The following is a 112,159-nucleotide window of genomic DNA, read 5'->3' as shown; positions in this document are numbered from 1 at the left end:
GACCGTTGGAGGCGCCGTCCTGATTGACCGCACTCCCCCGCACCACCGCCAGCACCCGATGACCCAACCGCCGCGCACGCGACAGCCGCTCCACCACGACCATGCCCGCGCCCTCGGCGAGGCCGAAGCCGTCGGCACCGTCCGCGAACGCCTTGCAGCGGCCGTCGGGGGCCAGCCCGCCCTGCCGGGAGAACTCCACGAACATGCTCAGGCTCGGCATGACGGTCACCCCGCCCGCGAGGGCCAGTTCGCACTCGCCCTGACGGAGCGCCTGGCACGCCTGGTGCAGCGCCACCAGCGACGACGAACACGCCGTGTCCACCGTCACCGCCGGACCCTCCAGCCCCAGCGTGTACGCCACCCGGCCCGAGGCCACACTCCCCGTCGTGCCGGTCAGGACGTAGCCGCCGGTCTCCTCTCCGGCCTCGAAGGCACGCGGACCGTAGTCCATCGTCATCGCGCCGACGAACACGCCGGTGCGGCTGCCCCGCAGCGACGCCGGGTCGATGCCCGCCCGCTCCAGCGCCTCCCACGACGTCTCCAGCAGCAACCGCTGCTGCGGATCCATCGCCAGCGCCTCACGCGGACTGATCCCGAAGAAGGCGGCGTCGAACTCCGCCGCCGAGGCCAGGAAACCGGCCTCGCGCTGGTAGTAGCGGCCGGCGCCGCGCCCGTGCGGGTCGTAGGCGCCCTCGGTGTCCCAGCCGCGGTCGGTGGGGAAGGCGGTGACCGCGTCGGTCTCCTCACGCACCAGCCGCCACAGCTCCTCCGGACCGTCCGCACCGCCCGGGTACCGGCAGCCGATGCCGACGATCACCACGGGGTCGTCCGGGTCGGCTGCCTGCGGCCCGGCCGCCGGCAGCTCGTCGTCCGCGGCGCCCGCGGCCGGCTCGCCCGTCACGAGGGTGTCCAGGTGGGCGGCGACGGCCTCGGCCGTGGGGTGGTCGAAGACGAGAGTGGTCGGCAGTGCCAGTCCCAGCGCGGCCCGCAGCCGGTTGCGCAGGCCGACCGCCATCACCGAGTCGAACCCCAGCTCCTTGAACGGGCGCCGCGCGTCCAGCGCGGCGGCACCCGGCCGGCCTGCCGCGGCAGCGGCCTGCGTTCGCACCAGGTCGAGCAGCCGGCGCCGCCGCTCGGCGGCCGGCAGGGCGCGCAGCCGCGCGGCCTCGCCGTCCTCCTCGGCACCGACCCCCTCGGCCGGGCCGGCCTCCCAGCGCTCACCGGCCTCGTGCACGGCCCGCGTCAGCTGAGCCGCGCCCTCCCAGGCGGGGGCCTCGTCCGCCGCGCGGAGCGCCGCCCAGTCCGGTTCGGCACCGCGCACGTACAGCTCGGCGAGCGACTGCACGAACCGTTCGGGGGTGCCCGCGCCGCGGCGCACCGTCTCCTGCACCACGAGCTGCTGCCCGTCGTGCTCGGCGGTGGTCTGCACGGCCGCCGTCAGCACCGGGTGCGGGCTGATCTCGACGGCGAGCCGGTGGCCGTCGGCGACCGCCGCGGCCACGGCCTGCCGGAACCGCACCGTGCTGCGCAGGCTGCGGCACCAGTAGTCGGCGTCCGTCGGCCGGCCGTCCAGGAGCCCGCCCGCCAGCGACGAGTACAGCGGCACGGTGGGGGCCGCCGGCCGGATCGGCGCCAGGTCCTCGCGCAGCCGGGGCACGATCGCGTCGATGTGCGGCGAGTGCGCGGCCAGGCCCACCTCGATACGGCGTGCCTGCACCCCGTCCTCGGTGAACCGGGCCAGCATCTCGGCGGCGGCGTCGGCGTCCCCGGAGACGATCACCGCGGCGGGGCTGTTGACCGCCGCGACGGTGAGCCGCCCCTCCCAGGGCGCCAGCCGCTCGCGCACCTCCTCCTCCGGCAGCAGGACGGAAACCATCTCGCCCGCCCCCGCCAGCGTGGCCTGCGCCTTGCTCCACAGGGCCACGACCCGCGCCGCGTCCTCCAGGCCGAGCGCGCCCGCGACGTGGGCGGCGGCCACCTCGCCGAGGCTGTGCCCCACCACCGCGTCCGGTGCGATCCCCGCCGAGCGCCACAGTTCGGCCAGGGCCACCATGACGGAGAAGAGCGCCGGCTGCACCACGTCGGCCGTCTCCAGCGGCGGCGCCTGCGCGTCACCCCTGAGGACGGCGGTCAGCGACCAGTCGGTCCACGGCTCCAGCGCCTCCTCGCAACGGCGGATCGCCGCGGCGAACACCGGTGAGATCTCCAGCAGACCGGCGGCCATGCCCGCCCACTGGGAGCCCTGCCCGGGGAAGACGAACATCAGGCCGCCGGACACCGCCTCACCCGTGACCGCGCCCGGCACCGGCCGCCCCTCGGCCAGTTCGCGGGCGGCGGCGGTCAGCTGCTCCTCGTCGGCGCCGAGCAGCACGGCGCGGTGGCCGCGGCCGGTGCCGGCTCCGCGCAGCGCCTCGGCCACGGCACCGGCCGTCCAGCCGGAGTGCCGCGTCACGTGCTCGTGCAGCAGCCGGGCCTGGGTGTGCGGCGTGCCCGGGCCGCGGCCCGACAGCGGCCAGGCGAAGGGCGCCGAGGTGAAGGCCGCGGGCGTGGCGGCAGCTGAGGTGTCGGCGGCGGAGCGCGGTTCGGGCGTGTGGTGATCGGACATCTCTTCCCCCGGTCTCAGGCGTGGACGCTGCGCGTCGGTGCGTGCTGCGCTGTGGTGACGCGCCAGTGGGCCGCCACGTACCGCAGGCACGCCTGGCGGTCGGTCTCGGCGAGGACGGCGCGCCAGCCGTCGGGGACGGGGCGCCAGGCGGGCCAGAGCGACAGTTCGGCGTTGTCGTTGGCCAGCACGGTGTAGCGGCCTTCAGGGTCGTCGAACGGACCGTCGGGCATGGCGGAACGGCTCCTGTCGGGCAGGTGGTGGACATGGACGCGGTGCGTGCGGCGGGCCGGCCGCCTCCCGTCAGACGACGGGGCCGGTGACGCGGTGCTCGGGCCCGCTCAGCAGCGCGGCGAAGGCGCGGGGGGTCGGGTTGGCGAACAGGTCGGCGAGGCGGAGGGCGGCGCCGGTGGCCTTCTTGACGCGCTGCACCAGCTGCGCGCCCAGCAGGGAGTGGCCGCCCTCGGTGAAGAAGTTGGCGTCGGCGTCCAGCCCGGCGGTGTCCAGGAACTCCCCCCAGACGCGCACCAGTGAAGCGGTCAGTTCCTCATCGGCGGCCGGCTCACCGCTGCCCTCGCCGCCGTCCGCGGGCCGACCGGTGTGTTCGGCGGCGAGCCGCTCGCGGTCGGGGTGCCCGTCCTTGAGCGGCAGGGCCTCGACGGTGACGAGGGCCTCGGGTACCGCGGCGGCCGGGAGGGTCGCGGCGCAGTGGGCCAGCAGCAGGTCGGCGAGCGCGCGGTCGTCGCGGCCCGGCCCGTCGGCGGCCACCACCCAGGCGGTCAGCACGGCGGTGTCCGAGCCGTCCGGCGCGGGCACCGGCGCGGCAGCGGCGGCGGCGACCTCCGGGCGCTCCAGCAGGGCGAGTTCGGCCCGGCGGGCGGGGGTGGCGCCGAACACCTCCAGGGTGCCGTCGGTCCGCCAGCGCGCGGTCTGAGCCGTCAGCCGGGGTGCCCCCTCGTCGGCGAGGGCCAGCCGCCCGCGCAGTCCGGGCGGCAGCGGCCGGGCGTCGGGGCCCGTCACGCTCGGCGCCGCCCCGGCCAGCGGCTGCCCGCCCATGCGCTGGGCGCCCTCGGCGGTGGTGACGCGGCGTACGGCCACCCAGTGCGGCTCGCCCTCCGGCCGGTAACCGGTGTGGACCTCGGCACCCTCGGCCAGGAGCCGCGCGGCGACGGCGGGCGGCAGCGGTTCCCCGGCGACGAGCACCTTCCGTCCCGTCAGCGGTCCCGCCGCACCGGGCAGGTCCGCCGCCCGGTGCGGGGTGCACAGCAGGACGGCGGCGTCCTTGGCGTCGTCCGTGCCGGCCGCGGTGCCGCCGCAGGCCAGCGCCAGGAACAGTTCGGTGGTGCTCTCGGGGCTGCCCGCCGGGGCGGCCCAGCGCACCGTGGTGCCCGGCCCGGCGCCGACCGCGCGCGCCAGCCCGACGGCTGTGGCGGCCACGCGCCTCGCCACGGTGGCGGCCGGCGCACCGGACGCCTCCCCCTCGGCGGGGGCGGCCCCGGTGTCCTGGCGCAGGGCGCGCAGGGCGGTGACGGCGCCGGCGGCCCGCTCGTCGTCGAGCGCCGGGGCCTGCTCCGCGGTGACGTGCCGCCACAGTGCGGCGTAGTCCAGGTCGCCCGCGCGGGTGCGCACCGCGATCCGCTCGGGGGCGGACTCCGCCGTGCGGCGCACCGCCTCGTACAGGCTGTCCGGGCCGTCGGCCGGTTCTGCGGCGGGCACGGCACTCCGGTCCGCGCCGCTCCAGCAGGAGAGCCGGCCCACGGGCGTGTCCAGCTCCTCGGGGAGACGGGCGAGGAGTTCGTCGTAGCGGGCCACCAGGGCGGTCACGTCGGCCGCGTCCAGCACCTGGGTGTTGAACAGCACGCTGAGCAGAGCGGTGTCCGCCGACTCGGACGCGAAGAACTCCAGGTCGTACTTGCTGGTGCCGTTCTCCACCAGGCGCTGCACGGCGGGCAGGCCGGCCAGCGTGAAGGTGTTGCGGAAGTCGGTGGGCACGTAGTTGAAGACGTGCCGGAAGAGGGTGTTGCGCCAGGCGGGCCGGTCGCCCCGGTCCTGCGGCAGGAACGTCTCGGCCGGTACGTCCGGGTGGGCCAGCGCCTCGAAGAAGGCGGCACGCACCTCGGTGGCCACCTCGCGCACGGTACGGTCCGCGCCGAGCCGCGAGCGCAGCGGCAGCATGTTGACGTGGTAGCCCACGGCCTGCTGCGAGGCCGTGTCCCGCGTGCTGGCCGGCACCCCGACCACCAGGTCGGGGCCCGCGCCGTGCAGGGCCAGCGTCAGGTAGTAGGCGCTCAGCAGCACCACGGCCTTCGGCGCCCGCAGCGCACGGCGCAGGCGGGTCACCGCCGCGTCGGCCTCGGGCGACAGCACGTGGTGGTGCACGTCGCCGGCCAGCGTCACGGCCGGGTCGCCGTCCTTGTCGCACCACAGGCCGAGCCCGTCCGCGCGGTAGCCGTCCAGGTGCCGCTTCCAGAACTCCAGGCTCTCCGCCGACGGTTCGCGCTCCGGCAGCCACAGCCCCTCGGCGAAGGTGTCGGGCAGCGAGGCGCCCGCGGCGCGCGCCTCGTAGGCCGTCACCAGGTCCTGGAGCACGACCCCGCCCGACATGGCGTCGAACACCAGGTGGTGGGCCACCAGGCAGACGGTGTCCCGCTCCGTGCCGCTGAACAGTGCAGCGCGCAGCAGCGGGCCGCCCTCCAGGGCGAACGGCTGCGCGATGCAGCGCCGCAGCCGTTCCTCGCCCACGGCCGGCTCGTCCTCGACGCGGTGCACGTCGAGGGTGATCTCCACGTCCTCGCGCACGTCCAGTTCCAGGCCCCGCTCGCCCACCCGCGCGACGGTCCGCAGCGCCCGGTGCCGGCGCACCACGTCGTCCAGCGCGCGGTGCAGGATCCCGGCGGAGAGCCGGCCCGTCACCTCGAAGACCACCGACAGGTTGTTCACGGCGGTCTTGGGCACCAGCGTCTCCAGCAGCCACAGATCGTTCTCGCGGCGCGTCGCACTGCTCGTCATCAGGACAGCTCTCCGTTTCCGCGGGCCACCCGGCCCCGTCCGTACGAGGCGGGCTCGCCGGGCTCCTCACCGCGCCAGGCGGGCGCCGGCAGGTCGGCCCGCGAGGCCACGCCGAGTTTCCGGTATGCCTTGGTCAGGTGCTGCTCGACGGTGCTGACGGTGATGAACAGCCGTCGGGCGATCTCCCGGTTGCAGTAGCCGGCCGCGGCGAGCGCGGCCACCCGCGACTCGGCGGGCGAGAGGCCCGCCAGCCGCAGCGGCGCGGTACGGGACCCGCCGGGGCGCGGCGCCGCGGCGTCCCGCCGGGCCGGCCCCGGGGCACCGCCGGCCGGCCGCGTCGCGCCCGACGGCGCGGGGGCGACCGGCGGCACGCCGGCGGCGGGGACCGGCCGCACCGGGGCGGCCGGGGACGCCGGGGCGGCGGCCGGGGACAGGGCGCCGAGGCCCTGCAACGCCTCGGCCAGCGGGGAGCGTCCGGCTCCCGCCTCCGGGACGGGCGACGCGGTACGGGCCAGCGCCCGAAGCGCCCCGGCCGCCGTCTGCCGCCGGGGCAGTCTCCGCGCGTGGACCGGCAGCACGATCCGGCCGGTGCCTGTGCCGGTGCCTGTGTCTGTTCCTGTGCCGGTGGTGGGGAGGGGGGAAGGGGTGGTGCTGTCGGTCACTTGGCATCACCGGTCAGAGCGCGGACAGTGCGTTTGTGCAGGATGTCGCGGAGGGAGAAGTCCATGCCCTCCTTGCGGGCCCGCGAGGCGAGCCGGGCCGCCAGGAGGCTGTCGCCGCCCAGGGCGAAGAAGTCGTCGTCGAGGCCGACCCGTACGACGCCGGTCAGCTCCCCCACCAGGTCGCACAGCGTCCGCTCGGCGGCCGTGCGGGGCTCCGCGTAGACGGTGCGGGTGGAGAAGTCGGGCGCGGGCAGCTTCTTGGTGTCGAGCTTGCCGTTGGTGGTCAGCGGCAGCGCCCGCATCAGCACCACGGCGGACGGCACCATGTAGTCCGGCAGCCGGCTGCCGGTGTGCTTGAGGATCTCCTCCGGCTCCGGGCTCTGGCCCGCCTCCGGCACCGCGTAGGCGACCAGCCGCGCCCCGCGACCGGGGTCCTCCCGCACGGTGACCGCGGCGTGGCGCACGGCGGGATGACCGGCGACGGCCGCCTCCACCTCGCCCAGCTCCACCCGGTAGCCGCGCACCTTCACCTGGTCGTCCAGGCGCCCGAGGAACTCCAGTTCGCCGTCGGGGCGTTGCCGGACCAGGTCTCCCGTCCGGTACATCCGGCTGCCCGGCGCACCGTAGGGGTCGGCCACGAACTTGGCCGCCGTGAGCTCGGGCTGGTTCAGATAGCCGCGCGCCAGCTGCTGACCGGCGATGTACAACTCGCCGGTCCGCCCCGGCTCCACCCGGTTCAGCTCCGCGTCGAGCACGTACAGCCGGGTACCCGGCGTCGGCCAGCCGATCGGCACCGCCCCGGGCTCCACCCCGTCCCCGGGCGCCACCGTGAACACGCAGCAGCCGACGGCCGCCTCGGTGGGGCCGTACTCGTTGACGACCTGCGTACCCGGGTTGGCACGGCGCCAGTTGTCCAGCGCCGTCCCCGTCAGCATCTCCCCGCCGACGACGAGCTGCCCCGAGGGCGAACAGTGCGGTGCGGCGTCCCGCAGCAGCGCCAGGTGCGAGGGCGTGACCTTCAAGAACGTGGGCGAGGGAACACCGTCCCCGGGGCGGGCGTCGGTCAGATCGGTGATCCGCACGGTGCCGCCCGCCGTCAGCGGCGCGTACAGCGTCGTGACGGCCATGTCGAACGACACCGACGAATGCAGCAGGGACAGCCCGCCCACACTCGGGTAGCTGTCCCGCGCGTACGTCAGATACGCGCTCAGCGCCCGGTGCTCGACCACGACCCCCTTCGGCCTGCCCGACGAGCCGGAGGTGTAGATCACGTACGCCGCGTCCCCGGGCCCGCGGAGCCGCACCCGCTCCTCGTCGAGCAGCGGACCGTCACCCTGCGCGGCGAGCGCCTCGTCGAACTCCGGGGTGTGCCAGCGCCACACGGGAGGCCCGTCCCCGTCCCCGTCCCCGGTCGGCACCGGGACGGCACCGGCCGACGCCGAGGTGAGGACCACGCGCGCCGCCGAGTCGGACAGCACCCACTCGACCCGGTCGGCCGGATCCTCGGGGTCCACCGGGACGTAGGCGGCACCCGTCTTGAGAACGGCCAGCACGGAGACGACCAGTTCGACCGAACGCCCCAGCAGGACCGCGCACACGTCGCCCGCACCCAGCCCCTGTCCCGCCAGCAGCCGGGCCAGCCGGTTCGCGCGTGCGTCGAGCTGCGCGTACGTCACCTCTTCACCGTCGACCAGCGCGACCGCGTCGGGGGTACGCGCCGCCTGCCGCTCGAAGGAGTCCGGCAGGATGACGACCTGCCCGGTCACCGCCTCACTCCCCCTTCGCGCGCAGTATCGCCCCGGCCGCCGCCGCGGCGTCCGGGGAGCGCAGAAGCTCGTCGTGGCTCGCCTCGAACCGCAGCTCCTTCACCGCCTGCCGCGCCCCCGTGCTCGACCCGGCCGAGGTGATGGCGGTCGCCTCGCCCCAGCCCCGCGAGGGGTCCAGCTTCCGGGCGGCGGCCAGGTAGGAGACGTACGCCCGGAAGAGGCCCAGCAGTTCGGCGCCCAGGTCCTCGTCCAGACCGAGCCGTTCGAAGGCCGCGCCGCCCGCCTCCTCGTACAGCTCGATCAGCCGGGCGCTGACCGTGTCGAACTCCTCACCGTGCTCGGCCCGCACCTCCTCGGCCCGCGCCAGCAGCTGCTGCTTCTCCTCGGCCGACAGCACGGACATCATCTCCGTGACCTTGCCGAAGTCCCGGTACAGGCTGAGCGTGTTGGGCATCTCCGGATCGAAGAGGAGGATGCGCGGCCTGCTGCCCTGCGTCTTCTCGATCTCGTCGACCAGCTCGGCGGCGAAGACGCTGCCCACGCAGTAGCCCAGCACCGTCCCGACGGGCTTGCGGCCCTTTTCGGGGTACTCCCGCCACCACGCCAGATAGTCCTCCGTCGTCAGCATGCGGCGGTAGCTCTCCGCCGGCGGGACCGTCTGCCAGACCGCGACCGGTTCCGACAGGAGGCCCACCAGATCCCGGAAATTCGCCTCCAGCCGTCCCGTGACGTCGAAGTCCACCGCGAGCACGGTTTCCTCCTCGGGACCGTCACCGATTTTTGCCCAATTATTAACGGCCTCGGTCATCTTCTCTGCTCAACTCCCTGCTCTCGCGGGCCAGCACCGGGGCCAAACGCTAGTGCCCGCCCAGGCGGCGGAGAACCCCTATTTTTCCGCCTTGGAAATGTCGGCGATCCGCGGCCTGACCAGCGACACCAAGTCATCCGGCCTGAGCCCGATCGACCGGTCCAGCCGCGCCGCGTTGAAGTACACCTCCCGCGGCAGCAACAAGGACGGATCGAAAACCACGGACAGCTCGTCCGCGAAGGAGAAGGGAATGATGCACCCGGACTGGCAGCCCGTCAGTTCCTCGGCGACCGAACGGTCAGCCATCCGGACGTCCACCGCTCCGAATTCCCGCCGCAGTTTCCGGTAGTCAACCCGCCGGTCACCGGGCAGTACCGCCACCACATGCCGGTTCTCGCGCTCATGCCTGACATGCACCACCATGCATTTCGCGGCGCTGGCGAGCGGATGCCCGCGAAGGACGCTCGCCCGCTCCGTCCGGCCCTCGGCACGGTGATGGATGACGCGATAGTCCACCGACGAATCGACCAGCACCTGCATCAGACGACGGTACGTCGAATTATTCATTCCCTCACCCGAGACGGTCGCACACGGCCGCACCCGGAGAATCCCTCCGGGGGTTTCCCATGCGACACCGGGATTCCCGTCCCGGGCAAGGATTCACAGAAAGAAAAGGGGTAGGAAAAGGGCGGCGCACGAAAGACCGCGGAAACCGGGCCGGGGGCCAGGGTTCGGGACGGTCGGGGGCCGGGCGGTCGGGGTTCGGGGCTGGGGCCAGGGTCCGGGTCCGGGGCCGGGGCCGGGGGCCGGGGTCAGGATTCGGGACCAGGGCGGGGTCCGGGGGCCGGAGCCGGGGTCAGGAATTGGGATCGGGGCGGGGGTTCGGGGCCTGGGTCGGGGTCCGGAGCCGGGGTCCGGGGGCCGGACGGTGTTCCGGCCGGCCCCCGCCCCGCACGCACCGTCAGTCGTGCGCCTCCCGGTCCTCGGAGCCCGTGACGGAGGGCCCCGGCGCCGGGGCGTCTCCGCCGGGCGCGCCTTCGCCGAGCCGGCCCGAGGCGTAGGCCACTTCGCCGGGCGTGTGTGTGACGCCCGCCCCCGCGTCGATGGCGGGACCGGACGGCATGCCGGGCGCCGGCTCCGAGGGACCCGCCGCCGGGGACGCCGCTGCGGGAGCGCTCCCTGCCGTGGGCGCCGGGGCTGCGGCAGCTCCGCCGGGCACGCCCGCGGCAGTGGCCCCACCCGGAGCGGCGGGCACGTCCGAACCTGCGGACACTTGCGAACCGACCGGCGCTTCCGAAGCGGTGACCACTCCCGAACCGGTGGGCGCACCGGCATCGCCTGACGCACCGGTACCACCGGGCACGCCGCCGCCGGCGGTCGTCCCCGTACCGGCGTCGGCACCGCCGCCGGCCCCAACACCGGCACCGCAGCCCGCACCGCCACCGGCATTTCCGGCACCGCCACCGGGGTCGGCCGACGCTCCGGCACCGGCGGAGGCATCAGCGGAGGCAGCGACGGAGGCATCGGCCGTTGCCGCAGCTTCCAGGGCGGCGGACGCACCGGCACCGAGACCGGCACCGGCACCGGCACCGCCGGTCGCGTTCACCGCCGCGGCGCCCTCAGCGGCTCCCACCGCGGTGAGCCGGGCGGCGCGGTCGAGTTCGCGGGCGGCCCAGTCGGTGAAGTCGAGGCCCGCCTCCTGGGCGGCCTTCCGCCACACCTCCTCCCGCCCCTGCGGAACCCGCAGCCGCAGCAGCAGTTGGCTGGTCGCCGCCCGTACCGCGGCCCGTCCCGCCCGGATCTGCGCCCGCAGCGCGTTGCGGGACCACTTCTCCTCCAACGCCCGCCCGAGCCAGTACGTCTGCTCGTCGGCGGGCAGGGACGCCACCTCGGCGTGGTGCTGGAAGCTCAGTCCGTCCCGCCGGCGGGACAGCGGGACGTTCCGGGCGACCCAGGCGTAGTTGCGCAGCGTCTGGTAGTCGAGGGACGACTCCTCTATGCACCGGCGGTACCGATTGGAGAAACGTTCCTGCCCGTACACCAGCCAGTCACCGAGCCACCATGCCGAGGAATTCGCCACGACCGAGACGTAATCACCGAGACGGCTCCAGGAGTCGAACGTGATCCCGTCGGAGATCGACATCCCGATCTCCGATGTGCGCACGCCCCGGAATTCGAGCGGGCCGCCCCACTCGGATACCTCCGAAGGTCTCTGTCTCCGCGTTTTCGCAGGACCACGCCGTGCCAATGTTCCCGTGCTGTACTCGTGCCGGTCGCGCATGTCACCGTAACCTTCCGTTCCATACCCGTTCCATCACCGTCCGGGTGGCGCAGCCGGTGGGCGCGGAACCGGAAAACCTCTCCGGAACGCGCCCCTCCGGCACTCGTGGCCCGATTCACGACGAGAACTCGTGGGGGCTGTCCTGGTCCTGGGCGGTGCGCTTCCGGATCACTTCCAGCACCTCGGCCGCATGGTCGTCGAGGAAGAAATGACCGCCGGGGTAGAAGAGCACCTCCGCCTCCCGCCGGGTATGGGCGTGCCATGCTTCCGCCTCCGCCCGGGTCGTCAGCGGATCGCTCTCCCCGCTGAATACCGTGACCGGGCAACCGACATCGGCACGGCTGCCTTCGTAGGTTTCCACCGCCTTGTAATCGGCCCGCAACGCGGGCAGGAACATCGCGAGGAGTTCCTCGTCCTCCAGCAGCATCGGATCGGTGCTCCGCAGCCTTTTCAGATGGGCCACGATCCCCTGGTCGCTGCGCAGATGAATGTTCTCCGTACGGGGACACGAAGGTGCCCGGCGCCCCGAGGCGAACAGCCGGTGGGGGCCCCGCTCGCCGCGGTCCTCCAGCCGGCGCACGACCTCGAAGGCGAGCAGCGCGCCCATGCTGTGCCCGAAGAAGGCGTAGGGCTTGTCCAGCCAGGGACCCAGGGCGTCGTCCACAGCGGCGGCCAGCTCGGCCAACGAGGCGACCGGCGGCTCATGACGCCGGTCCTGCCGCCCCGGGTACTGCACGGCCAGCACCTCGATGTGGGGCGCCAGCGTGCGGGCGACGGAGTGGTAATAGCTGGCCGATCCGCCCGCGTGCGGGAAACACACGAGCCGCGTACGGGCCTCGGACGCGGGCCGGTAGAGACGTAACCAGAGTCCGGAGTGGGGGGACGGGGCCACGGAAGAGCACCTCCGATCAAGCCGGGCGGCCATGCCGCGCAGCATCGTGCGCCCCGGCGGGGCGGGGCGGCGAGCGAGAGGGAGAGGGGGAACCGCTGGGCGGACGGCGCTAGAAGGGAGCGCCCCCGCGCGCGGCGGGCGGCGGAGCCGAGGACGGCGCCGGCCGGAGAGGACAGGTGCGCCGTACGGCAGGCCGCAGGCCCGGACGCGGACGGAAACAGCGGTCGGCACGTGGGCGGATACGGCAGCCGGCATGCGGGCGGCCGAGTCCCGTACGGCAACAAGGACGGACACACGGGTGCGGCAGCACCGCAGAACAGTCGCTCACCTCGGCCGGTGGGCGAGCCGGGGACCGTCTGACGAGGACCGCCCCCTGGCACCGGTTCGCCCGGAAAGACACCCCGTTCCCCCTTTAGTGGCTGACCGCACCGTGACGCAAACGGTGAGCGCCCTTGCCCCCGTCGTCGCTGGTGATCGCGGTCGACGGCGCACACACCGGCCGACCACCATCACAGTCGGCGACCGAGGCTACCTATTGAGTGACACGAGGGTCAACGACCAGCAGCATCAGGGTCGTTGCACCGGGACGTTCCCCGTCCCACCCCCCGCAACGGCGACGACCTCCCACAACAGCCCCCGATCCCGTCCCGCCCGCCGACAAACGGCCAACGCCGGTGACATATCTCACCGGAATCTCCCACACCCGCGCACGGCCCCTGCGCCGGCGGCGCCGCCTCGGGCCGCCGCCGCTCGCCCCGGGGCGAGCGCCCCGCGGCGCGGGAAGGGCCCCGGCGCGGTGGCCGGGGCCCTTCGGGTGGTGCGGATGCGGCGGGTGGCGTACGGATGCCGCGAGTGGTGCGGGTGCTGCGGCTGCCGCGTGTGCTGGGGGTGGGGTGTCAGTCGGAGCAGGTGGAGCAGGAGCAGCAGCCGCTCTTGACCCGGACGTCGTCGATGACCGGGCCGTAGGCGCCGGTCGCCGAGGTGCTGGCGAACGACAGCGTCGTGGTGGCACCGGTGGCCACGAACGTCACCTGGCGCCCCACGTAGCCCATGTTCGCGCGGGTCTTGCCCGTGGTGTCGAACGAGAAGTCCTGGAAGTTCTGCCCGTCGATCAGGACCCGCCCGGTCCTCAGCCCCTGGTTGCCCTCGGGGTTCCCGGCGAGCGCGTAGGAGACGGTGTAGGTCTTGCCGGCCGTCGTCCTGATGGTCTGCGACACCTTGCCGGGACCGCCGCCGTTGAGGTCGACCGACTGGTCGCCGTCGGCCGCCTGCCAGAAGCCCTTGCCGATGTGGTCCACCGATCCGCTGTCGACCGACCACGGGCCGATGGTCTGCCCCGCCTTCAGCGCGTTGAAGGAGTTCGCGGGCGCGACCGGGTACTCGAAGCTGCCGTCGTCCAACGCGGTCGGTGCCGCCAGCGCGGCGCTGGGCGCCAGCGCGAGCAGGCCGGCGGCGGCGACGTCGTGACGTACGCGCGTATGGCCACCATGTGTTCCTCCCGGAGAGAAGGGGTTCGAGAGTGCTGGTGGAGCACATGCAGTCTGTTGCGCGAACCACCCCCGGACCAGGTGAGGGAGACGGCGCCCGGAGGTGAGGCCACCGGCACACCTGCCGTCGCGCGCCGCTCCCCCACCCCGGCACGCGGCTGCGAATCCGGCCACGTGTGAAGGCGGCGTCTTCGGGCCGGGCAGCGGCCGGCCCTCGCACCGGGCGGGTCCTCGCATCGGGTGGGTCCTTGTAGCAGGCGGCTCCCCGCATCCAGGGCGCCCCGCGCACACGGGCGGCTCCTCTCACCCGGGCGATTCCTCGCACACGGGCGGCTCCCCGCACCTGGGCCGGTCGCACCCGCGACCGGGCCCCCTGGACTCCGGGGGGAATTCCAGGGGGCCCGGCACTTGTTCAGGGGCCGTCCGCCGTCAGCGGAGCTTCCACCTGAAGCCGTCGCCGTTCTGGCACGGCTGGATGTTCAGCCGCGCGTCGACCGGCTTGACGTTCGGACCGTGCACCACCGCGAGGCACTGGTGGTTGCTGGCGTAGTTGTGGATCCAGAACGTCGACTTACCGCGCGGCTCCAGCCACCACAGCTGGTTGTCCTGCTTGGTGCCGTCGCAGTGGTACTCCGAGACACGCGTACCGCGGGGCTGGCCGCCGAAGTTCGGCAGGTCCATGCACAGCCCGTCCTTGCGGTTCCTGATCTGGAAGAGGTCGGTGGACCGGGGTCCGTCGCCCTTGTACTTCACCTCGAAGTCCCAGATCTGGTTGTCCTTGTCGGTGTCGCGGCAGTGGAACTGGTTGACCGGACCGTCCGGCTTGCCCTTCCCGAAGTTCGGGATGTCGGCGCACAGGTTCGACTCGAGGTTCCTGAGCAGAACGTGCTTCTTGTTCGCGTAGTTGGCCGAGGCGGCGCGGAACACCGCCAGTTCCTTCCGCTTCTTCCTGGGCTTCTTCTTGTCGTCGTCCTCCTTCTTGACCTCGTCGGCCTCCTTGGCCGAGTCCGAGGGCGGCGGCGGAGGCGGAGCTGTCTCCTCCTCCGCCTTCTCCTCCTTCTTGGGCGATTCTTCCTTCGCCTTCTTCTTCTCGGCCTCCGGCGACTTGGGGGCGTAGACCCCCGGCCGGCTCCGTCCGTCGTCCGGCGGGAGAACCCGGTCCGACTTCTGCTCGGCCACGGCCGCGGGCTTCGTCTCGTCCTCCCGGTGCGCACCGATGATCAGCAGCGGCACCGCGATCAGCAGTGCGCCGCCGATGCCCGCCGCGGCCAGCAGCGCCTTCGTGGGACGGCCCGAGGGGGGTTCGTCCCCGCCCGTACCGGTGTCGCCCCTGGACGCGCCGGGCGGGCTCCCGCTCCCCGTCGCGATCAGGGAACCGACAGCGGCGTCGCTGTTCTCCTCCACCTTCTTGCGGGTGGACGCCGACGTCCTGGCCGGCTCCCCGTCCGCCTTGACGGACTCCCCGGTCACGCCTCCGGCAGGTCTTCCGGCGGCTCTTCCGGCTGGTCTGCCGACCGGCTTCTCCGCCGACTTCTCCGCCGGTTCCTCCGCCGACTTCTCTGCCGGCTTCTCCGCCGACTTTTCTGCCGCCGGCTTCTCCGCGGACTTCTCGGCCGGTTCCCCGGCCGGCCGGGCCGGGGCGGTCCCGGCGGAAGCGGACTCGGACGAGGACGCTTCCGCCACGGACGAGGACGACGTCATCACGACCGTCGGCTCCCCGCCGTCGCGCTCGTCAGCATGTCCGGAGACATCCGGCTTCTGCGTACGCCCGGAGTCCGCGTCGGCGGACGACCGTGGACGCAGTGACGTGGGCTCCGGCCGGGCGTTCGTGCCACGCATCGTGACAGCACGCCGCACCTGGGGCCCTATCAACCCCTTCTTGTCCTCTTGTGGCATCAAGTCTCCGTTCCTGTTGGGCCAGTTCAGTCGGATGGCGGGCGGCCCACGGCCCGTTCCAGCGATCCCGTGCACAGCCGCGGCCAGCCGGAGCCGCCCGGCGCCACGGGGCGGGCGCGCAGTGCCTCCTCCAGCCGGTCGAGCGCCGCACGGTCGTCGGCGTCGAGTTCCGCGCCGACATGGCGGGCCTGGATGTCCGGCCCGGTGTGGGGAACCTCGCGCAGAAGGGTCAGCGGCGCACCGCCCTCCTCACGCACGTCGAGCACCCGCAGCAGGGTGCCCGGCGGGAACACCACCTCGTCCCGGGCCTTTCCGGCACCGGTCCGGTCGGTGAGCTGGCGCACACGGCGCCCGGTCACCGACCACACGGCGTACTGCGCACCACCCGGCCGCTGTGCGCCGGTGCCGAGAGGCAGCACCGGCACCGGGGCAGGGTCGCGCAACAGGACGCCGGGTTCCATGACGCCGCCGTCCGGCCCGTCCGTCTCCCCCGCACCGCGGAGCGCGATCCCGCGGTACGACGGCATGCGGCGCAGTCCGGAGGCCACACAGGCGGCGTACGGCAACAGCCGCTCCTCCCCCTCGTGCAACGCCCGCGTCAGCTCCTCCGGGCTCAACGGGCCCTCGGTCGTGTGCAGATAGATGTGCAGCGCGATCAGGTCCGCGCGGGCCGCCTCCTGCTCCTGCCCGCGCAGCACGGGCATCCGGGACAGCAGACGGGCGACGGCGGTGCCGTGCCGGTCCCACTCGCCCTCCGCGAGTGCCCGGAACGCCTCCCGCTCGGCCTGGGTACTGCTGTGCCCGGGCCGGAACGGCGCCGGCAGCAGGGGGCCGAGCCGTACGGGGGGACGGCTCGGTGCCGGCGGCGCCGCCGGGGTGGCCGGCTCCGCCTTGGCGGGCGCCTCCCCTCCGGCGGGCGGCTCTGCCGGGGTGGGACGCCGCGTCCCGGGCGCGGGGCGTGCCGGGGGCACCGGATCGCTGGGGGGAGGAGGAGCGTCCGACGCGGTGGGCGTGCCGCTCGCCGTGGGCACGGCGGACGCCGTGGGCGTGGGACGCGGCGGCGGAGGAGCTGCCACGTCCCCGGGGCGCCCAGTTGCCGGGGACGGCGCGGGCGACACCGGTCCCTCCCGACCGTCAGTGGACGGTGCCTTCCACCGTGCACCGGCGGGCTCGGAGCCTGCCGGCCGGCGGCCGGTGGGCGCCGGGCCGTCCCGCCGGGCGGCGTCGGGCACCCGGCTCTCCGGCCGGTGTCCGTCTGGAGGGGTCGGCCGCTCCGGCCTGAAACCGGTAGGTGCCGGGCCCTCCGACCGGGTAGCGCCGGGCGCCGGGTCCTCCGGCCGGGGTCCGGCTGGAGGGGTTGGCCTCTCCGGCCGAGAACCGGTGGGCGCCGGACCCTCCGACCGGGCAGAGCTGGGCGCCTGGCCCTCCGGCCCGGGCCCGGCAGCCGGCCTCTCCGGCCAGGAGCCCGTAAGCGCCGGCGCCTCCGACCGGGCAGAGGGCGTCTGACCCTCCCGCCGGGGCCCAGCAGGAGTCGGCCGCTCCGTCCGGGAACGCGCAGGCGCCGGGCCCTCCGACCGGGGTCCGGCTGGAGGGGTTGGCCTCTCCGACCGAGAACCGGTGGGCGCCGGACCCTCCGACCGGGCAGAGCTGGGCGCCTGGCCCTCCCACCGGGGTCCAGCAGAAGTCGGCCGCTCAGGCCGGGAACCGGTGGGCGCCGGGCCCTCCGACGGAGCGTCCGGTATGCGCCGCTCCGGCGGGGCAGGACGCTCCGGCGCACCGGGACGCCGGGACCGCTCGGGTCCCTCCCCCTCCGGCGCGATGCCGGACGCGGGGGCCGCGTCCGGAGCGGCGCCCGGCACGTCCCTCCTGCGCTCCGGGGCGTCATCCGGCCCCGGCCCAGGCGCGGTACGCGGCGGTCGCGGAGGCGCGGGCTTCGTCGCTCCACCGGACTGTTCGAGCCCGTCCGTCCCGGGCCGCCCGGACGCCGACCGTTCGGGTACGGAGCGCTCCGGCGCGGGCGGCACCGGGCCCGACGGGTGGACACCCGCAGGCGTCGGCCCCTCCGGCCGTGCGGAACGCTCCGGAACACGGGGGCGTCGAGAGTCCCCGGGCCCCTCGCCCTCCGGCGCGGCGGGTTCCGGACGCTTCGGCGGGACGAAGTACTCGGGCCACTCGGGCCGTCCGGTGGACGACGGGGCCCGCATACGTGACGGTCCCGGACCGGCGCCCGGCTCGGGCGCCCGTACCGGGCCCTCGTCCGGACCGACGTTGCGCGGTTCGGACGACGGCTTGCGCGAACGCTCCGGCACACCGCCGCCGGACCGTTCCTTCTCCGTATTTGACGGCGCGTCAGGCGCGGAGTCGCGTCCGGCGTCGGGTGCCGTGCCACTGTCCCGGTCGGCGCCCGGCGCGGGGCCCGGTGGCACCTCACGGTCGGCGTCCGGCACCGTGCCGGTCCGCGAACCGCGCGTGGGCCCCGGGCGCGCGGTGCCGCCGCCGGGCCCGGGCGTGGGCTCGGCGGGCGGCGTGGACGGGCGCACGTCCGGGCCCCCCGGCCCCGAGGACACGCTCATCATCGGCGGGCGGACGGGAGCCGGCGGCGGAACCGGGTCGGGACCGGACGGGGCCGGGGCCCCGCCCGGCGACGCGGCCGACTCGCCCGCCGGTGCGGGCGGTTCGGCCGACGGCTCCGCCCGACCCCCGGCGGCACCTGCGGCGGAATCCGGGTGCCCGGGCTGCCTCGCTGCGGGGGCGCCGGGTGCCGTGCGCTGTGTGGGATCGGGGCTGCTCGGCTCCTCCGGACCACCCGGAGCTGGCTGGACGGGCTCCGCCGTCGGATCGCCGGCAGTCTGCGGCCCGGTTGCGCCCGGCCCACCGGACGCGTCCGTCGCCGACCCGGCCGCGCCAGGCCGCGCGGGGCCCGAGCCGTCGGGATCGTCCGGGACACCCGGAACGGGACCGAACGCCGGGGGACGCTCAGGGGCAGGCGGGACAGGTCCGGCCGGACGACCGGGCCCCTGCCCCTGCGGGCGCGAGCCCGCCGGGCCGCCGGACGGGGCGGGCGCACGGCCCCGCCCACCGGAGCGACCGGCCGCCGGCCCACCGGGCACAGCAGAACCACCCGGCGCACGACCCGACCCCGGGCCCCCACCCGGGACATGCGGAATTGACCCTTGATCGGCACCCGGAACCCGCGGACCGGACACACCCGGACCACCGGGCAGGTCGGGCACACGGTCCGGCCCACCGGAGCGCCCTGCCGTCGACCCACCGGGTACGGCGGAACCGCCCGGCGCTCCGCCCGACTTCGGGCCCCCACCCGGAACTCGCGGAACCGGCCCCCGATCAGCACCCGGAGCCTGCGGACCGGACACACCCGGACCGCCGGGCGCCGGGAGACGTCCGGGAGGCGGAGTGCCGAACGCGCCGGGCCTGCCGGAGTCCCGCGGACCCGGCTCCGCCGGGCCGGCGGGGGCCTGCGGGCCAGGCGTTGACGGGCCGTCAGGAGTGTGCGGACCGGGCACCGTCCTGCCATCAGGGGCCTGCGGGCCGGAGGCGACCGGACCACCGGCTGCCCCGGGTCCGGCAGTTGGCCCAGCCGCACCAGGCCGCCCGGAACCGGAACCACCGGGCCGATCCGGGCCACCGGGAACCGGACCGGAGGCCGGAGGCCGACCCGCCGCCGGAGGTCGGCCAGAGGCCGGAGGCCGACCCGCTGCCGGGGACTGACCCGGCACCGGCGGACCGGATGCCGCCGGACGACCGGCATTCTGCGGGCCGGAACCTGCCGGACCGCCAGGCACTCGCGAAGGCCCAGCCGGACCACCAGCACCCTGCACACCCGGCTCCATCGGGCCAACACCCCGCGAACCGGACACGCCCGGCCGACCGGCACCCCGCGAACCGGGGCCCGCAGGGCCGCCAGGCCCCCGCGAACCGGAACCCGCAGGACCACCAGACCCCCGCGAACCCGGCCCAGGCGGACCGCCAGGCCCCCGCGAACCCGGCCCAGGCGGGCCGGCAACACCCTGCGCCCCCTCCCCCGCGGGGGCGCCAGGCACCCGGGGAGCCGGGCCCGTCGGGCCGCCGGGGGTTCGGGCGGTGGGCCTTGACGGGTGGGCAGGGCCGTGGGGGCCGGGGCCGGCGGGGGGTGTGGTGCCCGGCGCGGCGGAGTTGCCCCGTGCCGCAGGCGGCGGGGCGGACGCCCCCAACGGCGTGGCGGGGGCGCCGGGCGGGGCCGTCGCAGACGCCGTGGGCGGCGGGGGCGCGCCGTGGCCGGCGAGGGGCGTGCCGGATGTCGGAGGCGCGCTCGGCGCGGCGAAGGGCGTGCCGGGGGCGGAAGGTGCGGCCCCCGAGGGGGCGGGACGGGACGCGGACGCCCGGCGGGGCGTGAAGCGCAGGGTGCGCACGCCGTGTTGCGCGGCGAGCGCCCGCAGCGCCCGGCCGCCGTCCGTCGCGGTGCCGTGGACGTACAGTCGCGCCCGTCCGCGCAGGTCGGGGCCCAGGCCGGCCAGGACCCGGGAGAGTTCCGGCCACAGGGAGGCGTCGATCTCCTCGCCGGGGCGGCCCACTTCGATGGCGGGTCCCTCGGCGTCCACCTCGCGGGTCTTCGGGTGCGGCGGCGCCATCGTGTCGGGGCCGGTGCTCTCGCCGTCGGTGATCCACAGTCCGGCGCGGGTCACGGTGGCCCGCCATCGGCCGGAGAGCCGGACCATGCCCTGTTCGACGTTGGCCTGGCCGGGTACGGGCGGGGTCCAGCGGAGCAGCCGCGGGGCGGGCGCCGGTTCGCCCTCGCGGGCCGGGGCGCACAGCACCGCGTCGACGAAGGGACGCCACCGGGGGGCGCCGTCGACGCCGACGAGTACGGCACGTGCGGTGCCGCGTTCCGAGGGGGCGCTGGGGGTGAGCAGCGGCATGCCGGTGTAGACGACGATCTCGCTGTCGAGCATGTCGGCGGCCGACTGGCCGATGCGCAGGATGTCGCGGTGGCTGCCGGGGGCGAGGCGGACGCGGGAGCGGAGGGAGGCGGGCAGTGCGCCGAGCACCTGGCGTACGTCGGTGGCGGAGACGTCCCCGCCCTGCGGCACGCCCACCAGGACGGTCGGGCCGCGGGGATCGACGGGCACCGAGTAGGCCAGGTCGCCGCGTTCCGGCTCGGCCGCGTGCGGGGAGCGGGCCAGCAGTCCGGCCGGTATCTGGTGGATGACGCAGCCGCTGTCGGTGCGTTCGGGCACCTGCTCGATGCCGTCCTGCCAGGCGGGTGCGGGCTGGCGCGTGCCCAGGGCGACGGGCCGCGCCCCGGGTGAGAAGCTCCACCAGCCGCGGGCCCCGGGCGGGTCGGGGCGGACGAAGAGGGAGCCGCCGGGGACGATCTGGACCTCGCCGTCCGGGGCGATCACCTCCAGTTCCCAGGCGTCCGCCACCCGCCGGGCGACGGAGGGCCGTTCCGGCAGGTCCTCCCCCGCGCCGGACATGACGAGCCGCACCGTGCGCGTGCCCTCCCCGCGTACGGTGTCGAACACTTCGCTCAGCCGCGGCCAGAACTCCTCCGCCGAGGCGCCGCCCGGGCCGACCGCGCCGGTGACGACGGTGGTGATGCCCTCTTCGGCGCCGAGCAGGTCGGACAGTTCGTTGACATCGGTCTGGCTGATCGTGGTGTCGTGGGCGGCGCGCAGCAGGACCAGCGCACCGTACTCCTCGGCGAGCAGCGGCGCGCCGTTCTCCGGTTCAGTGGCGTCGGCGTCCTTCGGCGGGGCGGCGGACGCGGTGGACCGCCCGGCCGCCCGCTCCGCTTTGCCCCGACCGCCGAACCACCACGACCGGCCACCGCCGGAACGGCTCACGTCGTCTCTCCTTCGTACCCGCCCCGGCCGGTGCGGCGCACAGACCCGGGTTCTCGTTTCATGACGCGGTCACCTGGTCGGTCCTCGTACGGGAGCGAAGTGACCTGCCACTCCAGGAAGCTTGGAGTGTACGGAGTGAAGATGGCGGGCGGATGACCGGAGTCCGCCGACGGCCGCACACCTACAGCTTCCACTCGTGGTCGTCACCGCCGCGGCAGGGCTGGATCTCCAGCCGGGCGTTGATGTTGGCGACGCCGGCCGCGCCCTGCACGTTCAGACACTGCTGTCCGCTGCCGGAGTTGTGCAGCCACAGGCGGCCTCCGCCGCGTTTCTCGGCCCACCACAGCTGGTTTCCCTTGCCCGCGCACGCGGTCTCGATCACCAGGGTGCCTGCCGGCAGGCGTCCGGAACCGGACAGGTCCATGCACCTGCCGTCCGTGCGATTGCGGATCTCGAAGAGGTAGGCACCGCCGGAGCCGCCGCGCCGCCCGTGGCGGACGAAGTCCCAGCGCTGGTTGTCGGGGGAACCGCCCGCGCAGGTGTCCACGTTGACCGGTCCGTCGGGCTGTCCGGGGCCGGTGCCGGGAATGTCGGCGCAGTATCCGTAGAAGGCGTTCTTGATGCGGACGTTCTTGCGGGTGGAGTAGTCGGTGCCGGCCGACGACACCGTGCTGTTGCTGGACCCGCCGCTGTGGCCCGGAGACGTCTTGGTGCCCTGCCCCGCGTCGGGCGCTCCCCCGGAGGCGGGGTGCCCCTCGCCGCCGTGTCCGGCCCGGCCGTTCTCGGTGCCCGCAGCACCGTCGGACTTCTTCGCACCGTGCTTGCCGTCGTCACCGTGCTGGCCGTCCTTGTCGCCCGGGTGCTGCCGGCCGTCCTCGGTGCCCTTGCCGTCCGCCCCGTCGGCTCCGGGCCCGGTCGGAGCTGACGCGTGCGGGGCGTTCCCGGTGCGCGCGGCGGGCTTCTTCTCCTCGTCGTCACCACCGCCGAGGAGGAGGAAGGGTACGGCGATCAGCAGCGCGCCCACGACGGCGAGTCCGGCCAGCACCGCCTTGGGCGGACGGCCCCTCGGGGGACCGCCGGCGGGGCCCGGGTCGCTTCGGGTGGGCGGAGGCGGTGACGTCGCCGTGGCCACCGCCGCCGCCCCGGCCGCGGTCCGGCCCGTGGCCTTCGTCGTCGCGGAGGCGGCGAAACGCGCCGCAGGCGTCGTCGACTTCGCTGCGGATGCGGCCGACTTGGCTGCGGGCGTGACCGGTTTCGCCGCAGGTGTGGTCGGCTTCCCCGCGAGGGTGGTCGGCTCGGCCGCAGATGCGGCCGGTTTTGATGCGGACGCTGCCGGCTCCGTCGCGGGCGTGGCCGGTTTCGGCGCGGGTGCGGCGTGCGTGGTGGCCGTGGTCGTCGCGGTGCTCGCGGTCCTCGGGGCGGTGGCGGGCGCCTTCGGCCGCGCGTCGGTGTCGGCCCCCGGGCCGGGGGCGCTGCCGGGCGCCGGCGCGGCAGCCGGCCCCGACGCCGGTCCGGACGGCGCTCCCGTGGCGCTCCCCGCAGCAGGCTCCGTGATCGCGCTTCCCGTGGTGGCGGGCTCCGTGCGGGGCGCGGTCGGGTCCCCGGTGAGGACGGCCGCCACGTCCACCGTCGCCCCGTCGATCCTCGTACCGCCGCGCAGGCCGTCACCGTCCCGTCCTGCCCCGGGAGAGGTGGGCTCGGCGGGGGCGAGTTCCCCGGACGGTGCGGCCACCGCATCGGTCAGGGTGACGGCGCGGCGCACCACGGGGCCGGCGGGCGGGGCCTGCCGGCGACGCGCGCTGTCGGCCGGGTCGGTCACCGGCTCTCCCCGTCATCGGCGTGCGGAATCCCCTGCGTGCCCGGCAATTCCGCACCGGCCGCCGCCGTACCGCCGCCTGCGGCACCCTCCGCCGCGGACGCCGCGGACGCCGCGGACATCGTGGACGTGTCCGGCACGGTGCCGGTGTCCGGCACCGCATCCGTCGTGGCCGTCCCCACCGTGGCCGTGCGGGCCGCCCCGGGCTCCTCCGCCGAGGGCTCCTCGGACTGTTCCGCAGCGGCGGCCACCACGTCCGCCAGGCCGTCCGTGGTCATCACCATGCTGACCGCGGCGGAGCTGTTGATGCTGAGGCTGTGCCCCTCCGGCAGCCGCTCCAGCAGCGCGGGCACCCGTACCCGCTCGAACCCCAGGCGGCCGGCCGCGTGCAGGTACAGGGGCGAGGTGTAGACGGGGACCACCGGGGTGCCGTCCGGCGCCGAAGCGCTGACGGGCTCGCCGTCCGCCGTGACCAGCACCGCCACCTCCGCCTTGGCGAGGGCGGCGGTGACGTCCTCCGCCGGGCCGTAGCCGGTGGTGGCCAGCTGGATGGCGGCGTCCACGTCGTCCTCTGGTTCGGGCCAGCCGAGCGCTTCCGGGGAGGGCCGGTAGTTCTCGTTGTCCTGCCACTCCACGATCTCGCCGTCGTCGTCGGAGCGCCACTGGCCCACCACGGCCCAGTCCGGCGGCGGGCCTTCGCCCTGCCAGGCGGGATCGGTCAGGTACAGCCAGTGGTTCGGCGCGAGCTTGGCCGCCTTGACGAACTCCTCGGGCGGTTCCGGTACCGCGTCGTCGGACATCGCGGTCGCCGTCTCGTCGCCCGCGGGGGGTGCGGACGCCCCGGCGGCGTCCGGCCCGGTCTCCGCGGCGTCCGGCCCGGTCTCCGGGGAACCGGTCGGCGGCTCGTCCGTCTCCGAGGGGGTCGCCGTGGCGGAAGCGCCGTTGTCGCTCATGCTGTCCTCGCTCACTGGGCCGGCTGGCTGACTGCTGGAAATGCTCGGCATGGTCGGTGATACGGGCGCGCCCCCGCGGGCCACCCAGGGTGCCCGCCGCGTCCCCCGAGGCATCCCGTGCCCCGGTACGCCCGGCAGCCCGTGACTCGCTCACCGGGACGAGCCGGGACACCGGGGCGCGGACACCGGGACGAACCGGTCTCCGGACCTCGGGCAACTGATCGAAGAGATCAGACATGCGCATCATCCCTGCGCAGGCGCCCTTACGTCCACCAACTGAGGTGTTCTTGAGGGAGAGGCCACCTCCTCCCGTCACCACGTCCGGTGCCTTCTCCACCGCCACGGTTAGACGGTCGGAACGCGGCCCGGGTTCTCGGGAGGGGCGCCGATCTGCTCGACAACCTCCCGGGCGGGGGCCGCCGCCCCGGCCAGGTACCCGTCGCCGTCCCGTACCAGCAGGACCGAGCGGTCGGCACCGACGCCGTGCTCGGCCACCACTCCGTCCGGTCCCGCGACGGTGACGGCGACGCCCAGCCGGCGGGCGACGGCAGCAGCGAGGGCCGCATCCAGAGCGAGCGCGAGGTCGGGATCGGAGGTGCCGTCGCCGTGGAGGGCCGCCCGCAGCCGGAAGCGCTGCACCGGGGTGAGCGTGAAGCGGGCGAGCGGCAGCTGGTTGCCGCGCAGGATCGCCTCCGTCTGCTGGGCCAGCTCGATCCGCACGCCGGCCGCGGTCAGCATGTCGACGGGGACCTCCGCAGCGTCGTCCAGCGGCGGCAGGTCCGTGTGCGGCAGGTCGTCGTCGGTGACCTGTTCGGCCGCCCAGTCGCGCAGTTCGCCCTCGGCGACCGGCGGTTCCACCCCGGCCTCGCGCAGAGCCTGGGTGAGCGCCGTGCCGAAGGCGTCGCCGGTCCCCTCGGCTGCGCGCAACTCGTAGGAGGTGCGTCCGAGCCGGGCGGTGGACGGTCCGGAGCGTACGTAGTGGCGGTCCGCCGCCGTGTCGCGGCCCGTCCCGTCGTCACCGGCCGGCGTCGGGGCGTGGCTCTCCTCGGAGGCCGTCCCCTCCCCCGCGTCGTGCGTCCCGGATGTGACGGCTCCGGGGGCGGGCGCGACGGGTGCGGCATGGAGGGTGGTCCCGGACACGGTGAGGGAGTACGGCAGAGCCCGGTAGCCGGGGGGCAGCGGGCGGACGTCCCGCACATCGACGCGTGCGAAGTCCGCAGCCGTCAGCGGGTTCCCCGCGGGGTCGGGCTCCAGCGCGATGGTGGTCCGCCCCGTCACCGGGTCCGTGTGGAACGTCGGGGTGCCGTACGCGGCCCACATCGGATGGCCCGCCAGTGCGGCACCCAGGCCCGGCAGGGAGTGCTTCAACGGCTCACCGGGGCGGGGCCGGGAGCGGGGGACCATGAGGACGACGGGATGGCGTTCCGGCAGGACGGCGAGCGTCGGCTCCCGGTACACCAGCTCGGCGATGTCCTCGTGGGGTGCGGGAATGCCGCGCACCTCCACCCGGGTGTCGTCGTGCCGGTCGGCGCGGAAGAGCCAGGGCCGGGTCTGCGGGTCGTCGGCGTGCCAGGGGGCCGGGACCGTGGAGTGGACCACCAGGGTTCCGTCGGGTGCCCGCCGCAGCAGGGTGAGTACGGTCAGGTCGATGTCGAGGGCGCCGGCCGGGCGGCCGGTGACGTCGCGGCCGAGCACCGAACCGCCGTTCCTGTCCGTGAGCAAGGTGGTGGCCGCACGGGCACCGTTCTTCTCCAGGTGGATCTCGGCCAGTTCGCGTACCACACCGGGGTTCTCCCGGCCGCCGGCGAACGCGAGCAGCGCGTAGTGGCGCAGGGTGGCCCGGTGGGCCGGGTCGGGGGCCGCCAGGTGCAGGACGCGCGCGGCGTACCTGTCGATCTCCTGCTCGCCGCCAGTGTCGTGAAGACGGCGCAGCATGTCGTCGGTCTTGATGTGGGCCCACAGCATCCGTGACCGTTCCGCGTCGCCGATCGGCGCGTTGCCGGGCAGGCCGAGGGTCCAGGCGGTGAGGGCGTCCACGTCGGGTCGGCGCATGACGGCCGAGACGGTGTCGGCCAGGGCCGGGAGCGGGACGTACGCGGACAGCGTGGTGCCGGGGGCCTGGGCGATCCGCTGCGCGGCCCGCACCAGCACCTCCCTCATGGCCGCCCGGTCCAGCTTGCGGTCCGGTGGGGCGTGCCGCGCGTGGTCGGCCCTCGCCACCCATGTGAACAGGCTGACGGTGAACAGAGGCATGCGGCGCAGTTCGGGGTCGTTGCGCAGCATCCGGTCGAGCGCCCCCGCGCCGTGCAGCAGGACCGGGTAGGCGGTGTCCTGCTCGATCCGGGTGCCGAACAGGTAGCGCAGCAGCCGGACCAGTCGCAGTGTCCGCTCCCGGACGTGGCCGGGGGCCGGACCGGGACCACTGTGCAGTCCGGCCGTGCGGGCCAGGTCGTCCAGAGCGGTTCCCTCCGGCTCGGCCACGATCCGTTCCAGGCCGAACTCGCCACCCCGGATGTCGTTGTAGACGAGGACGACCGGGCCGTCGGTGTCGCTGAAATAGCGGACCCGGCGCCGGGCCGCGTACGTCACAGGGCGCCGGCCGCCGGTGCCGTTGGCGTTCCACTGGGCCTCGGCGGAGACGGCGAGCGGGTCGGGCACGTAGGGCGGCGGCCCGGAACCGCCGTGATACCCCTCGCCGTTCTGCTGCGCACCGAAGCAGATGATCTTCACCAGTGGGTCCGCGTCCCGCTTGGCGCGCAGACTCGGCCGCCGCCCCAGCGCCCCGGTGGACCAGGGACCGCTGGTGACCGCTGTTCCGCCGCGCAGCTCCCAGTAGGTGGCGCCGGGGCCTCCGTGCTTGATCTCGAAGTACGGCGTGGCGCCGGGATGGTCCCGCAGCCAGGGCAGTGGGACCGGCCGGCTGATCGAGTGGGTGGCGGAGTCGTAATGGGCGAAGTGCGTCATCGAGGCCGCTTGCAGTGCCAGCAGGGTGCGGGAACGCAGTTGGGCGGGGTCCTCGGCCAGCGAAACGGACAGATGACCGGTGGAACGGTGGTCCCGTCCGATGACGGGCAGGGAGACCACCCGCTGTTCCCACTCCGCGCCCCCCGGCAGCGGCGCCGGCGGCAGGGTCGGATCGCTGAGCAGCCAGCCCCCGATGATCCCCTGGCCCTCGGTGACGTCGACGCCGATGCCCAGCCGGCCGGGCTGGTCCGGCAGGAACCCGAAGAGTACGAAGCCGCTGGTGGACCACACTTCCCGGCCGAGGCCGACGGCAGTGCCGCGCGACAGAAGCGTATCCCCGGCCGCGGCCAGCGACACGAGCATCAGCAGCGGTACGCCGCTCGGCAGCTGCCGCAGCACCGGGTCCATGGGGAGCAGTTCGCTCACGATCTCGCGCCGTGCCTCGGCCACGAACCCGTTCCGGCCGCGCACCGTGACCGTTTCCAGGGTGCCGTCGGCCACCAGCGTGTACGGTGTCGGGCCGCCGCTCCACCCCGCGGGGATGGGCGCCTGGAGCGAGACGGTGCCGTCCGGCCGCCGGATCGCCAAGTGGGCGGTGTTCACGTCGATCGGCACGTTCATCGGCCGGTCGGTCCAGTTGATGCCGCTGACGCCGTTCGGAGTGGTGAAGCGCATCCCGGCGTCGAGCGCACCCCGCGACAGCAGGTGGAAGGCGCCCAGTTGAGCGAGACGCCTGGCATGCGCCGTGGCCGGGTCGGCCGCCAGCCGGAGGAGTTCGGTGTACTCGGCCGGGCCGACGGGGGCGTTCGCGTCGAGACTGAACACATACCGCGCGAGCGCACGCAGATCCAGCGGCCCGCCGCGCAGCGCGGGGACGCCCGCGCGCAGGGCGTTGAGCCGCCGCAGGGCCCCCAGTGCGGCCGGGCGCGGCTGTCCGTAGAGCTGCAGCATGATCGCGTGGTAGTGCGCCTCCGCGTCATAGGCGGTCGTGGGCCCGGGTGCGGCGGGCGGGTTGGCCCACGGCTGCCCGGTGCTGTGCCCGGGGGTGGAGAAGGGCGCCGGTGCGCCGCTCATCCAGCCGCGCACCGTCAGGCCGCCGGGGCCCTGGGCGGTCAGGGCCGTTCCGGCCGGGACGTAGGCGCCGCGCTCCCAGGCGCGCAGGGCGGCGAAGCTCTGGGTCAGGGTGTACCGGGACAGTTCCAGATGGGTGCCCAGCTGGCCGGCGGCGGCGACCATGGCGAACGGCAGCGCCTGGGTGAGGGGCATCCCGGGTGGGCTGTACGAGGCGACCAGTGGCCGCAGACGCTCCCACGTCAACGGGGAGCGGTCGCCCTGGGCCGCCCGTACGCCGTCGAGCAGGCGGAAGCCGGACAGCAGCGCTTCGAAGGCGGCGGTGTCGTCCTCCAGCCGCGGCCCGTAGACCAGCCGGACCGCCCGCACCCAGCGCAGCACGTCCTGGCCGCGGCTCCGGTCGCCGGTGACCCTGCGGGCCAGCCGGGCGAGCTGGGGGGAGGTCGGTTCGGGGCGGAACCCGGCCCACCAGTCGCCCTCGGCGAGTCCGAACCGCGGTCCGGCGTGGCTGTCGGCGGGCAGGATGTGCGGCTCCCGGCCCAGGCCGGAGGTCCACACCCAGCGGTCCCAGGCGTTGGCCATCAGCTGGCCGGCGATCGGGTGCTCCAGCGGGTCGTGCGGGGGCGGCCCCGCCACGTCGGCGCCCAGGACGACGGCGGCGGTCTTCCTCGGGAGGGCGATCAGGTCGGGGTCGGCGGCGAAGAGGTAGTCGAGCACGGCGTTGTAGTCGACCGCCGCTTCCGCACCGTTCTGGAGCCCGAGCCGGGCCGAGGCGGCGTCGCCGCTGAGGCCCACCAGGTACGCCTTGTGGAACGGCAGAGCGAGAGGGGCGCTCTCCGGTACGACCAGCCCTGCGGGGCTGCGGTACTGCTGGGACCACAGCATGGTCGTGTACGCCTTGACCTCGGGCAGCAGGCCGTAGGTGTTCTGGCGGCCGTCCCAGTCCCGGGCCGGGCGCGAGGAGAAGCCCACGGGATCGCCCTCCTCGGGCTCCGTGTGCTTCACCCGGCTCACCTGGTCCACCAGCACCCGCCTTCCGTCCAGGGCGGGGATGTCCCTGTTCCAGTGGATCCGTCTCGGCAGATGCCCGGGGTCGGCGAGGAGGCTCAGGGCGCGGCGCGCGGCATCCACGGTCTGCCGGACGCGGGCGTGTTCTTCCCGTGGCACTTCGGGGAACAGGTCGATGGCCGTGCGGACGGCCCCTTCGAGCTGACGGCGGAGACCGTCGGGCAGCGGGATGCCCAGGGCGTAGGCGCCCAGCGCCGCGGCGAGGTTGTGTGCGTCGTACTCGGACAGCGGTCGCCTGCTCCGCCGTCCGGCGCTCGGCATGCCGTCCTTTGCCAACGCCAGGAACGGGGCGAGTTCCCGCACCACGATGTTGCCCAGGATGCGCCCGACCGCTCGGCGCAGCACCTCGTCGGAGAGCGGGACCGCCGACTCCACGGCCCGCTGGTAGGTCTCGCGGCTGAACTCCGCGAGTTCATACAGGACGTCCCTGATCTCCTCATGGGTCATCAACTGGTCGGTGATGCCGTAGTGCCGCAGTTCCTCCAAGAGCAGGGGGACCGCCAGGCGGCCCTGGTCGGTGTCCAACTCCCGGTAGTCCTCCATCCCGACGGTCTCGTACTGGCCGACCGTCCGTCCCCGCGATGTCCGGCCGGTCAGCGCAGCGGTCAGGTGTTCGCGCACCGTCGGTGTGTCCTCGCGGACGACGTCGAGGAAGTTCTCGGGGAACCGCTCTCCGAACATGTTCTGGTAGACGGTCAACGTCTGGGTCATCTTCTCGGCCGCCGCTGCGGTGATCTCGTCGTGGTGCCCGTCGAGGAACTCACGGATCCGCCTCCCCATGCTCAGCAGCGTGCGGTCGAACGGGTGCCGGGACGCCACCGGCAGCATGTTCTTGACCAGTCCCGCACCGGCCATGCCCCTGGCGACGCTGACCAAGTCGTTGGCCGGCGTGGCGGTGACATGCCCGAACAGCAGCCAGCCGTAGCCCCACATCTTGTCGACGTCCGGAACGGCCGAGAGGAACGGCATGAGTTCTACGGGTGCCTCGTGGCCGGTGGTGTCAACGACGAACTGCTGGGCGAGCCAGCGGCCGAATGCCTTCCCGGCGAAGAGCATCGGCATGGTCATCGGCAGCGTCAGCCGCCGCGCAGCAAGGTCCTGGAGACCTCGCAGGCCGACGGCGGGAACGCCATCGGTGGGCTGCACGTAGACACGGCCGTTGTAGCCGGGAGGGTGGGGGAAGATCCTGGCGCGCTTGCCGCCCTCGGCCACCTCCCAGCCGGGCAGGCCCTCCAAGAGGGACTCCAGCGGCACCCCGCCCGGGTAGTTGTCCGCGAGGCTCAGGCGCTGCCTCAACTGTGTGAGCTCGGCCATCCCCTCTTCCAGCGACTGCCGCCGCTCGCCCGGGAGGACGGCCATCGCGTCGACGACGATCTCACCGATGGAGAACCCCGCTGGGAAAGGTTGACGCGCGCCCTGCGGAACCTCGGGCCTGCTGGTGATGTCGAAGAGTTCATTGGTGTCGGGAACGCGCCAGAAGGCCGTTGTGTCAGCCACCAGCGACAGGCCGGGGCCCCACGCCAGCGCCATCCCCTGGCGCACCTCCCCGCTGATGGCGAACACGTAGCGTTCCTCGGCCTCCAGGCCGACGGCGCCGTAGTCGCGCCCGGTGGGGCGGTCGACCACCGCGTGGGCCGGGGACGAGGACTCGGGAACCTCGGGCAGCGCGTCCGCCAGGACGTGTCCGGCCCGGTCGACCACCACGGCCCGCGCCTCGACGGGGGCGAGGTCGGGCGGGGTCGCCGACACGCGGCGGCCCTCGGCCGCCGCCGGGTCCACCGCCACGACGCCGTTCCGCCCGCCCAGGTGGTAGGCGGCCCACGCGTGCCCCAGCTCGCCGCCCTGGCGCCGCGCCAGCACGAGCGCCGCCGCGCCCGGTCCGGCTTCTGCCACCGCGCGCGCCACCGCGTCCCAGCTGCGCACCGGGCGCCAGCCCGGTCCGGCCACCAGCTTGGAGGCCGCCGCGTCCGGACCGGGGAGTGCCGCCGCGTCGTCCACCGTGCCGGCGACGCGTACTCCGCCCGGGTACAGCGCGTCGCGCAGGCCGGCCACCAGCGTCAGGCACCGCCGCACGGTCAGGGCGCTCACCGGGAGGGTTTCGCCCAGCCGGCGTGCCACCCCTTCCAACTGCCGCCGGGTGAGCACCGGGCGGGCCGCCTGGGGGGTGGTCAGCCGCCGGGCCGTGGCCGCCCGCTGGTCCGCCGCCGCGTCCCGCACGGTGCCGTCCTGCGGCGTGGTGACGGCCGTCTCCTGGGCCGGCGGCGTCACCTCGACGGACGGCACCGGCATCTCGGACGCCCAGCCGTGCAACGGTCCGGGGGTGAAGGGCAGATGGACGGTGCCGGCCCCGGTGCGCAGGACGAGTTCGACGGGCCGCCGCGCACGGTCGGTGGCGCGGGCCGCCGCGTCGAGGGCGAGCCGGATGTCGGCGGGGAGGACGGCGGCCCCCTGGACGTTCAGTGCCTGGTCGGGGTCGGTGCCGTCGAGGAGGGCACGGCGGACGGCGGTCAGCGTCCGCCACGTCCCGGGAGTCGCCTCACCGGTGTCCAGCCACACCTGGACGCGCGCGTCCTGCTCGGCGAAGGTCCCGGCGAGCCGGTCGCCGAACTCCTTGGAGGACAGCGCCCGCCAGTCGTGCAGGCCGTGCCCGGCGAGGGCGGCCGGGATGTCGTAGACGCCCGGCGACGGGCGGGCCGGGCCGAGCCCCAGACCGAGCACGTCCTCCAGGGTGGGCCGCAGCACGGCGTTGCCGGTGACCCAGCGGGTGCCGTCCGGGCCGCTGACCTCCAGCACGGCGTGCGCGGTCACCGTGAAGCCGAGGACGCCGCTGTCGTCGGGCTCGCCCTCACTGTTCTCGGAGGCGGGCGTGCCGTACTTGAGGACCTCACGGCGGAAGCTGGTGCCCCCGGTGGCGTGGCCGGCGCCCATGGTCTCGCCCGCCACCGGGACGGTCCCGGAGAGGGAGTCGGTGTTGCCGCCGGTCAGCCCGCCCGTGAGCGGGGCGGTCACCGACGGGCTGACGGTGCGGCTGCCGGTCGTGGCGTAGGTGCTGACGGTGGTGCGCAGCCGCTGGGAGAGCACCTGTCGGCTGGTGGTCTCCACCTGCGGCCGGTAAAGGGCCAGTTTGATCCCCGCGGAGCCGCCGGAGGGCTCGTCTCCGGTGAAGCGGGACGCCTGCGCGGGCGTCAGCGTGATCCGGCCGCGCCGCACGAGGTCGCCGAGCCGGCGCATGGTGGCCTCGGCGGAGGTGGCCGTCTTCGGCAGGTGCTCGTGGCGCAGCTCAGGGTCGACCTGGCGCAGCGCGTCGGCCAGTTCCTCCATGGCGTCGAAGTCGTACACGGTGACCGGACCGGCCGGGTTCCACCGCCCGGTGCCGGACAGCCGCCGGCGTTCCGCACCGGCGGGCGACGCGCCGCCTACGCCGGCCGCCGGGGCGGCGACGGGCCGGGGGTCGGCCCGGTGGACGTCCGGTGTGATCAGCACCGGCGGCGGCGCGGGCAGCTCGGGCGTCCCGTCCTCGTTGCGGCGCGGGGCCTCGCTGCCGGGGAACCGCAGCGTGACGGTGACGGGAACGACGGACGTGCCGGAGGCGTCCGACGGGGACGCCGGGGCGGGGGTACGCGTGGTACCGGTCGTGGTGGTGCTCGCGTCCCGGCCCAGCGCCCGGTCCATCCAGCGGGTCAGCCCGGCCGTGTCGGCCGCCGACAGCGCGCCGTCGAGGAGCCGCCGCGTCAGCTCCCCCAGCGAGGCGATGCGGTTGCTCAGGAAGCCCAGCGCCGACTCGTCCAGCCGGCTGGAGGTGACCTCGACCCGGTACTGGTACGCCACCTGGAACTGCGCGGCGGGCCGGAAGGTGCGCGGCCACTCCTGGTGGTTGCGGGTCACCGTGCGGGAGACGCCGCGACTGCCCGTACCCGTGAAGGACGCCGAGGCACCGGCGCTGCCGGTCCGCTCCGTGCCCGGCAGCAGCGTGAAGCCGCCCGTGCCGCCGAGTGTGAGGGTGAACCCGGTGCTGCGGGACAGGCTGTGGGTGAGCGCCGTCCCCGCCGCGGAGTTGATGTTCTCCAGCCCCACCAGAGGCAGCAGCACGCCTTGCAGCGACGCCAGGTCGGTGCCCGGTGCGGGGCGGGCGTTGAGCGCCACCTCCACCAGGTGCAGGCCGGTGCGGCCCCGGTAGGGGAAGTGGAAGCGCCGCCAGTGGCCGGACCCGCCCGCGGCCAGTGCGCGCAGACCGGTCAGGGCGCCCGCCTCCGCGATGCGCGCGTCGAGCCCGCGGACGTGCCGGCCGCGCCCCGGGGTGAGGGCGTCGGGTGCCTCGCGCTCCACGGCGGCGCGGATCGCCTCGGTGAAGTCGTCCAGCGAGCCGGCCGGCAGCGCGTCGGGCACGGTGGCCAGCCCCAGCGACCGGCCGCCGGAGCGGGCGAAGTACCGCGGCAGCAGCCGGTCCATGGGCAGCGCCGACGGTTCCAGCCCGGCCAGCCGTGACAGGTGCGCGTCCAGCCGGACCAGGCTCTCGGGGAGCCAGAAGACGACACCGCCGGGAACGGTCACGGTGTACGCCGCCGAACTGTGCGGCCCCACGCCGACGGCGTTGGCGACCGCGTTGCGGTGCCCCTTGCGCAGCAGTACGACATAGGTGGCGTCCGCCCGGAAACCGTGGAACGGGTTCTTCGGGTGCGCGGTGGTGCTGATGCGGTCGGTGAAGGCAGAGTCGGTGTCCGTCCGGCCGCGGCTGACGGCGAGATTGCGGCCTCCGCTGCCCGAGACGCTGCCGGGGCGCCCGCCGCTGTGCGAGCCGGTCACTCCCGTGGAGACCTGTTCGGAGTGGCCGGAGGTGGTGCCGCGCCAGGCGGAGTCGGTGGTGGTGAGGTCGTTCTCGGCCCAGGTGGAGCCGTCCGGGTTCGCCGCGAGGTGGCCCACGCCCTCGTGGACCGCGTTGTGCAGGAAGCCGCGGATCTCGCCCTGGAGTTCGGTGCCGAGCAGTGAGCCGGCGGTGTCCGCGTCGATGATGTGGCCGCCGCGGAAGATCTGCGGCGCACGGGAGATCAGGCCGGTCGCGGACAGGCCGGCCCGCAGCACCTCCTGGACGGGGCCCTCAACGTCCGTCACCGACGTGCCGACGGTCATGTCCTTGAGCCGGCGGGCGGGTTCGCCGAGGGCGGTGAGGACCGAGGGCAGGTGGGTGAGCAGGTCGGAGCCCTGCGCGGCGGCCCAGCGCAGGATGCGGGCCAGCGGGCCGGGCTCGCCGTCCTGGGCGGCCTGCGGGTCGAGGCCGGCCAGCAGTTTACGGAACACGCCGGTCAGCGCCCCGCTGCCCATCGCGACGTTGACGTGGGCGACGCCGGGCAGCAGCAGCGCGTCCTGCGGGCGCAGACCGGAGGCGTCGGGGGTCATCCGCGCCTTGCGGAAGTCCGCGTCCGTCGCCCGCCGGACGGTGACCGGGCCCAGCGGGGCCGCGGGGGCGTCGAGGGTGCGGGTCAGCGGGAGGGCGACGGAGACGATGCCGTCCTCGGGCGCGAACGTGGCCAGCGGGACGTCGCCGTTGCCCGAGAAGACGTTCATGACGAACGTGCCGGGGATGTGGAAGACCCCGAGCCCGGACTGCGCGTAGGTGAGCATGTCGAGGCTGTGGGAGGCGGCCGTCCCGGAGGTGTCGCCGGTGAGCTGGCGAGTGGCGGAAGCGCTGGTGGGGATGCCGCCGGCCACCGTCCAGTCGTGCGGGGCCGGGCCGCTGACCTCGGCGGAGAAGTCGCCGAACAGCGACTGGCTGGAGCCGCGCGACTCGCTGCCGACGGTCGCCATGCCGTTGGCGTTCATCACCGACCAGCCCGGCAGGTTCTTCACGTGCCGGGGCGAGGTGCCGTCCGCCGGCCGTACGGACAGATCGGCACCGACCCGCCACACGCCGTGGGCGAGGGGAAGGTCGAAGTGGAGCGGGTGGCCGCCGTCCATGATCGAGCCGAGAGCGCCGCGCAGCCCGATCTGGGACCTGGCGAGGGTCAGCTTGCGGGAGTTGGCCAGCCACGCCGTGAGGATCGCGTTGTCGTCGCCCAGCCACTCCAGGCGCTGCCGCTGTGAGGGCGGCAGGAAGCCCATCGTGCGCAGCAGTGTCTCCAACTGGTCGAAGAGCGGCGCGGTGCCGGTGACCTTCAGCGGGGTGGCGTTGACGCCCAGCGACCGCAGGGCCGCCAGCTCGGGCGGCAGGTGGCGTTCCTCGCCGGGCGGGACGGGGGTGCCCGCGGCGTCGGCCATGGTCGGCACCCGCATGGACTGCCCGCCGGGGCTGTGCAGTTCGACGGGCTCGGTCCGGCCGCCCTTGGGGAGCACCAGCACGGCGGTGTAGGTGATGTCCGCGTCCGTCAGCAGGTGCGGGTTCTCGCTGACGAGGCTGAACCAGTCGTAGGCGGTGCCGCCCGAGTTGAGGGTGCGGGTCCGCTGGTGCTTGTAGCCGCCGCCGAAGACGAAGTTGCCGTCCGGGCTGGGGGCACCCTGGAAGGTGGTGGTGAGGGTGAACTCCGCCTTCTCCGCGTTGGTCACCGTCAGTGCGGTCTTGGCGCCGATCAGATGCAGCAGGTCCGTCTCCAGGACGCCTCTGGTGCTGCTGCGCGCCAGCGCGTCCTGGCTGAAGGAGTTGATCCGGGCTGAGACCTCCAGATAGCCCAGCGGCTCCCCGGCGCGGTCCAGCAGGATCGGCGAGGGGTAGGCCGAGGCCAGCATGAGCATGAGGCCGGTGCGCCGGTCGTTCTCGTCCAGGAACGTACGCAGTGCCGCGGCGGACTCGTCCGACATCCGGCGCAGGTGCGGGCGCAGTTCGTCCGCGGCCACGAACGTGTCGAACAGTTCGGAGGGGTTGCGGACGGTGTCCACCCGGTACAGCGGCAGTTCCTCGGTGACGGTCCGCGGGTCCGCCGGGATGTCGTGCGGGGAGACCGGGCCGAAGGGGCGCGGCGGCATGCCCTGCGTGAGGTAGTGCGGGAACCACGCGGTCAGCCGGCCCGGCGAGGTCTCGGGGCGGCTCCAGTGCTCCTCCGCGTGCGGTGACGGCGCCGTGGGAGCCGGCGCGGGCACGGCCGTGAACTGCCAGCGCATCCCGTACTCGAAGGCGTGCGAGGGCTCCGAGGAGAACGCCAGCGCGGACATCGCGGTGTAGTTCTCCGGGATCGTCACCACGACGCCCTGCTGGTTGTGCGTCAGCGTGAACTTCGGGGTGAACGTCTGCGAGCCCACCGCCGGATTGCGCACATCGACGACGGGCCAGGTACGGCCGTAGGACAGTGGCAGGCTCCGGACGTTCCCGGTGGTGAGGGTGTCACTGGTGTCGACGCCCGTCCGGTTGCGCTCCTCGACGTTGACGCGCCGCCCCTCGTCGGTGTCCTCGGACATCGTGGGGGCGGGCCGGTGGCCGAAGAACTCGACCCGCGCCGACACCTGGTAGCTGCGGCCCCGGTAGGTGACGGTGCGGGACATGCCCTTGGGGCCCAGCAGGTGCGGCAGCGCGTCCAGCAGTCCGTCACCGTCGTACTGGGCGGCGATGTCCTGGCCGAGCGCCTCGGCGCCACCCGTGTCCTGGGCCTCCGGGTCGGGGGCCGGCTGCTGGAGGGCGGCCCGGGCACGGACGGCGCTCCCCAGTCGCTCGTGCAGCCAGCGGACGGCTTCCGCCGGGAACGGCATGACGTGCACGGCGCCCTGGAGGCCACGGTGTCCGTGGCCGAATCCCGCGACGAGCGCGGAGCGGGCCGGATCGGTGGACGCGTCGGTGTCCGGCTGCCCGTTCGGGTCGGGGTTCGGGTCCGGGTCTGGGTCCGGGCCCGGGTCCGGGTCCGGGTCCGGGTCCGGGTCCGGTGCAGGGTCCGGCTCCGGTGCGGGGTCCGGGTCGGGGCCCGGGGCCGGGGCGGGGTCGGTGGGGGCGGTCGCCGACGGGGCCGGCAGCGTGTCCAGGCCGACGGAGCCGGCGGGCTCCACACCGGCCGGGTCCTGCGTGGCCCGGTCGTGCGCGGTGTTCGTGGTGCGACCGGTGTCCGTGGAACCGTCGGCGTCCGTGGTGCGACCTGTGTCCGTGGTGCCGCCGGGGCCCGCGGCCGGCGACGAGGGCGGGGCCGGGAGCGGGACCGCGGTGGGGTGCTGTGCATCCGCTTCGTCCCCCGCGGGCGTGCCCGGCAGGGCCGGTGCGGTCGCCGTCTCCGGTGCGGCCGATGCGGTCGGCGCCTCGGCGGGGCGCTCCTGCGCGGTCGCCGCCGGGGCGGCGCCCCCGTAAGTGGCGCCGAGCGCGCTCGGTGCCGGGGCCGGGTCGAACGGCACGGTGGCCGGCAGGAGGTGGTGCGGCTTGGTGAGCGCCCAGTCGGAGACATTCGGCCGTCTCCCCCACGCGTCCGGCGCGATGCAGACGGTGAACCTGCGGGAGCCCGGGTGACGGTGAATGCCGGTCCGGCCGTAGGTGGCCCACACCCACCGGCCCGAGTTCCGCACGGCCTGCCCGGCCGCGGTGTCCACGACGGGCACCCCGCCCGGGGGCCGGGCGCCGTCGCCTATCAGAAGGATGTCAGCTTTGGGGGAGGTCTCGTGCACCGCGGGGTCGCGGAAGACCAGTTCACCGAACTCCTCCGGCGGCACCGTGGCGCCCAGGTGGCCGCCGTCGAAGACATACAGGAACGGCGCCGGACGGTCCTTCGCGTACCAGGGCGCCGGGACGGTGCCGACCTCGACGAGCTGCCCGTCCGGCCCGTGGTCCAGCAGCGTGACGACGCTGGGGTCGAAGTCGCCGTCCAGCCCGGCCGAACCATGGCGCAGGTCCCGGCCGTTGACCGCGCCCGAGCCGTTGCGGCCCAGTGTGCTGTCCGACAGGGCGCCCTGGCTCTCCAGGTGGTAGGCGGCGATTTCGGGGAGGGTGAAGCGGCCTGCGGCCAGCGCCTTGCCGGCCAGCTCCACGGCCTCGTCGAACCGCGCGGGGTCGGGGCGGTCGAGGTGCAGCACAGTGGCGGCGAACCGTCCGGGGTCCTGAACGGTGTCCAGCAGTTCCCGCAGCCTGACGTCGGCCCACAGCATCCGGGACAGCTCCGCCTCGCCGACCCGCTCCCCCGGCCCGAGGTCCAGGAGCGCGCGGGCCGCCGCCTCGGCCATCGGCGTCCCGGCGGCGGGCAGCCTGCTCAACGCGGCCACCACATGTGGCAGCGCGACGAAACGGGTGAGAGGACGCGGACGGGCCTGCCAAGCCGCGTCGGCCCAGCCGAGCACGTCCCGGATCCGCTCGGGGGTGACGGGCGCGGCGGAGGCGGACGCCGGGCCGAAACCGAGCACGACCCTCTCCAGGAGGTCGAGGGTGAACAGGCGGGCGCCGTCGCGGTTCAGCCCGGGGTCGCGTTCGCGCATGAGATCGAGTGCGCCGATGCCCCTGAGCAGGTCCGGGTAGTCGGGCCGGTCGTCGATGTCGGGGTCGGCGAAGACCTCGCGCAGCGCACACACCAGCCGCAGCGCCCGCTGCCGGACCGCCTCGGTGGCGGGACCCGGGCCGTGGTGGAGTCCCGCCATGCGGGCCCGCTCGTCGAGCGCGGCACCCTCCGGCTCCGGTTGGAACTTCACCAGCTCGGCGCCCTCGCCGCGCACGTTGCTCAGCATGACGACGGTCACGGGGCTACCCAGTTTCGCCGACACGTCAATCTTGAGGCGGGGCGCGTACACCGTCGCCCCGTTTTGGTTGGCCACCCGCTGTCCGACGGGCCTCACCGCGAGCGGGTCGGGCACGAACGGCAGCGGACCGACGGTCTCCCCGGTCACGACACCGCCGATGCCCGGCCGTGCCGCGGAGAAGCAGATGATCAGCGCGCGGTCCGGCAACGACGGGAGGCGGGAGAACCAGTGGGCCAGGGCGTGGGCGTGCTCGCTGCCGCTCATCCTGAGCGGCCCGTCCACGCCCTCCCAGGCCACGGAGTCCGGCAGGCCGTGCTGGGCGGCGAAGCCGGTCCGGCCGATCTGCCAGGGCACGTTGCGAGGTGCGCTCATCTTGCCGAGCTGGGTGTCGTAGGTCATGTACGAGGTCACCGACGGCAGCAGCATGGCGTTCGCCAGCCGCGCCCGGCCGCCGTCAGGGTCGATGGCCGTGTCGACCGAGACGAAGCCGGTCATCCAGCCGTCCGCCGTGGCGATCGGGAAGATGTCCACTGCCCGCTCCCAGTCCGGCCGCGCTGTGTACGGGCCCGCCGGGTCCGGGACGCTCAGCACGAAGCTGCCCCGCGGCCGGCCCGGCTCGTCGACCAGCCCGAAGACCGGGCCCGAGGTCCCTGACGGCGGGAGCATCACCGCGGGGACGCCGCTGGTGGCCACCACGTTGCGGTCGAGCCTGGTGGCGACCGTCGAGGGTCCGGTGACCGAGCGGGCGAAACCGGGGACCTGCATGGCCACGGGAACGTCCCACGGCTGGGCCGACAGCACCTGGTCGAGGGCCAGCAGTTCGGCCAGCACCTCGGCCGGCACGTCACGTTCGAATCCGGCGCGGCCCCGCACCCGGACCTGCCGCCCGCCGGAGGCCACCAGCAGGTAGGCACCGGGCCGGCCCGGTGCCATGGCCCACAGCGCCGGGCCGACCTCGCCGACGGTGCTGCCCTGCGACTCGTCCGTCCGCACAGCGGTGCTGGTCATGTCGAGGTCGGCCGGGACGAGGGTGTCGGTCCAGTTGAGTCCGCGCCGCCGGCCCTGCGCATCCGTGAGGCGGAACCGGTCGTCCAGCGCGCCGCGCCGCACCAGGTACAGCGCGGTGAGCCCCGCGAGAGAGCGGGCGTTGTGGCCCTCCGGGGTGGATGCCAGCCGGTACACCTCGGCGCGCTGTGCGCCGGTCACCCGCTCCTGCGGGGTGAGCAGCAGGACGCGGCGGACGAGCCGGTCCATGTCGAACGGGCGGTCGCGCAGTTCGGGGTCGGCCGCCCACAGCGCCTCGATCCGGGCCTGGGCGAGCTGCTGCTGCGGCGAGGGACCGGCCGGGAACGGCGCGACGTAGGGCTGGGCGGTGCGGTGGTCCGCACCGCGCCGTTTGCCGCCGCGGCGTACGGCACCGCGCCGTCCACCGTCGGGGCGCCCTCCGGAGGGCCGGTCGTCGTGGGCGTGCGCGCGCCGTGCGATCCCGAGAGCCCCACCACGGGGGCGACCGCTGTAGGAGGAGCCCGGGTCGATGACGGGGGTGCCGGCGGGAGGCGCGGCGAGGGGCACGGAAGCTGCCGGGTCGGCGACGAGGCGGGGGCTCGCGTCGCTGCCCTCGTAGTGTTCGGTACCGGCCGCCGGGCGGCCGGATTCGGTCACCCCGCTGCGGTAGAACAGCTCGATCTCCCACGTGGCGTCCTCGGGACCGATCCCCGGCCGCAGCCCGCGCCGGACCGTCTGCCCATCAGCCCGGTGCTGGGACCAGGCCAGGGTCATCCGGACACCGAAGGCGTGGGCCAGCAGGTGGGGGAAGGTGTCGCCGACGTCGGTGTGCCAGCGGTTGCCCCAGTCGAGGACAGCGGAGCGCAGACCGGCCAGTTCGGTGTCGGTCAGCGGGGTGTGCCGCAGCACCAGGTCGCGCATCTCGCCCAGCAGTCCGTGGGCGCTGGGGAAGCGGCTCTGGTCGGGTACGGCGACTCCCAGCCCGGTCAGCCGGGTCACCAGTTCCACCTCGTCCATCGTGTCCACGTCTGCGGCCGGCCCGTCGGGCGCGGTGCTGCGGTACTGGAGGACGATCTCGACGGGGAGCCGGTCCTGGTTGCGCGTCAGGTAGTCGGCGATGAAATCGCGCATGGCGCCGAGGACATGGCGGTCCGTCCGGCTGGGCGTCCCTCCCCTCGCCAGTTCGGTGCGGACAGCGCCGGGGTCGGACAGCCAGGCGTGCGCGTCCCGGTCGTCGGCGGACCGGTCGGGCCGGGAGAGGGCGGGCAGGCGGTCCCGGACCAGCAACGGGTTGCCGGCCAGGAACGCGTGCAGCATGCAGTTGCCGTCCCCGGCCACCGGCAACGGCCGTCCCCGGGCCCAGCCCGGGGTGCTGCCGACGGGCACCGTCATGATCGGCGCCGTGGCCGGCCGGACGGAGGCCGCCGCCGTCGTGGCTGCCGCGGTCGCCGCCGCGCTGGGCGCCGTCTGCGCGGATGTCGCCGCACTCGGCGCCGTCCGGGCGGATGTCGTGGCCGTCGAGTCCGTGACGGCGGTGGACGAGGCTGCGGTGGCCGACGTGTCCGTGACGGCGGTGGACGAGGCCGCCGTGGCCGATGTGTCCCCGACCGCGGGGGACGTGGCCGCCGCCGGTGCGGGCGTCACCGTCGGCGACGGCGAGGGGGTGGTCTCCGCGGAACCGGCCACCGTCGCGGGCGTGACGGGCGCCGTGGAGGGGGCCGCCGACGGGGAAGCGGCGAGCGCGGGCGTGGTGCCCGTCGTCCCGGGCGTCTCCGCTGCCGGGAGTGTCGCGGCCGGCGGTATCCGGCGCTGCCGCTTGGCGGCCGGTGCCGTACGGGCCGACAGTGCCGGGCGCTTGGCCCCTGCCCGGGGACGGGGACGGCGCGGCCCGGCACCGGTGGTCCGGGCGCCTTCGGCGGTGGCCGGGCCCGCGGTGAGGATGTCGGTGACGGTGCGTTGCCGGCCCCAGGCGTCCGGGGACAGGGCGATGGTGGCCCGGCCCTCCTCGTCGACGAGGAAGTCCATCCGGCCATACGCGGAGTGCGTCCTGGCGTCGGTGCTCCGCGTGACCGCGTCCAGCACCGTCTCGACCCCCGCACCCGTCGTCTCGGGGTCGGTGACCGGCAGCAGGAGGACGATGTCGCCGTCGTGCGGGCGCGCCGGGTCGATGTGGACGAGGTGGGCGACGTCCTCCGCCGGGACGCGGCCGGACAGCAGTGCCTCGCCCAGGGGTCCGGCGACCCTGACCACCCAGGGTTGCGGCCCGCCCCGCCGGTACCAGGGGGCCGCCTCGGTCTCGTCGAAAATGAGGCGCCTGTCGGGTCCGACGCCGACGACGGTGACCTCGCTCGGGTCGAGGTTCATGGCGTCGAGGCGCACGTCCAGGTCGCGGCCCACAGGTGAACCGTCGGGACGGCGGATGATCCGCTCCGGGGTCAGCACGCCCTGCGTGGCCAGGTGGAAGGCGCCCAGCCGCACGCTGCTGCCCAGGTCCACCTCGGCGTGCGAGGCCCGCTCCAGCAGGCGCAGCAGCCGGGGGCGCTGCGCCGGTTCGGGGGCGCCCAGGTGCAGGACGCGGGCGGCGAAGGCGTCCACGTCCCAGCCGAAGTCGCGTACGGCCCTCGCCCCGCGCCGGTCCAGTACGAACCCGGCCAGCACCGCGAGGCTGGGCACGGCGGCCATCTCGGGCGCCCGCGCGGCGTCCAGCAGCACGGCGCGGTGCGTCTCGGTCACCACGGCGTCGGGCGGCAGCAGCAGGACGTGGCGGGCCACCGCGTCCAGGTCGAACGGGCCGCCCTCCAGCGCGGGAACGTCCTCCCGCAGCGTGTCCAGCCGCTCCAGGGCGTCCCGCAGTTCGGTCCGGCCGGGTTGCGGCGCAGGGCTCCGGGTGCCGGCCGGGGCCGGGGTCGTGCCCGGGCCGAACGGCACGCCCTGGTTGACCGGCACGGTGCCGCCGCTTCCGGCCGGTGCGGGCTTCGGCCGGCCCTTGCCGCCGGGCGGGCCGGACGGTTCCATGACCACGACCGGCGGGAGCGGCGCGGGCCGGGTCGGCTCCGGGGGCGGGGCCGTGCTGGTGCTCGGGGTCGGCCGGGTGGTCCGGAAGTCGAACACGCGCGGGTTGCCGGAGCCACGCGGGACCGCCGCGAGGAAGTCGCCGCCGCGCTCGTACAGGACGATGGCGTTGCCGCCGTCCTCGGAGGCGGTGCCGAAGGTGTCGATCGTGCCGTTCTCGTGCACGAACGTCACGTGCAGGTCCATGCCTTCGGCGACGAGGCGGGCGGCGAGCATGGCCGTGTCCCGGTTCCAGCGGCGGGCGGCCCGCAACTGCGCGCGGACCAGGTCCCGCACCTGGTCGGGTGTCGGCCGCAGGGAGCGGGGCAACCGCCCGCCGTCGCGTTCCAGTTCGCGGCGCAGGCCGTCGGGCAGCGGGCTGCCGAATCCGGCCTCTTCCAGTTCCTCCGCGGTGTAGGTGGCGCGCGGGTCGAGCCGGACGTCGGCCGGCAGCGTGGCGGTGTCCAGCAGTTCGGCCAGGTCGTCGACGACCCCGAAGCCCTCGCCGGTCCGCGGGTCGGCGCCCAGGGCGACGGCGACGGCGGAGTAGAAGAGGTTGCCGTCCCCGATGCCGGTCCTGACCAGGTCGTAGACGAAGCCGTCGGGGTCGGTCAGCGTCCGGTGGTCGGTGGCCGCGTCGAACTTGGGCTGGTCCTTGTAGGTCGCCTCGTCCAGTCCCTCCCAGGTCCACGGGCGGGTGGCGTGTGCGGTCAGCAGGGATTCGTCCACCGGGGGCTGCGGCTTGGGCGGGGGCGGCGGCCCCTCGGCCACGGCGCGCGCCTCGACGCCCTGGAAGTGCCCGTCGGCCAGGTACAGCACGACACGCTCGGCGTCGTCGGCGAGCGGGCGGCTTGGATCGGGCGGGAAGTCCTGGTAGGTGCCGTCCTCCCTGACGACCCGGACCCCCACCCCGTAGCGCCGGGCCGCGAGCGCGGGCAACAGGTCGGCGGCGCTGTGGTTCCAGCCGGTCTCGTCGGCGGCGTCGGCGGCGCGCCGCAGTTGGGCAGCGGCGAGCCCGCGGCGCTGGTCGGGGCTCAGCGGCTGGTAGCGCCGGTCCGGGGAGGGCCGGTCACCGGCCGAGTGCGGGATGACGCCGAGGGCGTCGAACTCCCTGCGCTGCGGGGTGTCGGTGCCCAGGTCGAGGGCGGCGGCGTCCAGTTCGGCGGAGGTGAAGGTGTCGGTCTCGTCCGGGGAGAAGTAGGCCAGCAGCGGCGACTCGGGCGGCAGCGCCTCCACCGTGTCGGCGAACGCGCGGCGCAGCGCGGCGGCGTCGAGCGCGGTGCCGTCGGTGTGGGTGCGGGCGGCGGGCAGCGCCTGCTGGAGGGCGCGGAAGAAGGAGTTGTCCGCCCCGACGTCGCGCAGCCGGTGGGTGGTCCCCTCCGGGGAACGCAGGGCGGGTACGCCGTCGTCGAGTGCGGTCACCAGGGCGTAGCGCGGCGGGTCGGCGGGCGGCTCCTCCCGGGACGTCCCGTCCTCGGTGCCCGGACTCTGCTGGGTGCCGGTGCTGGTGCCGGGACCTGTGCCAGTACCCGTTGTGCCCGTGCCGGTCGTACCCGTGCCGGTCGTACCCGTGCCGGCCGTGCCGGAGGCAGCGGTCCCGGTGGTCCCGGAGGCGGTCGTGCCGGGCACGGTGGTCCCGGGCGCGGCCGTACCGTCTGCGGTGGCGGTCTCCGCGACCGTGGTGACCGCCGTGGCGGCGGCTTCCTTCTCGGGGTCCTCGGGGTCCTCGGGGATCGTCTCCAGCCCGCCCGGCGTCAGCTTGGGCGGCACGGGGGTGTCCGCCAGGTCCGTCACCGTCGGCTCGGGCACCCCGCCGCGTGTCGGGACGGCGCCCTCCTCGGCGCTCGGCGGGTCCTCGGGCAGCCGGTACCACCGGGTCAGCCGGTCGGTCTGGGCCCGCAGACGGTGGAGGTTCGCCGCTGCCTGCTCGGCCTTGGTCTCCTGCTCGGCGATCTCCGTCAAGCGTGTGTCCAGGGCCTGCACCGCCGACCGGTACGCGCGGGCCGCGGCGTGTGCGGCGTCCCGCGCGCTCGCCACACTGCCGTCCGCCGCGGCGCGCCGGGCGTCGAACTCCCGCCGCGCTTCCGCCGCCAGCCGGTCGTGCTCCGTACGACGGATCGAGGCGACCAGGGCGTTCGCCTCGTCCAGTGCCTGCCGGGTCGTCTCGATACGGGCTTCGGCGGCGGCGCGTTCCGGTGCCGGGGTGGTGTCCGTCAGGCCGTGCAGCAGGCTGTCCCGGTGGTCCTGTGCCGCGCGGGCGGCCCGGTCGAGCGCGGAGCGCAGCGTGCCGGCCACCGGGTCCGGGAAGTCCGCGGGCGGCTGTCGGAGTGCCACGCGGGCCGCGGCCATAGCCGCACGGAAGTCCTGGCCGGCCGCTGTCCGTTCCGCCCGTGCGGCCCGTTCGGCGAGCCGGCGTTCCTGCCGGGCGACGGCGCGTGCCGCGCGGGTGGCCTCGACGGTCTCCCGCAGGTCGGGCAGGTCGCGGCGCAGCTCCCAGTACTTGCCGTCCTCGTCGGCCCAGGTCTTGGCCGCGTCCTTGACCTTGTCCCAGGCCTTGGCGACCGTCTCGGGGAAGTTCTCGTCGGTGATCAGCCCGAGCTGCCGGGCGACGTCCTCACGCACCCAGGCCACGACGTGCGTCTGTGCCTCGACGGCCTGCGGGCCCGGCTTGACGCCGCCGAGGGAGCCGAACAGGTGCTTGCGGACCCACTCGCTGCCCGACGAGTCCTTGAACTGCCGGTGGACGTCGGCGACGCTCAGCCAGGCCGTGGGGATGACGAACGCGAAGACCCGGCCCGTGCTGGTCTTCACGTTGACCTGGCGGGCCTGGTCGTTGGCGGTGACCCGCCCGTCGCTGTCGGCGGTGTCGGCGCCGGTGCCGGTTGCCCCGGGGTTGGCCGTGCCGACGCTGTCGGACTTCAGCGCGGGGGCGCCGCCGAGGACGGTGTTGTGGTCGCCGCCCTGGGAGGTGGTCGCGTTGTCGCTCTGGGTGACACGGGTCGAGGACTCCATCCGGGCGCCGTCGGCCACCGCGAAGAGCCGCGCGCGGGTGAAGTCCGGCCGGGAGAACACCTGGAGCAGGCCCTCGGAGCGGTCCGAGAGGGCGTTCTCCACCAGTCCGCTGGTCTCGTAGCCGGCGTCGCTGGAGGCGTGCTCGAAGAACGCGGAGAGGGCCCCGGGCCCGTGGGCGTCCTCCAGCACCTGTGCGGAGCCGGTGCCCTCGGCGGTCAGCGGCGTGATCCGCGCGCGGCGCAGCGCCTCCTGGAGCTCGTCGCCCGACAGGTTGCCGGACAGGTCGGCCAGCCGGTTGTCGTACGCCTTGGCCAGGGCGAGGGTGCTCGCCGCGAGGACGTTCTCCGCACCGATGAGGTTGCGGACGTGGAAGCCGTTCTCCGGCGGGACGAACGGGCCTCTCGTCCCGTCCGGCAGCGTGACGGAACGCCAGGGCAGCAGGATGCCGCCGCTGTCCTCCTCCGGCCGGTGCAGCGGACTGTCGTCCGCCGTGAGGATCCTCACCGCGGGCGGGGTGTCGGCGATCTCCGGCGGGGCCAGCGGGTCGGTGCCGTCGTTCGGGGCGCCCGGCGTGGCGTCCGGGCGCATCAGGCTGAGCGGCACGATCTCGCGCTGGCTGCCGGCCTCGCCGCTCTCCTCGATGCGCCGGGCCGGACGGCCCCAGCCGTCCTCGCCCCGTTTGCGGCCCACTTCCATGGTGAGGCGCAGCCGGTAGCGGGTGGCGAACTCGGCGTGCGGTTCGCTGGTGTACGAGGTCCACAGCCGGCCGCGGACCCGGGTGTCGCTCGCCGCGATGTTCTGCCGGTTGGAGCCGGTCTCCGTCAGGGACGGGCCGCTCATGGGCGCGACGGCGTTCCCGGTGTGGACGCCCTCGTTGACGATCGTTCCGGCGTCACTGCCCCGGCCCGTGCCGAAGGCATCGCTGAAGCTCTCGACGGCCCACCGGTGGTCCTCCAGTTCGGTGCGGGGCCACAGTCGCACGAACTCCGGCTCGCCCACGGGCTCCAGGCGCGCCCGGATGCGGACGTCCCGCCCGCCGACGCGCAGCCGCTTCCAGCCGGCGCCGCGGATCCGGCCGGTCACCGAGGAGCCCGTGCCCGTCATCTCGCGGCGCAGCGCGCGGGTGACCCGGGAGGAGGTCAGCCGCAGGACCGCCTCCCGGCTGTCCTCGTCGAGGCCGAGCTCGTCCAGACGCCGCTGGAACCGCTCGACCACCTCGGTCGTGTCGAGCGAGTTGACCGGGTAGGTGGCGAACGGGGCCTTGCGGAACCACCGGGGCTGGAGCCACCGGCGGGCCGCGTAGGTGGGGCCGCCCCCCAGGTCGTCGCCCTCGATGAGGCCGAGCTGGTGGGCGGTCCGCTCGGGCAGGTGGCCCAGCCAGCCGCCCCGGACCGTGAGGCGTTCACCGGCCCAGTCGTGCAGCCTGCGCACGATCGCGCCCAGTGGCGAGAGCAGACCCGAGGAGCGTGTCTCGGCGGCCACCTCGTGCTCGGCGTCGCCGTTGGCCAGCACCTGGTGACCCTGGTCGACGCGGTTGATGTCGGAGGTGACGGTGCGGGTGACGGTGCCGGTGGAGCTGCGGTTGCGCCACCAGGGCCGCCACACCGCGCCGTAGCTGCCGGTGACTCCCGGGCCCTGCTGGTGGGAGTGGCCGTAGACGAAGGAGATGCCGGCCTGCTGTGTGAAGGACTTGCTCTGCGCACCCGACGCCTTGGTGGAGCCGCCGAGCGTCATCTCGGTCTCCATCGGCTGCGGCCGGGTGAGCGCGCGCAGATTGGTGATCCGCATCCGGTGGACGACGGTGGCCAGCCAGTCGATGTAGGGGCCCTTGCCGAACAGTCCGGTGGTGCGGGATCCGGTGGCGCCGGCGTTCTGGTCGGCGTTGGCCGTCAGGTACTGCGGCTGTCCGGGCCGGACGGCGGCGTCGTGCGCGGGGGCGCCCTCGCGGGTGAGCTGCCAGCGGTCGTGGGACGCCTTGGCCAGGACCCGGTCCACGACGCCCCGGTCCTGCTTGGGCGCCACCACGGAGAGCGTCTGGTGGGGCAGCCCGTCCAGCGGGCCCGGACTCCAGCCGCTCTCGGTGGAGGCGTCCAGCAGCTTCCTGGCCTCGGTGCGGGTCATCGGCCGGGAGACGACCGGGTTCGGGTCCAGGTAGGGGTTGTCGGCGCCCGGCGCGTGGGGGTCGGTGGCCGGGGAGTGGTCGGCCGGGACGCTGAGCAGCACCTTGCCCCGGACGGCGGGGACCGCGGCGTTGCCGCCGATGATGTCGCCGCGGCCCTTGGGGCCCATGACGAACAGCTGGGTGCCGAGGATGCCGAAGCTGACGAGGCCGCGCAGCAGGCTGCGGGGCCGCCAGTAGCCGCCGGTGCTGACGGTGAGCGCCAGGTCGTAGGAGTACAGGTTGCCCGGCTTGGTGGTGATGGCCATCTGGTCGAACGTGGCCGTCGAGCCGTAGGCGGACTCGTCGCGCGTCTGCCAGCCGGCCTGGTAGCCGCCCTGGCCGGTGAAGGCGTGCGCGGGGAACCCGATGTTGTCGGTGGTGGTGTCGCGCAGCGACCCGACCGCTTCGAACCCGAGCTCGGCCCCCTGGACCCCGTACCGGGACTCGTCCAGTCTGGTCGCGCCGGGCGCGCTGTGGCGCAGGATGGTGTCCGTCGGGGACACCCAGGTGCGGTTGGTCAGTTCGGCGTCGATCCAGATGTAGTAGTAGCCGCGGCTGAACCGGCCGGGGTTGACCAGGCCGATGCGCAGACCGGTGCGGCTCATCGTCTCCAGGTTCCCGGCCATGCTGTGGTGCGAGAGCGCGTTGACGACGGTCAGCGTGTTGTGCAGCACCATCTGGTAGTGCGCGTGGTCGCGCCACCGCTTGTCGCCCGGGTCCCCGAGGTCCTCCCAGCGGGCGACCATGTTCGGGTACTTGTCGGCGACGGCGGTCAGCACCTGGCGGGTGAAGGAGTCGAGCCGGGTCCGCTCGGCGAAGGTGACCGTGGGACTGTCCGCCGCCTGCGCGGTGGCCTGCTGCTGTGCGGGCAGGTCCGTGCCCTGGGTGCGCGCCGGGAACTTGCGGCTGTAGCGGCCGTCGGCGAAGAGGAACTGCACCGGCCGGGACATGCCGAGGGTCGGCGGGTTGTCCCGCGTCAGATAGGCCGGGGCGAAGGGTTCGGTGCGGGCGAAGGCGTTCTCGTCCTCCATCCCGGCCAGCCGGCGCGCCTCGGTGCGCGTCATCCGGTCCAGGCTCCAGGTGGTGAACGGGGTCGGATGCGCGTCGCCGGTCTTGCGGACCCAGACGGTCTTCTCGACCCGGTAGAGGTCGGTGGTGACGTTCTTGGCCCGGCCGACGGAGCGGACCGCGCCCGAGCCGCCGGTCATGGCCGAGCGGCCCCGGACGTGTCCGATGCGGGCACTGGGCCCGAGCTGGATGCGCAGCTTGAGGTGGCTGAGCAGGTCCAGCAGACCGCCGAGCGACGGCGTGTTGAAGGTCGGCCCGACGACGATCGTGGCGTCCGCGGAGTGCGCCTTGGTCTGCTTGCGGGTGTTCTGCACCGTCAGGAAGGCCGAGTCCCGCAGCTCCGCCTTGTCGGTCTCCGTCGCCAGTACGGCCCGGGTGGGCACGACCCGTTCGACGATGAAGGCGCCCAGCGGTGTCTTCTTCTTGTCGTCGGCGAACAGCGGGTTGCCCGGCACCGCGGACCGGGCCAGCCGTCCGGCGATCTGGTGGAAGTTCCCGGAGGAGAAGAAGCTGCCCAGCTCGCGGTAGGCCGAGGAGTCGGGTTCGGCGCCGATCCGCCGCACCGCCCAGTCGCGGATGTGCGCGACGGGTCCGAAGTCCTCGGTGATGACGAGCCGGTAGTCGGATTCGGGGCCGAGCCTGAGCGTTCTGGGGGTCCGGCCGGGCTTGGTCCCGGCGGTCGCGGACTCCGTGAGCCGCGCCTTGAGCCCGTGGCGCACACCGAACGCGAACTCCACGTCCGCAACGGCTGTCCGTGCCTCCCGGGCCCGCCATGAGGTGCCCAGCACGCCCGGCTTGGCCGGGCGCGGCGGCTCGGCGTCGGTAATGCGCACCTCTACGTAGGCGTCGTCCAGGTACAGGTGGGAGGTGTCCAGCCCGCGGACCTCGGCCACGTTCAGCACCTGGTCCTGCGCGGAGTAGGCGACCTCGCGCAGGCGGCCGAAGCGCAGGCCGATCCGGCCCCATGCGGAGAAGAGCGAGGACTGGGGTCCCAGCGGTGCCGTCGGGGCGAACTGGCGGGTCTGGCCGACCGTCTTGGACCCGCCGACGGTGGTCTGGGCGCGCTGCGCGTTGTCGACCTTGGTCGGCGAGGCGCCGTCGGTGAACTTGGTCCACTCGCCGTAGTTGCGGATCCGGATGTGCACCTTGCGCACCAGACCGGACCGGGTGCGGTAGACGAACTCGCGGCCGTCCCCGGCGAAGGTCAGCGGACGCTCCCGCATCGCCCGCTGGATGCGGCGGAAGACGGACTCGTCGGTGCCGCCGCCGCGCACCTGGTGGCGCTCGGAGATCTCCTCGCCCGAGGCGTTGTCGGGGCCGTGCGCCTCCATCCCGATGTCGATCTGCTCGGTGATCTGCTCCCAGCCGCGGATGTGCACATCGCTCTGGCCGAAGGCCATCGCCATGGAGGTGCCGTCGGACTCGTCCCCGGGGAACGGCAGGAAACCGTCGACGTAGCCGGGCATCCGGGTCTCGTCGGTGAAGGTGCTGGGCCGGTGCACCTGCGGCGGCGGCAGCATCTCGGTGTCGATGCGGGCCGGGCGGCGCTCGTCCAGCTCCTCGTCGATGCGCGCCCCGGCCGGCCGCGGGCGCGGGTTCTGGCCGGGCGGCGGGGTGGTGCCGAGCGTCGAGGGCGGCCCGGAGGGCGGCGGCGGGGTGGCCGGCGGGGCCGGGGCCAGCAGCGCGGTTTCGAGGGCGGAGGGCGTGGTGTCGAAGAGCGGCGTGCCGTCGCCGGTGGCGGGCCGCGGGGGATCGACGACCACGGTCGGGCGGGAGGAAGAGGAGGGCTCCGCGTCCAGGGGCAGCGACACCGGTGGGGGGATGCGGACCTGCTCCAGCGTGCGGGCGCCGGACCGCCGGAGGGCGGCGGCCGTGGGGCTCGCCCCGGTGACGGGCGAGGGGTGCAGCGAGAAGACCGGCGCCGTGCCGCCGTCCGTGTGCTCCCCGAGGGGGAACTCGGTGGAGTACACGCCGCGTCCGATGCGCTGGGCCAGGTCGTCCGCCACACCGGGTGCGAAGCGGTCCAGTTCGGAGACGGCCAGGAAGACCGGGACGGCCGGGTCGAGAACCAGCAGCTCCGGATCGTTGGCCGCCAGCTCGATGAACTCCCCGGCCGGTATGCGCCGGGTCACTCCGCCGTACGTCACGAAGAGGTGGCCCGCATCGGTGCGGTCCAGCTCCGCGCGGATCACGTACGGGTCGGGTGACGTGGTGCCGCCGGTCTTCCCGTGCCACGGCGCGTCCACCGTGCCGCCGGGTACGTGGACCTTCGACAGGTCCACGGTCGCGTTCCCCGCCCGGGTGCCCAGCAGGTTCCGCCCGCCCCCGGAGGAGCCGGGTGCCGACGGGGGGATCCGGGTGGCCTCGGACAGGGCTCCTTCGGTCTCCAGGTGGTAGGCGGCCACCTCGTCGGGGACGGCGCCGTCGCGGCCGACCGCGTACGCGTGCGCCGTCAGCGTCCGCGCTCTCTCCCGTGCCGCGTCGTCCACGGCGGACGGGTCCAGGTGCAGCACCCGGGCGGTGTAGGCGTCGAGCCCGGAGCCGAGCGCGTCCAGCGCCTCCTCCGCCTTGACCCGGGCCCAGAACATCCGCGACCGCTCGTCCTCCCCCACCTGGTCCGGGCCGGACAGGCGGAGCAGGTCGGCGGTCTCCTGTGCGGCGTCCGCCCCGCTCAGCCAGGCCGCTGCCCGGCCCAGTGAGCCGGGCAGCGTCACGAAGTCGGCCAGCTTCGTCCGCCGCGGTGCGACGGCTGCCTCGGACAGCAGTGCCCGGAAGTCGTCCCGGCGCGGTTCGGTCCGCCCCGACGGCAGCTCGGCGACGACGGCCCGCCGGAACAGGTCCAGCGTGAAGGGTCCCGCCTGGGCGAAGCGGGGATCCTCGCGCCACATCCGCTCCAGCGCGCCGGCGCCGCGCAGGAGTTGCGCGTAGCCGGGGTCGGCATCGACGTGGACGTCGTCGTCGATCTCGTTGCCCAGGGTCATCCGCAGCGCCCGCACCAGGTCCAGGGTCCGCAGCCGGGCTTCCGCGGAGGCCGGACCGGTGCCGGCGTGCAGCCCGACGACGCGGGCCCTGCGGTCCAGCTCGGCGGTCTCCGGCTCGGGGAAGAACTCGCCGTAACTCCCCCAGCGCCCCCGCGGGTCGGTCACCAGCACCCGGACGTGCTTCCCGTTCACCACCGAGACGGCGGAGCGGACGGTGGCGGCGCTCACCTTGTGCCGCATCTCGTTGGCGTAGTGCTGGCCCTCGGGGATGTCCCGGAGCGGGTTGGGCGTGAAGGCGCCCGGATTGTTCCGCCCGTAGCCGCTTCGGGGCGGCAGGGCGCTGTCCCCTCCGGAGCCGGACTGACACGTCACCAGGCCGAGCCAGTCGTCCTTGGTCCGCAGGAGGTTGCCGAAGCTCTTGCTCTTCTTCAGCCACTTGGCGCCCGCCCCGCCCCGGGCACGGTGGGTGCCCCCGCCACGGGTGGCGAACGAGGTGGAGCCCGCCCCGCCGTGGGCGGCGAAGAACGCCTTGATCCGCCCCCGGGACGCGGGCTCCAGGGTGAACTCCTTGGAGAACGTCCCGGTGGCGAAGTTGTAGTGCACGTACTGCGTGATCCGGTCGAGGAAGCGGTACGCCTCCTCGCGGACGGCCATCTCGTGTGGCGGGAAGGAGGTGCGGCCGATCTGGAGGCCCGTCGTCGCGCTGGCCAGCGGGGAGGACGCCACCTCGTCGAACCAGGACTCGTCGCTGTCACTGTCGGGCAGCATGCCGGGCTGGACGGCGAACCAGTCGCCCACCGGGCGTCCGGACTCCTTGAAGACCGCGAGGGCCAGCCGCTCGCCGTCCGAGGTGACCGTCAGCCGCGCGTCACCGCTGTGCGCCCACACGGTGCGGCCGGTCCGGTCCGCCAGCAGCCGCGCCAGGTACTGGTCCCCGTCCCCGGCGAAGGGCACGGCCAGCACAATCGGCGCGTCCGCCGGCAGCGCGGCCAGCTCGGGGTCCTGCAGGACCCGCTCCACGAACTGCTCGGCACCCATCCCCCGCATCCCGCCGTGGGGGGCCGGAACGCTCACCCGGCCGTCCCGCATGGAGGCGCCCAGCAGATACGGCTTGGGTCCCTTGGCCCACCGCGGCGGCGTCGAGGAGAGGATGTCCGGGTAGGCGCCGTCCGGCCGCTCCTGGAGGAGACCGACGGTGCCGGTGTACAGCGGCTTGGCCGGCAGATCCGTCCAGTTGAGGCCCGGGGCGGGCGTGCCGTCGGCCGTGCTGTGGCGACGCTCGCTGAAGAGGGCCGCCTCCCGCTCGGCGTAGTAGGCGGTCAGCTCGGCCAGGCTGCCCGCCCGGCCGTTCATCATGGCCAGGCCGACGAACGTGTACAGGTTCCGGCGCATGGCACGGCTGAGCGGTGCGCCGTCACCCAGACCCAGAACCCGCCGGACGAGGCGGTCGGGGCGGAATATGCCGCTGCCGTACTCGGCCTTCCCCAGCTCCTCCAGGTGCAGCACCGGCGCCGACAGCGGATCAATGGCGACCTGGACGGTCACCGGGCCCTCCGTCGCCCCCTGCGGCGCCCGGCCGCCCAGTTCGACGGTGACGGGGAAGTCGTCGACGGTCGGCCCCTTGGTGCCCGCGCCGAGCGTGGTCAGCGCACGGCCGAGGTGGTGCCTGAAGAGCGCGGCCACGGCATCGGCCCGCTGCTGGGCGAGCGGCCCCGTGCCGTGCGCGGTGATCACCACCGGGCTCTTGGACAGCCACGCGCGTTTGTTGCGCACTCCCGTCTGCGCCGTACGGAAGGCCAGCCGCTCGACGGCCGCCTCCCGGGCAGGGGAGACCGTCGCGGACTGCCCGTCGAAGGTCACCATGTCCGACGTGGGCAGCACGGAGGGCCCGGAGGACGGCGAGGCCGCGGGCGGGGCGGCAAGCGGCGTGGTGGCGGCTTGCTGCGTGGTGGCGGCCTCCTGCATGGTGGCGGCCTGCTGCGCGGTGGCGGCTTGCTGCGTGGTGCCGGCCTGCTGCGTGGTGGCGGCCGGTGGAGCGGTCTGCGCCGCCGGGGCGGGCGCCGCAGGCGGGTCGCCGACCGGCACGGTGCGCACCCGGTCCGCGTCCAGTCGGGCCGCCAGCGCGGTGACCCCGGCCGGGGACAGCGGCGCCGAGAGGGCCGGTGCGGCGGGGGTCGTGTCGGCGGTGGACGACGGATCGGAGGCGGCGTCGGCACCGAACGTGTTCCGGGATATGGACTCCAGGTGCTGCTCACCGTCCCGCCGGTTCGCCGGCGGCGAAGGCAGGGCGTTCGTCGCAGTGGTGTCCGCCGGTGTGGCGTCCGCCGTCGCGGCGGTGGCCCCGGGCACGGCGTCGGGCTCGGGCACGGGTGCCAGCGCGTGGGGCTGCGGCTGGTGGGTGCCCTCGGCACGGTCCCAGAACGCCCGGAAGCCCTCGAAGACCCAGTTCTCCTTCCGGGGCCCGGCGAGCTGGTTGGCGGGCCGCGCGTGGACGGCCTCGGGGTCGGGCCCGTACAGCCGCTCCAGCAGCGGCAGCAGCGCCTTCTCGTGCTGCCGGACCCAGGCGGCGCCGTTGTTCCGCCACTGCCTGGTGTACCCGTCGCGGCCCGCGTTGGTGCCCAGATAGGCATTGGTGAGCTGGGCGAAGAACTCGTACTCGTTGAGGGACGAGTAGTTGGGCTTCCTGCGCTTGCCTGAGGGGTCGTGCAGCGGGCCGTCCGGCCAGACCGCGGCGTCCCCCTGGCCCAGTTTGGCCTGGTAGATGTCGTGGACGAGCTGCTTGTCCGCGTCGGTCAGTCCGTACTGGTGGACGAGGTGGGCCACCTCGTGCGTCGTCGAGGAGTAGCCCTCCGGCTGCGAGCGCCGCTCCGTCCGCACGGAGGTCACCTCGCCGAGCAGGTTCTCCTCCGTCACCCCTGCCGTGCGGGTCGCTGCGCCGCGCACCTCTTCCCAGGGGCGCCCGTCGGGTGACCGGGCTCCCGCGAGGTGACGGAACGCGTCCAGCGTGGTGAGCGCCTCGCCCTTGGGCACCACGGCGACGCGTGCGCCCTCCTTCAGCAGATTCGCCGCCACATCCGGGTCGCGCAGCATGCGGGCGACCTGGGCCTGGACCTCGTGCCGCGCCGAGACCGGCTGGTCCACCCCTGCGGGGACCTGCACCATCAACTGGGCGGCGGTCTCGGCGAAGTCGGCGGGCCGAAGCGTCTGCCGCAGCGCCTCCACCAGTGCGGGGTCGGACGCCAGGCGCTCGCGGTCGGCGGGCGGGAGCAGCGACAGTTCCCGGGCCCGGTCGGCCTTCGCCATCGTGGGCAGCCGCGATGCCAGCTCCGCCACGGGGTCCACGGACACGGCGGGAGCGGGGACGTCCTTCGCGGCGGGGGTGTCCTCGGCCGGGGGCGTGTCCTGCGCGGGGCGTGTGTCCTGAGCGGGGAGCGTGTCGGACGTGGGCGGTACGTCACGTGAGACGGTCTCGGCGGCCTGTGCGGGAGCCGGGCCGGGGTCGGCGTCGGGCGTGGTGGTCGTGGTGGTGGGCCGGGCCGGGGTGGGTGTCGTCGGGACGGACGGGAGGTCGCCGGAGGTGGTGACGGTGGGGGCCGGCGGGAGCGGGGCCGACGGCTCGGTGGCCGACGCCGTACGGACGGGGGCGACGGGGCCGAGTCCGAGGGCGGCGCGGAGCGAGGTGGCGAGCGTGACGCCGGAGGGCGCGTCCGGCCCGTTCGTCAGCAGATGGTCGGCGACCTGCCGCACGGCGTCCCGGTAGGGGGCCCCGGCGTTGCGGGAGTCGGCCAGGACGGGGGCCGACGTCGGCGGCAGCACCAGGGCGACGGCCGTGTCCCAGGCCCGGTCCACGTCCGCCTCGGTGGGCTGCGGCGTGTAGGTGGTCTGGGGTGTCGCGCTGCGGGCCCCGGCGGTGTCCGTCGTGGTCTGCTGCGGAGCCGTCGTCGGGCGCGGATCGCCGTTCAGCGCCGCGCTCTTGAAGTCCGCGTACGCCCCCTCCCACATCCGCAGGGACGCGTTGGCCGCCACGGTCTCCAGCACCACCGGCCAAGGGCCGGGCTGCGCCATCAGCCAGCGTGCCTGGTCGACCGGATCGAGCGCGGCGACGGATACGGGGTCGCCGTCGCGCACCGCCGAGTGCCTTACCGCATCCGGGGTGATGCCCGCCTCGCGCAGGGCCGCCGGGCTGACGAGGGCGTCCGGGGCGTGCAGCTTCGCCAGGTCCTGGGCGAGGGCCTCCGGCAGGTCCTCGGTGGTGAGCTGCTGCGCGATCCACGCGCGTTGAGTGCCGTCCCGGTGGACCTGGGGCGGAGTGTGGCCGGTGCCGTCGGGTGCTGTGGCGTGTGGCGGGACGCCGAGGTCACGGAGTCGGGCAGCGGCGTCGATCAGGTCGCCGTGCGCCTGCTGGGCGCGGGCCCGGGCCTCGTCGAGCGCCGCGGCGGAGTCGGTGCCGTCGGCTGGCTCCTCGACGGCGCGGGTGGCGTCGGCGTACGAGGAGAGCGCGTCGGCGTACGCGGTGCGGGCCTGGGCGAGGTCGGCCTGGCGCTGGGCGCCGGGGGTGTTGGTCCCCGGCGCGTGCGGAGCGGTCTGCCCTCCCGGGGTGTTCGCCGGGGTGCCGTTCTGCTGGCCGGGGTTGCTCTGCTGGCCGGCGTTGCTCTGCTGGCCGGCGTTGTTCCGGTGTCCGGCATCGGGCTGGTCGGTGCCGGTGAGTTTCGGGTCCTGCTGCGAGACGGTCGGCACGGAGGGCGGACTGCCGGTGTGGCCGGGGGCGTTGAGGCCGGCCGGTGTGTTGACTCCGCCCGGGGTGCCCAGTCCGGTCGCGCCGTTCAGGGCGCCGGGCACGTTCAGGGCACCGGGCGTGTTCAGGCCACCCGACGCGTCGAGTGCGGCAGGGTCGAGCAGGGAGTTCGGGGTCTTGAGGTTGTCCGTCGCGGTGCCCGGAGCCGTCGGGGACATCCCCTTCAACACCGGCGGGAGGCTGCCGTCCGAGGTGTCCGACAGGCCGGGGTCGGCGACGTTCATGACCGTCGGGTCGTCGTAGGTCACCGACCCGTTCAGGTACTCAGGGGACTTGAGGTGGTCCGGTGACTTGAGGTGCGCGCTGCCCCCGGTGCCGGTGCCATTTCCGGTCAGCGGCATGTTCGTCGGCAGCGTCGAGGCGGTTGTCACCGAGGTGTCGGAGTAGACGGAGTCGGCGTCCGACAGCGACTCGGTGTCCGAGGTGTCCGGGGTGTCGAAGACACTCGGCGAGGACGAAACATCGGAATCGTCCGACTCGTAGCCGTTGTCGGTGGTCGTGGTGCCGGGGTCGCCGCTGGTGACGGGCGTCGGGGGCGGCGGTGTCGACGGCGGGGTGACGACGGGCGGGGGCGGCACGGGTGTGTTGCCCACCGTCGAGGGCGGTGTGGCGGACGTCGGCGGGGGTGTGAACTTGGTCGCCGCGGAGTCTGTGGTGGTGGTCCCGGAACCGCCTCCGGCTTCCCTGCTGAGGCGGTCCAGCAGGATCTGCGAGCTGTTCTGCTGGAACTTGGTGAACAGATTGCCGTCGGGGTAGAGCTTTTTGTGGATGCCGTGGTAGCCCTGCTCCAGGGGCTTCGCCATCAAGAGTCCGGACGCCCCGCTGAGGCCGGCCCCGAGGGCGGACATCGCGTCCCCCTGCTGGAGCACGACCGCCACGGCCGCGGTCTCACCGGCGCCCTCGGCCACGAAGGACGAGGGAAGGTCGTACGCCGCGTTGTTGGCGTTGTGCCGGGTGAACGGATTGTTGAAGCGGATCTCGAACTTGCCGAAGATGTCCTTGTCGAAGTTGGTCTTGAAGTAGTTCGACAGGTGGTTCTTGAGGTTGAACGCCCCTTTCGCCAAGTGGCCGATGAAGAATCCGGCAAGTCCGCCGACAGCCCCGGAGAGGCCGACGTCCTTCCAGTTGACCTTGTCGGCCCCGACCTCCGGGGCGTTGATCGTCATCGTCAGCAGCTGGGCGGCCAGATTCTGGATGGCCTCCTCGAACGCCTCGGACAGCGAGGGGAACGCCTGGACGTACCGCAGAAGCCGGTCGATCGCGAAAAGGATCGCCAGCCTGGCCCGCATCCGGGCCAGGATCATCTCCGAGACCGAGGCACCACCGGTGAAGACGGCGATCGCCTCCAGGAGCGCCAGCTCCAGGATCAGCCAGAAGACCTCCATGATGATCTCGAAGTGGGCCTGCTGGATCTGGACGGAGGCCTTGCCCCGGTCGTCGGTGAATATCTCCAGCTGGCCGATGAACTGCTGGAGGGTGTCGTTCCCGTTGCGGTTCACCAGCCCAGAAAGAGATTGTTCGTAGGCATCGGCGACATTCGGCGGAAGATACCGCTTGCCCCGCTCGATCGAGTCGAGAATCTCGAATCGGAGGTCGCGCATTCCGGCGGCGAGGTCGGTGTACGCGTTCCGACTATCCCATGCCAGACCGGCCTTCGCCTGAAGCGGCTTCTCGCCGATCAGGACGAAGAGCATCTCGCTGACTTCTTCGGGATACTCGATGTCGAACATTCAGCGCTTCCCGTGGTCACCGCTGTCGTCGTAGTTGCCGACGTTCGCCTGGGCGTTGTGGATCTCGTCCTGGACCGTCTTTTGGACGTCTTCGATACTGCCCAGGCTCTGCCGCACCGCCGACTGCAATCCGGTGAGGAGCTCCCCCAGAGAGTCGATCACTGCCCGGCAGCTCTCGATCTGCTGCTTGTCCTGGTCCTCCGTCTTGTCGTGGAAGTCGTCGTCCACGCCGTTCCAGCCGCTGGTGGCCTGCACCGTGCGCTCGAAATCGGTGCGCATCTTCGTCGGCACACCAGCGAGCCCGTCCAGCTGCTGGATCGTCTCCCGCAGCCCGACTGGGTCCGCCTGGTAGTTGTTGTGATAACCGCTCACTGGCCCTTCCCTTCCTCGCTCAGTCGATGTCCTCGTCGATCTCGTCGCGCAGCCGGTTGCGGCCCGAGCGGCGGGCACCGTTCTGGTTGCCGCCGTCGAGCGCCGAGCCGAAGATCCGGTTCCAGTCGAGGTCCAGTCCGCGGCGGACCGATCCTTCGGGGCCGGGCCGGGTGAAGGGCGCGAAGGTGTTCATCACCCGCTGCGCCATCTGCGCCCGCCCCTGCTGGACCGCTTCCATGATCGAGGCGGCCAGTTGAGGTCCCGTCATGTTCTGGTGCTTGTTGTCGACGAACTTCAGCCCCGTCAACTCGCCCTGCGGTCCGACGGTCGCCTCCACCACACGGTCCTTGGAACGCACCGTCGCGGAGGCCTGACTCAGATCCGCCTGCGCCCGCGCGACAGCGGCCTGGGTGGCCTCAAGTTCGGCCATGGCCTGGTTGATGCGCTCCTGCAACGGCTCGGACAACAGAACTCCTGTTCAAAGAGAAGAGATTGCCATAGTGCTGCACGGCGGGCGGCAAAGCCACCTCCCGACCTCTCGGTGACGCCTCGGACACCCGCTGCGACCAGCACAAAACCTCGGCTGGGAGCTAACGTCCGATCACCGCCGGCGCCCCGCCCTCATCGGTGCCCCACACGTCGTCGTCCTCCGGTTCCCAGACCTCGCGTTCGCGGTCGCTACTTTCGGTCTCCGTCTGCCCGGGGCCGCCGGCGCCGCCCATCGGCGGCAGGAACGGGTTGGCGCCGCTGGTGCTGACGGTCTGCCGCTCCTCGTAGCCTCCCTTGGCACGCGGAGCCGCGCCGGGACGGCGGTTGCTGACCACCTCGCCGGTGTCGATGACGTTGCGGACGCGTTCCGAGGGACCGTCGCTGCCCTTGCCGCCCGCTCCGCCCATGCCGCCCATACCGCCCATCGGCATACCCCCCATGGGCATGCCGCCCATACCCGCGCCGCCGACCATACCGGCGGGCAGCGGACCGCTGTTGAGCGGGGTGCCGCGGCCCATGCTCTGCGCCTCGCCGCCGGAGCCACCACCCAGGGACGGCTCGCGGTAGGGCGAGTCGTCGTACAGCTCCTCCTCGTAGGAGGGGTCGCCGTAGTCGTAGGAGGGGGTGTTCAAGGAGCCGTAGTGGCCGCCGTTGAGCTGGTGAGAGCCGGGGCTGTAGTCCGGGAAGGCGCTGTCGGGGTCGTTGAGGTAGCCCGTGGTCGTCGTGCCGTCCGGGCTGGTGATCGAGGTGGCGCCGGTGTCCGGGTCCACCCGCGAGATGCTGCCGTCGGGGTACTCGGTGACGACCTGGCCCTGCGGGTCCAGGTGGACGGTGCTGCCGCCGGGGCCGTTGAGCAGGTCACCGGCGTTGAGCGGTCCGGAGTACGAGCTGCCGTCCGGCCTGGTGACGGTGGCCATCTGGGTGTGCGGGTCCACCACGACCTTGCTGCGGTCGGGGTACTCCGTCACGACCCGGCCCTGAGAGTCCAGGTGGGAGGTGCTGCCGTCGGGGTTGGTCAGTGAGTCGTCGCCGTTGACCGGCCCCGAGATGTCGGGACTCAGGTGCTGTCCCAGTCCGCCGCCGTCATGCGTGAGATGGCTGAGATCGCCACCGTTGAGCTGACGGCTGAGCCGCTGCTGTTTCTGCTGATACTCCTCCTGCTTCTTCTCCTGCTCCTCGCGGATCTGGTCCTGTTTGGCCTCCTGCTCGGCGCGGACCTGGTCCTGCTTCTGCTGATACTCCTCCTGCTTCTTCTCCTGCTCCGCGCGGATCTGGTCCTGCTTCTTCTCCTGCTCCTCGCGGATCTGCTCCTGCTTGGCCTCGGCCTGCGCCTGTTTGGCCTCTGCCTCCTTCTCCTTCTCCTCCTGCTTCCGCTCCTGCTCCTGGCGGATCTCCTCCTGTTTCTGCTGCGCCTCCTCCTGCTTCTTCTCCTGCTCGGCGCGGATCTCCTCCTGCTTCTTCTCCTGTTCTGCGCGGACCTGCTCCTGCTTGGCCTCGGCTTCCGCCTGTTTCTTCTCCTGCTCCGCGCGAATCTGGTCCTGCTTGGCCTCCTGTTCTGCGCGGATCTGCTCCTGCTTCGCCTCGGCCTCCGCCTGTTTCTTCTCCTGCTCCTTCTCCCGCCGGTTCTGTTCCGCCCGCTGCTGGTTCGCCTGCTGGATCTGGAACGCCTGGGCCTGCTTCTGCGCCTCTTCCTGCTTCTGCTGGTAGGCGTCCTGCTTGGCCTCCTGCGCCTGGCGGATCTCCTCCTGCTTGGCTTCGGCCTGCGCTTGTTTGGCCTCGGCCGCCTTCTCCTTCTCCTCCTGCTTCCGCTCCATCTCGGCCTGTTTGGCCTCTTGCTCCTTCTCCTTCGCCTCGGCCTTCGCCTCGGCCGCCTTCTCCTTCTCCTCCTGCTTCCGCTCGATCTCCGCCTGCTTGGCCTCGGCTTCGGCCTTCTCCTTGGCCGCCTTCTCCTCGGCCTCCTTCTTGTCCCTCTCGTACTTCGCGTCCGCCTCGGCCTTCTCCTTGGCCGCCTTCTCCTCGGCGTCCTTCTTGTCCTTCTCGTACTTGGCGTCCGCGTCCGCCTTGTCCTTCGCCGCCTTCTCCTCGGCGTCCTTCTTGTCCTTCTCGTACTTGGCGTCCGCGTCCGCCTTGTCCTTCGCCGCCTTGTCCTCGGCGTCCTTCTTCTCCTTCTCGGTCTTGTCCTCCTTGAAGGATTCCTCCAGCCCCTTGTCGCTCTTGGTGCTGATGGAGCCGAGGTCGAAGTGGGACGTGCCCCACGCGGTGGCCAGATTCCGCAGCGCCGTCTCGGCCGGGTCGATCAGCTTCTCCTTGACCGATTTCTCCCAGCGGGCGACCGCCTCGTCCCCCACGTTCTTCCAGGTGTCCAGCTCGGTCATCGGGCCGTGGGACTTCTTGTTCCGGTCGATGGCGTCCGAGGTGAAGTCCGAGGTGGGGGTGTAGGTCCAGTGGCCGGGGGTGCTGCCATAGGCGCTGTAGACGCCGGGAATGTAGTCGGCGTCCACTTGCGTGAGGTTGTTGTACCAGGAGTTGTCGGCGATCTCAGACAGCAGATCGACCAGCCACCGCAGCGGGTTGCCCTCGTAGAGGCTCCAGTAGTCCCACTTGTCGCGAAGGTACTCGGCCTCCTTCTTCAGCGCGGCACCGGCGGACCTGAGCGCATTGCCCGGTTTCGAGGTTGTCGCCGTGGCTTCCATGTCGTCGGCGTAGTGGTCGTACCGCCGCCTGAGTTCATGGATGAGGTCCCAGAAGACACCGGCCGCCTGACCGAGCCACGCGTCGTTCTGCTCGGTGCCCACGCGGGCCAGCCACTCGTCCATGGTGTTCTTGCTGTTGTAGAAGAACCTCGCCACCCGGTCGAAGGACTCCGCCACCATGTCGAACGACTGGAGACGGACACCCTTGGTGATGTCGATCGGGTCGGCACCGCCCCAGCTGTAGCCGAGGGTTCCGTTCTCCTTCTCCAGCAGGTCGTGCAGCGCGTGTCCGGTCCCGTAGGAGTACTGGGTCAGCGCGAGGGTGTTCCAGACCGGGCCGTCGTCGCTCGGCTTGAAATGGCCGTCCTCGAGCTCCTTGCCGTAGGCGCTCTTGATTTCACCCCCCACGACCTCGCCGCCCACCGGCTTGCCGTCCGCGATCTTGGCACCGATGAGTGTGAACCGCGCTTTGTAGTAAGTGACTCCCTCGTAACCGCCCGCGGTGTAGAAGGGGATGACGAAGTCGGTGTTCTGGATGTCCCAGCCGGCGTTGTCCACCATCCAGTCGTACTCGTGCCCGGTGACGGACTCGACGCTGCCCTGCTTGGTGACCTCGACCCTCATCTGCTTGATGCCGTGGTTGCCGACGATCTCGTCGAAGAGGGAACTCCTCGGCGGGGGCTCGTACCCCGTGAAGAGCGTGATGGCCTTCGCCCAGTAGTCGTCGTACTCGGTCTTGTCAGGCTTCTCTTCGGCCATGGCGGGACTCCATCAGCGGGGGATCATCGAGCGGGGGCGGCGCAGCCGGGACAACAGGCGATAAGGCAGCCGCCCGACGGGGCGGGGTCAGTGGCTAGTCGTCGTCATCGTCGTCGCCTCCGCCGCCACTGCTCTCCTCGTCCGGCGGCGTCGTGAGGTCGGCCTCGACGTCCTCGTCCTCGAAGATGTCGAACAGCTTCTGGCCGTCGATGGCGTCCAGGCTCTGCCCCTGCGTCTTGAAGAGGGTGTCGATGGTCTCCTCAAGGGCGGATTCGATGTCCTTGAACAGGTCCATGTGGCTGCTGATGATGCCGTCGAGTACCTGCACCATCTCCACCACGGACTCGTTCACCTTCTTCCCGTGGGTACTCTCGTCACCCGCGAGATTCCCGATCGCGAGCGGTACGGGCGTGCCGAAGGGAAGGCCGGGAATGGGCGCGTCCTTGTTGTTGAGAGTTTTCATGGCGGGAGCCATGGGGTTCTCGCCGTCCTCCGAGATCGCCTTGAGCAGGTCCCGGAAGGCCGCGATGTCATGGTTCTTGAAATTCTGGAGCCATTCCTTGTTGAGCTGCGTCGCGGGCTGATTTCCCTCGGCCATGTCCTTGCCTCTCTCCGCGCACGGTCAGGATGACGAGAAACGGGCGACCGCCCCACATGGTGGTGTGGAACGGCCGCCCCAACAATGCCGGGTCAGCGACCGGACCTGACCTCCTGCCAGCTCTGCGCCTGCTTCTGCTCATTCTTCGTGTAGAGCTCACGAATGTGGTCCAGCGTCTTCGCATTGTCTTCGAGCCACTGGCCCATGTTGTGGACGGCGTTGTTCCACGCGGCCTGCTTCCGGTCGTAGACCCTGCGGTCGTCACCTTCCCAGGAGTTCTTCAGAGGCTGGAGCTCGTCGTTCAGATCCGCGATGATCTTGCTGATCTGACGCGTCGCGAGGCGCATCTCCTCGACCGCGTTGTCCACGTGGCTGTAGCTGACGAAGATGTATCCATCAGACATGTTTTCCGACATCGGTGACCTCGTCTCGCTGGATGGCTGTCGGGGGTTGGTTCTTGCGGTGAACTCATCCGCGGGGGGCCGGAGGGGACCGGCCCGCACGGTCACTTGCCGGCGGTGCTGCCCATCAGGTTGTCGAAGATGGTCTGCGACTGGTTGTACGCCTCGTTGATGGCCTCGTTCGACGCACCCTGGGTCAGCCCCTGGTCGCGCAGGGTCTGGTTGAGCTGGTCGATCATGGCCTGGAGGTTCACCGAGATGATCTCCGCGTGTTCGTCCCAGGAGTCGAGCAGTCTCTGGTAAGCACGGCCGTCGCTGCCCTGGAGGGCCGACACCAAGCCGTGCTTGGTGTCCTCGACTTCCTGACGACGGCTCTGGACGGCCGAGAAGGCCATCTCGAGGGCCTGGATGCCGTTCCGTGTCGCCTGTTCCTCTGCCCGCTGCATGCCCGACATGAGCCTGCCCCTTTCCGGTGGATTCTCACCGCCAGGCCCGATTCCTGGCGCGGCTTGCGTCACAGGATGCGGATGCACCGTCATCCAGTTGCTTGTTCGAACAAGGATGGTATGAGGATCGTCATACGCGGGCAACGCCTACCGGCAACAAGGCGGTTAAGCCGAGGTTGCGTCATACTCCTGCGTACAGACGGCGGTTGGCCGATGACGATGCGTCCTCGACGTTCCTCAAATCTTCCTCAGATGTCGATATGCCGATGGATTGGATGCGTCAGCGCTCGACTTGGTTCTCAGGTTTCTCGTTGCCCGGACCACACGGCGGAGTTACTGCCTTCGCCCGGCCGGCCTTGGCCGCCGAGGACGTCAGGTCCGGGCCCGTGGGCAGCATCGACAGCAGGGACGAGGGAAGCCGCTGCGCCTGCTTGGCGTTGTAGCCCAGCGCTTCGAGGGCGTCGGCCGTCGGCACCCGGTACTTCACGCCGTTGTCCGTCACCAGGTAGACGGTGCTGCCCACGTTCGTGCCGCCCGCGCCCAGTGCGTGGACCAGCGCACCGCCGCCCGGCGGCACCACGATCCGGTTGACCGTCGTGCAGGCCGGTGTCAGCCCTTCCGAGGTGGCCTGAGCGGCGCGCCCGATGCTGTCAGGGTCAGCCAGGGCCACGCTCACCCTCGTGCCGTCCTTGTCCGAGCGGACGCCCACGCAAGGGGACTCCCCGGGGCCCGGCGCGACGGCCTTCGGCGGCTTGGCGGGCAGGTCCGTGCGGGTGTCCCCGCCCTCAGCGCCGGGCGCCAGGTGCCCGATCACGGCGTCGGCGCCCACGGGCACGGCGTTGACCGCACCGTCCGCGTACGCCTTCTTCTTGGTCTCCGGGTCGCCGAGCAACAGCGCCGCCACGGTGGCGTTGACGGGGGCCAGCCCCTCCTTGTGGAGCACGTAGTAGCGGGCGCTGCCACCGGGCGCGGACGCCCGGAAGACCTGGCCGATCCGCGTCTTGCCGCCGCCCAACGTCGGGCCGGGGCGTCCGCGCTGCGGTACGTCGGGGGCGGCCAGGTCGGGGCCCGGGGGCAGCGAGTTGAGCAGCGCCGCGGAGACGGGGAGCGAGCCGCGAGACCCGTAGCCGAGCGCTTCGCGGGCGCCGCCGGCCACGTCCAGGCGCAGCTTGCTGCCCTGCCACACCAGGTACTGGGCCTTGTCGGGTCCGGTGACCAGCAGCCCCTCAGAGCGGCCCAGGCCCCTGCCCCCGATGTCCTTGCCGACGGCCAGCGCCGTGGCGGTCCGGCCGTCGCCGTGAGCGGAGCACACCTGCCACGGGCCGGTGGACAGGGCGTCGCCGGCCGGCAGGTCGTCGGGGGCGCCGGGGATGCCCACGGGTGCGCCGTGCGCGGTGCCCTTGAGTGAGTTGCTGCCGACGGAGGCGGTCTTCATGTCGGCGCCGAGCAGCAGCCGCGCGGAGGTGTAGTTGCGCACCGGACGCAGCCGCTCGTCGAGGTAGAGGTAGCGGCCCCCGGTGTCCTTGTTGACCACCAGCGTGCCCTGCGCCCGCCAGGAGTTCTTCGTACCGGGCTTGAGCAGCCCGAAGACGAAGGAGCCCGCGGCGATCAGGAGGGCGATGATGACGCTGATGGCGACGCCGCGGTTGGTTCTGCCCTGGGGACTCTCGGGGGCGTCGGGGTCGGCGCGCAGCATGCCCGAGGTGAGCCGCCCCATGATGAACATGTGGGCCTGGACCTGGTCGCGCTTGGACTGCACTGTGCGTTCCTCCGGTTCGGGCCGTCAGCCGTTCAGTCCGCGCAGGGCGCTGTAGACGCCGAGCACCCACAAGGACAGCGGCAGCAGGGCGATCGCGGTCGCGGAGTGCAGGATCTCCGCCGCCCGGCCCCAGTACGGGACCAGTCGCCTGCCGGGCACGGTCCACGAGGCGATGATGATGCCCGCGGTGGCCGCCAGCAGACTCGCCGCCAGCAGCAGCCTGCTGTCGGGCGAGTAGGTCACGGCGCTGAAGAGGACCAGCATCAGCAGTCCGCCGGCCCCCGGGACGAAGAGGGAGAGCCGCTGCCAGACGTTGCCCAGGCCGCGTCCGTGCAGCAACAGCAGCAGCGCGAGCACCACCGACATGATGATCTCGGGGAGCTCGCCCTCGTGGGTGAGCACCGCGAGACAGACCGCGCACACCGCGCCCACCGCCCCGTACAGCGAGCTCATCCAGCCGTCGGCGAGCACCGCGCGGGCGGAGACCACGGAGGTGGAGTGCGGCTCGATGCCTTCCTGGAGCTGTTGGGCGTTGGTCGGCAGCGGCGGCATCCGCAATCCGGACATCCGGAAGGCGAGGGAGGGGACGAACGCCCCGAGCAGGACGGCGACCAGGGCCAGGATGCCCGCCACGTGGGACGGTCCCAGGTCGGTGACGACCATGAGGGCGCCGGCCAGGGTGCCGAAGACCATGACGACGGCGAGGCCGAGGAAGAGTGCCGCGAAGGCGGCGACGGCGGCGAGGGCGACGATCGCGCCGCCGGCACCCGCGGCGCAGGCGGCCAGCAGCCGGGCGCCGAGCACTTCGTGGCTGTGCGGGCCGCCGAGGTCACCGCCGGGCAGCAGCCAGCCGGCGAGGGCTAGGTAGGGGCCCACCATGATGCCGAGGGCGGCGCCGGCGGCGGCGTCACCGACCGCGCGGCTGGCCGAGCCGGCGCCGGCTATCAGCAGCAGTCCGGCGGCGGCTGCCGCGAGGGCGCGCAGTCCCGAGGAGCCGCCGGGCAGGGCGAGGATGACCGCGCCCGCGAGCAGGGCGGTGACGGCGAAGCCGCGCAGCAGCCGGGTGCTGGCCAGTGCGCTCCAGCCGTGGGGCCGCTCCTGCATGGTGGTGGATATGCCGTCCACCAGGTCGTCGAGGTGGACCTCGGGGAGGGCGTCGATGCGCGGCCGGAGGAAGAGCGTCTCACCGTCGCGCAGGTCGTAGGAGTCGAGGGTGCGCTCCTCGTCCATCGGCTCGCCGCCGAGGCGTTGCAGCACCCACCCGCCGTGGTCGATGCCGTTCTCCGCGAGGTCGTCGCCGCCGTAGGCGAGGACGGCGGGCAGCAGATCGACCACCGGCACATCGGAGGGGACCGCGAGGTCCATGCTCCTGGTCGGCGCACGTACGGTCAGACGGCACAGGCCGGCCACCTGGTTGTCGGTCATCGGGCTGGCTCACGCTTCTTCCGGGGGTCTGCACGGGGGTTCCCGAGGTTCCGTCGACCACGAAGTGATGCGGGAGGGTGACTTCGTCGAAACGCCATCACATGCGTGTGTCCAAACGTCTCCGGATGGGTGCACATTACTTGCCTGGTCCGGGAACTGGTATACCGGGTATGCAAAGTTGCATTTCCGGTCGTCAGTGCGGACGCGTCGATGCGCCCACGGACCGAGGGCGTTCCCCCGATGTTGCCCCGCCCGTGAGGAGACCTTTCGTTGAGTGTGGTCCTGTTCCGCCGACCGGCGCGTCGGCGCGGCCCCGAAATGCCGGACGGCGAACTGAAGCTCCAGGAACCTCCCACACTGCCCGAGGTGGTACCGGACAGTTCCGCCGTCTGGACCTATCTGCCCATGGCGCTGATGTCGGTCTCCATGATGCTCATGCTGATGAGACCCGGTATGAGCGGTGGCCGCAGCAGCCATTTCATGTATCTGGCGATGGGCCTGATGGTGCTGTCGTCGGCGGCCATGATGCTCGGCCAGATGATGCGAAAGGCGAGCGAGCGCAAACAGCGACTGAAGGGTGAACGCCGCGACTATTTGCGCTACCTGACACAAATTCGGCGCAAGGTCCGCAATGCGGTGGTCGACCAGCAGAAAGCGCTCGCGTGGCGGCATCCGCCGCCCGGCGCACTGTGGCAGCTGGCGGGCACCACGCGGCTGTGGGAACGCCGGCCGCAGGACGAGGACTTCGGCGAGATACGCGTCGCGGTCGGGGACCAGAAACTGGGCCTGCGGCTGACCCCCACCGCCACCACCCCCGTCGAGGACCTGGAGCCGCTGTCGGCGCACGCCCTGCGCAGCTTCATCCGGGCCTACTCCACCGTTCCCGAACAGCCCATCGCCATCTATCTGCGGGCCTGGGCACGGGTGCTGTTCCGCGGGGACGAGGAGCGCATACGCTCCCTGGCCCGCGCGATCGTGGCGCAGCTCGTCACCTTCCACGCCCCCGACGACGTATGGGTCGCCCTGTGCGTCTCCGACGAGCGACGGGCCGACTGGGAATGGGTGAAGTGGCTCCCGCACAACCTCCATCCGCAGGAGAACGACGGAGCCGGCCCGGCCCGGATGTTCGTGTCGGCCTTCAACGAGCTGGAGGACCTGCTCGGCGCCGAATTCATGGAACGGCCGACGTTCGACCCCGAAGCGCCACCCGGTCGTGACGAACCGTTCACCGTCATCGTGCTCGACGGCGGCACCGTGCCGGCCCGCCACCGGGTGGACGGGGCCGGCTTCCGCAACGCCGTGGTGCTGGACCTCACCGGCGCGCTCAGCTGGCGGCCGGGGCGGGTCACGCTGCGGTTCGACGTCAGCGAGGACTCCTTCGAGCTGGTCCGCACCGACCGCGAACGCAAGGAGCAGACCACCCGGCTCGGCCGCCCCGACACCCTGGGGACGATCGGTGCCACGGCGCTGGCCAAGCGGCTGGCCCCCTACCGGATGGGCATGGGCGGCGGCGACTCCTCCGAACCGCTCTCCTCCGACGTCGAACTGACCACCCTGCTGGGCATCTCCGACCTGTACCGGCACGACCCGCAGACCCTCTGGCAGCAGAGCACCGGGTCCAACCGGCTCAAGGTGCCGATCGCGGTCGGCCCCGACGGCAGCCCCGTCGAACTGGACATCAAGGAGTCCGCACAGGGCGGCACCGGCCCGCACGGCATGCTCATCGGCGCAACCGGCTCCGGCAAGAGCGAACTGCTGCGCACCCTGGTGCTGGCCCTCGCGCTGTCGAACTCCTCGGAAACCCTCAACTTCGTCCTGGTGGACTTCAAGGGCGGCGCCACCTTCCTCGGCCTGGACGAACTGCCCCACGTCTCCGCGGTCATCACCAACCTGGCAGGTGAGGCCGCGCTGGTCGGCCGTATGCAGGACGCCCTGCACGGCGAGCTGATCCGCCGCCAGGAGCTGCTGCGTGCGGCCGGCAACTACACCTCCGCGCTGGACTACGAGAAGGCGCGGGCCGCGGGCACCCCGCTGGAGCCGCTGCCCAGCCTGTTCGTCATCGTCGACGAGTTCAGCGAACTGCTCTCCGCGCACCGCGAGTTCATGGAGCTGTTCGTGATGATCGGACGGCTCGGACGCAGCCTCGGCGTCCATCTGCTGCTCGCCTCGCAGCGGCTGGACGAGGGGCGGATGCACCAGCTGGAGAGCCACCTGTCGTACCGCATCGGTCTGCGCACCTTCTCCGCCATGGAGAGCCGCGGCGTGCTGGGCGTCCCCGACGCCTACCAGTTGCCGCCGCAGCCCGGCAGCGGCTATCTGAAGTCCGGTGTGGAGGCACTCACCCGGTTCCGCGCCGCCTACGTCTCCGGCCCCTACCAGCAGCGCCGCAGCCGGGCCAACCAGGCCCGGGTGGCGAGCCAGACCGTGCCGTGGACGGCGAGCTACGTGGTACCCCGTCAGGTACCCGACCTCCCGGAGCCCGAGCCGGAGCCGGAGGAGGAGACCGGCGACACCCTGCTGTCCGTCGCCGTGGAACGGCTGATCGGCGCCGGCCCGCCCGCCCACCAGGTGTGGCTGCCGCCGCTGGACCTGCCCGCCACCCTCGACCAGGTGCTGCCGCCGCTGACCCCCCATCCGGAACTGGGCCTGACCACCGTCGACTGGCCGATGCGCGGGCGGCTGACGGTGCCCGTCGGCATCGTCGACAAACCCTTCGAGCAGATCCGCGACCTGCTGACCGTCGATCTGTCCGGCGTCGGCGGCAACGTCGCCGTCGTCGGCGGCCCGCAGAGCGGCAAGAGCACCATGGTGCGGACGATCCTCACCGCGCTGGCCCTCACCCACACCCCGCGCGAGGTGCAGTTCTACTGCCTGGACTTCGGCGGCGGCACCCTGGCGCAGCTCGCCGACCTGCCGCACACCGCCGGTGTCGCGGCGCGGCTGGACTCCGAGCGGGTGAGCCGGGTGATCTCCGAGGTCACGGCGCTGCTCGCGGACCGCGAGCGGTTCTTCCTCGACCACGGCATCGACTCCATGGCCACCTACCGCCGCCGCCGGGCCGCGGGCGAGTTCGCGGACCAGCCGCACGGCGACGTCTTCCTGGTCATCGACGGCTGGTCCACGGTCCGCCAGGACTTCGACCGCTACATCCAGACCTTCGCCTCCATCGCCGCCCGCGGCCTCAACTACGGCGTCCACCTCATCGTGACCGCCGCCCGCTGGGTGGAGCTGACCGCCGCCGTGCGCGACCAGGCGGGCACCCACCTGGAGCTGCGGATGGGTGATCCGATGGACTCCCAGATCGACACCCGCCGCGCCGCCACCGTGCCGCGCATCCCCGGCCGGGGGCTGACCCGGGAGGGCAAGCTCCACTACCTCACCGCGCTCCCCCGCATCGACGGTGCGGAGTCCGCCGACGACCTCGCGGACGGGGTCGCGAGCCTGGTGGCCGCGGTCAAGGAGAGCTGGCGCGGCCCCAACGCCCCGCGGGTGCGGATGCTGCCGACCAAGCTGCCGGTGCGGGAGCTGCCGCCGGCCGGCGGCGACTTCCGGGTGCCGATCGGCCTGGAGCAGGAGCGGCTGTCGGTCGTGTGGCACGACTTCAGCGAGAGCCCGCACCTGGTCGTGGTGGGCGACACCGAGAGCGGCAAGACCAACCTGCTGCGGCTGGTCGCCAAGGCCATCACGGAGCGGTACACGCCCGCCGAGGCGCGGATCATGCTCGTGGACTACCGCCGCGACCTGGTCGAAGCCGTGCCGGAGGAGTACCGGCTGGGCCACGCGGTCTCGCTGGGGGCACTCAAGGACCTCCTCGACGGTGCCGCCCGTGCCGTGCAGACCCGGGTGCCGGGGCCGGAGATCGCCCCGGGCCGGATGAAGCAGGCCGACTGGTGGTCGGGGCCGCGTCTGTTCATCCTCGTCGACGACTACGACATGCTGGGCGCCGGCATCGGCAACTCGCCGTTCGACCCGCTGCTCAACCATCTGGCCATGGGCTGGGAGGTCGGCATGCACATCATCGTCACCCGCAGTGCCGCGGGCGCCGGTCGCGGTCTCAACGAAATGCTCATGCGACGGCTGCTGGAGGTCAACACCCCGGCCCTGCTGCTGTCCTGCCCGCCCTCGGAGGGCATTCTGCTGGGCAACATCAAGGGCAGGAACATGAACCCGGGGCGGGCCATCCGTGTCGCCCGCCGCAAGGCGACACAGGTGCAGACGGCGATGATGGACGACCCGGACGCGTGATCCGCCCGCCCAGAGGTCACTTCCGTCGAACGGTTCCGCCCCCCGGCTCCTTGGCCGGGGGCGGTTCCCTTTCTCACGGAGAATCCCGCATGCGTACTTTTCGCGGGGCACGGACGGAATCCTGCATTTCCCGTGATCGGGCCCGCGCTTTTCCGCACCTCACTCGGGCGGCCGTTCGCGTCCGGTTCACAGGAAGTTCACGCTTCCGTCCGGCGTGCCGCCCCGGGGACCACCGGCCGCGGGACGCGCCGGAATTCCCCTCGGCCCACGTCCTACGGGTGGGCGCTCCCGGGGCCACGTCCCGCGCGTGGCCGGTCACACGGCCGTGCCGCGCTCCTCCTCCCGGCCCGCCGGGCGCCAGCCCCGGGCCCGGCCACGCGGTATCACCACCGCCGCACCCGCGACCAGCACCACCAGCATGCCGCCCGCGCCCGCGATCAGCAGCGCACGGTTGAGCGGCTGGGGGGACGCCTCCGGCGGGATCTTCGCAGGCGGCGGGGAGGGCACGGAAGCCTGCTTGTCGGTCAGCACGGTGGTCAGCGCCCCGTACGGGTCCACCCGCGGCGGAAGGGCCGGGTACGACGCCGTGACGAGCTGCCGGGACACCTGCGCCGCCGTCATCCCGGGGTGCCGCGAGCGGACCAGCGCCGCCGCCCCGGCCACGTTCGCCGCCGCGAGCGAGGCCCCCGACCCGATGTAGTGCCCCGGGCCGCTGGGACCCACGCTGACCACCGCGTCCCCCGGAGCCGCCAGATCGGCGCCTCCCGTCTGCGGAGCGTTCTTCGGGCGGGTGCCGTCGGGGCCGTAGTCCATGACCGACAGCACCCCGGGCGCCGCCGCGGGCCAGTACCAGGGCGCCGCCTCCTCCGTCTCGCCGGTGGCGCGGTCCACCGGCAGCGCGTCCGGGGCGAACGGGGCGACGACCAGCGCGTCCCGCTTCGTGGCGTACTCCACGGCGGCAGTCAGCTCCTCCTTGCCGGTGGGCACCGCCCGCCCCACGTAGACGACCTGCGCACCGCCGTCGACCGCGGCCCGGATACCGTCCGCGAGCCGCTGAGCCGTCGGCCTGCCGCGCTTGTCGGTGCCGCGCACCGCCAGGATGCGGGCCGCCGGCGCGGCCCCGGCCACCCCCACGCCCTTCCCGGGCGCGGCGGCGATCAGGCCCGCGGCGAAACTGCCGTGCCCCACACAGTCGGTGTCCGCGGAGCCGACCGCGGTGACCCGGTCCTGGAGGGCCGGAATGTCCTTGCCGACCCCGGTGTCCACCACACCGACCGTCACGCCGTGGCCGTCCGCCAGCGACCAGGAACGGTCGAGCCCCAGCGCCTGCCGGGTCCACGTCTCCTCGCGTGCCGTCTCGTCCGACGCCCGCGCACACGGCTTGTCCGGCTCCAGGACGGCCGACAGAGCGGGCAGTTCGACGGAGTCGGCGGCGGCGGGCGGCGTCTGGGCCGCCAGCGGGACGGCGGCCAGCAGAGCGGCGGCCACCGCACGCCCCACCGGGCGGTGAGGGGAACGAGCACGTCGCATGGGCGCACGATACGCTCAGGACATCACCACGCGGTAACGTGCCGGACCGCCCCACGTGCGAAAACCGGGGGATCCGCGCGGACTGCCCGGACCGTGTGGCCCGTGTGCACCGCGTACCCCGCGTGGACTGCGTGGATACTGTCCCCCGTCAACGCGCACCACGGATCGAACTGCCGCGCTTCACCCCGGATATGGCTCCGCCATCGGTGCCGGAGGCACCTGGCTGCCGGTGCCACGGTTCCCGTAGCCTTCATCGCGTGCCTGTACCTCTCCCCCCGGCCTCCCCGCGGCCCGGGGTTCGAGGGGCCCGGCAGCGGCATCACAACAAGGAGGTCCCAGCGTGTCACGGCAGTTGCTCACGGTCGGTCCGGACCAGCCGGAGGGCTTCCGGACGATCGGCGAGGCCCTGGAGAAGGCCCGCGCAGGAGCGGTGATACGCGTGCGGCCCGGCCGCTACCGCGAGAACCTGACGGTGCGGACCCGCATCACCATCGCCGGTGACGGGGAGCGCGGCAGCGTCGAGATCTGCCCGCCCAGGGGCACCGCCGTGGTGCTCGTCGCCGACGCGGTGATGCTCACCGATCTGACCCTGCGCGGCGGCAACGAGGACCTGCCCGTGGTGGACGCGCCCCGCGGCCAGGTGGCCATGGACGGCTGCACCGTCGTGGGTTCTGGCTGGACGGCCGTCCTGGCACGCGAGAGCGGTTCGGTGGCCATCCGCGACTGCCGCATCTCCAACCCCGAGGGCGCCGGCGTGGTGGACACCGCGCCCACCGGCAGCGTCGTCGCCGACTCCGTCTTCGAGCACCTGGGCACCTCGGCGGTCGTCCTCGGCGAGCAGGCCCGCACCACCGTACGCGGCTGCCGGATACGCGACGCCCAGGGCAACGGCATCCTCGCCAACGGGGAAGCACAGGGCCGCGTGGAGGACTGCGAGGTGACCTCCACCGAGAAGCCCGCCATCGCGCTGGAGGGCAAGTGCTCCACCCACGTGCTGCGCACCCGGGTGCACGACACCTCGGTCGGCGTGTACGTCACCAGCAGCTCCCGGCCCGCCCTCGAAGAGATCACCGTCACCGACACCTCCGGCCCCGGCATCGTCCTGTCCTCCGGAGCCGACCCCGAGCTACTGCGCTGCGTCACCTCCCGCACCAAGGGCAACGGGCTCGCCGTCACCGAACGCTCCCGGGGCACCTTCCAGGACTGCGAATTCGACTCCGCCACCGACCCGGCGATCCGCGTGATCGGCTCCAGCGCGCCGCTGCTGACCGGCACCACCGTGCGCGAGTGCGCCGACAAGACCGCCTCCGTCCTGCTGATGGAGGGCTCCTCGGCGGAGTTCGACCGGCTGGAGGTGATCGACGCCGCCGGAGTCGGCATCTCCGTCCGCACCAACGCCAACCCGCTGCTGAGCCGCGCCCGGATCACCGACGCACGCGGCCACGGCATCGAGGTCACCGAGGACGGCCGCGGACGGCTGGAAGGGTGCACCGTCGAGGGCACCGAGGGCACCGGCATCCGCATCGCCGACGGCGGCGCCCCGGAGATCCGCGACACCACCGTGCGCAACACCGCACTGGCCGGAGTCACGATCGCCGCCGACGGCCGCGGCACCCTCCTCGACTGCGAGATCCGCTCCAGCGCCGCCGCCGGCCTCCACGTGGAGAGCGGCGGCGAGGTCACCGGGCACCGCCTCCACCTGTCCGAGGCCGGCGCCCACGGCGTCCTGCTCGCCGAGGGCGCCAAGGCCACCCTGGAGGCGTGCCAGGTCACCGCCAACACCGGTGACGGCATCCGGGTGGACACCGCCGAGAAGGTCACCCTGGGCGTGTGCACCGTGCGCGACAACCGCGGCGCCGGCCTCAAGCAGTCCCGCCCCAGCGACCGCCTCACCGTGGAGGGGCTGGACAGCAGCGGCAACGCGTCCCCCGACGCCTGGGGCGAGACCGCCGGCACGGGCGGCGCCGAATCCGGCCCCGCCGGCGGCGGACCGAAGAAGCCCGAGAGCCCGCTGGAGGAGCTGGAGTCGCTGATCGGCCTGGCCGACGTCAAGCACCAGGTGCGCACCCTCGTCAACCTCAACCAGCTCGCCCAGCGCCGCGCCAGCCTCGGCATGCCGGCCCCGCCGATGAGCCGCCACCTGGTGTTCTCCGGCCCGCCCGGCACCGGCAAGACCACCGTCGCCCGCCTCTACGGCGGCATCCTCGCCGACCTCGGCGTACTGCGCTCCGGCCACCTCGTCGAGGTCTCCCGCGCCGATCTGGTCGCCCAGGTCATCGGCGGCACGGCCATCAAGACCACCGAGGCGTTCAACGAGGCCCTCGGCGGTGTCCTGTTCATCGACGAGGCGTACACCCTGCTGTCCGACAGCAAGGGTTCGGGCGCCGACTTCGGCCAGGAGGCCATCGACACCCTCCTGAAGCTGATGGAGGACCACCGCGACGACGTGGTGGTCATCGCCGCGGGCTACACCGACCAGATGGACACCTTCCTCAGCTCCAACCCCGGACTGGCGTCCCGCTTCACCCGCACCATAGAGTTCACCAACTACTCGGTGGAGGAACTGGTCACCATCACCGAGTCCATGTGCGAGGCCCACCGCTACGAGCTGGACCCCAGCACCCTGGACGCCCTCGCCCGGCTGTACGAGCGGATGCCGCGCGACTCCACGTTCGGCAACGGCCGCGCGGCCCGCCGCGTCTTCGAGGAGATGGTGGACCGGCAGGCGTTCCGGCTCGGCTCCATGGACAACCCCGCGGAGGCGGACCTGTCCCTGCTGCTGCCCGCCGACGTCGCCGACGACGAGGCGGTCAGCGGCGGCGACTCGGCACGCAGCTCCCAGGACCTGCTGGCCGAACTCGACTCCATGGTCGGCCTCGCCGCCGTCAAACGCGAGGTGACCGACCTGGTGAACCTGCTGGAGGCCACCCGGCAGCGCCGCGCCGCCGGCCTGCCCACCCCGAAGATCAGCCACCACCTGATCTTCTCCGGCCCGCCCGGCACCGGTAAGACCACCATCGCCCGCCTGTATGCGGACCTGCTGCACTCCCTCGGCGTGCTGAAGACCGGCCAGCTCGTGGAGGTGGCCCGCGCCGACCTCGTGGGCCGGTACGTGGGCCACACGGCGCAGCTCACCAAGGAGGTCTTCGAACGCGCCTTCGGCGGGGTGCTGTTCATCGACGAGGCATACACCCTCACCCCCGAGGGCTCGGGCTCCGACTTCGGCCAGGAAGCCGTCGACACCCTGCTGAAGCTGATGGAGGACCACCGCGACGAGGTCGTCGTCATCGCCGCGGGCTACACCGCCGAGATGCGGCGCTTCCTGGACTCCAACCCGGGCCTGGCCTCCCGCTTCAGCCGCACCGTGGAGTTCGAGCACTACTCCGCGGACGAACTGGTCACCATCATGAACATGTACGCCACCAACTCCGGCTACGACTGCCCGCCGGAGACCCTGGAGGCGCTGCGCCGCTACGTGGAACTGATCCCCCGCGACCGTTCCTTCGGCAACGCGCGCACCGCCCGCCAGCTCCTGGAGTCGATGATGACGCGGCAGGCCCGCCGCATCGGCACGATGAACGCCCCCGGACTGGAGGACCTGCGCCTGCTGCTCCCGGAGGACCTCCCGACGTCCTCCCCCCAGCCGGCGGGCTGACCCCCGCACCGCCGAGGGAGCGCGCGTCAGCGGACGGGCGCGCACTCCCCGGGGCGGCCGGGGACCCGGTGGCTCAGGCGGAGGTCTGCGCGGGATCGCCGACGTCCTGACCGCCGGCGACGGCAGTGCCGGCCGCCTCCCCGGCGGCACCACCTTGGCCCGCGTCCTCCCCCGGCCGGCCGGGGATGTCGGCGTCTTCCGCCGGCTTCGGCTGCTCAGGCTGCTCCGACGGCGCTGACGGCTCCGATGACGCTGACCGCTCCGCCGAATCCTGTTGCTCCGCCGTGAGGATGAACGCGAAGAGCTCGTCCTCCGACCGCGTCCGCCAGCCACCCTCGACCCGGGCGTTCCACTGCTCGGCGATCCGCAGATGCTCGCGCCAGGCGGCCTTGTTGCGCATGATGTTCGCCCGCAGGGCGGGCAGATCCATCGCCGTGAGGTTCCACGAGTCCGAACCGCCGCACAGGGTGTCGGAACGGATGGTCACGGTGTTCCCGATCAGCGCGGCGGGGAAGTTGGCGCACACCCGCGGACGGTGTGCGTACGCACCGCAGCGTGCGTGACCGGGGGCTATCTCCATCAGGAACACGCACCCCTCGGTCACCGGCCGGTGCTTGAGACGGAGATCGAACTTCGGGCCGCCCGGCCGGAGCCGGAAGTCACCGTCGTCCTTCTCCTTGAGGGCGACGAACTCCCGGGGGTGGAGAGCCATTCCGGTGGCCAGCCTGCGGATGTCGGCGACGGTCACATTGACGGTGTACTCCCGGCAGCAGCGGCCCTTGCAGGACGCGCAACCGGCGAGATTGGCTCCCGAGCCGCTCATCCGACGACCTCCTCGGGCCAGGGGGTACCGGCCTCACGGGCCGCTTGCGCCTCCAGCAGATAGCGCTGGAAGTCCACGATGCCGGGCGACTCCTCGGCCTTCTCCACCAGGGCGTTCCAGCGCGCGACGGTCTCGAACCAGTGGTCGCGGTCGGCGGCCCACCGCCGCTCCGCCCACGCCAGCCCCGCCGCATCGAGCGGATACCCGGGCCGCCCCGGCGCGCTGTCGCCGGCGTCCCCCGCCGCGTCACCCTGCGCGGCATCGTCCTGCACGACATCCTCTCCGCCGTCCGCCGCCGCGTCCGGCGTGCCGTCGCCGCCGACACCGGCGGTGCGGCCGGGGACGGCGGGGAACATCCGGCAGGAGACGGGCGCCAGCTCGCCCAGACCGCAGCGTCCGGTGCCCTCCAGGGTGCGGACGTGGAAGACACAACCGTGCGCGGCGTTCGCGATCCTGACGTTCACCCGGCGCCGCGCGTTGTCCAGGACGACCCCGGTCGGGTCGTTGGCGGCGGCCGGGGCGGTCTGCGTGAAGTGCCACGGCTCCAGGGCGAGCGTCCGCGAGATCCGGACGATGTCCGCGCCGGTGACCAGGCGCGGCCCGCGGTAACAGAGCTGCTTCGCGCGCAAGGACTGCCACTCGCCGTCGGTACTCGGGGTGCTGTCCGCTGTCAAACCTTGCTCCCCTTACATCCGTGTCCTGGGGCCGACCGGTTCCACCGGTGTCACCAGGGCGCTACGGGCCCGGCGCGTCCCAGGTGGTCGCCAGCGCAGCGTAGTCGATCGTGTGTACGCCCAGCCGCCCGGGCAGACCCCGGGGAGACGGTGGGCACGCACTCCTCTACTCCAAGGCGCCGAGGGCCACTTCGGCGGCCTCGGCGATGAGGGCGTCGTCGTGCTCGGCATCCCTGGTGTCGCGCCGGGACATGATCGCGAGCGTGATCGGATCCCCCTTGGGAGGCCACAGGACGGCGATGTCGTTGCGGGTGCCGTAGCCGCCGTTGCCGGTCTTGTCGCCGACCTCCCAGCCGCGCGGAGCGCCGGCGCGGATGAGCTTGTCGCCGGTGGTGTTGCGCTTGAGCCAGTCGGTGAGCACCTCCCGCTTCCTGCCGGGGAGAACGTCACCGAGAACGAAGGCGCGCAGATCGGTTACCAGGGCACGGGGTGTGCTGGTGTCGCGGGAGTCGCCGGGGGTGCCCTCACTGAGCTCGACCTCGTACCGGTCGGCTCGTGTGACGCGGTCACCGATATCGCGCAGCGCGTCCTGGAGTCCCTTGGGTCCGCCGAGTTCGCGGAAGAGCAGGTTGGCCGCCGCGTTGTCGCTGTAACGGACGGCCGCGTCACACAGTTCGCGCAGCGACATGGTGGAGCCGACATGCTTGCGGGCGATGGGCGAGTAGCCCTCCAGGTCCTGGGGACGGACCCGCACCCGCCTCTCCATCTCGCGCAGGGAGTTCCGCTTCAGCACCGTGCCGGCCAGGAACGCCTTGCAGGTGGAACAGTAGGCGAAGCGTTCGTCCGCCCGGTGGGCGATCGAGCGGCGACTGCCGGTGTCGAGGGCGTAGACACCCAGCCGGGCGTCGAACTTCCGCTCAAGCCGGACGAAAGCGCGCCGCGCCTTCTCGGCGGCAGCGGACGCCGAGGGAGAACCGGACGACTTGCGCGGAACGTCCTTCGCGTCCTCGGTACCGCACCCGGCCAGGGGCAGCACCGCGAGCCCGGTCAGCATGGTGACCGCGGAACGACGGGAGACAGCACTCTGCATGGTGTGACGCCTTTCAGGAACCGGACGGGGAACGCCCGGAGGGATCCACCTGTTCGCCGCACAGGGCGTGAGGCGAGCAGAACAGCAGAACACCGAGATCGGCATGTACAACGACTGTGCGATGGCCCCCGAGCCGACACGCGCCGAGATGCTGCACGCCATCGAGACGTTCCTGGAGGCCCGGCAGCCCAGTGAGACCGCGCTGCTCTACTTCAGCGGGCACGGCGAGTACTGCGAGCAGGACGGCCAGCTGTACTTCCTGACCCGGGACACCGACCCGGCCGACCTGCCCGGTACGGCCGTTCCTGCGGAGTTCCTGGAGCGCATGCTCCAGTCCTGCCGGGCGGCGTCCAAACTGGTGCTGCTGGACTGCTGCTCCAGCGGGTCCGTCGTCCAGGGCTGGACCGCCAAGGGTCCGGAGGGAGACCCCGACCGGCCGGCGCCGAGCACCCTGCTGCGACCGACGGGCGTGTACTTCATCACCGCGTCCGACGCACTGCAGACAGCCTCTGCGATGGCGCCGCCCGGCTCCCGTCTCGGCACCTCCCGGTTCACAGGGGAGATCGTCGAGGGGCTGCGCAACGGCCGTATCAAGGAGGGCGGCTGGATCACCCCCGACGACCTCTTCCACTACCTGACCACCCAGATGGTCCGCCTGGGCGTACCGGAGGAGCAGCGGCCCACCAAGTCCACGATCAGGGCGACCCGGACCCTCCCCTTCGCCCGCTCGGTCGCACGGCCCGTGCACATCCCCGCGTTGCCCGACGACACGACCGATGCCGGCCGGCGCTCCTCCACGCTGCTGAAGGCACGCAAGGCGGCGGAAGCCGACGAGCGGGACGGGGTGGACCCCCAGCGGCTGCTGCGGTATTACGCGGACTGCCTCACCGCCCAGTCCGCAGCCGGGATGCGGCCCGACCGGGACAGCGGACGGGACTCGAAGTACTTCCTGCTGACCCAGGGCGAAGAGATCATCCAGTCGGGCTGCGGGCCGCACATCGTCGCACCCGGTTCCCTGTCGCGACCACAGAACAAACGGAGCAGGGCGGGCACCGAGGCCGGGAACAAGCAGGAGTACTGGTACGGGTACCCGGCGCTCACTCTGCCCGCGCGGAACGGGGGACGCGGGCGGCGCGCGACGGTGGACGTGGCACCGCTGCTCATCCAGCAGATGGATCTGGCGCCGGACGAGAATGGCCGGGACGTGCTCCGTCCCAGCGGTGTGCCGTCGCTGCACAGCGGTGTCGTCTCGGAACTTCTGGACGCGGACGACGCCGCCGAACTGATGGCGCACTGGCAGCCGGCCTGGCAGGAGGGCAACACCGCCCAGATGCTGCTGTCCGTCAGGGAGTTGCTGAACAAACTGGGGATGGCGGAACTCGAACCCCTGGACCCCTCAGCGCTCAGCGGCGACTCCGTCATGCAGGCGTTGCGCCCGGGCGCGCACAACGCCGCCGTACTCCTGGTCCCTTCCGGCGCGGAATCCATGGCCACGCAGGCGTTGGTGGACAATCTGCTGCAAATCTCCTCGCGGGCCGATCAGATCGCGGGCACGGCTCTGGAGGCGCTGCTGAACGGCGGCGGCCCGCAGGCACCGAGCGCGGCCGGGGCGGACCCGGTGATGCCCGTCACCCCGGGACCGTGCAACGAGAGCCAGGAGCGGGTGATCTCCTCCGCGATGACGCAACCGTTGACGGTGGCGACAGGGCCGCCCGGCACGGGTAAGAGCAAGGTCGTCACGGCAGTCGTCACCACCTGCGTGGCTGCGGGGCAGTCCGTCCTGGTTGCTTCCACGAACAACGAGGCCGTGGACGTCGTCGCGCAGCGCTGCGACGAGATCGCACCCGGTCTGCTGATGCGGACAGGCAACGCGGAGGCACTGGAGCGGGAGGCAGCCAAAGTGGAGCGGCTGCTCGCCGAACCGCCCGGGGCGCCGCCGCGCGGATCTGCCACCGTTCGCGGCGAGTTGCGCAACACCCGGAAAGCGGCCGACCTGCTGCGTGCGGAAGCGACGGACCGGGTCGTCGAGGAACGACGACTGCTGGAGCTCCTCCGCGACCGGGAGGAGCGGGCTGCCGGCCTTGGACTGCCCATCTCCTTCCTCGAACGGGTCTGGGCCGCGGACGCGGACGGCCCGGCACGGATGAGCCGGTGGACGGAGAAGGCACGAAGCGCGGCCCGGGCACGCTGGTGGCAACTGGGAGCCTGGCGGCGCGGGCGCGCGCTGGCCGCGCTGCTCGCGGCGGGGGCGGGACCCTCCGACGAGGGCGCGGCCGGGGCATCGCCCCCGTGGGAGGAGCGACCGGCGGCGCCGAAGCTGCTGGAGTCCCTGGCCGGTGCGGTGTCCGTGGAGCGGGAGGTCCGCGAACTCGTCCGCAAGCACGGGGAATGGGACGAAGGAGGGCTCAAGGAGTCCCGGGTGGCGACGGCGGAGGCGGTGTCCGACCTGTCGGCGGAACTGTCCCGCGCCCTGTCCGCCGAGACACTTGCCCGGGCCACCGCGCTGATGAACCAGCGGCTCCAGGCACTCCGCCGCAGGTCCGGGTTCCAGAGAAGCCAGAAGAACCTGATGGCACACATCAAGGGCTGGGCCGTCAGCACCCATTCGGTGCGCCAGCTGGAACTCACCCCGAAGCTGTTCGATCTCGTGGTGATCGACGAGGCGAGCCAGTGCTCCATCCCGTCGGTGCTGCCGCTGCTGTTCCGGGCGCGCAGAGCGCTGATCATCGGTGACCCCATGCAGCTCGGGCACATTCCCGGTGTGCCACCGCAGCAGGAGCGGCAGGCACGGGTGCGCGCCGGGCTCAGCGCCGCCCAGCTGGAGCACCGCCGTCTCACCTACCACCTGTACTCCTCGTACCAGGCGGCCGAACAGCACGGCGACAGCGCACTGCTCCTCGACGAGCACTACCGCTGTCATCCCCGGATCGCGGACGTCGTCAACGGCCACTGCTACGGAGGCCGTCTGCGGGTGCTGACCGACGTGCGGCAGCAGGTTCCGGCGTACGACCCGACAGGGGCGGCCGATCCCGCGCCGGTCCTCGGCTGGGTCGACGTACCGTCCGGGGAATCCGCGCGCGGGAGCGGCGGACGGTCCTGGCGGAACACGGTGGAGGCCGAGACGGTCAGGCGCGTTGTCGACGGACTGCTGGCAGGGCTTCCGCCGGACGCGAAGGTGGGCGTGGTCACCCCGTTCCGGGCCCAGAAGGACGCCTTGGCACAATTGTGGCGGGACGACAGCCGGGTCCGGGTCGGCACCGTCCACACCTTCCAGGGCGGAGAGCGCGACGTCATGGTCCTCAGTCCTGTGGCCTCGCGCAACACACCGCCGGGGACGACGCACTGGGTCGCCAGCCAGGTCAACCTGTGGAACGTCGCGGTGACCCGGGCCAAGTCACAGCTGATCACAGTGGGGACGCGTGCCTTCTGGCAGGAGCAGAGCGGCGTGCCGGCGCTCCTCGCCGCACGTTCGGCGCCGCTGGGAGCAGGCGATGACGGCACCACCGGCGAGAGGGGCGCGCCAGGCCCGGTGGCCGAGGCCCGTGAGGAACTCGCCGACCGCCTTCAGCAGTACCTGAGCGAGCGAGGCATCACCGACCTGGAGCGGGCCGCGCTCGTCGGCGGTCACCGGGTGGATCTGCTGTTCACCGACGCCGGGGAGAACACGGCAGTGCTGATCGACCCGGGCCCGGGCCCCGGTGAGGAACCCGCCCGTCACCTGCGGCTGGCCCACGCCCAAGGTGACCTGCTCACCGGGCTGCCGTCCGGAGGGCACGGGGCCAAGCCCTGCCCGGTGAACCGGACGGTCCGGGTGCCCGCCTGGCGCATCATGAGAGGCGGATCCGCACTGGCCCCGCTGTTCGACTGAGTTGCGAACAGGGCTGCCGGCCCCCGGCTGTGGGAGCGGCAGCCCGCTCAGCCGTCGGTCAGGCTCCGTACGACATACGTCATGTGCTGGAGGTTCCCCATCTGCAGCCATTCCTTCGGCCCGCCCGTGCCCTCGCCTGTCGAGAGCGGGCCGTTCGCGCACTCGCACAGCCATTGCTCACCCGGTCCGGCCCCCGCTCCCCGGAAGCCGGGCAGCTGGGTGATCCGGCGGGCCGCAGCGCGGTTGACGGCGATCCGGTCGGGTCCCCGGGTCAGTGTTTTGAACAAGAGGTACGAACTTTCGGTGGTGTAGCGGAGCACGCCCCAGGCCGGAGCGCCCTTCCTCCCGGGGTCCGGGGCTTGTGCGAGAGCACTGGCGGGCTGCACCCCGTAGTCGCCGTAACAGAGCTCCGGGGCGTAGGCCCTGCCCGACGTACGCACCTCGCGCCACATCCACCAGTCGCCCCGAGGCTCCTCCCACGGTCCTTCCTCCAGCATGTCGGCGGTGACCGTGGGAACGCCTCCTCCGAGCAGGGCGGCACTCCGCCAGTCGGCCAAGGGCATCAGCGCATCAAGGGCGCGTAACGCCTCCTTGCCGGCGTCGGACCGGACGCTCGGCACCGCTCCCATGTCGACCAGGAGGTCCAACGGCAGCTCAGGTCCGGCCCGGGCCAGCAGACTCCGCACGTCGTCCCCTGACCGGCCGTCCCATTCCCCCGTGACCCGCACACGGATTCCCAGGCCGCGCGAACCACGCCGGGCCGTCACCACAGCGGCCGTCTGCTGCGCCTCGGCCCTCTCCGGTCCCGTCACCGGACGCAACAGCCCGAACTCGCAGTACACGGACAGCGCTTCGGCAAGGGCCTCGGTCTGGTCCTGCTCACCGAAGGGGGCGTCGATCCAGCCACCGTGACGGCTCTTGGCGCTCGCCGGATCGACGTATTTGCCGACCGCCGTGGCCAGCGTCTTCGGGGTCCCTCCGGGGAACGGCGGCAGATTCCACAACGGCCTGATCACGGCCCGGACGTCTCGTGACAACCGCTCGAAAACCGCGGTCGCGTGCGCCCGGGCCGGCAGAACGGGAACGTACAGCGGTCCGGACATCGCGGCCCCCTCGGCACCGTCCGTGCGGGTCCCTTGTTCCCAGAATCCGTGCACCCCGCGACCGACGGAAGAGCGCGATTTCGGCCTGCCCGGCCGATGTGTGCCGGTGCTGGGCGTCAGCGCGATCTCCCGGTGCGACGCTCCCCGCTGCTCCCCGCTGCGAACGGTCACCGGACGAGTCAGGTGGGCCCGTGGTTGCCTACACCGGATTCGCGCCTCCGGGCTCCCGTCCAGGCTCGGCATTCATGGGCAGGGAGCCAGCCGAGTCCGCAAGGCACGGTGGGCGTCGGTCGGCTCGCCCCCGGGACGGCAGTTCCGCGACCGCGCGAACTCGCTGCTCCGCCTCGCGAAGGCATACGAATCAAGCCGCTGGACGAACGGATCCCAAGAGAAGGGGATCAGTTCTACCCGGCGGAAGGCATAGAGCCGACACCGCCTGCAGAAACGCGTTCCGTCCCCCACCGCAGGACGTCGAACGTCAGGAAATGGGGAACCAGGTCGAGAGGCGCTTGGCGATGACCGGTACATCGATGTTGTCCTGCGCAACCTCCTCGACGAACGGGCCGGCAATGGAAACGTGTGGCGGGACAGTACCGGCGCTGACGCCGTTGAACCGCAGGAAGACGCGCATGGCGAGCCAAGCGGTGCGCTTGTTGCCGTCGATCAGCGCGTGATTGCGGGCGACGGAGTGGAGAAGTGCCGCAGCCAACCCACCCGAACAACAAAACCGCAGTTCAGACGTCCTTCGCGGCCAGTTCGAGGATCGCGACGCACTCCATGTGGTGCGTCATCGGAAAGGGATCGCCCTGGACGAGGCAGGAAAAAATCCAGGTCAGAGGCAATCTGTCCGCCGGTTGTCCCACGTACGGGAGCCCGGAGCGTCAAACGAGCGTCACGCCAAACAATTCATCGTCGCGCTTCGCGACAGGCCGCCCGCACCCGAACCGACGACACGCTGGCCGTGACGGGGAAGAGTGCAACGGCCGCCGCGCTCTCAACGCGCCGTCCGGGAGCTGGTACCACCAGGCCGCACGACGCATCGACGCATACACCCTCGATGCGGCCACCACCCCGCCCCAGATGCGCCTCAGCAGCCGCCGCGCCCTGGCCGACCTGACCGCCACCCGCACCCGCTGGACCCGCGCCACCCAGCCCCCACCCGCTGCGACCGGACACGCCCGCGAACCGTCCGCTCCCTAGGCCGGGCCTCCCGTGTGCACCACCGCCCCAACAGCACACCCGCTCCCCACCACCGCGCGCTCCCTCCGCCAGGAGCCGCGCCTGTGACCCCGCGCACAGAAGAACCGCACCCGCCGTGCCCTCTCCGTCCGAAGCCCGCATCCATCTCGACCTGGCCCCCACGCGCACCGACGCCGTCACCGCCACCCTCACCGGCAACGGCACCGTCCTGGCCCACGGCGTACTCACCTCCTACGGATTCCGGGAAACCGGACCGGACACTCTGATTCTCGCCCGCATCGACCACGAGGAGCCCTACTACGCCGCACAGGCGGCCAAGGCCCTGGAAAATGCAGGCATCCCGGCCACCCCGTGCCCTGGTGCACCCGTGGCGAGGTCCGGGAAGTCTCAGCAGAGGCGCAGGAGATCTTCGACGACATCGGATCCGGCCGCCTGGTCATCCACCAGCACGCCGAGGACGGATGGACCACCGTCGCGGTCGGCACCTGCCGCAACGGCAAGAGCGTCCACCTGCACGGCGAAGACCATCTCCGGACCATCGAGACCACCTACGACACACCCGCCGAGGCCCTCGAAGACTTCAAACGCCGGCACGACGACGCGGTCCGGCCCGGCCCCGCCCCCGCCACCACTACCGAGGAAACCGCCCGCCTCGTGCGAGCGGGCATCCACCCGGCCAAGGCCCAGCGCCCGCACGACCCCCAGCCAGAGACCTTCCGCACCGCCGGCCCGGGCGACCACGAGGCCCTCCTCGGCCGCTTCCTCGACGACCACCGTGACCGGGACCGCTACCGCCCGTCCCCGGACGACGCCACATACGCCGTGCTCGAAAGCCAAGCCGGCGTCCGGAGTTCATCCACGACGCTGATCCACGCGAGACCGCCTGGACCATCGCCGAGTACACCTCACCCGTCGGTGAACGCCTCTGGCACGCCACTGCCACCGCCACCACACCGCCCCAGCTCCTGGACACGCTGCTGACCAGCCTTGCCGACAGCGACACCCCCGCCCCTGACAGCGCACTCACCGCGAAAGCCGTCGCTGTGACCATCCGCGCCCTGGGCGACACCGACTGGACACCCGCCGTCGACGATCGCCGGATGCGCTGGAGCGCGCCCGGCAACAGCGGCGGCGTGGAGTTCGACGCCCACGCCGCCCAGTCCCCGACCCGCCCGATACCCACCTGAGGAGGCCACCAATGCGCCAACTGCATCGATGAGGCCGAAGGAGACGTCGATCACGCCATGGGATGCGCTGAAAGTCAACCGACCGTCCACAGCTGACGCACAGGCGACAGCGCAGAATCTTCACCCGAGCACGGAGCAACTGCTCGCTTCTGGCCGAGACGCCATCCTTCCGAGCGGGATTGTTCGGTTCGGGTGGAAGGGTATGAACTCCCGAGAATGACACGAGATATGGGGGCTGGTCTCCGGGCGGCCTCCTGCGGGCACCTATTCGTCGGTTGTCACGACTACTTCCCGCAGATGTTCCTCGAACAGATGGACAGCATCAGAAGGCGAGGCGTGGGACAGTTCTTGATCAGGGATGTCCTCCTCCAGTCCCCACTCGGTATTGAAGGTGAGAGACGCTTCTGTCGGCACGACGCGACTACGAAGCCACGTGACGAAGGTGGCTGCATCTGCTGACGTCGCTTCTTTGATCGCCACGCCCGGAGGGGAGGGCCGAGCGCTGCATTCGAAAATCTCCTGGTCCAGAGTGAACCCGAAAGTCATCCATGTTCCGAGCGGCCCCGGCCCTGAATCGTACCGGTCAACGCGCACGAACTCCCCAGCTCTTCGTTCCTGAAGCGCCTCGGGAAGTTGCTCGAAAAACCCGTCCCACTCTTCACTGCGTTCGGGGCTGAAGACGTACATGGTGCGGAGCTGGGTGACATCGATCTCTGGCATAGGAGCACCTCCACTGTTCGCTGCATTTCTACTCAAGGCACGTATCGCGCGTAGCCTTTGACGCCATAGGCCGCCATCATCACACGCCAGTAGGGGGCAGACTCTCTGTTGTTGGTCACCGTCTCGACTCCCCTCATCTCCTTGTTGCGCGGGTCCCCCAGTGCCGCAGCGTACCTCCGTAGTTCCACACGGTCCTTCTCGTAGAGGAAGTCCTTCTTCCCGTCGTTGTGACTCTTTCGCAGGTCTTCCACTCTCCGGTAGCACGGCTCATCAGGTCTGTTCACGAACTTGGCCTCGACCGCCATACCGTCCGTCGCCCGGAAGCCGTCCACCATGAGAGTGCTCCGGGGACTGATCCCTTTCGGGATCGGCACTTCATACTCGGGGTAACCAGCAATCCTCTTCTGGTAGGCGACCTCCGCAGGCTTTCCGCCCGAGATGTGGCCTTCATTCAACGACTGCAACCAGGTGCGGAAGTTCTTCTGTTCGCCGGGTGAAAGCCGAGGGAAGCGGGGGTCCGGCGGGTTGGGCGGGCCTATTGGCGGGCGGCGGGGCTCTCCAGGTTTCGGAGCGCCGAAAGCGGCGGCCGGCACCAGGGTGGGGACGCGGACCAGGGGGAGGGGGAAGCCGGGGAGTCCGGGCAGCGACGGCCCGGGATCGGGGCGCGGAATGACCACCCGCTTCTGGGAGTGGTCCAAGGCAGGTGCCACATGCGCGAGCCGGGTGATTGCCGCGTCGCCGGAGACCTTGTCGTGGAGGCCGCCGTCCTCTCCGTTGCCGCCCCAACGAGGGTTGTCCAAGGGGTTCCACGAACCCCCGCCGAGGAGTGGGTCACGGTCCAGCGCTTCCTGTCCGCGGCAGCTTTCGATGTGGTCGGCGTAGGCGTCACATGCCTTTGCGAGAGTGGCGCATGCTGCCGGAAGGTTGGCCATCAGCTCCGTATCCTCCGAGACCGTGTCGGGAGGTTCGCTGTCCTGGCCGATGAACCTCTTGAAGAACTTCTCGATGGCGTCGGCGGTAAGACCCTCCTGGCCGAGATTGGCTCCGTACCAGCACCCCTGCGCCTCATGAAAGGCATCGACGAGCAGCCGTTGCGCCGCACGCCACGTTCCGGCCACTCTGCGGAGCTTGCCAGGGTCTCCGCGGAACTTGTCGTTTTCGACCCAACGGTCCCACTTACCCGTCTCGCCCGTAATCTCGGGCAGTTCCTCCCCGCTGCGGCTGGGCCGAGGGCTGCAATCCATGGGAGACGGCTGTGGCGCGACCCCCATGGAAGGGCTGTCCGTAGCCTGGAGCAGCCGCCTGGCGGTGTCGTCCTCGTTCTTGAGGAACTCCACAGCAGTATCGAGCAGAGCCCCGGCACCGCCGCTCATCACCAAGGAGACGAAGCTGAGCTTGTCCACAACGGTACGCGCCGCCTTGTTGTAGCCGGTCGCGAAAGCGTTGCCCGCATCGTCGTCCCCCGCCATACCGCGCTGCTCCGACAACTCCATGACAAGCGCGTCCAGCCCGTTGTACGTCAGGTCACGCAGCTGAAGCATCCCCCAGGAGGAGTCGATCAGCTGCCCTGTCGTTATTCTCAGCTGCTCTTTCCGTCCCGGCGGCTCCTGCCTGCCGGGACGGTAGTCACCGTCAGGTGTCTGATTGAGCCGCATCTGAACGGCCCGTTGTGCCCCCGCCTCTTTGTGCTGAGCCCACTCCTCCTCGAACGACACGCACCGCCCCCTGCTCGTACCTCTCCCCCGGTTCGCAAGAACTTCCGAGTGTAGCGACGTGGTTACGGGCGTGGCAGCTGGATTGGTGGCGGTTGCACATGGGGCCAGGTGCGGACGATCCGTCCGTCGTCGGCTCGCCTCCCCCTCGACAAGCGAGTTCACGTCGATTTCCCGTCGGGCTGCCGGTGACGAAGGTGGGCCTTCACCAACCTGTCTGCCGCGTACGGTGATGGAAAGCAGGGAGGGTGCGCAGCTCGCGGCCCGTCAGATGGGTGGTGCGTCGGGTTTGGTCCCGGGGTACGGCTGCTTAACACGAATTCCCCGGTTGGCCAAACCGGGAAATTCCTCGCACCGCCGGTACTCCACCGCCATTTTCTGCACGCCACACCGGAAGGAACCGCTTCAAGGACACACCACCTCGCGCGCAGCGCCCACCGCGGAAGAAGCACCGGTCAAGCCGCTGCATGGCTGACACGGAACAGCTCCATCGCACGCTCCAGAGCCCGCTCGGTGCGCAGCTGCACCTCCAGCTCGCCTGTGCCGTGGTGGCCCAGCCCTGTCACGTCCCGGGTGAAGCCCGGGACCAGGCCGACCTTGTCAGGATCGGCCTTCAGGTAGACGAGGAGCTTGGTCCGCTGCGGCGGGCAGACGCAGGCGAGGTTCCGCAACCGCCGGTAGGCGGTGTACTGCCGGCGCCGGACCCTGGTGACACCGTCTCCCAGACCGAGCAGTGCCCGGTCGACCGCCTCGGCCAACCCGGCCACCGTGCCGCCCGGCCTCAGGCTGGAAGAGGACCCGGTCGCGCATCGCGGCTCCGCTTGCCGACGCCCGGAACACCGGTGGCCGAGGCCACAGTCTCCAGGCCGAAGTGCTCGCTACCGAAGTACCGGTAACGGACGAGATCGATGTTGTGCCGGTGCTCGCGGACAGCGTGTGCGTCATAGCGGGTGAAGTCGCCGGCCACGCAGATCAACCGCGGTGCGCTCCACAGGATCCGGGATGCGGCGGAGGCCCCGAGCCGGTCGCGGACCAGCCGCCGGAAGGCTCCCCTGTGGGACATGAGCCAGGCCATGTAGTAGAGGCCCTGGTTGATCGCTCCGGCATCGGTGCCCCGCTTGTACTCGACGATCACGGGAGCGTTGTTCTCATCCAGCCCCAGCGAGTCGATCCGTCCGCCATCGAGGCAGTCGAGTACGTACTCGCTCGCCAGAAGCCGGACCCCCAGCAGCGTCTCCATATGGGCCTCGACAAGGCGCTGCACGTCCGCCTCGGCCTCAGCACGACGCGGCATGACCTCGGTCATGCCGCTCTCGGTCGTGTGGAACAACTTCAGGCCCGGCACCTTCCCCTCCTCGGCTCGGAGGGCTCCAACACCGGTCAGGGGCCGGATTGTTTCCGCAGAAGGCCGGGGGGGGGACGTGAAGATGGTGTGAGAGCCTGCCTACGCTCGTACCAGGAGGCACGTATGCCCCCGAGCCCCCGAGGGGTCGCGCTTCCCCCATACGTCCCCCACGACTCGGAGGACCACAGGAGGAAGACGCGTTTCCGCAGGTCAGTCCCCGTAGCTCAGTGGATGGAGCAGGCGCCTTCTCAACGCCCGCCTCAATTTGAAGAGCAGCACTCCTCCCAGCCTGCGGAGTGCAGGCGCCCTGCGTTATGAGGCCCGGCAGGCGCCCTGCGCGCTGGGCCTCCCCGTACTCTCGTCAATCAACCAGGTAGTGGGCTTCGATGCAGGGACAGTAGAGTCATACGGCTCCCCCAACCGGCTTCAGCACGTACCGGCGGAAGACCGCGGCGATGGCGCGGCGGACGCCGCGCTTCCGGTCGTCGGCGTTGTTCCGTGACCGGACGAGGGTCTGGGTGACCACCTGGTCGATCTCCTCGACCAGGTTCCGCTCCGTGATGGTGACGCCGAGCGGTGCGTGATCGTGGATTATCCGCGACAGGACGCCCACGTGGTCATCGTCCAGCACGACAACGGCTTCGTCGGGGTGTTTCCCCGGCATCCCAGATGCGCGGGCGACCCGAAGCGCTTCGGACAGGAAGCCCAGGGCGTTCTGGATGATCCGGCCCCGCAGTTGCTTGATCCGCTCCCCGAGCGCGGTGTACTTCACGGACCCCGGTGCACCCCCTGTCGAAGACGGACCCTGACGGAAGTTTCCAATTGCCAACGAGAAGGGTAGAGGGGATATCACCTCGTTAGCCCGTGCGCGCATGGGCCCCTGCCTCTCGCGCACGGGCCGATCAATACCGGCCCACGTAGCAAGCGGCACCAAACGCGAGCGCCGGCTACCGGGGCCGCGAGGCCACTCGGCGATTGAGGACGCAGAGGACTCCAGCTGCACCGCCTCGCCCTCAGAACCGCAGGACGGGAGCCGGTGAGAGCAGAAAGAAGGAGGCGACGGTAGCGGTCGCCTCGGAGGACCGAGCCACGCAGCGACGGCTAAGCCCTCCCCCGTGCGGGCGCGGGGAGCACCACGTACTGGGCGGAGCCCATCCGTGCCTCGTGGGACCAAACCTGCGGGCGCGGGGAGCACACGTTGTAACGCGCGAAGTACGGCCGTATGTGGGGACCATCCCCGCGGGCGCGGGGAGCACAGGGCGCGACGTGGGGTTTTACTGCGGGTGGGGGCGGGTTTTACTCACTTTCGCCGAGTCGGGCATATGGGGCATCTGTTTCTGGGCGGGTTATGTGCGTCGGAAGCGGCGGCGTTGGGCTGCCTTGCTCCAGCCTCGCGGTGGGGTATCGGGAGCGGCAGCCGGCGCACTGGGGGTGGTGGTGGGGCGGTGGAGGAGGGTGAGTCCCTCGTGGTCGATGGGGTGCCAGGGGTGGCTGTGGGTTTCGAAGGCGAAGCCTTGTTCGTTGTCGGTCTGGTAGGCGAGGAGTGCGCGGCCTTGCCCGGCGTACTGGCGGACTTCGTCCCACAGGATGCTCCGGATGCGGGCGGAGGGGGCACCGAGGAAGACGCCGGGTGAGAGTTCGAGAAGCCAGCGGGTGAGGAAACCGCGGAGTCCGGCGGGGCAGGTGGTGAGGATGATGACGGTCACCAGAGGGGCTCTTCTCCGTGGTTGCGTCCGCTGTCGATGTGGACGTCGCCGTCGGTCTGGACAGTCATGCGGTCGGCGTCGGGTTCGGCACGGGTGGAGCTTCGTTCCTCGTAGTTGAGGACGTGTTTGATGTCACGGACGCAGCGGTCGAGGAGGGCGGTGCTGTTGATGCGGTCGCGTAGGGCGCGTCGGGTGCGGGTGGCGACGTCGTCGCTGCCGTGGGCTGCCGCTTCGAACGCTGCGGGGATGGCGATGTCGGTCTTGTACAGGTCGGCGATGTCCAGGACGAAGGAGCGTTCGTGCCCGGAGTGGACGAAGCCGAGGGCGGGTGAGCAGCCCAGGGCGGTGACGACCGCGTGGGCGATGCCGTACATGCACTGGGCTGCTGCCGTCACGGCCTGGTTGGGTACGTCGCCTGCGGAGAAGTCGCCGTGGTGGTACTCGCGGCGCCGCCAGGGCACGCCAGTGCGTGCGGATTCCCGGCGATAGCACTCCTTGACCCGGCGGCCCTCCATGTTGAGGAGTTCTTGGCGGGTGCGTCCGGCGGGGTCGTCGTCGGGGAAGCGCAGCCGGTACATGGCGCGGGCGACATCCAGCCGGGTGCGCCGGTTGGCCCATGCGGTGGCCTGGGCTTCGGCCAGGGCGGAGGAGCGGGTGAGGGCGCGGCCGGCGGCGTAGAAGCGCACGCCGTGTTCGCCGACCCACGCCACGCCTGCGCCGCATTCGCCGAGGACGGACATGGCCTGGTGGGTGATGCGGGTGCCGGGTCCCAGCAGAAGGGTGCCGATGGTTGCCGCGGGGATGTGGGTGACGCCGTCGGTGTCGGTGGCGGTGATGGCGTTGTCGTCGCGGTGGACGGTGCACCGCTCCAGGTAGACGAAGGAGATGCGGTCACCGACGCGGGTGAGTTCGCGGGGTGTGGAGGTTGTCCGGCGGCTGATGGTGGTCATGGTGGGTCACTGTTCGGGAGCGAGGGTCATCAGGCCGCAGCCGTAGGCTTTGGCTTTGCCCAGGCCGCAGGTGAGGGTGCGGCGGAGGGCGTCGGGGTCGGTGATGCGCAGCCGGCCGTCGTAGGTGACGCGGACGAGCCGCACGTCGGTCTTGGCGTTCCGGGGGGCGTCGCCTTTGCGGAACTGGTGGGGCACCTTGTTGTGCACGATCACTTCGTGCTCATCACCGGGGTCGTCTTTCTGTCCGGGCAGCAGGCGCCGGCCGGCGGGTTTGCGGAGGATTTCGAAACCGGCTTTCTCCTGCCGTTTGAGCAGCCACCGCACTTGGTGCCTGAGAGTGAGGTGGGCGGTGCGTTTTCTGGGGGTGTTCGGGTCCGAGGGTTTCCGGATGTGCTGCACGGGGTTGGCGGTGAGGCGGAAGCTCCAGGTGTCCCCCGCTGTGAGCCGGTCCAGGAAGTCTCCGTAGGCGTAGGTGGTCCACCCGGGCTCGTCCAGGGTCGGCCATCCTGCCTGTTCGACCAGGTGGGTCAGGTCGGGGCGTTGTGGGCTGACGATGAACAGGTCGGCTCGCCCGGCAGGTGCGTGGTCGACGCGCCACAGGACGCGTGGGCCGCCGCCGTCCTCGCGTGGTGGTGCGGTGGGGAAGGACATGTTCACCGCCCCGTGCATCTGGTGCGGGGAGGCGAGGAGTCTGTGTGTGCCGGAGCGGCCGGTGTTGAGGCGGAAGCGGGTCAGGTACATCAGCTCGTCTCCGGAAAGCTTGGTGGTGCGTCGCCCTGCCGGAGCGGGTGCACGATCAGCACGGTGTCCTTGCGGAACCGCTTGCGCCGCTGGAGGGCGCATGGTGACGCGCTGCGCGGCTGGAACATCGAGGACAAGACGCACCGGGGCGAACAGGCGCTGTCCGCCATCGCCGAGCGCCGTTTCCGGGACCTGCATGCCACGGCTTCAACTTCGCGCGGCTGCGCTCCACCACCCTCGCTGACAACGAGGCCGTCCGACTGCCCGTGCTGCCGTGCAAGCCGAAAGGCACCCGTCAGCAGAGGGAGCCCTCTGGGACTTCCGGCCCCATCAACCGGCACGCACATGAAACAGCTGAAAGGTCATTCGCGCAGGTCAGCAGGCATCAGCCACTCATCACTGCGGTCACCGCCTTCACTGGTCTCTTCCGCGACATCTGATCAGCACGACTCAGTGGGTCTGCGCTCAGCGTCGTCTGCCCTCGGCGCCCCGTCGATGCTCGCCACCTCGACAGGGTCTGACCTGCCCGACAAGGCGCCTGACACCCCATCAGAACGAGCGTCAAATGAGCGTCACGAGCGTCATTTCAGCGTCAAGATATCGCCCGTAACGCCCGTACCGCACATAACGCGCACGCACAAAACCGCAGTTCAGGCGTCCTTCGCGGCCGGTTCGAGGATGGCGACGCACTCCATGTGGTGCGTCATCGGGAACAGATCGAAGGCGCGCAGGAAGCGGGGGCGGTAGCCGGCTCGGGTGAAGTAGGCGAGGTCGCGGGCGAGGGCGGCCGGGTCGCAGGCGACGTAGGCGATGCGGCGGGGGCCCAGTGCCGCCACCGACTCGACGATGCCGCGGCCCGCGCCGGTGCGGGGCGGGTCGAGGACGACCAGATCGGCCTCGGTGATGCCGGTGCGCGGCAGGACCTTCTCGACCTTGCCCTGTTCGATGCGGACACGGGGGAAGTCCGCGAGGTTCTTGCGGGCGTCGGCCACCGCGCGCTTGCCCGACTCGATGCCGAGGACGGCACCCTTCTCGCCGACGCGGTCGGCGAGCGCGCCGGCGAACAGGCCGACTCCGCAGTACAGGTCGATGGCGGTCTCGCCCTTGCGCGGGGTGAGGCCGCGCATCACGGCGTCCACGAGGAGTTCGGCGGCCTGCGGGTGGACCTGCCAGAAGCCGCCCTCGCCGACGCGCCAGGTGCGGTCGTCCGCGCGTTCGCGGACGAAGTCGCGGCCGTGCACGCGGTGCACCGCGCGGTCCTTCTCGCCGACGCGCAGGACGGAGACCTCGCGGTTCAGCTCCACCAGGGGGAGGCGTCCACCGGGCCGCGGGGTGAGGACGACCTGGCGGTCGCCCGAACCGGTGGCGGCGATGGCGTCGACGGAGGCGATCTGCGGCCAGGTGCGGGTCTCGATGCCCAGTTCGTCCACGCCGGGCGCGGCGATCAGGCAGTGGTCGATGCGCTGCACCTCGTGGGAGCGGTGCTTGAGCAGCCCGGGGTGGCCCTCGGCGTCGATGGTGTAGTGGACACGGGTGCGCCACGCCGGCACCTCGCCGGGGGCGACCTTGTCGCCGGGGGCGGGCTCCACCGTGCCGTCCCAGGAGACGTCCTCGGGGGTCATCCCGGCGAGCCGCGCCAGTTGTTCGGTCAGCACCTCGGCCTTGAGGCGGCGCTGGGCGCCTGGCTTGACGTGCTGCCAGTCGCAGCCGCCGCAGCGGCCGGGGCCGGAGAAGGGGCACGGCGCCTCGATGCGGTCCTTGGCGGGCTCGATCACCCGTACGGCGTCGGCGCGCAGGAAGCGGGAGTCGGTGCGGCCCTCGGTCACTCGGGCGACGACCCGCTCGCCCGGCAGCGTGTGGCGTACGAACAGCACCTGTCCCCGCTCGGTGCGGGCGACGCAGTGGCCGCCGTGCGCCACCGGGCCGATCTCGACCTCGTACTCCTCTCCCACCAGGGAGGGAGCGGGCTGCTCGGACGCGCTGGCTTCGGGCATGAGGGGGTGACTCCAGGTGACGGGGGTGTGGCGCCGGGCCGGGCAGTCGGCTCGGAACCGGAAGGACGTCGCGGACGACCGCAGCCGCCGAGTCTACTTGGCCGGTGGGACAGCCCCCACCGTCGTCCCCTGTCCGTCCTGTCCCCCTGCCCGCCCTATCCGCCCTATCCGCCCCGTCCGCCCTGTCCGCCCTGTCCGCCCTGCGCGGGGCAGTCGGCCTGTGCTGGACAGTCAGCCGCCCTGCGCCGGGCGGCCGGCCCCTGCCGGGAGGCCGGCCTCTGCCGGGCAGCCGCCCTGCGCCGGGCGGCCGGCCCCTGCCGGGAGGCCGGCCTCTGCCGGGCAGCCGCTCTGCGCCGGACGGCCGGCCCTTGCCGGGACGCCGACCTCTGCCGGGCAGTCGGCCTGTACCGGACGGGTGCAACCGCTGGCTGTGCCGGACGGGCATACCGCCGGGGCACCGGCCTGCCGCCCGGTGCAGCCCTCATCGGGCCGCACCCCCATGAGGCGCCCGCACCCTCCCAGCACGGCGGGGCGTGCCCGTGAGGGCTATTTGCCCCGCTGCCGCAGCAGGGCTCCCCCGCCGCCGCGGCCGTCGCCGCCGTCCTTGCCGGACTTGCGCGGGGGGATGACGGGGCCGCGGCGGACCGAGCCCGGTGCGTTCCACTGTTCGCGCCTGCGGGCGCGGCGTTTGGCCAGTTCGGAGGATTCCAGCTGGTAGGGCACCGAGGTCACCATGACGCCGGGCGTGAACAGCAGACGGCCCTTGAGGCGCAGGGCGCTCTGGTTGTGCAGCAGGTGTTCGTACCAGTGGCCGACCACGTACTCGGGGATGAAGACGCTGACGACGTCGCGGGGCCGCTCCTGGCGGAGCCGTTTCACGTAGTCGATGACGGGCCGCGAGATTTCCCGGTAGGGGGAGTCGAGGATGGTCAGCGGGATGTCGATGTCGCTCTCGTCCCACTCCCGGCGCAGCTGTTCCGTCTCGTCGTGGTCGACGTTGACGGTGACGGCCTCCAGGGTGTCGGAGCGCATGAGACGGGCGTAGCGCAGGGCCCGCAGCGTCGGTTTGTGGAGCTTGGAGACGAGGACGAAGGAGTGCACCCGGGAGGGGCGCAGCCGGGGCTCGTCCGTCTCGTCGGCCGCGAGTTCCTCGGCGACGTGGTCGTAGTGGCGGCGGATGGCCGTCATCACCGCGTAGAAGAGGGCCATGCCCACGAGGGACACCCAGGCACCGTGGGTGAACTTCGTCACCAGCACCACCACCAGCACCAGGCCGGTCAGGAAGGCGCCGAAGGTGTTGATGGCGCGGGAGCGGTGCATGTGGCGGCGGCGGGCCGGGTCGGTCTCGGTGGTCAGCAGACGGTTCCAGTGCCGCACCATGCCCGTCTGGCTGAGCGTGAAGGAGACGAAGACGCCCACGATGTAGAGCTGGATGAGGCGGGTGGAGTCGGCGTCGTAGACCACCACGAGTATCGCGGCGGCTCCCGCGAGCAGGACGATGCCGTTGGAGAAGGCGAGCCGGTCACCGCGGGTGTGGAGCTGCCGCGGCATGTAGCGGTCCTGCGCCAGGATGGAGCCGAGGAGCGGGAAGCCGTTGTAGGCGGTGTTGGCCGCCAGGAACAGCACCAGCGCGGTGGCCGCGGCCAGGAAGACGAAGGGTGCCGTGCCGTCGCCGAAGACCGCCGCGGCGACCTGCGAGATCACCGGGTTCTGGGTGTAGTCCTCCCCCGCCGGCCGGCCGTCGATCAGCAGGTCCTTCGCCGGGTTCTCGGCCATCTTCACGTGGGTGACCAGCGCGAACGCGATGATGCCGCAGAACATGGTGACGGCGAGCGCGCCCATCATCGCCAGGGTGGTGGCCGCGTTCTTCGACTTGGGCTTGCGGAAGGCGGGCACGCCGTTGCTGATGGCCTCCACGCCGGTGAGTGCCGCACAGCCGGAGGAGAAGGCCCGCAGCAGCAGGAACGCCAGGGCGAAGCCGGCGATGCCGTGCTGTTCGGTGTGGATCTCGTAGTCGGCGGTGGGGGCGCGCATCTCGTCGCCCAGGAGGAGGCCGCGCACCAGCCCCCAGATGATCAGGGCGAAGACGCCGACGACGAAGCAGTAGGTGGGGACGGCGAACAGCTTGCCGGACTCGCGTACACCGCGCAGGTTCATCAGGGTCAGCAGGACGATGACCGCGACCGCGCAGAACGTCTTGTGCTCGACGACGAAGGGGATGGCCGAGCCGAGGTTCTCCACCCCGGAGGAGATCGAGACGGCGACGGTCAGCACGTAGTCGACCAGCAGCGCGCTGGCGACGGTCAGTCCCGCTCTGCGTCCGAGGTTGGTGGTCGCCACCTCGTAGTCGCCGCCGCCGCTGGGGTAGGCGTGCACGTTCTGCCGGTAGGAGGCCACCACCGTGAACATCAGTACGACGACGGCCACAGCGATCCACGGACTGTAGTTGTACGCGGAGACCCCGGCGACCGAGAGGACCAACAGCACCTCACCCGGGGCGTACGCGACCGAGGAGAGCGGGTCCGAGGCGAAGACAGGGAGGGCGACCCGCTTCGGGAGAAGCGTCTCGCCCAGTCTGTCGCTGCGGAGCGCCCTCCCGAGGAGGAGTCGTTTCGGTACGTCGGTCATCCTGGACACGCAGAGGATCGTATGCGGTCAGTCGTGCGATGCTGAGACGGCCCGCTGTACGGGATGAAGGGACGGGCGTTGCACATTGTGATCATGGGCTGCGGACGAGTAGGAGCGGAGCTCGCGCAGACCCTGGAGCGACAGGGCCATACGGTGGCGGTCATCGACCGGGACCCCACCGCGTTCCGGCGCCTCGGGTCGGGCTTCGGCGGGCGCCGGGTCACAGGCATCGGCTTCGACCAGGACACCCTGCGCGAGGCCGGGATCGAGGAGGCCGGGGCGTTCGCCGCGGTCAGCAGCGGTGACAATTCCAACATCATCGCGGCCCGGGTGGCCCGTGAGATGTTCGGCACAGCGCATGTGGCCGCACGGATCTACGACCCGCGCCGTGCCGAGGTCTACCAGCGCCTCGGCATCCCGACGGTGGCGACGGTGCGCTGGACGGCGGACCAGATGCTGCGCCGGCTGCTCCCCTCCGGTTCCGAACCGCTGTGGCGGGATCCGAGCGGGGCCGTGCAGCTGGCCGAGGTCCACACCTCGGCGGCATGGGTCGGCCACCGGGTGAGCAGGCTCCAGGAGGAGGCGGGGGTACGCATCGCCTTCCTCACCCGGCTGGGCGAGGCCATACTGCCGACCGCCGAGACGGTGCTCCAGGAGGGCGATCTGGTGCACGTCGTGATGCGCACCGAGGACGTCGCCCGAGTTGAGGAAGTCTTTGCCGTGGGGCCGCAGTCGTGAGCGCCGCAGCCCCGGCGGCCGGGCCGCAGACGACCACGGAGCCCGCGCCCTGCCGCGTGGGCGCGGAAGCGAACAAGAGGAACACAGCATGAGGGTGGCGATTGCGGGAGCCGGCGCTGTGGGCCGCTCCATCGCGGGAGAGCTGCTCGAGAACGGGCACGAGGTGCTGCTCATCGACAAGGCCCCGACGGCGATCTCCGTCGAGCGGGTGCCGCAGGCCGAGTGGCTGCTCGCGGACGCGTGCGAGATCACCTCGCTCGACGAGGCGGCGTTGGAGCGCTGCCACACCGTGATCGCCGCGACCGGTGACGACAAGGTCAACCTCGTCGTCTCGCTGCTCGCCAAGACGGAGTACGGCGTTCCGCGCGTCGTGGCCCGGGTCAACAACCCGAAGAACGAGTGGCTCTTCAACGAGTCCTGGGGGGTGGACGTCGCCGTCTCCACGCCGCGGCTGATGTCCGCGCTGGTGGAGGAGGCCGTCTCCGTCGGCGATCTGGTGCGGCTGATGCGGTTCTCGCAGGGCGACGCCAACCTGGTGGAGCTGACCCTGCCGCCGGAGTCGACACTGGCCGGCACCCGGGTCGGGGACGTCGACTGGCCGGAGGACACCTCCCTGGTCACCATCATCCGCGGCAACCGGGTGCTGACCCCCGACCGGGACGACGCGCTGGAGGCCGGTGACGAGCTGCTGTTCGTGGCGGCCCCCGCACGCGAGGAGCAGCTGGAGGAGCTGCTCTCCGCCCGGTCCTGACCGGACCGGACGGGTCTGGCGGGCCTACCCGGGTCCGCGGGCCTGGCGGGCCACGATGCACCGGGGCCGGCGCGGCCGGTCCCGGTCACCCGTGGGTCCGCCGTCCTCACCGGCCCCACGGGGCCGTCGGCCCCGCAGCCGCACCACCCCTGCGGGCACACGAGCCGCCCTGCGGACGTACCAGCTCCACAGCCGCACCAGCACCGCGGACGTACCAGTCCCACAGCCGCACCAGCCCCGCGGGCGTCCGTCCGCCCGCCGGGGCGCCGTCAGTCCTCCGGTACCAGCGCGACCCACACCTGGCCGCGTGCGAAGGGCAGCCGCTGCCCGTCAGGGTCGGTGAAGGTGGTGCCCTGCTGCGGGCCGGGGCGTGACCAGCGTGCCTCGTACGCCTTGCCGTCGCGCAGCACCCGGGCCCTGCCCGAGCCGACCGTCCCGGTGAACGGGGTGATGCTGCCGCCGCGGTCGCGGAACCGGGACGCCCGCACCGCGACGTGCTGGATCACCACCGTCGCGGGCGCGAGCCGCGTACCGCCGTCCGCGGTACGCGCCGGGGTGCCGTCCATCACGACGAGCCAGCGGCCACGGTCCGCGGACCAGGTGAAGGTGAACCTGGCGGCCGGGTACCCCACCGTCTCCTCGCGGGTCTCCCGGCCGCCGCCGGGCGGGTCGCCGAACCGGAAACCGATGTCGCGGGGTGCCGAGGCGGCCGGTGCGGCCCTCGCGGCGGTGCGGGCCTTCAGATAAAGGTTGTGCGGAGCCCGCCGGCCGCCGTCCCGTACGAAGCCGTCCGGCAGCCGTGCGGGCGGCAGCAGCTCCAGCGGCGCCGCCTCCAAGGCGGGCAGCAGCTTCCGCTGGGCGCCGGAGAACGCGAGCGCGGGACGGCCGAACTGGTGCAGCAGCTCGATGTCGGACTCCCGTGCGCTGCGGACCGGGCCGACCGTCGCGGGGATGTCGGAGGCGAAGACGGCCAGTATGCGGCTGAGTCCCGCCTCCACCTGTTCCGTGTAGACGATGTCGGCGTGGTCGAGCCCCGTCTGCGGGCGGGCCGCGGCGACGTTGTCCACCTTCACGGCCAGTACGTGATCGCCGCCGTCGTCCTGCCCCGTGAAGGGCGAAGCACCGCCCAGGCCCTCGTCCTGGGAGCGGCACCCGGGGAGGGCCGCCCCCGCCGTGACGGCCACGGCCGCCGCCAGCACCGCCCTGCGCGGTGCGCCTCCGTACGCAGGGCGCCCTGCGGGCCCCCACCGCCTCCGCCCGGCCATCCGCACCGCCTCCCGCTGTCCGTCCGCTCCGGATCCTTCCCCTTCCGGCAGCGGACCTCGCGGACGACCGTCGGTCTTCGGCCATCCGCATCCCCGAACACCCCGGGACGGCGCGTACGGGCCCGGGCGCGGCACCAAGCGGCGCAGGGCGTGCGCCGAAGGAGCGGGCGCAGGAATGCGCGGCAGCGGAAGAGGGGAGCACCGCCGGGTACGGCCCCAGCGGCGGTGACGGCCCGACGGCCCCAGCGGCGGTGGCGGCCCCACGGCCTCAGCGGCGGTGGCGGCCCGAGCTGCCGGCTTCCGCCGAGGCGGCCTTCGCAGCCGCCTTGGCCGCCTTCGCGGCCTCCTCCTCCGCCTCCATCTCGGCGAGGACGTTGATGGGCGCGGGCGCCTTCGCCAGGAAGATCCAGGTGAGGTAGACCGCCAGCAGGAACGGCGGGATTTTCAGGACGACCGTCACCCAGCCGAACTGGGTGGTGTCACCCCAGAAGTAGAGGGGGAAGAGCACGGCGGACTTGCCGAGCAGGATGAAGCCCCAGGCGTAGCTGGCCTTGGTGTAGGCCTTCTTCCGTCCGGGGTTGCGCTTGCGCCAGGAGAGGTTCTCCTTGAAGACGGGCCCGAGGACGAGTCCGAGCAGGGGCACCCCGGCCATGGCCGTGATGATGTAGGCGAGGGCCAGGCCGAGCGTGTAGAGCATGCCCGGCAGGTAGAAGTCCTTGGCGTTGCCGGTCATCATCGCGAACAGCACGCCGAAGCCGACGCCGAAGATCCCGCTGAAGGCGTGCTTGACGGTGTCCTTGCGCAGCAGCCGGACGACGACCATCACGGCGGAGATCGCCAGCGCGGTGATCGCGGCGGCGTGGATGTTCTTGTTCACCGTGTACATCGCGATGAACACCAGACCGGGGAGGGTGGTCTCGATCAGTCCCCGGACGCCGCCGAACGCCTCGAAGAGGGCGGCCTCCGTCACGGCCCGGGAGCCGGTCTCGGGGGCCGCCGAGCCGTCGGTGGCCGGCTGTGCCGGTTCCGTCTGCTTGTCGGGAAGGGTCACCCGCTACTCCTGTCCGAGGGGTCGCAGCTCGTATTTGGGGTTGAACATCACGGGACGGCCGTGGCTGGTGGTGATCCGTCCCCAGACGATCAACTTGCGGCCCGGCTCGATGCCCGCGATGGAGCGGCGGCCCAGCCAGACGACATCCAGCGATGCGGAACCGTCGAACAGTTCGGCTTCCAGCGTGGGCACCCCGGCGCGTGGCCGCAGTGTCACGGTGCGCAGCGTACCGGTGACGCGCACCATGTCGCGGTCGGTGCACTCGGCGATGCGTTTGCAACCCTTGTCCTCGGCTTCCTCGCGCAGTTCCGCGGAGCGCAGATCCTCCTCGGAGGAGGAGAGGCGTTCCAGGAACCGCCGGAACCGCCCGCTTCCCGTCGCCCGCTGCTCTCGGGTGGCGCCAGTCATAACGGCCAGGGTACCCGTCGGGGACTCTCGCTATTTCTCGAACCGGTACCCCATGCCGGCCTCGGTGACGAAGTGCCTCGGGTGCGAGGGGTCGGCCTCCAGTTTGCGGCGCAGCTGGGCCATGTAGACCCGCAGGTAGTTGGTCTCGGTGCCGTACGAGGGGCCCCAGACCTCCTTGAGGAGCTGCTTTTGGCTGACGAGCCGGCCGGGGTTGCGGACCAGGACCTCCAGCAGGTGCCATTCGGTGGGGGTCAGCCGGACGTCGCCGCCGTCGCGGTGCACCTTCTTGGCGGCCAGGTCGACGGTGAAGGTGTCGGTCTCGATGACGCCGGCGCCGTCGGGCATCCCGGTGGGCGGCTCGGCCCGGCGGACGGCGGCGCGCAGCCGGGCGAGCAGTTCGTCCATGCCGAACGGTTTGGTGACGTAGTCGTCGGCTCCGGCGTCGAGGGCCTCGACCTTCTCGTCGGAGGTCTGCCGGGCGGAGAGCACCAGGATCGGTATGCGCGTCCAGCCGCGGATGCCGCGGATGACGTCCACGCCGTCCATGTCGGGCAGGCCGAGGTCGAGGATGACCACGTCGGGGTGGCGGTCGGCGGCGAGCCGCAGGGCCGTGGCGCCGTCGTGTGCGGCGTCGACCTCGTACTTGCGCGCCTTGAGGTTGATCACGAGGGCGCGGACGATCTGGGGTTCGTCATCGACCACGAGCACCCGGTGCATGGCTGTTTCCTCTCGGTTCTTCCGTTGTGGCCGCTCACGCGCCGGAGCGCTGCGGCTGGGGTGGTGCGCCGGCGCGGGCGGGGTTGCGCGGGCGGACGGGTGAGCGCCCGTGTGCCGCACACAGGGTGAGCACCATGGTCATGCCGCCGCCCGGGGTGTCCTCGGCCTCCAGGGAGCCGCCCATGGCCTCGGCGAAACCGCGGGCGACGGCCAGGCCCAGGCCGACGCCCGCGCCGCCCGGTGCGTCCCCGTAGCGCTGGAACGGTTCGAAGATCCGGTCCTTGTCGCTGTCCGGCACGCCGGGACCGCGGTCGGTGATGCGCACCTCGACCCGGTCGGCGAGCGCGCTGGCCTTGATGAGCACCTTCTTGCCGTCGGGGCTGTACTTGACGGCGTTCTCCACCAGATTGGCGACGGTGCGCTCCAGCAGCCCGGGGTCGACGGCCACCAGCGGCAGCGCCTCGGCCACGGCCAGCCGCACACTGCCCTCCGGCACCCCGGACAGGGCCTTGGGCACGACCTCCTCCAGGCTGATGTCCTTGATGATCGGCTTGACGGTCCCGGTGTGCAGCCGGGACATGTCCAGCAGATTGCCGACGAGGTTGTCCAGCTTGTCGGCGCCCTCCTCGATGGCGCCGAGCAGTTCCGCCTCGTCCTCGGGCGACCACTGCACGTCGTCGGAGCGGAGCGAGGAGACGGACGCCTTGATGGCGGCCAGCGGGGTGCGCAGGTCGTGCGAGACGGCGGCCAGCAGTGCGGTGCGGATGCGGTTGCCCTCGGCCAGTTCGCGGGCCCGCTCGGCCTCGCCCAGCAGCCGCTGCCGGTCCAGGACGCCGACGGCCTGCGCGGCGAACGCGGCGAGCACCCTGCGGTCCTCGGCGGGCAGCACCCGGCCGGAGAGCACGAGCATCATGTTGTCGCCGACGGGCATGTCCGTGTCGCCGTCCCGGGGCCCGGCGAGCCGCTTGCCGCCCTCGACGGTGCCGACGCTGCCCGCGCACGACCAGGGGGAACGCTCGTCGGCGCGCTCCAGCAGGGCCACGCAGTCCATGGCGAACGTCTCGCGGACCTGCTCCAGCAGGGCCTCCAGGCTGGTGCCGTGCGCGCCGTGGCCGTGCTGTGCCTCGCCGCGCAGCACGCTGCCCGCCAGCAGGGAGAGGATCTCCGACTCGGCGCGCAGCCGGGCCGCCTGCTGGGTGCGGCGGGCGGCCAGGTCCACCACGGAGGCGACGGCGACGGCCACCCCGAAGAACACGGCCAGCGAGACCATGTTGCGGCCACTGCTGATGTTCCAGGTGTGGACGGGGTCGGTGAAGAAGTAGTTGAGCAGCGCCGAGCAGACCGCGGCCGAGGCAAGTGCGGGCGCCAGCCCGCCCACCATCCCCGCGGTGACGGTCAGCACCAGGAAGAGCAGCACGTCGTTGGCGAAGCCGATGTCCGGCTCCAGGGCGAGCATGAGGGCCGCCAGCAGCGCCGGGGCGCCGAACGCGGTGAGCCAGCCGGCCACGAGCCGGGACCGGCCCAGCCGCGCGGCCCGCGCCACCGGGAGGCCGCGGCCCTTGGCGACCTCCTCGTGGGTGACGATGTGCACGTCCAGGTCCGGCCCCGAATCGCGGGCGACGGTGGCCCCGACGCCGGGCCCGAACATGTACTGCCACGCCTTGCGCCGGGAGGAGCCGAGCACGATCTGGGTGGCGTTGACGCCTCGTGCGAACTCCAGCAGCGACTGGGGGATGTCGTCCCCGATGACGTGGTGGTAGGTGCCGCCCAGGTCCTCGACGAGGGACCGCTGGACGGCCAGCTCCTTGGGCGAGGCGGAGGTGAGGCCGTCGGCGCGGGAGATGTGGACGGCCAGCAGCTCGCTGCCCGCGCCCTTGGCCGCCATCCGGGCCGCGCGGCGCAGCAGGGTGCGGCCTTCGGGGCCGCCGGTGAGGCCGACGACGATCCTCTCGCGGGCCTGCCAGGTGCTCCGTATCCGGTGCTGGGAGCGGTACTGCTGGAGGTATTCGTCCACCCGGTCGGCCGTCCACAGCAGGGCCAGCTCACGCAGGGCGGTCAGGTTGCCGGGGCGGAAGTAGTTGGAAAGGGCGGCGTCGACCTTGTCGGGGGCGTAGATGTTGCCGTGCGCCATGCGGCGGCGCAGGGCCTGCGGTGACATGTCCACCAGTTCGATCTGGTCGGCCCGGCGCACCACCTCGTCCGGCACGGTCTCGCGCTGGCGCACCCCGGTGATCGCCTCGACGACGTCGCCCAGTGACTCCAGGTGCTGGATGTTGACGGTGGCAACCACGTCGATGCCGGCGGCGAGCAGTTCCTCCACGTCCTGCCAGCGCTTCTCGTTGCGGGAGCCGGGCACGTTTGTGTGGGCCAGCTCGTCCACGACGGCGACGGCGGGGCGCCGGGCGAGCACCGCGTCGGTGTCCATCTCGGTGAGGACCGCGCCACGGTAGGTCACCTCGCGGCGCGGCACCTGTTCCAGGCCGTGCAGCAGGGCCTCGGTACGCGGCCGGTCGTGGTGCTCGACGAACCCGACGACCACGTCGGTACCCCGCTCGACACGGCGGTGCGCCTCGGCCAGTACGGCGTAGGTCTTGCCGACCCCGGGCGCCGCCCCGAGGAAAACCCGCAGCTGTCCCCGCCGCGGTCGCGCTCCAGACGACATGCCCCCATTGTCGCCGCAGGAGAACCGTTCCCCCGCCGGGAGCGGTGGCCGGGGCGTCAGGGTTCCGTAAGGATCAGGAGCCGCCCGGCGCGGCGCTGCCCGACCGGGCCGCCGCGGGGTGCTCCACCAGGACGCCGTCCGCCAGTTCCACCACGCGGTCGGCGAGGGCGAGCATGGTCTCGTCGTGGGTGGTGACCAGGGCTGTGACGGGCTCGGTGCCCTCGCCCTCACCGCGCACCACGGCGCGCAGCAGTTCCATCACGTCACGTCCCGTGGCGGCGTCGAGCTGGCCGGTGGGCTCGTCGGCGAGCAGCAGCGCGGGACGGTTGGCCAGGGCGCGGGCGACGGCGACCCGCTGCTGCTGGCCGCCCGACAGTTCGCCGGGGCGCTGCCGGGCGTGCTCGCCGAGCCCCACCAGGGACAGCAGCAGGGCGACGCGTTCCTCACGCTCCGCGACGGGCATCTGACGCATGCGCAGGGGCACGCCGACGTTCTCCGCGGCGGTCAGGACGGGCAGCAGGGCGAAGGACTGGAAGACGAAGCCGATCCGGTCGCGGCGCAGCGCCAGCTTCTCGCGCTCGCCGAGGGCGGCGAGGTCCGTGCCGTCGAGGGCGACGCGTCCGGCGTCGGGGGTGTCCAGACCGCCGGCGAGACCCAGCAGCGTCGTCTTGCCGGAACCGGAGCGGCCCCGGACGGCGACGAGTTCACCGCGGGCGACGGTGAGGGAGACCCCGCGCAGGGCGTGGACGGCTGTCGGGCCGCGCCCGTAGGTGCGGTGCACGTCGGTCAGTTCGATCATGGGGGGCGCCGCCGGTATGGCGCCGGGCGCCGTCTGCTGTGTCAACGTGCCACCTGTGCGGGGGAGTTCCGAGCGGGACGGTCGGCGTCAGTATGGCGACGGCACGGGTGTCCGGGCAACGGCCGCCCGCGGTGCCACCCCGGCGCATCCGTTCGCCCGTGCGTACCCGTCCCGGCCCTCGTCCGGCCCGCCGCAGCGACGGGCAGGCCGCCGGGCCGGGGCCCGGCGGCCTGTGGGGTGCGTGGGCGGGCCGCTCACGCCGGCCTGCCCACGCACCCGCGGCGTCCCGCCCGGGGAGGTCAGCGGGACTTGGCGGTCTCGGCACGCAGTGCGGCGTTCAGTTGCAGCACGTTGACGTGCGGCTCACCGAGGATGCCGGCGGTGCGGCCCTCGATGTGGTCCTCGACCAGCTTCCGCACCGTCCCCTCGGAAAGCCGGTTGGCGCGGGCCACCCGGGCCGTCTGGAGGCGGGCGTAGGCCGGGGAGATGTGCGGGTCGATCGCGGAGGCGGACCCGGTCACGGCGTCCGGCGGGACGGCGGAGGCCGGCACGCCGTTGTAGGCGGCGATGCGCTCCCGTGCCTCGCGCACCGACTTGGCCAGCCGCGGGTCGTCGGCGCCGAACTGGCTCGACCCGGTGGCCCGCGGGTCGTAGCCGGACTGGGAGGGCCGGCCGTGGAACCACTGGCGGCCCGTCCACTTCTGCCCGATGAGTGCGGAGCCGACCTCCTTGCCCGCCACTTCGACGGGCGAGCCGTTGGCCTTGTCGTGGAAGGCGGCCTGGGCGACGCCGGTGACCGCCAGCGGGTAGAGCACGCCGCACACGACGGTCAGGACGAGCAGGGCGCGCAGCCCGGCCCACACGAGCCGGCCGGTGCCGCGGAGGGATGCGTTCATGGTTCTCAGCCCACTCCGGGGATCAGGGTGATGAGCAGGTCGACGAGTTTGATGCCGACGAACGGCGCGACGAGCCCGCCGACGCCGTAGACGGCGAGGTTCCGCCGCAGCATGCGGTCGGCGCTCATCGGGCGGTAGCGGACCCCGCGCAGGGCCAGCGGCACCAGCGCGACGATGATCAGCGCATTGAAGATCACCGCCGAGAGGATCGCGGACTGCGGCGAGGACAGCCGCATGATGTTGAGCGTGTCCAGACCGGGGTAGGCGACCGCGAACATCGCCGGGATGATGGCGAAGTACTTGGCCACGTCGTTGGCGATGGAGAACGTGGTCAGCGCGCCACGGGTGATCAGCAACTGCTTGCCGATCTCCACGATCTCGATGAGCTTGGTCGGGTCCGAGTCGAGGTCCACCATGTTCCCGGCCTCCTTGGCGGCGGAGGTGCCGGTGTTCATGGCCACGCCCACATCGGCCTGGGCGAGTGCGGGGGCGTCGTTGGTGCCGTCGCCGGTCATGGCGACGAGACGGCCACCGGTCTGCTCGCTGCGGATGAGGGTCATCTTGTCCTCGGGGGTGGCCTCGGCGAGGTAGTCGTCGACGCCGGCCTCCTCGGCGATGGCCTTGGCCGTCAGCGGGTTGTCACCGGTGATCATGACGGTTTTGATGCCCATGCGGCGCAGCTCGGCGAACCGCTCGCGCATGCCGTCCTTGATGACGTCCTTGAGGTGGATGACGCCGAGCGCCCGCGCCCCGTCCGCGTCCTCGATGCCGACGACCAGCGGGGTGCCGCCCTCCTGGGAGATCCGCTCGACCTGCGTGTGGAGCTCGTCGGTGACCTGTCCCCCGCGTTCCCCGACCCAGGCGCAGACCGCGCCGGCCGCGCCCTTGCGGACCCGCAGCCGTACGCCGTCGGGGCCGTCGGCACCGGAAGCGGCGCCAGTGGCGGGGAGGTCCACGCCGGACATCCGGGTCTGCGCCGTGAACGGCACCCAGTCCGCGCCGGCCAGCTCCCCCTCGTGCCGCTCGCGCAGCCCGTACCGTTCCTTGGCCAGGACGACGACGGAGCGGCCCTCGGGCGTCTCGTCGGCGAGCGAGCTGAGCTGCGCCGCCTCGGCCAGTTCCGCCTCGGTGGCGTTCCCGACGGGTACGAAAGCGGCGGCCCGGCGGTCGCCGAGGGTGATGGTGCCGGTCTTGTCGAGCAGCAGGGTGGACACGTCGCCGACGGCCTCCACCGCGCGGCCGGAGGTGGCCAGCACGTTGCGCTGCACCAGCCGGTCCATGCCGGCGATGCCGATGGCCGACAGCAGCGCCCCGATGGTGGTGGGGATGAGGCAGACCAGCAGCGCGGCCAGCACTGTGAGGGACTGCTCGGCACCCGCGTACAGCGCGAACGGCTGGAGGGTGACGACGGCGAGCAGGAAGACGACGGTCAGCGAGGCCAGCAGGATGTTCAGCGCGATCTCGTTGGGCGTCTTCTGCCGCGCGGCGCCCTCGACGAGGGAGATCATCCGGTCGATGAAGGTCTCGCCGGGCTTGGTGGTGATCCGCACGACGATGCGGTCGGAGAGGACTTTGGTACCGCCGGTCACGGCACACCGGTCGCCGCCGGACTCGCGGATGACGGGTGCCGACTCGCCGGTGATCGCGGACTCGTCGACGGAGGCGACGCCCTCCACCACGTCACCGTCGCCGGGGATCAGGTCGCCGGCCTCGCACACCACCAGATCGCCGACGCGCAGTCCGGTGCCGGGGACCCGCTCCTCGGTACCGTCGTCGGTCAGCCGGCGGGCGACGCTGTCGGTCTTGGCCTTGCGCAGGGTGTCGGCCTGGGCCTTGCCCCGGCCCTCGGCGACGGCCTCGGCGAGATTGGCGAACAGGACGGTCAGCCACAGCCAGGCGGCGATCGTCCAGCCGAACCAGTCGCCGGGGTGGGCCACGGCCAGCACGGTGGTGACCACCGAACCGACCTCGACCACGAACATCACCGGCGAGGTGATCATCACTCGCGGGTCGAGTTTGCGCAGCGCCTGCGGCAGGGACCGCACCAGCTGACGCGGATCGAACAGTCCGCCGCCGACGGTTCCGCCCGGGCGCCGGCCGTGCGGGGAGGGGTGGTGCTGCGAGGAGGGGCCGGACGGTATGCCGTCGTGGCTCTCCTCGCGTACGGGTGTTGCTGTGCTCATCGGGACAGTCCCTCCGCGAGCGGTCCCAGCGCGAGGGCGGGGAAGAAGGTGAGACCGGTGATGATCGTGACGGAGCCGACCAGCATGCCGGAGAAGAGGGGTTTTTCGGTGCGGAGCGTGCCCGCGGTGGTGGGCACGGGGGTCTGGGAGGCGAGCGATCCGGCCAGCGCCAGGACGAACACCATGGGCAGGAAGCGGCCGAGCAGCATGCACAGCCCGATGGTGGTGTTGAAGAACGGGGTGTCCGCGCCGAAGCCGGCGAAGGCACTGCCGTTGTTGTTCGCCCCGGAGGTGTAGGCGTACAGCACCTCGGTGAAGCCGTGGGCACCGATGTTGGTCATGGCTTCCTTGCCGTCGGGCAGGGCCATGGCCAGCGCGGTGCCGCCGAGCACCAGGGCGGGGGTGATCAGGATGTAGGAGGCCGCGAACTTGATCTCGCGGGTGCCGATCTTCTTCCCGAGGTACTCGGGGGTGCGGCCGACCATCAGTCCGGCGATGAAGACGGCGACCACCGCCATGATCAGCATGCCGTAGAGGCCGGAGCCGACACCGCCGGGCGCGATCTCGCCGAGCATCATGCCCAGCAGGGTCATCCCGCCGCCGAACGCGGTGAACGAGTCGTGGAAGGAGTTGACCGCGCCGGTGGAGGTCATGGTGGTGGAGGCGGCGAACAGCGAGGAGGAGCCCTCCCCGAACCGCTGCTCCTTGCCCTCCATGGCGCCCCCGGCCAGCTGGGCCGCCGTGCCGGGGTGTGCGTACTCGGACGCCGTGATGACGAGGACGGAACCGAGCCAGATGATCCCCATCGCGGCGAGGATCGCGTACCCCTGCCGGACGCTGCCGACCATCGTGCCGAAGGTGCGGGTCAGCGAGAACGGGATGACGAGGATCAGGAAGATCTCCAGCAGGTTGCTGAGACCGTTGGGGTTCTCGAAGGGGTGCGCGGAGTTGGCGTTGAAGAACCCGCCACCGTTGGTGCCCAGTTCCTTGATGACCTCCTGGGAGGCGACGGGGCCGCCGGGGATGTGCTGGGTGGCGCCCGAGAGGGTGTGCACCTCGTGCATCCCGGAGAAGTTCTGGACGGCGCCCATGGCGACCAGGGCGAGGGCGCTGAGGAAGGCGACGGGCAGCAGGATGCGCACGACGCCGCGCACCAGGTCGGCCCAGAAGTTGCCCAGCTCTCCGGTGCGGGCCCGGACGAAACCGCGGACCAGCGCGATGGCGACGGCCATCCCGACGGCCGCGGAGACGAAGTTCTGCACCGCCAGGCCGGCCATCTGCGTCAGGTGGCCCATGGCCGACTCGCCCGCGTAGGACTGCCAGTTGGTGTTGGCGACGAACGAGGCGGCGGTGTTGAACGCCTGGTCGGGGTCGATCGGGGCGAAGCCCAGCGACAGCGGAAGCTTGTCCTGGAAGCGCTGCATCGCGTAGAGGAACAGCACGCCCACCACGGAGAAGGCCAGGACGGACCGCAGATAGGCGGGCCAGCGCATCTGCGCACCCGGGTCGGCGCCGATGCAGCGGTACAGCAGCCGCTCGACGCGCAGATGTCTGCCGGAGCTGTAGACGGCGGCCATGTAGTCGCCGAAGGGCCGGTGCACCAGCGCGAGGGCTCCGACGAGCGCGACGAGCTGGAGCACGTCAGCGAGGGTCTGGTTCATCTCGGTGCTCAGAACCTCTCCGGGAACAGCAGGGCGAGGGCGAGGTATCCGAGCAGGGAGACGGCCACGACCAGGCCGACGATGTTCTCGACGCTCATAGCTTCTCGACCCCCTTGGCGATGAGCGCCACCAGCGCGAAGACGGCGAGCGTGGTGGCGACGAAGGCCAGGTCGGCCATCGTGCGCTCCTAAGTGGTGAGTCGGTGGGATGCGACTCCCACAGAAAAACCCCTGTTCGGAGCGCGCATAGCACCCGTTGACGCGCCCCATACGCGCCCCCGCACGCTCTTGATGACCCCCATACGCCCCACCCCCGTTCGGCCCGCCCCCATCGGCCCCCATGACCGCGCCCCGCACCCCGCACCCCGCAC

General features: G+C 72.5%; 53 protein-coding genes and 4 pseudogenes. 8 read left to right on the top strand and 49 right to left on the bottom strand.

Going from position 1 to position 112,159, the window contains the following annotated elements; translation table 11 throughout:
* The 12 genes from IO40_RS37200 to IO40_RS0125815 form a co-directional block, all read right to left on the bottom strand.
* A partial coding sequence (locus tag IO40_RS37200; protein WP_031176237.1) for a beta-ketoacyl synthase N-terminal-like domain-containing protein occupies positions 1–2,605 on the bottom strand: 2,605 nt, incomplete at its 3' end.
* A gap of 14 nt (positions 2,606–2,619) precedes the next feature.
* Positions 2,620–2,835, bottom strand: coding sequence for an MbtH family protein (locus tag IO40_RS0125865; RefSeq protein ID WP_016470360.1), 216 nt, complete (start codon positions 2,833–2,835; stop codon positions 2,620–2,622).
* Positions 2,836–2,905: 70 nt separating this feature from the next.
* Positions 2,906–5,611, bottom strand: coding sequence for a condensation domain-containing protein (locus IO40_RS0125860; RefSeq protein WP_016470359.1), 2,706 nt, complete (start codon positions 5,609–5,611; stop codon positions 2,906–2,908).
* Positions 5,611–6,273 carry a helix-turn-helix transcriptional regulator gene (locus IO40_RS39910; RefSeq protein WP_031176236.1) on the bottom strand — a complete coding sequence of 221 codons (663 nt, stop codon included), beginning with the start codon at positions 6,271–6,273 and terminating at the stop codon, positions 5,611–5,613. The genes IO40_RS0125860 and IO40_RS39910 overlap by 1 nt, the downstream gene beginning before the upstream one ends.
* Entirely contained in the window at positions 6,270–8,039 is a 1,770-nt protein-coding gene (locus IO40_RS0125850; protein WP_031176235.1) for a non-ribosomal peptide synthetase, read from the bottom strand. Before IO40_RS0125850 ends, IO40_RS39910 begins: the two co-directional genes overlap by 4 nt.
* A gap of 4 nt (positions 8,040–8,043) precedes the next feature.
* Positions 8,044–8,847, bottom strand: a complete 804-nt coding sequence (locus IO40_RS0125845) for an HMG-box domain-containing protein (protein WP_016470355.1) — start codon at positions 8,845–8,847, stop codon at positions 8,044–8,046.
* Between the two features lie 78 nt (positions 8,848–8,925).
* The gene (locus tag IO40_RS0125840) at positions 8,926–9,387 is read right to left on the bottom strand and encodes a YbaK/EbsC family protein (RefSeq protein WP_051173520.1); all 462 of its coding nucleotides are present in this window, start codon (positions 9,385–9,387) and stop codon (positions 8,926–8,928) included.
* A gap of 421 nt (positions 9,388–9,808) precedes the next feature.
* Positions 9,809–10,990 (bottom strand): LmbU family transcriptional regulator, encoded by a 1,182-nt coding sequence (locus IO40_RS37770; RefSeq protein WP_016470353.1) that lies wholly within the window; start codon positions 10,988–10,990, stop codon positions 9,809–9,811.
* Between the two features lie 253 nt (positions 10,991–11,243).
* On the bottom strand, positions 11,244–12,053 hold the full coding sequence (locus IO40_RS0125830) for a thioesterase II family protein (protein WP_041969308.1): 810 nt from the start codon (positions 12,051–12,053) through the stop codon (positions 11,244–11,246).
* Between the two features lie 863 nt (positions 12,054–12,916).
* Positions 12,917–13,420 (bottom strand): choice-of-anchor C family protein, encoded by a 504-nt coding sequence (locus IO40_RS39060; RefSeq protein ID WP_234336627.1) that lies wholly within the window; start codon positions 13,418–13,420, stop codon positions 12,917–12,919.
* 516 nt (positions 13,421–13,936) lie between these two features.
* Positions 13,937–14,977, bottom strand: a complete 1,041-nt coding sequence (locus tag IO40_RS0125820) for an RICIN domain-containing protein (protein ID WP_157846451.1) — start codon at positions 14,975–14,977, stop codon at positions 13,937–13,939.
* A gap of 452 nt (positions 14,978–15,429) precedes the next feature.
* Positions 15,430–16,434 carry a hypothetical protein gene (locus IO40_RS0125815; protein ID WP_135567300.1) on the bottom strand — a complete coding sequence of 335 codons (1,005 nt, stop codon included), beginning with the start codon at positions 16,432–16,434 and terminating at the stop codon, positions 15,430–15,432.
* Positions 16,435–20,388: 3,954 nt separating this feature from the next.
* Between IO40_RS0125815 and IO40_RS37765 the strand changes: the two genes are divergently transcribed.
* Entirely contained in the window at positions 20,389–20,709 is a 321-nt protein-coding gene (locus IO40_RS37765) for a hypothetical protein (RefSeq protein WP_016470346.1), read from the top strand.
* A 718-nt stretch (positions 20,710–21,427) separates the two neighbouring features.
* Here IO40_RS37765 and IO40_RS35015 read toward each other — a convergent pair.
* From IO40_RS35015 to eccD, 11 genes and pseudogenes are all read right to left on the bottom strand, one after another.
* On the bottom strand, positions 21,428–23,065 hold the full coding sequence (locus tag IO40_RS35015) for an RICIN domain-containing protein (protein WP_031176230.1): 1,638 nt from the start codon (positions 23,063–23,065) through the stop codon (positions 21,428–21,430).
* 236 nt (positions 23,066–23,301) lie between these two features.
* Positions 23,302–23,862: pseudogene (locus IO40_RS37185) on the bottom strand (type VII secretion system-associated protein); the annotation flags it as partial.
* A gap of 498 nt (positions 23,863–24,360) precedes the next feature.
* A complete protein-coding gene (locus tag IO40_RS34090) occupies positions 24,361–58,545 on the bottom strand; it encodes a lonely Cys domain-containing protein (protein WP_033229825.1) in 34,185 nt (11,394 codons plus the stop codon).
* The gene (locus IO40_RS0125780; RefSeq protein WP_031030224.1) at positions 58,546–58,917 is read right to left on the bottom strand and encodes a hypothetical protein; all 372 of its coding nucleotides are present in this window, start codon (positions 58,915–58,917) and stop codon (positions 58,546–58,548) included.
* Positions 58,918–58,936: 19 nt separating this feature from the next.
* Positions 58,937–59,383 (bottom strand): YbaB/EbfC family nucleoid-associated protein, encoded by a 447-nt coding sequence (locus IO40_RS0125775; RefSeq protein WP_078616424.1) that lies wholly within the window; start codon positions 59,381–59,383, stop codon positions 58,937–58,939.
* A 124-nt stretch (positions 59,384–59,507) separates the two neighbouring features.
* On the bottom strand, positions 59,508–62,858 hold the full coding sequence (locus tag IO40_RS37760) for an AAWKG family protein (RefSeq protein WP_031176229.1): 3,351 nt from the start codon (positions 62,856–62,858) through the stop codon (positions 59,508–59,510).
* Between the two features lie 94 nt (positions 62,859–62,952).
* A complete protein-coding gene (locus IO40_RS0125765) occupies positions 62,953–63,456 on the bottom strand; it encodes a type VII secretion system-associated protein (RefSeq protein ID WP_016470338.1) in 504 nt (167 codons plus the stop codon).
* A 92-nt stretch (positions 63,457–63,548) separates the two neighbouring features.
* The gene (locus tag IO40_RS0125760) at positions 63,549–63,860 is read right to left on the bottom strand and encodes a WXG100 family type VII secretion target (protein WP_234315653.1); all 312 of its coding nucleotides are present in this window, start codon (positions 63,858–63,860) and stop codon (positions 63,549–63,551) included.
* Between the two features lie 101 nt (positions 63,861–63,961).
* The gene (locus IO40_RS0125755; RefSeq protein WP_030408775.1) at positions 63,962–64,312 is read right to left on the bottom strand and encodes a hypothetical protein; all 351 of its coding nucleotides are present in this window, start codon (positions 64,310–64,312) and stop codon (positions 63,962–63,964) included.
* A 271-nt stretch (positions 64,313–64,583) separates the two neighbouring features.
* Entirely contained in the window at positions 64,584–66,062 is a 1,479-nt protein-coding gene (eccB, locus tag IO40_RS0125750; protein ID WP_030408776.1) for a type VII secretion protein EccB, read from the bottom strand.
* A 24-nt stretch (positions 66,063–66,086) separates the two neighbouring features.
* Positions 66,087–67,487, bottom strand: coding sequence for a type VII secretion integral membrane protein EccD (gene eccD / locus IO40_RS0125745; protein WP_030408777.1), 1,401 nt, complete (start codon positions 67,485–67,487; stop codon positions 66,087–66,089).
* Between the two features lie 276 nt (positions 67,488–67,763).
* Here eccD and IO40_RS0125740 point away from each other — a divergent pair, with 276 nt between their 5' ends.
* Positions 67,764–71,732: a type VII secretion protein EccC gene (locus tag IO40_RS0125740; RefSeq protein WP_033229823.1), complete on the top strand. Its 3,969-nt coding sequence runs from the start codon at positions 67,764–67,766 to the stop codon at positions 71,730–71,732.
* 315 nt (positions 71,733–72,047) lie between these two features.
* Here the strand turns inward: IO40_RS0125740 and IO40_RS0125735 are convergent, their stop codons facing one another.
* Positions 72,048–73,262: a S8 family serine peptidase gene (locus IO40_RS0125735; protein ID WP_041968845.1), complete on the bottom strand. Its 1,215-nt coding sequence runs from the start codon at positions 73,260–73,262 to the stop codon at positions 72,048–72,050.
* A 340-nt stretch (positions 73,263–73,602) separates the two neighbouring features.
* Between IO40_RS0125735 and IO40_RS0125730 the strand changes: the two genes are divergently transcribed.
* Positions 73,603–76,917, top strand: coding sequence for a right-handed parallel beta-helix repeat-containing protein (locus IO40_RS0125730; protein WP_031176228.1), 3,315 nt, complete (start codon positions 73,603–73,605; stop codon positions 76,915–76,917).
* Positions 76,918–76,990: 73 nt separating this feature from the next.
* Here IO40_RS0125730 and IO40_RS0125725 read toward each other — a convergent pair whose 3' ends face one another.
* The 3 genes from IO40_RS0125725 to bla form a co-directional block, all read right to left on the bottom strand.
* Complete coding sequence (locus tag IO40_RS0125725) at positions 76,991–77,740, bottom strand: YkgJ family cysteine cluster protein (protein ID WP_016470330.1); 750 nt, start codon at positions 77,738–77,740, stop codon at positions 76,991–76,993.
* Positions 77,737–78,414, bottom strand: coding sequence for a hypothetical protein (locus tag IO40_RS38305; protein ID WP_016470329.1), 678 nt, complete (start codon positions 78,412–78,414; stop codon positions 77,737–77,739). The genes IO40_RS0125725 and IO40_RS38305 overlap by 4 nt, the downstream gene beginning before the upstream one ends.
* A 166-nt stretch (positions 78,415–78,580) precedes the next feature.
* Positions 78,581–79,504, bottom strand: coding sequence for a class A beta-lactamase (bla, locus tag IO40_RS0125715; protein WP_016470328.1), 924 nt, complete (start codon positions 79,502–79,504; stop codon positions 78,581–78,583).
* A 103-nt stretch (positions 79,505–79,607) separates the two neighbouring features.
* Here bla and IO40_RS0125710 point away from each other — a divergent pair, with 103 nt between their 5' ends.
* Entirely contained in the window at positions 79,608–83,372 is a 3,765-nt protein-coding gene (locus tag IO40_RS0125710) for an AAA domain-containing protein (RefSeq protein WP_078659787.1), read from the top strand.
* Between the two features lie 47 nt (positions 83,373–83,419).
* Here IO40_RS0125710 and IO40_RS0125705 read toward each other — a convergent pair whose 3' ends face one another.
* The 3 genes and pseudogenes from IO40_RS0125705 to IO40_RS37755 form a co-directional block, all read right to left on the bottom strand.
* Positions 83,420–84,475: a beta family protein gene (locus IO40_RS0125705; RefSeq protein ID WP_031176226.1), complete on the bottom strand. Its 1,056-nt coding sequence runs from the start codon at positions 84,473–84,475 to the stop codon at positions 83,420–83,422.
* Between the two features lie 478 nt (positions 84,476–84,953).
* A pseudogene (locus tag IO40_RS0125700) lies at positions 84,954–85,181 on the bottom strand (type II toxin-antitoxin system death-on-curing family toxin); the annotation flags it as partial.
* Positions 85,182–86,062: 881 nt separating this feature from the next.
* Positions 86,063–86,512, bottom strand: a complete 450-nt coding sequence (locus IO40_RS37755) for a hypothetical protein (protein ID WP_135567297.1) — start codon at positions 86,510–86,512, stop codon at positions 86,063–86,065.
* Between IO40_RS37755 and IO40_RS39905 the strand changes: the two are divergent.
* Both IO40_RS39905 and IO40_RS39050 read left to right on the top strand, forming a co-directional pair.
* Positions 86,491–86,616: pseudogene (locus IO40_RS39905) on the top strand (hypothetical protein); the annotation flags it as partial. The gene IO40_RS37755 and the pseudogene IO40_RS39905 overlap by 22 nt on opposite strands.
* Positions 86,617–86,718: 102 nt before the next feature.
* A complete protein-coding gene (locus IO40_RS39050) occupies positions 86,719–86,862 on the top strand; it encodes a hypothetical protein (RefSeq protein ID WP_234336589.1) in 144 nt (47 codons plus the stop codon).
* Between the two features lie 264 nt (positions 86,863–87,126).
* Here IO40_RS39050 and IO40_RS0125685 read toward each other — a convergent pair whose 3' ends face one another.
* From IO40_RS0125685 to IO40_RS0125645, 9 genes and pseudogenes are all read right to left on the bottom strand, one after another.
* Positions 87,127–87,582 carry a hypothetical protein gene (locus tag IO40_RS0125685; RefSeq protein WP_051719313.1) on the bottom strand — a complete coding sequence of 152 codons (456 nt, stop codon included), beginning with the start codon at positions 87,580–87,582 and terminating at the stop codon, positions 87,127–87,129.
* Between the two features lie 32 nt (positions 87,583–87,614).
* Complete coding sequence (locus tag IO40_RS0125680) at positions 87,615–89,297, bottom strand: restriction endonuclease fold toxin-2 domain-containing protein (RefSeq protein ID WP_031176223.1); 1,683 nt, start codon at positions 89,295–89,297, stop codon at positions 87,615–87,617.
* A gap of 452 nt (positions 89,298–89,749) precedes the next feature.
* Positions 89,750–90,639, bottom strand: a pseudogene (locus IO40_RS39900) (transporter).
* 403 nt (positions 90,640–91,042) lie between these two features.
* Positions 91,043–91,411 carry a hypothetical protein gene (locus tag IO40_RS0125670; protein ID WP_031176222.1) on the bottom strand — a complete coding sequence of 123 codons (369 nt, stop codon included), beginning with the start codon at positions 91,409–91,411 and terminating at the stop codon, positions 91,043–91,045.
* Between the two features lie 574 nt (positions 91,412–91,985).
* Positions 91,986–92,345, bottom strand: coding sequence for a type I-E CRISPR-associated endoribonuclease Cas2e (gene cas2e / locus IO40_RS0125665; RefSeq protein ID WP_031176221.1), 360 nt, complete (start codon positions 92,343–92,345; stop codon positions 91,986–91,988).
* Positions 92,342–93,295, bottom strand: a complete 954-nt coding sequence (gene cas1e / locus IO40_RS0125660; protein ID WP_016470313.1) for a type I-E CRISPR-associated endonuclease Cas1e — start codon at positions 93,293–93,295, stop codon at positions 92,342–92,344. The genes cas2e and cas1e overlap by 4 nt, the downstream gene beginning before the upstream one ends.
* Positions 93,296–93,301: 6 nt before the next feature.
* Positions 93,302–94,036: a type I-E CRISPR-associated protein Cas6/Cse3/CasE gene (gene cas6e, locus IO40_RS0125655; RefSeq protein ID WP_031176220.1), complete on the bottom strand. Its 735-nt coding sequence runs from the start codon at positions 94,034–94,036 to the stop codon at positions 93,302–93,304.
* Positions 94,037–94,686: 650 nt separating this feature from the next.
* Positions 94,687–96,030, bottom strand: a complete 1,344-nt coding sequence (locus IO40_RS0125650) for a class I SAM-dependent RNA methyltransferase (protein WP_016470310.1) — start codon at positions 96,028–96,030, stop codon at positions 94,687–94,689.
* A gap of 546 nt (positions 96,031–96,576) precedes the next feature.
* Positions 96,577–98,667, bottom strand: coding sequence for an APC family permease (locus IO40_RS0125645; RefSeq protein ID WP_041968847.1), 2,091 nt, complete (start codon positions 98,665–98,667; stop codon positions 96,577–96,579).
* Between the two features lie 69 nt (positions 98,668–98,736).
* On the opposite strand from IO40_RS0125645, the gene IO40_RS0125640 reads away from it, so the two are divergent.
* Positions 98,737–99,396: a potassium channel family protein gene (locus IO40_RS0125640; protein WP_030408794.1), complete on the top strand. Its 660-nt coding sequence runs from the start codon at positions 98,737–98,739 to the stop codon at positions 99,394–99,396.
* Between the two features lie 88 nt (positions 99,397–99,484).
* Positions 99,485–100,147, top strand: coding sequence for a potassium channel family protein (locus tag IO40_RS0125635; RefSeq protein WP_016470307.1), 663 nt, complete (start codon positions 99,485–99,487; stop codon positions 100,145–100,147).
* Positions 100,148–100,416: 269 nt separating this feature from the next.
* Here the strand turns inward: IO40_RS0125635 and IO40_RS0125630 are convergent, their stop codons facing one another.
* From IO40_RS0125630 to kdpF, 10 genes are all read right to left on the bottom strand, one after another.
* Positions 100,417–101,412: a DUF3048 domain-containing protein gene (locus IO40_RS0125630; RefSeq protein ID WP_031176218.1), complete on the bottom strand. Its 996-nt coding sequence runs from the start codon at positions 101,410–101,412 to the stop codon at positions 100,417–100,419.
* 268 nt (positions 101,413–101,680) lie between these two features.
* Complete coding sequence (locus IO40_RS0125625; protein ID WP_016470305.1) at positions 101,681–102,463, bottom strand: DUF3159 domain-containing protein; 783 nt, start codon at positions 102,461–102,463, stop codon at positions 101,681–101,683.
* A 3-nt stretch (positions 102,464–102,466) separates the two neighbouring features.
* Positions 102,467–102,871, bottom strand: coding sequence for an OB-fold nucleic acid binding domain-containing protein (locus tag IO40_RS0125620; RefSeq protein WP_016470304.1), 405 nt, complete (start codon positions 102,869–102,871; stop codon positions 102,467–102,469).
* A 30-nt stretch (positions 102,872–102,901) separates the two neighbouring features.
* Positions 102,902–103,588, bottom strand: coding sequence for a response regulator (locus IO40_RS0125615; protein ID WP_016470303.1), 687 nt, complete (start codon positions 103,586–103,588; stop codon positions 102,902–102,904).
* A 34-nt stretch (positions 103,589–103,622) separates the two neighbouring features.
* Positions 103,623–106,250 carry a sensor histidine kinase gene (locus tag IO40_RS0125610; RefSeq protein ID WP_031176217.1) on the bottom strand — a complete coding sequence of 876 codons (2,628 nt, stop codon included), beginning with the start codon at positions 106,248–106,250 and terminating at the stop codon, positions 103,623–103,625.
* 73 nt (positions 106,251–106,323) lie between these two features.
* A complete protein-coding gene (locus tag IO40_RS0125605) occupies positions 106,324–107,049 on the bottom strand; it encodes an ABC transporter ATP-binding protein (protein ID WP_055496221.1) in 726 nt (241 codons plus the stop codon).
* A 299-nt stretch (positions 107,050–107,348) separates the two neighbouring features.
* Positions 107,349–107,945, bottom strand: a complete 597-nt coding sequence (gene kdpC / locus IO40_RS0125600) for a potassium-transporting ATPase subunit KdpC (RefSeq protein WP_031176215.1) — start codon at positions 107,943–107,945, stop codon at positions 107,349–107,351.
* Positions 107,946–107,950: 5 nt separating this feature from the next.
* On the bottom strand, positions 107,951–110,128 hold the full coding sequence (gene kdpB, locus IO40_RS0125595; RefSeq protein WP_031176214.1) for a potassium-transporting ATPase subunit KdpB: 2,178 nt from the start codon (positions 110,126–110,128) through the stop codon (positions 107,951–107,953).
* The gene (kdpA, locus tag IO40_RS0125590; protein WP_016470298.1) at positions 110,125–111,789 is read right to left on the bottom strand and encodes a potassium-transporting ATPase subunit KdpA; all 1,665 of its coding nucleotides are present in this window, start codon (positions 111,787–111,789) and stop codon (positions 110,125–110,127) included. The genes kdpB and kdpA overlap by 4 nt, the downstream gene beginning before the upstream one ends.
* An 8-nt stretch (positions 111,790–111,797) precedes the next feature.
* Positions 111,798–111,887 carry a K(+)-transporting ATPase subunit F gene (kdpF, locus tag IO40_RS35235; RefSeq protein WP_016470297.1) on the bottom strand — a complete coding sequence of 30 codons (90 nt, stop codon included), beginning with the start codon at positions 111,885–111,887 and terminating at the stop codon, positions 111,798–111,800.
* Positions 111,888–112,159: the final 272 nt, after the last annotated feature.

Source organism: Streptomyces albus subsp. albus, from assembly GCF_000725885.1.
Taxonomy (GTDB): domain Bacteria; phylum Actinomycetota; class Actinomycetes; order Streptomycetales; family Streptomycetaceae; genus Streptomyces; species Streptomyces albus.
This window is presented reverse-complemented; position numbering and strand designations above follow the sequence as displayed.

Excerpts from the sequence above, each read along its gene's own strand:
- IO40_RS0125635 (WP_016470307.1), top strand. The coding sequence starts at position 99,485 with ATGAGGGTGGCGATTGCGGGAGCCGGCGCTGTGGGCCGCTCCATCGCG.
- cas1e (WP_016470313.1), bottom strand. The coding sequence starts at position 93,295 with ATGACCACCATCAGCCGCCGGACAACCTCCACACCCCGCGAACTCACC.
- kdpA (WP_016470298.1), bottom strand. The coding sequence starts at position 111,789 with ATGAACCAGACCCTCGCTGACGTGCTCCAGCTCGTCGCGCTCGTCGGA.
- kdpC (WP_031176215.1), bottom strand. The coding sequence starts at position 107,945 with ATGAACGCATCCCTCCGCGGCACCGGCCGGCTCGTGTGGGCCGGGCTG.
- eccD (WP_030408777.1), bottom strand. The coding sequence starts at position 67,487 with ATGACCGACAACCAGGTGGCCGGCCTGTGCCGTCTGACCGTACGTGCG.
- bla (WP_016470328.1), bottom strand. The coding sequence starts at position 79,504 with ATGCAGAGTGCTGTCTCCCGTCGTTCCGCGGTCACCATGCTGACCGGG.
- cas6e (WP_031176220.1), bottom strand. The coding sequence starts at position 94,036 with ATGTACCTGACCCGCTTCCGCCTCAACACCGGCCGCTCCGGCACACAC.
- IO40_RS0125685 (WP_051719313.1), bottom strand. The coding sequence starts at position 87,582 with ATGCCAGAGATCGATGTCACCCAGCTCCGCACCATGTACGTCTTCAGC.
- IO40_RS0125860 (WP_016470359.1), bottom strand. The coding sequence starts at position 5,611 with ATGACGAGCAGTGCGACGCGCCGCGAGAACGATCTGTGGCTGCTGGAG.
- IO40_RS0125830 (WP_041969308.1), bottom strand. The coding sequence starts at position 12,053 with ATGGCCGCCCGGCTTGATCGGAGGTGCTCTTCCGTGGCCCCGTCCCCC.
- IO40_RS0125705 (WP_031176226.1), bottom strand. The coding sequence starts at position 84,475 with ATGTCCGGACCGCTGTACGTTCCCGTTCTGCCGGCCCGGGCGCACGCG.
- IO40_RS0125755 (WP_030408775.1), bottom strand. The coding sequence starts at position 64,312 with ATGTCGGGCATGCAGCGGGCAGAGGAACAGGCGACACGGAACGGCATC.
- IO40_RS0125610 (WP_031176217.1), bottom strand. The coding sequence starts at position 106,250 with ATGTCGTCTGGAGCGCGACCGCGGCGGGGACAGCTGCGGGTTTTCCTC.
- IO40_RS0125620 (WP_016470304.1), bottom strand. The coding sequence starts at position 102,871 with ATGACTGGCGCCACCCGAGAGCAGCGGGCGACGGGAAGCGGGCGGTTC.
- IO40_RS0125650 (WP_016470310.1), bottom strand. The coding sequence starts at position 96,030 with ATGCCCGAAGCCAGCGCGTCCGAGCAGCCCGCTCCCTCCCTGGTGGGA.
- kdpF (WP_016470297.1), bottom strand. The coding sequence starts at position 111,887 with ATGAGCGTCGAGAACATCGTCGGCCTGGTCGTGGCCGTCTCCCTGCTC.
- IO40_RS37760 (WP_031176229.1), bottom strand. The coding sequence starts at position 62,858 with ATGGCCGAAGAGAAGCCTGACAAGACCGAGTACGACGACTACTGGGCG.
- IO40_RS0125760 (WP_234315653.1), bottom strand. The coding sequence starts at position 63,860 with ATGTCTGATGGATACATCTTCGTCAGCTACAGCCACGTGGACAACGCG.
- IO40_RS0125735 (WP_041968845.1), bottom strand. The coding sequence starts at position 73,262 with ATGCGACGTGCTCGTTCCCCTCACCGCCCGGTGGGGCGTGCGGTGGCC.
- IO40_RS0125630 (WP_031176218.1), bottom strand. The coding sequence starts at position 101,412 with ATGGCCGGGCGGAGGCGGTGGGGGCCCGCAGGGCGCCCTGCGTACGGA.
- IO40_RS0125615 (WP_016470303.1), bottom strand. The coding sequence starts at position 103,588 with ATGCACCGGGTGCTCGTGGTCGATGACGAACCCCAGATCGTCCGCGCC.
- IO40_RS0125845 (WP_016470355.1), bottom strand. The coding sequence starts at position 8,847 with ATGACCGAGGCCGTTAATAATTGGGCAAAAATCGGTGACGGTCCCGAG.
- IO40_RS0125765 (WP_016470338.1), bottom strand. The coding sequence starts at position 63,456 with ATGGCCGAGGGAAATCAGCCCGCGACGCAGCTCAACAAGGAATGGCTC.
- IO40_RS0125865 (WP_016470360.1), bottom strand. The coding sequence starts at position 2,835 with ATGCCCGACGGTCCGTTCGACGACCCTGAAGGCCGCTACACCGTGCTG.
- kdpB (WP_031176214.1), bottom strand. The coding sequence starts at position 110,128 with ATGAGCACAGCAACACCCGTACGCGAGGAGAGCCACGACGGCATACCG.
- IO40_RS0125725 (WP_016470330.1), bottom strand. The coding sequence starts at position 77,740 with ATGAGCGGCTCGGGAGCCAATCTCGCCGGTTGCGCGTCCTGCAAGGGC.
- IO40_RS34090 (WP_033229825.1), bottom strand. The coding sequence starts at position 58,545 with ATGTTCGACATCGAGTATCCCGAAGAAGTCAGCGAGATGCTCTTCGTC.
- IO40_RS0125710 (WP_078659787.1), top strand. The coding sequence starts at position 79,608 with ATGTACAACGACTGTGCGATGGCCCCCGAGCCGACACGCGCCGAGATG.
- IO40_RS0125840 (WP_051173520.1), bottom strand. The coding sequence starts at position 9,387 with ATGCAGGTGCTGGTCGATTCGTCGGTGGACTATCGCGTCATCCATCAC.
- IO40_RS37770 (WP_016470353.1), bottom strand. The coding sequence starts at position 10,990 with ATGTCGATCTCCGACGGGATCACGTTCGACTCCTGGAGCCGTCTCGGT.
- IO40_RS0125605 (WP_055496221.1), bottom strand. The coding sequence starts at position 107,049 with ATGATCGAACTGACCGACGTGCACCGCACCTACGGGCGCGGCCCGACA.